Raw genomic sequence first — 109592 nt, forward strand, 5'->3', positions numbered from 1 at the left:
GCGGGGCCCGAGCCGATGATCAGGACGCGGGCGTGGTCGGTCGGCGGCATTCTTGTCTCCCTGGAGGCCCATATCTAGGACTTCGAGGACGTTCTCGCCAGCGGTGGAAGATTGCGTTCGGTCGCAACATTCGTATAGTCGAATATCGTTACGCTTGTTGGGAATTGCGCCAGTGCACCGGTCTCGTCTGGCCATCGACTCGATCGACCGCGTCATCCTGCGCAATTTGCAGAGCGAGGGGCGGATCACCAACGTCGAGCTCGCCGAGCGCGCCGGCCTGACCGCGCCGCCCTGCCTGCGCCGCGTCCGCGCGCTCGAGGAAGCCGGCGCGATCCGCGGCTATCACGCCGATCTCGACCCCGAGGCGATGGGCTATGCGATCACCGTCTTCGCGATGGTCAGCCTGAAGAGCCAGGCCGAGGCCGACCTGCGCGCTTTCGAGGAGCATGTCGCCGCCCTGCCCCAGGTTCGCGAGTGCCACATGCTGAACGGCGAGATCGACTTCATCCTCAAGGTGGTCGCGCACGACCTGCAGGAATTCCAGCGCTTCCTGACCTCGCAGCTGACGCCCGCGCCCAACGTCGAGCACGTCAAGACGTCGCTGACGATCCGCACGTCCAAATTGCTGCCCGGCGTTCCGGTCGACGCCTGATACGAAAACGGCGGGCCGAAGCCCGCCGTTCGCGTCGTGTCTGTTTACCCCCGTTTAGAAGGCGAGGCGCAGCGCAGCCTGGAAGGTCTGCGGCGCGCCGACCGAGTAGGTCGGGAACGACGCGAGAACCGTGTCGCCGTTCGATGCCGTGAACTGGTTCCGATTGGTCTGGCTGCTGATGTTGCCGAGGTACTTCTCGTTGAACAGGTTCGACACGTTCACCTGGAAGTAGGAGCCCGGCAGGCCCAGACCGTCGAGCTTGTAGCGCGCGTTCAGGTTCGCGACCTGATAGGCGGGCGCCACCTCGTCGTTGACGTCGGTCGAGAAGCGGTCGCCTACATGCTTGATCTCGAAGCCGGCCGAGAACGCGTCACCGCGATAGTCGACGCGGAAACCAGCCTGATGCTTCGGCGTCTCGACCAGTTCCTTGCCCTTCACCGGCAGCAGCGTCTGGGTGAACGGCGAAGCCGCGTTCGGGCGGAACTGGCGCAGCACCAAGTCATCCTGCACCTCGGTGTCGGTGAAGCTGTACGTGGCGTAGAGCGTCACGCGCGGGATCGGCTCGAAACCGATCTGCCCGTCGAAGCCCTTGAACTTCACTTCGCCGACGTTGCGCGTGATGTTGATGCCCAGGTCCTGATCGAAGGCACGCACCAGGCGGTTCTTGAAGGTCGAGTGATAGGCACCGATCGACGCGATTACCGGGCCGCGCTGATAGCGGTAACCGACTTCGTACAGCGTGGTCGTCTCGGGCTGCACGTTAACGATCTGCACGTCGTACAGGTCGTCGGTGCGCGGCGACGAGAGGTTCTGCGAGTAGCCAGCGAACAGCATGTGACCGGCGCCGGGCGTGATGCTGACACCGACGTTCGGCAGCACCTTGTCGTACTTCACTTCGCCGACGAACGGCCCGCGAGCATTGTTGTAAGCGGCGCCCGGGTTGGCCGGATTGATGACCGAGATCGTGCCGACCGGCTGAGCCGAGCAGTAAGCGAAGCCAGCCGAGGTGGTGTAGCAGAACTGGTTCAACTCACGCTTGAAGAACGGTGCGCGCACGCCGAGGCTGACGGTCAGGAAATTGTCGAAGAACTCGCCGCGATACTCGCCGGCGACCTGGTTCAGCAGCGCCACCGACTTGCGGTCGCGGGTCTGGAACGACGTGCCGTCGAGCGTCTTGATGTCCGTCGCGTTACGACCGCCGAAAACGCTTTCCGGGTTGCCGTCGGCATCGAGGAAACCGAACTGGCCGTCCTGCTTATGCTCGGCGCGGTCATAGGTGTAGGCGACGCGGATCAGGTTGTTGTCGTCGAAGTTGTAGATCAGCGACGCGTTCAGGCCGTAGCGGTTCGTGTTGGTGTTGTTCGGACGATACAGGCGGATCGAGTCGAGGACGTCGCCGTCGCCGTTCAGGTCGACGCCGGGCTGCGACGCAACCGGGGTCAGCGGGTTGAAGCGCGTGCCCTGCAGGCGCTGGTCGCGCTCCGAGACGACCTCGTTACCGCCGCCGTTGGCGAGCGTGTACTGGTACGACGGGTCGACCGTCAGGATCAGGCCGTCGGTCAGGGTGAAGCGGCCCTGCGCACGGACGTTGCCGGTGTTCGACGGGTTCACGAACAGGTTGAAATAGCCGCTGTCGACGCCGATCGTCGTGCCGGCGCAAGGCTGGAACGCTGCGCCGCCCTCGTTCTGGACCGTGCCGGCACCCGGCGCCGGACGCGGGCAGACATCGACGCGGTCGATCTCGCGGTTCTGCTGGAATTCGGTCAGGCGGAGGTTGCGGTAAAAGTTGTTCCGGTTCTCGTTGTAGTGACCGATGATGCTGATGAAGTCGCCGTTGCTGCCGATCGGCTGGAAGATGCGGGCGTTGACCTGCTTCTTCTCGAGCGAGCCCGGACCCTTGAACTTGTCGTACTTGGTGTACGACGCCGAGACGAACGCCGTCGTCGCCCACGGCCCGAACTCACCGCTGTTCAGCAGGAAGATGCCGCGGCGATAATTGTTCTCGCCGAGCTGGCCCTGGATGAAACCACCGGCCTCCTTGGTCGGGCGGCGGGTGATGTAGTTGATCGTACCGCCGGTCGAAGACGCGGTCGGGCTGTCGATGTCGGTCGTGCCGACGTTGACGACGGCGCGGTCGATCAGCTCCGAATCCAGCTGCTGGTTCGAGAAGATCGCGTAGTTGCCGCTGTCGTTGAGCGGAATGCCGTCCTGCAGCAGCGCGATGCGGTTGCCGTCGAGGCCGCGCAGACGCAGGTTGCCGCCCGAGTTGCCGTACGGATCGTTGTTGACGAAGTTCAGGCCGGGGGTGAGGTTCAGCGTCTCCAGGATCGACTGACCCGGCGCCTTGGCTTCGATGTAGACCGAGTCGATGGTCGCGCGCTGCTTCGGCGCGGATTCGGCGGCGATGATGCCCTGGCTGCGCTTCGTCGCGGTGACGACGATTTCCTCCAGCTCCTGCGAGCCGGTCGACTGCGCGAGTGCGCCGGTCGGAATTGCCATGAGCGCGGCAAGCGCGCAGCCGAGGCGCAGATTTCGCATCGTCGATTGTCCTTGTGAAGCAGCTGAACTGGGGAATCACCTGCCCGGTGATCCCTTACCGGCGCGTCAATGGCGCGGGATTGTGACAGTTGGAAGGCAATCTGGATCATGGTTCCGTGCAGAGCGAACTCGCGCATTACGTGTTGCGCCGCAGCAACACGAAAAAAGGGCCCGGCGTGAACCGGGCCCTTCTCGTCGTTTCGGCAGGTCGGATTAGAAGCGGAAGCCGACGCCAACCAGCGCCTGGTTGCGGTCCACACCCTGCTCGTAGTTGGTGTAGCGATACTCGGCCTTGGCGAACGAGTTGCCGCTGAGGGCGTACTCGACGCCCAGGCCGGCGCGCACGCCTTCCAGGTTGTCGCTGGCGCTGATCGTCCCAAGGGCGTCGGTCGCCGACACGCGGAAGCGCGAATTGGCGTAGCCGACCTTGGCGTACAGCAGCGCGCGGCTGCCGACGATGGCACCGACACGGACGCTGGCATCCAGGTCGCGCTTGGCCTTGATCGCGATCCGGTTGACGCCGCTGCCGGCCACCTCGTCGGTGTTCGACAGGTCGGCGTTGACCTCGACACCCAACAGCGCGCCGCCGACTGCATAGTCGTAGCCGGCACCGATGCCGTAGGTGACGCCTTCGACCGCGCCCGTGGTGTCATTGGTGCCCAGGCGGTCATAGCCGACGTGCGCCTCGATGCGCGGGCCGGTGAAGGTGGGATCGTTCGGCGTGGCGGCGGTCTGCGCTGCGGCCGGAACGGCGGCAAGCGGCGCCAGCAGCGCTGCGAAAGCGATAAATCTCATGGGGTAATCCTCAAGCTGTTCAAACAGCCGCGACCATCGCCGGTCGCGGGGCGGGGCCTATCGCGCCGCGCCGATGAACGCCGGATGACCAAATGGTGGGCGATGACGGGCTCGAACCGCCGACCCTCCCCGTGTAAAGGGGATGCTCTACCAACTGAGCTAATCGCCCGCGCGGACCATCTAGCGCCGACTTGGCAGCGCGGCAACGATGCGCGATAGCGAAGGCGACCGCCTGAAGGAGCCCCGACGATGTTCGCGCGCCTGTTCATCGAGCACCCCCGCACCGTCGGTGAGGGCTATTTCGAGCACATGGCCGCATCGCTGGGCACGGCGCGCAAGCTTGCGGTGGCGAGCCTCGCCTGCGTCGTCCACGCCGTCGTGCCGGGGCTGTGCAAGACCACCGGCAGCACGGCGATCCTCAAGCTGCATGCCGAGGTCGCGCCGCGGCGCTTCGACCAGCCGACATTGTAAAGGGTAGCGAGTGACCGGTTTCTCTACGGCGCGGCTGGCTCGCGTCGATACGTTTCTCGATGAAAAATATGTCCGGACAAAGCGCCTCCCCGGCACGTTAACGATGATCGCGCGCGGCGGCGAGATCGCGCACTTGGGCGTCACCGGCATGGCGGATGTGGAGCGCGGGCGTCCGGTGGCCGCGGACACGATCTTCCGCATCTATTCGATGACCAAGCCGCTGACCTCGATGGCGCTGATGATGCTGGTCGAGGAAGGCAGCATTGCCCTCGACGATCCCGTCCACCGCTATATCCCGGCGTGGAAGAACCTCGCGGTCTTCGAGAGCGGCACCGACAAGCTCGGCTACAAGACGCGGCCCGTGACCCGCCCGATGCAGGTCGTCGACCTGCTGCGCCACACTAGCGGGCTCACCTACGGCTTCCAGCTGCGAACCAACGTCGATGCCGGCTACCGCGCGCGGCGCATTGGCGAGATCGAGAAGGCGGGCACGCTCGACGATATGATCGCGGGGCTCGCCGACCTGCCGCTCGAATTCTCGCCCGGGGACGCATGGAACTACTCGGTGGCGACCGACGTCTGCGGCTGGCTGGTGCAGGTCGTGTCGGGCGAGAAGTTCGAGGATTTCCTCCACCGCCGCATCATCGCGCCGCTGGGCATGGTCGATACCGGCTTCCACGTCCGCGAGGGCCAGGGCCACCGCTTCGCCGCGTGCTATCAGCCGACTCAGGCGGGCGGCATCGAGTTGCAGGACGATCCCGCAACCTCCTCCTACCTCGCACCGCCCAGCTTCGTGTCGGGCGGCGGCGGGCTGGTCTCGACCGCAAGCGACTATATGAAGTTCGCGCAGATGTGCCTCGACGGCGGCCGCACGGCATCGGGCGAGCGCCTGATCAGCCGCAAGACGCTCGACCTGATGACCGCCAACCATCTACCCGGCGGCCAGAGCATGGCCGAGATGTCGGTCTCGATGTTCAGCGAGGCGGCGTACGCGGGCGTCGGCTTCGGCCTGGGCTTCGCGATGACCGGCGACAGCGCGAGCACGCTGATGCCCGGCAGTGACGGCGACTATTTCTGGGGTGGCGCCGCGAGCACCTTCTTCTGGGTAGACCCGGCCGAGGACCTCGCCTGCGTGTTCATGACCCAGCTGATCCCCAGCTCGACCTACCCGGTGCGCCGACAGGTGCGCACGATGGTCTACGCGGCGCTCGACGACTGATCGTCAGGCGTAGGCGCGCATCCGGTAGTCGGGGGCCGCGGCCTCGCCACTGATCGTGCCGAGCTTGACGCCGTCGCGCCAGACTTCGGTGCGGCCGGTGCCGGCGATGCGCCCGGCGTGGGTGAAGGCTGCCGCGTCGCTGGCAAAGCTGTGGTCGGTACGGCAGTCGACGATGCCCCACTGGTTCAGCGAATAGAAGCAATAGCGCGCGAGCGTCGGCGTGGCGGCCGCCTCGGGCGCCGGCCCGGGCGCTGCTGCTGGCCGCTCGGCGGGACGTGGGCGGGGCGCCGGGGCGACGCAATCATAATCGAACGTCGCCATCGTCGGCCACGCCTTGTACGGCACGGGCTCGGCAATGCGCAGCAGGGGCTCGAAGGTGCGCAGCCGGTTGTTCGGCCGCGGCGCGGGCTGCTCGGCCAGCTCGACGATGGTGCGCGCCGTCGAGACCAGCTTCGCCCAGGCCGCCCGGCTCAGGTCCCTGCCGAACGCGGCGATGCGGCGATGATCGACGACACCGACCAGCAGGAGCAGGAATATCAGCGCAATCTGTGTCGACTGCAGAACTTCCGGATCGCGCAGTGTCGCGGTGATCTTCGCCTGCAGCGCTAGGTAGTTTCCCGGTATGGGCGCAGATGCCGTTGCCGCATAGCCGAGGATACGCTCGGGCAGTTCGAGGAAGAAGACGTCCTTGGCTTCGACCAGGGGCCACTCGCCGGCCGATGCCGTCGGCGTGGGTTCCTGCGACGATACCGAAATATACACCGGCCCGGCCGCGCCGAATACAAATAAGAGACTGGCCGACGCAAGAATCCGTCGTGCGATGCGCAGACCAGAACGGCGGTTCCCGGCCAGCGTGAGACGCGAATTCTGTTCGATCACTAAAGCTACTCCAGCACTCACGCGTACTGTAGCCGCCCGCATTAAAAAAATCGTGAACGCGCAGAGCAGTATTATCCGCTAAAAAGCGAGACTATTTAATTGCTTGTATGCGAAACTTAATCGTTGCGCCTCGGTGCGGTCAGGCGCGGGCGCGGTGCCGTGCGGCCAGGATCGCGGCGAAAACGAACTCCACCGCGCCGATGCAGATCGCGACGTTGAGCGGCAGCAGCGCCGCCTTGATCGCCGCTACATAGCCGACGGCCATCATCACGCCGCCGAGCACCCAATAGGTGCGGTCACGGTATAAAGTCGCGAAGGCGAAATAGCGCGCGCCGACGATCGCGGCGAACAGCGCGAAGGCCAGCGGCGGATCCCGGCCGATCAGCGCATAGGCGACGAACAGCCCGGCGAACAACGGTACCGTCGTCTCGAACCCCAGCGCGTTCAGCGGGTTGGTCTTGCTAGCCGGCTTCGCACCGAACGCCCGCGCGACCGCCAGCGACAGCGGGAAGATTGCGATGCCGCCGAAGAACAGCGCGATGAAGGCGGTGCCGGGGCCGCGCGCGTCCCACACCAGACCGGCGACCAGCCAGACGAGGCCCGACACCGCGACCCCCGGCACACCGCCCAGATAGGCCGCCCGAAGTTCGTCCTGTGCCTGTTTCATGCCGTAAGCCCCCCGGTTCAAAGCCCCGCGCGACGCATCAGGGCCGCGGTCGACGGATCGAAGGCCGCCCCGCCCTCCCCCATCGCGTTGGCCATTTCCTTGCCCAGCTCGACGCCCCATTGATCGAAGGGATTGATGCCGAGGAGCGTCGCTGCAGTAAAGGTGCGGTGCTCGTAGAAGGCGAGCAACGCGCCCAGCGTGCGGGCGTCGAGGCGGTCGAGGAGGATCGTCGCCGACGGCCGGTTGCCGGGGAAGGTCTTGGCCGCAGCCAGCGCATGGTCGCCGCCCGACTTGGCCAGTGCCTCCTCGAAGGTGCGTCCGCGCAGCAGCGCCGCGCCCTGCGCCAGGCAGTTGCCGAGCAACTGCGCGTGATGGTCGCCGCCGATCGCATGCCCGGGCTCGCGCACCGCGACGAACTCGACCGGCGCGACGGTCGGCCCCTGGTGGAGCAGCTGGAATACTGCATGCTGCGCGTCGGTGCCGGTGCCGCCCCAGGTCACCGCACCCGTCGCGCGGGTCATGGGCTCGCCGGTGGCGGTGACGCGCTTGCCGTTACTTTCCATCTCGAGCTGCTGCAGGAATGACGCCAACAGGCGCAGGCGCTCGTCATAGGCGAATACCCCGCGCGTCGCCTGGCCGCCGACGGCGCTGGCCCAGACGTCGAACGCCCCCGCCAGCGCGGGCACGTTGGCGGCGAACGGCACGCCTTCGAAATGCGTGTCCATCGCGCGCGCGCCGTCGAGCAGCGCGGCGAATACGTCCCAGCCGCAGCGCAGCGCCAGCGGCAGGCCGACCGCCGACCAGAGCGAATAGCGCCCACCGACGCTCTCCGCGAAGGGCAGCACCGCGTCCGCCGCGACGCCCCAGGCGCGGGCACGGTCGGGCGCAGCAGTCACGGCGATGACCTGCGCGCGAGGCTCGGCGACACCGCCGCGCGCCAGCCAGTCGAGGGCGGAGGCCGCGTTGGTCATCGTCTCCTGCGTCGTGAAGGTCTTGGACACGACGACCACCCGCGTCGTTGCTGGGTCGCAACGCGCCGCCGCCCGCTCCAGCGCGACGCCGTCGATGTTGGCGACGATCTCGACCGCCGGGCCGTCACCTCCGGCCCCCAGCGCATCGACGAGCAGCGCCGGGCCCAGCGCCGAACCGCCGATGCCGATGTGCAGGATATGCCGCGTACCGTCCCCCCGCACCCGCTCGACGAGAGTGCGCATCGCCTCCCGGTCGGCAGCGGCCTGCGCGAGGGCCGGCCCGCTGCCGCTGCCGCGCGCATGGACGTGCGTCGCCCCGCGCCCCTCGCTCGGGTTGACCACCGCGCCCGCGAACAGCGCCGCACGCGCCGCGTCGAACCCCGCTGCCGACGCGAGGCCCGCCAGCGCCTCGACCGCGCCCGCGTCGACCGCCAGCTTGGCGAAATCATAGTGCAGGCCCTCGACATCGAAGCTCAGCGCATCGAGCCGTCCCGGTGCGGCGACCAGCTCCTTCAGGTCGGCGCCCGACAGGCGCGCATGCGCCGCGTCGAGCTGGTGCCAGGCGGCGGCGGTGTCGGGCATCGGCGGGTCTCCTGCGGCGGGCGGGGCGCTTCCTGCGTCTATCAGCGCGCCGCACCTCTCGACAATCGCCGGGCGGCTCCTCACATCGGTCGTGCTGCCTCGGGAGGGACGACATGGTCTGGGTCTTCGCCGCGTGCGCCTGCCTCTCGCTCTACCTGATCCTGTTCCGGCGCACGCGCCACAGGCGCCGCCGCCGTTACGATGCGACGACCACCGACGGCGTCTGGTACGGCGGCTCGGCGGGACCGACCGACGGCTCGACCGGCAGCTATGAAAGCAACTTCAGCGGCAGCGGCGGCGATTTCGGCGGCGGCGGCGCGAGCGGCTCGTGGGGCGGCGACAGCGGCGGGGGCGGCGGCGGTGGCGGTGACGGCGGCGGGGGTGGTGACGGCGGCGGGGGTGGCGGCGGCGACTAGGGTCCCTCTGCGGCTTGACTTGAAGGCGCCGCGCGCGCCAATCGCCGCGACCTGGCCATGACTGCGCTTCCGATCGATCCCGCCCGCGAGGCGCACCGCGCGCGCGCCGATGCGCAGTTCGCTCAGCTGAAGGCCGGCGCGCGCATCGTCTTCGCCGCCGTGCTGCTCGCGCTGGGGCTGCGCAGCTTCGTCTACGAGCCCTTCAACATTCCCTCCGAATCGATGCTGCCGACGCTGATGGTCGGCGACCAGCTGTTCGTCGCGAAATGGCCGTACGGCTACGGTCGTTTCAGCCTGCCGCTCGGCCTGCCGCTGTTCGACGGGCGGCTGTTCGATCGCGCACCCCGCCGCGGCGACGTGATCGTCTTCAAGAGCCCCCGCGACAACCGCACCGACTTCATCAAGCGCGTCATCGGCGTGCCCGGCGATGTCGTCCGCCTGCGCGGCGGACAGGTCGAGCTGAACGGCCGCCTGCTGCCCAAGCGCCGCATCGCCGATGTCGTCGTGGCACTCGGCGAGGCCGCCGATTGCAGCAGCGGCCCCGGCCGCCCCGATTTCCACACGCGCGACGCCGCCGGCCGGTCGGTCTGCCGCTTCCCGCGCTTTGCCGAGACGATCGACGGGCGCGACTATGCCGTGCTCGACCAGATCGACGGCGACCTGCGCGACGATACCGCTCCCATCCGGGTGCCGGCCGGCAGCTATTTCGTGCTCGGCGACAACCGCGACGACAGCGCCGACAGCCGGCTGACGGTGGCCGAAGGCGGCGTCGGGCTGGTGCCCGCATCGAATCTGATCGGCCGCGCGACCCGGGTGTTCTTCTCGGTCGACGGCAGCGCGCGTCTCGCCGACCCCCGCACGTGGTGGTCGAGCCTGCGCCGCGAGCGGATCGGCACCGCGCTTTGACTCCCGACCTCGACGGCTGGGCGGCGCGCACGCTCGGCCATGATTTTGCCGACCCGTCGCTGCTGCGCCGCGCCATGACTCACCCCAGCGCGGGCCAGCCCAACTACCAGCGGCTCGAGTTCCTGGGCGACCGTATCCTCGGCTGCGTCATCGCCGCGTGGCTGTACGACGATCTCGACGAGGCCGAGGGCAAGCTGAGTGCCCGGCTACACCAGCTCGTCGATTCAGGCACCTGCGCGCAAGTCGCCCATGCGATGGGCGTGCCCGAACGGCTGATCCTCGACCGCGCCACCCGTGCCGCCCATGTCGCGCAATCGACCAACGTGCTGGGCGACGTGACCGAAGCGCTGATCGCCGCGATCTACCTCGATGCCGGCTGGCCCGCCGCCGAGGCATTCGTGCGCCGCGCCTGGGCGCCGCTGATCGACACCGGCAGCGCCGCGCCCGAGAACCCAAAGTCGCGCCTGCAGGAGATCGCCGCCGCCAAGCGCCTCGGCGCGCCGGTCTATGCCGTGGTGTGGAAGGACGGTCCCGACCACCGTCCGAACTTCCGCGTTTCGGTGACGGTGCGCGGCCATCCGCCGACCGAAGGCGTTGGCACGTCGAAGCAGGAGGCCGAGAAGGCCGCCGCGGCACAGATGCTGGAGAAACTCGCATGACGACACGCTGCGGCACGGTCGCCGTCGTCGGTGCCCCCAATGCGGGCAAGTCGACCCTGGTCAATGCGCTCGTCGGCCAGAAGGTCGCGATCGTCTCGGCCAAGGTGCAGACGACGCGCACCCGCCTGATGGGCATCGCGGTCGAGGCGGAGTCGCAGCTGCTACTCGTCGACACGCCGGGCATCTTCGCGCCGCGCCGCCGCCTCGACCGCGCGATGGTGCGCGCCGCGTGGGAGGGGGCGGAGGGGTCCGACCTGCTCGCCTTCGTCGTCGACGCCAAGTCGGGGCTGAAGGCCGACGCGATCGCCATCCTCGAGAGCCTGGTCGGGCGGACCGAGCCGCGCTGGCTGGTGCTCAACAAGGTCGACCTCGCGAAGAAGCCGCGCCTGCTCGACCTGGCGGCGCAGGCGACCGCGATCTGCCCATTCGACGAGGTGTATTTCATCAGCGCCGAAACCGGCGACGGCGTCCCCGAGCTCAAGGCGGCGATGGCCGCCGCGCTGCCCGAAGGCGCGTGGCACTTCCCCGAGGACCAGCTGAGCGACGCGACCACGCGCATCATGGCTGCCGAGATCACCCGCGAGGCGATCTACCGCCACCTCCACGCCGAGCTGCCCTATGCCTCGACCGTCGAAACCGAGAAATGGCAGGACCGGAAGGACGGCAGCACGCTGATCCACCAGCAGATCCTCGTCGAGCGCGACACCCAGCGCGCCATCGTGCTGGGCAAGGGCGGCGCGATGCTCAAGACGATCGGGAGCGAGGCCCGCGCTGCAATCTCTCAGCTGACCGGCGGTGCGGTGCACCTGTTCCTGCACGTGAAGGTCAAGCCCGACTGGGGCGACGACCGCGATGTCTACCGCGGCCTGGGGCTCGATTTCGTGGAGTGATGCTGCCTGTGAACGAATAGTGTCGGCCTGATTTACACTTTTCGTTGCGGTACCGTGACAAGCTATTGAAGTTTAGTCGTGGCACGTATTTTGCTTGGCGCATTGTCGGAAAAAACCGGGGATTTTCGACGATGCGCATCCGGACGCTTGCTCTCGCCGCTACGGCCTTGGCGGGTGCCACTTCGGCATCGGCGGCGGTGCTGACCTTCGATCAGCCCGACGCCTGCACCGGCGGCTGTTCGGACGGAAGCTTCATTGATTAGGGGTTCGGCAGCGTCCCCGGATTGTCGATCAGCTATCGCAGTGTCGGTGCGCTGGGTAACGGCGGTACCGTCTCGTCGCCGCTCTACTGGTGGAGCGGCGGGTACGGCGACCTGTCCGGCGTCCTTTACGCCGAGAGTGGCTTCGTCGGCGAACTGACCTTCACGGTGACCGCGCCCGGCACAACGCTGGTGCTGCAGTTGGTCGACTTCGCCGGCTACCAAGCCGACTATGGGTCGGGAGTCCGACTGTACGACCTCAGCTATAATCTGCTCGACAACGATACCTTCACGGCGCCGGAAGTCGGTCACTACACGTCGATCCTGGACGTCAGCACGACGACAGGCTTCGTCCTGCAGTTCGGCCCCGAAGGCTACTATGCCGGCCTCGATAATCTGGTCTATTTTCTGAACGTCGCAGCGGTGCCCGAGCCGACGATCTGGGCGCTGCTGATCGGCGGCTTCGGCCTGACCGGCGCGGCGATGCGGCGGCGGCGCACGCTCGCCGCCTGAGTTTCCGGCGGCTACAACGGTGGCGTGCACCTCACCGCCACCGCCCTCGTCCTGACCGCCCTGCCCCACGGCGAGCATGGCGCGGTGGTGCGCTTCCTGACGCCCGCCGACGGGATGCATGCCGGCTATGTCCGCGGCGGGCGGTCGCGGAAGATCCGCCCCGTCCTGCAGCCGGGCAACGCCGTCGCGGTCGAGCTGCGGTCGCGCATCGATACGCAGCTCGCCGCCGCGACGGTCGAGCTGGTGACCAGCCGCGCGGGCCTCGCGTTCGACCGGCTGACCGCGGCGATCACCGAATATCTGGCGACGCTGACCGCCGCCGTCCTCGACGAGGGCACGCCCGCGCCGCGCCTCCATGCCGCGCTCGACGCGCTGCTCGACGCGATGGCGGCGGGGACTTCGCCCGAACAGGCCGCCGCCGGGGTCGCACGCTACGAGCTGCTGCTGCTCGCCGAGCGTGGCTTCGGCCTCGACCTCGACAGCTGCGCCGCGACCGGCGCGCGCGAAGACCTGATCTACGTCTCCCCCAAGTCGGCGCAGGCGGTCAGTGCGGGCGCGGGGGCACCCTATGCGGCGAAGCTCCTTCCCCTGCCCGCGCTGCTGCGCGACCCGCGCGCCGCGGCGGACTGGCCCGACATTGCGGCTGCGCTCCGCACCACCGGCTGGTTCCTCGAGCGCGACCTGTTGACCGGTGCCGCGGCGTCGCTGCGGCCGGCGCGTGCACGGCTCGTCGCACTGATCGATGCCACAGGCATAACGACTGTTGCACCGCAGGACGCGCCCGGCTAGCGACGCGCCCGCCGGGGGGCCGTCACGTTGGAGATCCGATGTCCCTTCGCCCGCTGCTTCTGCTTGCCGCCGCTGTCGCTACCCCGGCCGCTGCCGGCGGTTTCTTCCTTCAGGAACAGTCGCCCCTCGCAGTCGGCCGCGCCTTCGCGGGCGAAGCGGCGATCGGCGATAGCGCCGCGACGGTCTGGTACAACCCCGCCGGAATGACGCGCCTGCCGGGCACCAGCCTCGAGCTCGGCACCCACATCCTCGACATCGAGAGCGCGCAGTCGGACCGCGGCTCGACCCGCGGCGTCGCGGGTACCGCGCTGCAGCTGCCGACCGGCGGCGGCGACGGCGGCAACCCCTTCTCGCGCCCGATCGCCATCCCTTCGGGCTACCTCAGCGCGCAGGTCGCGGATTCGAAGCTGTGGCTGGGCCTCGGCATCAGCGCGCCGTTCGGCCTGAAGGTCATCTATGACGAGGACTTCTTCGGCCGCTACGATTCGCTCGGCTCGGACCTCAAGTCGTTCAACATCCAGCCGTCGGTCGCCTACAAGATCAGTGACCGTATCTCGGTCGGTGCCGGGTTCGACATCCAGACCTTCAAGGTGTCGCTGACCTCGGCGCTGCCCAACGTCTCGCCGACGCTGCCCGACGCGCGCTCGCGCATCGACGGCGAGGATCTGTCGTTCGGCTGGAACGCCGGCGTCCAGGTCGACCTCGGCCAGGTGCGCCTCGGCGGCCATTACCGCAGCAGCGTCAAGCACACGCTCGACGGTGCGGTGCAGGTCGAGGGGCTGGTCGGCCCGCTCGCTGCCGGCAACGGCTCGCGCTTCGGCCTGGCGCCGCTCAGCACGCCCGACATCGCCACCGTCAGCGCGGTATTCGGTGCCGACAAGCTGCGACTGCTCGGCTCGGTCAACTGGTACAACTGGTCGCGTTTCGAACGCATCCGCGTCAGCACGCCCGACGGCACGGTGATCGCCAACAGCGAGCAGCAGTATCGCGACACGTGGAGCTACAGCGGCGCGGTCGAATATGACGTGTCCGACAAGTTCACGCTGCGCGCCGGCAGCATGTTCGATCAGACCCCGACCCGCGACGAGTTCCGCACCACCCGCGTCCCCGACGGCAACCGCATCTGGGCGAGCACCGGCCTGACGATGCGCGTCAGCGAGGCGGTGGCGCTCAACGCCAGCTATGCGCACGTCTTCGTCAAGACCAAGCAGATCGACCGCACCGACCCGTTCTTTGCCGGCACCCCAGCAGCGACCAGCGCACGCATCCGGTCGGAGAACACCGGCAACGTCGATATGGTCGCAGGCAGCGTAAGCCTGCGCTTCTGACACTTCGGCTACGAAACTATTCGAGTTAGCATGGCGGGTCGGCAACCCCGCCATGCTAATACGCCGGCATCGTCGCAGCCCGTTGGAGCGAGCGACGCCTGAGAGACCCAGTGTGCTCCCGCTTCATAGCCGGAGACAGTCATGGTCAATTCACTTCTCACGCCCACCCCGCAGGCGCTTGCCGAGGAGCGCGTCGCCGAGCCCGTGGTCCACCACGTCGCGCACGGCTTCTCCGATCAATTCGCGTTAGGCTTCACCAAGGTGCTGCGGTTCAGCGCCGATACCTTCTTCGCCAAGCGCTACGGCCACCGCGCCATCGTGCTGGAGACGGTCGCCGCAGTGCCGGGCATGGTCGGTGCGACGATCCAGCACCTCACCTCGCTGCGCCGCATGCAGGACGATCACGGCTGGATCCGCACGCTGATGGAGGAGGCCGAGAACGAGCGTATGCACCTGATGACTTTCATCCAGATCGCGCAGCCGACCTGGTTCGAGCGGCTGGTTATCCAGCTCGTGCAGGGCGTCTTCTACCTCGCTTTTTTCGCGCTCTACATGGTCAGTGCTCGCACCGCGCACCGCATCGTCGGCTATTTCGAGGAGGAGGCGGTGATCAGCTACACGCTCTACCTGAAGGAAATCGACGAGGGCCGCTCGCCTAACGTCGCCGCCCCGGCGATCGCGCGGCACTACTGGAAGCTGCCCGCCGACGCCACGCTGCGCGATGTCGTGCTCGTCGTGCGCGCTGACGAGATGCATCACCGCGACATCAACCACGGCTTCGCGAGCAAGCTGGCGGGCTCGCCGGCGAGTGCGGTCGCTGTCGCACCCTATCCCGAACACGCCGACGACATCCGCCTGGTGGCCTGACCGGCCGCTTGTCGGCGCGCGGGCTAGCCCCTAGTCAACGGCGATGCCCGAGCCCACCGACCGCATCCTCGACACCAACTTCGCCGACGCGCTGAGCGACCGTTACCTCGTCTACGCCCTGTCGACGATCACCGCCCGCTCGCTGCCCGACGTTCGCGACGGGTTGAAGCCCGTCCACCGCCGCCTGCTCTGGGCGATGCGGCTGCTCAAGATGGAGCCCGACGGGACGGTCCGGAACGGCACGGCCTTCAAGAAGTGCGCGCGCGTCGTCGGCGACGTGATGGGCAAGTACCACCCGCACGGCGACCAATCGATCTACGACGCGATGGTGCGGTTGGCGCAGGAGTTTTCGCTGCGCTACCCGCTCGTCGACGGCCAGGGCAATTTCGGCAACATCGACGGCGATAACCCCGCCGCGATGCGCTACACCGAGGCGCGCCTGACCGCCGCCGCGGCCGAGCTGATGGACGGCCTCGACGAGGCCTGCGTCCCCTTCCGCGACACCTACAACGGCGAGGAGGAGGAGCCCGAGGTCTTCCCGGCGCTGTTCCCCAACCTCCTCGCAAATGGTGCGGCCGGCATCGCGGTCGGCATGGCGTGCTCGATCCCGCCGCACAACGTCGCCGAGATCGTCGACGCCGCCGCGCTGCTGCTCCACGATGCCGAGACGCCGCTCGATGCGCTGCTGGAGAAGTTCACCGGCCCCGACTTCCCGACCGGCGGCGTCGTCGTCGAGAGCGCGGCGTCGATCCGCGAATCCTACGCGACCGGCCGCGGGTCCTTCCGCCTGCGCGCCAAGTGGGAGGTCGAGGACCTCGGCCGCGGCACTTGGGTGATCGTCGTCACCGAGATGCCGTACCAGGTCATCAAGGGTAAGCTGATCGAGGACATCGCGGCGCTAATCAACGACCGCAAGCTGCCGATCCTCGCCGACGTGCGCGACGAGTCCGACGCCCAGATCCGCCTGATCATCGAACCGCGCAGCCGCAACGTCGAGCCCGCTGTGCTGATGGAGAGTCTGTTCCGCCTGACCGATCTCGAAACGCGTTTCCCGCTCAACCTCAACGTCCTCGACAAGAACCGCCGTCCCGGCGTGATGGGGCTGCGCGAGGTGCTGGGCGCCTATCTCGACCACCAGCTCGACGTGCTAACCAAGCGTACTGAGTTCCGGCTGGCGAAGATCGACGACCGGCTGGAGATCCTCGCCGGGCTGCTCAAGGCCTATCTCAACCTCGACGAGGTGATCCGCATCATCCGCTACGAGGACGACCCCCGTGCCGAGCTGATCGCGGCGTTCGAGCTGACCGAGCGCCAGGCCGAGGCCATCCTCAACATGCGGCTACGGTCGTTGCGCAAGCTCGAGGAATTGGAGATCAACAAGGAGAACAAGGCGCTGACCGCCGAGGCCAAGGGCCTGCGCGCCCTGCTCGCCTCGCCCGCGCAGCAGCGCGAGCGGATCGGCGCCGACCTCGCGACGCTGCGCGCGCGCTACGGTCCAGAGACGGTGCTGGGCAAGCGCCGCACGCAGATCGCCGACGCGCCGCCGGTCATGTTGATCCCGCTCGAAGCGATGATCGACAAGGAGCCGCTGACGGTCATCGTCTCGGCCAAGGGCTGGGTGCGCGCGATGAAGGGCCACGCCGACCTGGCGGGTGCCGAGGCACTGAAGTTCAAGGAGGGCGATGGTGCTGCCTTCGCCTTCCACGCCCAGACCACCGACCGCATCGTCGTCGCCGCCGCCAACGGCCGCTTCTACACGCTCGCCGCCGACCGCCTGCCCGGCGGGCGCGGCTTCGGCGAGCCGTTGAAGCTGATGATCGACCTGGAAGGCGAAATCGTCCGCGTCTTCGCGCACGTGCCGGGCAGCAAGCTGCTGCTCGCAGCGAACGACGGGCGCGGCTTCATTGTCGCGGGCGACGACCTGCTGGCTGAGACGCGCAAGGGCCGCCAGGTGATGACGCCGCGCGCCGGTTCCACGCTGGCGATCGTACGGCCGCTCGCGGCGGAGGCGGACGCGCTGGCGCTGGTCGGCGACAACCGCAAGCTGCTCGTCATCGCCCTCGCCGACGTGCCGGTGATGACGCGCGGCCAGGGCGTCGCGCTGCAGAAGTACAAGGACGGCGGCCTGGCCGACGCGAGTGCCTTCGTGCTGGCGCAGGGCCTCAGCTGGACGATGGGGGGCGCGGGGACACGCACGCGCACCGAGACCGATCTTGCCGCGTGGCAGGGCGCGCGCGGCGGTGCGGGGCGGTTACCGCCGCAGGGTTTCCCGAGGGATAACAGGTTCGGATGAGCGACGAGCAGATGATCAGCGTGATCGGCCTAGTGTGCGCGCTGGTGCTGGCGCTATTCGCGCTGCGGCGGATGTAGCAGGCCCGCTTCTTCTTCGCGCCTTCGCGCCTTCGCGCCTTTGCGTGAGATTCTTCGGTCCCTCTCGTTGGACGGGCTGGGACATCGGGTTTCACGCGAAGGCGCGAAGGCGCGAAGGCACGAAGAAGAAGCGCTGAAACTAGTTCGTCATCCCCGCGAAGGCGGGGACCCAAAGTCCCCGAACGCAGTGACGTACCCAGCACCCGCCAGCCTCGACCTTTGGTGACCTTGGGTCCCCGCCTCCGCGGGGATGACGACCGTTAAATTGGTGCTGCGACCGCTGCTTCGACGAGCTGGTCGACATCTTTCGGAAACCCCGCCGCGACCCACGCCCGCTCGAAATACCCCAGCCGCCGGCTGACCTCCGGCCCCGGTGGCACGCCGCGCGCGATCAGGTCGCGGCCCGAGATCGGCAGGCGCGGCTTCACCCACCCGTTCAGCGCCGCATCGGCAGGCACACCCGCCAACAGCCGCCGGTCGACCGCCGCGTCGAGACCGTCCCAATACGCCTCCGCCCGCGCATCGGCCTGTGGCGGCGCCGCCATCGCCACCAGCCGCTTGCGCTCGGCGTTCGACAGGCGGAGGCGCACCGCGACATCGTCGAGCACGGCAACATCGCCGGGCAGCAGCGCCGCGAGCCGCCGCAGCCAGTCGGGCGCCGGCTCGACCGCCGCGAGCTGCACCAGCCGCTCGACGCCCGCCACCTCGGGCAGCACCGGCGTCAGGATGCCGTGCGCGACCATTGTCCGGACAACTTGCACGACGCCATCCGCGACGAGCAGCTTCGAGATCTCGCCTCGGATGCGCTCGCGCGACAGTGCCATCAGGTCGTTGGCACGCGCCGCGCACGCCGCGAGGCCCTCCGCATCGGGCTCGCCGCGCCCGAAGCGCGCGTGGAAGCGGAAGAAGCGCAGGATGCGCAAATGATCCTCGGCGATACGCGTCGCGGGCACGCCGATGAAGCGCACCCGACGCTCGTCGAGATCGTCAAGCCCGCCGAAGAAGTCACTGATTTCCATCGTGTCGGGGTCGACCGACAGCGCGTTGATCGTGAAATCGCGGCGCGCCGCGTCGTCGCGCCAATCGGTCGAGAACTCGACTGTCGCGTGCCGCCCGTCGGTCGCGACGTCGCGGCGCAGCGTCGTCACCTCGATCGTCTCGCCGTACGCCAGCGCGGTCACCGTGCCGTGCGCGATGCCCGTCGGGATAGCCTTCAGGCCCGCCGCGCGCAGCCGCTCGACGACAGTCGCGGGCGCCAGCGGCGTCGCGAGGTCGACATCCGATACCGGCAGCCCGAGCAGCGCGTCGCGCACCGCACCGCCGACCGGCCTCGCCTCGCCCAGCGCCGCGAGCACCGCGCGCACGCCCGGCGCATCGAGCCAATCCTGCGGCGGCAGCTTCACGCCAGCCGCCGCGACAGGTTGACGAGCATCGCCGCGGTCGCGCCCCAGATCTCGTGCCCGCCCGCGTCGATGACGTAGAAGCGCCGCTCGCGACCCTGCCACTCGCCGGTCCGCGCTTGGTGATTGGCGGGGTCGAGGACATAGTCGAACGGGACTTCGAACAGCGTGTCGACCTCGGCGGGGTTCGCCGCGAGCGGCAGGCCGGGCGGGATGATCCCGAGCACTGGGGTGATCGAATAGCCCGTCCCGGTCTCGTACAGGTCGGTGGTGCCGACGACGGTCACCGCGCCGGGATCGAGCGCCACTTCCTCCTGCGCCTCGCGCAGCGCCGCCGCGACCGGCCCGTCGTCGCCGGGGTCGATTCGGCCGCCGGGGAAGGCGACCTGCCCCGCGTGCCGGCGCAGATGTTGGGTGCGCCGAGTCAGCAGCAGCGTCGGCGCCGGCCGGTCGATGACGGCGATCAGCACGGCGGCATCGGTCAGCACGCGCGCCGGATCGGGTGCGTGCGCCGCCACTGCCCAGTCGCCGCCATAGGCCGCGCGCGTCGTGCCGGTCGCGGCGCGCAGCCGCTCCGCCAGGCTCATGCCGCGCTGCCGAACGGGAAGAACACGCCCCCGCTCCACACCCCCGGCGGGTCGGCGGCGAGCGCGACCTCGGCCAGCTGGTAGAAGACCGCACGCGCGACCAGCGCCTCGAGCCCGCGCCGCACGTGCAGATAGGGGCGCGGCGTGCCGTCCGCGGCAGTCTCGACGCGCAGGATATTCTCAGGCCCCGCAACGACATGGTCGCCGGTGTTGAGGCGGAAAGCGATCGTGGCATCGGCCCCCTCCCCCGCCACGGTCGCCTCGACCGCGACGAACGGCGCGTCGTCGACGACGATGTCGAGCTTCTCGCCCGGCGTCACCAGCACGTACGAGCCGTCGGCCTCGCGCCGCAGGATCGTCGAGAACAGGCGCACCAGCTCGGGCCGGCCGATCGGCGTGCCGGCGTGCCACCACGTGCCGTCGGCGGCGATGCGCATGTCGCTGTCACCGCAATGCGTCGGATGCCACAGCTCAACCGGCGGCAGCTTGAGGTGGCCAATCGCCGCAATCAGCTCGGCCAGCGCGGTGCCCGCACTGTCGCGGGTCGAGGCCAGGTCTTCATTCATCGTGCGCTTTCCTATACGCTGTTGCGGCCAAGCTACAGGGGGTCATCGTGCCGCGTTTGCTCGCCCTGCTCCTCGTCCTCGCCGCCGCGCCCGCGGTCGCCGCACCGACGCCCGACCGCGCCACCACGCGCCCGTCGTGCGAGCCCTTCACCGACGAGCGCGAGCTGCGCTTCCGCACGCCGATCGCGACGATCAGCGGGCATATCGCGGCGGGCAGTGTCAGCGAGCCCGGCGACAAGACGCCCGAGGTCGGCCAACAGCTGGTCTTCGGCAGCGCCGAACTGGTCGATGACGCGACCGGCGCACGCCGCCGGATCAGCTATGCCTACTGGAACACCACCGACGGCTGTGGCGGCTGGGAGCCGGCCCGCGGCGCGCGCTACACGTTCGACCTCGCCGACGACAAGGCGAAGGACGGCAGCCTGCGCGTCATGCGCTACGTCACCGAACTCGGCGCGCGGCGCTAGGCGGCGAGACGGCGCTCGGCGATCGATTCGAGCGCTGCGATCTCGGGCAGGTGCGTGCCATTGCGGACCAGCAGCCGCGCACGGTCGATCGGGCCCGGCACCGTCCAGCGCTGCGTCGGGCCGGCTTCGAAACCAAAGGCGCCGTAATAGGGCATGTCGCCGATCAGCACGACCGGTCCGGTTCCCGCCGCATCGGCGCGCGCCAGGGCCCCGGTCAGCAACGCTTTGCCCAGTCCCTCGCAGCGCCGCGCCGGCGACACCGCGAGCGGCCCGAGCAGCGTCAGCATGTGCACTCGCCCGCGCGGCTCGCGCAGCGCCACCGGCCACAGCTGGATCGACGCGGCGATCCCCTCGTCGCGGAAGACGAGGCTGAGGTCGGGCAACGGCTCGGCACCCTCGCGCAGGCGATAGGCGGTGCGCGAACGCCGCGCAGGGCCGAAGCAGGCGTCGAGCAGGCAGTCGATGGCCGGCGCGTCGTGCGCCGTGGCGGTCGTGATCATGGTGGAAAGTCCCGGAAAAAGGCTCGAAGCTCTGGCTGGACGGCCGCTCAACCGTCCCCCGCCGCGCCGGCTGGCGCGACGGTCAGAGTCGTCGAAGGCTTTGCATCGGGTTCACTCCGTCGCCGCTATCAGGCATCGCGCACCCGTGCAATATCATACTCGAAGCGCCTCAACGCGCGAGGAACGGGGAAGGTCCGCATGAAACTCTATGACATGGGCCTCGCGCCCAACCCGCGCCGGGTGCGCATCTTCCTCGCCGAGAAGGGTATCGAGGTCGAGCGCGAGGAGGTCGACATCCCCGGCGGCGCGAACCTGTCGGACGCCTACCGCGCGATCAACCCGCGCTGCGTGGTGCCGACCCTGGTCCTCGACGACGGCAGCATCATCGACGAATCGATCGCTATCTGCCGCTATTTCGAGGCGATGCACCCCTCGCCGCCGCTGTTCGGCACGACGCCGATCGAGCAGGCGATGATCGAGAGCTGGCAGCGCCAGTGCGAGTTCGACGGGCTGTTCGCGGTTGCCGGCGTGTTCCGCAACCGCTCGCCCAATTTCGCCGGGCGGTCGATGCCAGGGGCCGCACCGTCGCTGCCGCAGTCGGCGGAGCTGGCCGAACGCGGCGCGCTGCTGACCGCGCATTTCCTCGAGCGACTGGAGGCGCGGCTGGCGGCCAGCCCGTTCGTCGGCGGCGAGGCCTATTCGGTGGCGGACATCACCGCGATGGTCGTCGTCGACTTCGCGAAATGGGTGCGGATCCGGTTGCCCGAGACGCACGCCGCGACGCTGTCATGGTACGCAGGGGTTTCGGCAAGGCCGAGCGCCAAGGCCTAGCGTGCCTGTGCGCCTGACCGAGATCGTCATCCCGGCCAGCGAGGCCGAGGCCGACAATTGCTGGCAGGCGGGCGCGTGGGCGTCGCAGGTCATTCAGATGGCGATCGACGAGGCGGGGTACGAACTCGACGAGCTTCCCGAGGATGCCGTGCGGTTCGATGACCTCTGGGATTATCTTGCCCGGTGGGCGAACAGCGGACACGCGCTGGTCTCGGAAAACACCGATGAGAATTCGGGTTCGTGGCACCGGGCCGCGCAGCTTTTCGATAGGCTGGAGTTCGCGGGGCATGGGGCGCTGCTGCGGGATTTTGCCGCCTTCGCTGTCGCAAACCGCGACCGGGTCAACGATCTCTATGCCGATGGCGAGGAAGCGACCGCACGCGAACTCTTCGAGCCGTTCGACGATCGGCTCAGCGCACAAAGCCCGTCGTTCGACGATTTGCGGTTCATGCTGCGCGACTGGCTGCTGCGGCAGCCGTGGGTGCGGGTCGACGATGGCGACGAACCCGCCAGCGCCGCGCGCATGCAGCGCTCAATACCTCGGCATCCTCTGGCGGAGCAGCGGCTGGCCGCCAGAAAGCGGCAGCGGCTTGCCGAGCATCATGGCGAAGCGGCGGTGCTCAAAAGGCGCCTGCTGGCCCTGCTGGACCGCAAGTCGCCCCGGTAAAGAGGCTAGAGCGCCGCGATCGCCGTGTCGGTCAGGCGCGTCTGCGTGCCGGCATCCGAACCCGCCAGAACGGCGCGGGCCTTCGCCGTCGCCATGTCGACCGCACGCGCCCGCAGCGCCGCCTCGGCCGCACGCTCGGACGCCGCGATACGCTCCTCGGCGGCCTTCGACCGGCGCGCGATCAGCGCGTCGAGGTCGCGCGAGCCCTGCTCGGCGATCTCGCGGGCATTGCGCTGCGCCTGCTCGACGATGCGGGCCGCGTCGCCCGCCGATCCGGCCAGCCGTGCCTCGGCCTGCGCGAGCAGTGCCTCGGCCTCGGCGCGCAGCCGGGCGGCCTCGTCGAGGTCGTGCTTGATCTTGACGCCGCGGTCGTCGAGCGCCTTCGCCGCCGCCTTGTGAACGCCGAGATAGATCAAGACCGCGACGAAGAGCAGGAAGCCGACGCCGACCCAGAAGGTCGGATCGGTGTAGAACGGCCCGACGTCGCTCGAATGCTCGACCTCGGCGACGGTCTTGTTGGTCGCCGAGACGCCCTCGATGCCGATCGTCGCTTCGCCCGCGGGCGTGTTGGCGGGGGCGTCGGTCTGCGCGATCGGCGCGTTGTCGTTCGGCGCACTCATGCCGCTGCTCCGGTCAGGCGCTTCACCAGGTCGTTCGCGACATCGTCGGCGACGACCTGCAGGTCGGCCTCGGCGGCCGTGCGGGTGGTCGCCAGCGCGGCGCTGGCGGCCTCGTCCTGCGCCTTCAGCCGGGCGCCGAGCTCGGCGAGCTTCTCAGCTGCCTGCGCGCGCGCCGCGTCGGTCGCGGTGGCGAGTTCGGCGCGCGCCTTGACGTGCGCCGCCTCGACCTCCGCCTCGTGCTCGGCCTGCTTGGCGTTCTCGAGCGCGCGGGCAGCCTCGGCAGCGGCGTAGTCCGCTGCCTGCTGGTCGGCACGCCGCGCCGCCATGCCCATCAGACGCGGTGCCGCGACCGAGCGCACCACCGCGAATAGGATGAGGAAGGCGACCAGCAGCCAGAAGATCTGGCCGCTGAACGTCGAGGTATCGAGCTGAGGCATTGTAACCCTTTACGGCAGTTCTTAGCCGAACAGGATGAGCAGCGCGATCAGCAGGCCGAACAGGCCGGTCGCCTCGGTCAGTGCGAAGCCGAGCAGCAGGTTGGTGCGCTGGCTGGCGGCAGCCGCCGGGTTGCGCAGCGCGGCCGACAGATACTGGCCGAAGATGTTGCCGATGCCGATACCGGCACCCAGGAGCGCGGTGCAGGCCAGGCCGGCGCCGATGTACTTTGCTGCTTCAGCTTCCATGTCAAAGTCCTTTGCGGTGATTAGTGGTGAGCGTGGAGGGCGTCGTTCAGATAGACGCAAACGAGCACGGTAAAGACGTACGCCTGAAGCACCGCGACGAGCGTCTCGAGCGCGGTCATCGCGACGACGACCGCCAGCGGCACGATGCCGAAGATGCCGAGCGACACGATGAAGCCGGCGAGCACCTTCAGCAGCACGTGGCCCGCCATCATGTTGGCGAACAAACGCACCGACAGGCTGATCGGGCGGATGAAATAGCTGACGATCTCGATCGGCGTCAGGATCAGGTACATCAGCGGCGGCACGCCGGCCGGCGCGAACATGCGCAGGAAGCCCAGGCCCTGATGCGCGATGCCGACAAGCGTGATGCCGACGAAGGCGATTAGCGCCATCGCGAAGGTCACCGCGATGTGGCTCGTCACGGTGAAGCTGTACGGCAGCAGCCCCGCGAGGTTAGCGAACAGGATGAACAGGAAGGTCGTGAAGATCAGCGGGAAATACTTCCGCGCTTCGGGCCCGGCGCTACTGACGATCGTGTCGTCGACGACCTCGTACAGCATCTCGACCGCCGACTGGGTACGGCCGGGGACCAGGGTCGGACGGCGCAGGCCGATCAGGATGAGCAGCGACGCGAGGCCGGTGACGATCAGCATCCACGCGCTGGCGTTGGTGAACGACAGGTCGATGCCAGCGACCTCGATCGGGATCGTCTTGGTGATGACGAACTGATGGAGCGGATCGGCCATTACTTCTTCTCAGCCCTGTCTGCAGCATCCGCGGCGTCGGCGGCGTCCCATTTCGCGCCGTATTCCGCGGTCAGGCGAAAGACGTTGCGCAAGCCCGCGGCGAACCCGACGATCAGGCCCAGGATCATCAGCCACGGCGCCGTGCCGAGCCAGCGATCCAGCGCATAACCGCCGCCCGCACCGATCACCACGCCGACCACCAGCTCGATGCCGATGCGAAAGCCAATGCCCATCGCGGTGCCCGCGGTGCGCGAAGCCTCGGCACGAATGGCGTCGGCATCGCGCGCGGCGCGAACCTCGGCCAGCCGCTTGTCGAGCGCGACCTCGTCGATGGGGGCGATATCGGGCAAGAAATCTTCCGAAAACATATGAAAACGCCGCGCCGGAGACCCCGCGCGACGACGTGCGCTCTCTAGTGAATGCTGCGGTGCGGTGTCAAGGTCGGCGAAGCGCGGCCGAGTGAAGCGCAGCGAACGCACTTGCGTTCGGAAGCTGCACGCGGACTCGCGCAAGCCCGGCCGGCGGCCCGGGCGGCCTATCCGCCCGGTGCCGTCCGACGGCGCGGCTTCGCCGCGACGCCCTAAAACCCAAGCACAAAAAAGGGGGCGGAGCCAGCAGCCCCGCCCCCTCTCTCAAACCCGAAGGTTACGCAGCGACCGAGGTCGAACGACGGCGGGCGGCGACGCCGACCATGCCGAAGCCGACGAGCAGCAGCGCCCAGGTGGCGGGCTCGGGAACGGCGGTGACACCGACATTGTCGATCTCGAAGGCGCGGTTCGACGAGGTGAAGTCGACGCTGGTGACGTTCTGCGCGTCGGTGAAGGTGTAGGCATAGTTGCCGGCACCCAGGCCTGCGCCCGTGAAGCTGGCGACGACGGTCGCGCCGTTGCGGAAGGTCAGCGTGTTATAGTCGTCGGGGGTGCCCCAATCGAACGAGAACGCGGTGATGCGGTTCGTCGAGGTGAAGGTCGCGGTGCCCGAAGCCGACGCGCCGTCGCTGGGGACGACGAGGAACGGCGTGCTGTTCGGCGCAGCGGCGATGCCACCGACGCTGGTCGGCAGGACCGAGAAGCTGCCGGTGAAGCCGGGGGCGGTCAGGTCGTTGAAGTCGATGGTGTAGGTCACGGCATTGGCGGCGGTGCCGAGCAGCGTCGCTGCGGCAAGCGCAGCGAGAGTTTTGGAAAGCATGTGCAACCCCTTGATTGGCCCAAGATCGGGACAAGGATTGCCATGCAGGATGCGTGCCAGCCGCAGGAATGTCGCAAATCCGCCTTCGTTTCCATGCCGAAACTTTACAAAGTGTAAATTATCCCGACGTTAATCAGTGTTTCCAAGAAGTTGCGAAACGAGCCTTCCCCACCGTCAAAGTCGTGAAAGTTACGCCTCAGTTCAGCAGCGCCTCGGCCCGCGCTAGGTCGACCGAGACGAGCTGCGACACGCCGGGTTCGCCCATCGTCACCCCGTAAAGCCGGTGCATCCGGCTCATCGTCACGGCGTTGTGGGTGACGATCAGGAAGCGCGTCCGCGTCGTTGCCGCCATATGGTTGAGCAGGTCGCAGAAGCGCTCGACATTGGCATCATCCAACGGCGCGTCGACCTCGTCGAGGACGCATAGCGGCGACGGCGTCGTCAGGAACAGCGCAAAGATCAGCGCAACGGCCGTCAGGGCCTGCTCGCCGCCCGACAACAGCGTAAGCGACTGCAACTTCTTGGCGCGCGGCTGCGCCATGATCTCCAGCCCCGCCGCCAGCGGATCGTCCGATTCGGTCAGCGCGAGGTGCGCCGCGCCGCCCTCGAACAGCGTCGCGAAGAGGGTGCGGAAATGCGCGTCGACGGTCTCGAACGCCGCGATCAGCCGTAGCCGCCCCTCGCGGTTGAGCGCACCGATGCTGCCGCGCAGGCGGGCGATGGCGGTCTCCAGCTCCTGCCGCTCGGCGGTGGACGCGGCCAGCGTCGCCTCGATCTCGTCGAGCTCGATGCCCGCACGAAGGTTGACCGGACCGAGCCGGTCGCGCTCGGCGGTCAGCCCCTCGAAGCGGCGCGCGAGATCGTCGGGGTCGCCGCCGGTCTCGAAGCCGAGGCGCTGCGGCAGATGGATCGGTGCCGCCTCAAAGCGGTCTGCGGCGGTGGCGGCATATTCGGCGCGGCGGGCCTCGTGGTGTTCGGCCTGCGTCGTCGCCCGGGCGCGCGCCTCGCGGGCATCGCTCAGCGCGTCGGCGGCGGCACGAGCATGGGTGTCGAGGTCGCGCAAGGCACCCTCGGCGGCGGCCAGCGCATCGGCCGCGGCGCGGCGCGCCGCCTCGGCTTCGGCGATCGAGGTCGCGAGGCGCGCAGTCTCGGCGGCGATCTCCGCTGGTCGTTCGGCGAGGCCGGCGGCATCCGATTCGAGCGCGACGATCCGCGCCGCCAGCTCGTCGAGGCGCGTCTGGCTCGCCGCCGCGCGCCCCCGCCACGCGTCCCCATCGGCAGCCAGCGCGGACCGCTGGCGCTCGTCGCCCGCGATCCCGCGCTGGGCGGTATCGTGCGTCGCCCGCGCGGCTGCGAGCGCGGCACGCGCCCCCTGCACCGTGGTCCGTGCATCGCCGACCGCCTGCGCAAGGTCGCCGAGCCCGGTGACCGCTTGCGCCGCCGCCTGCGCTGCATCGCGCTCGGCGGCATGGCCGGCGGCATCGTCGTTGAGCCGCGCCAGCATCGCGGCAGCGGCCTGCACCTGCGCGGCGCGGCGCTCGATCGCCGCCTCAGCGCGGGCGGCATCGGCAAGGGCGGCGGCGCGGGCCCGTTCGGCGGCGGCGCGGCCCTCGCGCGCCCGGCGTTCGGCATCGGCGTGGCGCCCCAGGTCGGCGATGGCAGCGGCGACCGCGGCGTCGGCATCGGCGAGCTGGGTGGCGAGCCCCGGCAGTTCACCCGCCAGCACCGCGAGGCGCGCGCGCTGCACCAGCCGCTCGGCAGCAGCATGGCCCGCGCCGCCCGCCGTGCGGAAGCCGTCCCAGCGCCACATCCGCCCGTCGCGCGCGACGAGCCGCTGGCCGGGCCGCAGCGAGGCGGGATCGGGGTCGCCGTCGACGATGCCGACCTGCGCGAGGCGGCGCGCGAGCTCGGGGGGGCCCTGCACGACGTCGCTCAGCGGCCGTGCCCCCGGCGGCAGCGCTGGGTCGCCGTCCTCCGCAGCGCCCGCCCAGTGCCGCGCGCCCGTCCGCAGCCCTGCCGACAGGTCGTCGCGGAGTGCCGCGACGAGCGCTGCCTCGTACCCGGGCTCGACGGTCAGCGCGTCGAGCACGCTCGGCCCCGCTTTTCCGCTCGCGAGCACGCGCAGCAGCGCGTCATGCTCTGCCTGCAGCGCCGCGCGCTGACCACGCAAGGTCGCCGCCACAGCCTGTGCCTCATCGCGCGTCGCTCCTGCCAAGCGCCGTCCATCCTCGCTGGCGGCGAGGTCGGCGGTGGCCTTGTCGATCGCCTGTGTAGCCGCGTCGGCCGCAGCCCGCGCCGCATCGCGCCGCGCTTCGGAGCCGTCGTCAGGCGCAGCGGCCGAACTCTCGACCCGTGCGATCTCGGCATTGGTTCGCGCCAGCCGCGCCTCGGCGGCCGCCAGCGCGGCCTCGGCAGCCCGCGCCTGCGCTGCCGCCGCGGCATGCCGCTCGACCGCGGCCGAATATGCCGCCTCACCCTGCCCCGACGCCTGCTCGGCATCGGCGACGGCGGCCGCCAACGCGGGCAGCTGCGCACGCCCAGCAGCGATCGCCTCGTCGAGCGCCGCCGCCTGCGAGGCACCCCGCATCAGCGCAGCCTCCGCATCGGCAGCGAGCGCCTGCTCACGGTCCCGGTCGCGCACCGCCGCCGCCGCCTGTGCCGCGAGGTCGCGCTGCCGCGCTGCCACCCGCTCCAGATCTGCAGCAAGCAGGCTGCGTTGTTGCGTGACATGCTGCAGCGCCGCCGCCGCCCGCGCCTCCGCTTCGCGCAACGCTGGCAGGCCGGCCGTCGCCTCGGCCTGTGCAACCGCCAACCGCGCCACATCGCGTGTGGCCGCGGCAACACGCCCCTCCGCCTCGCGTGCCGCGGCGTTGGCGGCATCGGCGCTGTCGGCAGCGGTGCGCCAGCGCGCGAACAGCAGCGCCCCCTCGGCCACCCGCACCGCATCGCTCAACTCGGTGTAGCGCGCCGCCGCCCGCGCCTGGCGGCGCAGTGCCGCGACCTGCGCGGTCATCCCCGCCAGCACGTCTTCGAGGCGCACCAGGTTCGCCTCAGCCGCCCTCAGCCGGATCTCGGCCTCCTTGCGGCGCACGTGCAGCCCGGCGATCCCAGCCGCCTCCTCGAGCAGCGCGCGCCGCTCGACGGGCGATGCCGCGACGATCGCGCCAATCCGCCCCTGGCTGACCAGCGCGGGGGAGTGCGCCCCGGTGGCGTTGTCGGCGAACAGCATCTGGATGTCGCGCGCGCGGCAGTCGCGGCCATTGAGGCGGTACGCCGACCCCAGCCCGCGCTCGATGCGCCGCGTCACCTCGATCTGGTCGTCGTCGTTGAACCCCGCAGGCGCAGTGCGCGCGCTGTTGTCGAGGCGCAGCGTGACCTCCGCGAACTCGCGGCTGGGGCGGGCGGCGGTGCCGGCGAAGATCACGTCGTCCATCGCGCCGCCACGCAGCGATTTGGGCGATCCCTCGCCCATCGCCCAGCGGATCGCCTCCAGCAGGTTCGACTTGCCGCAGCCGTTGGGCCCGACGACCCCGGTCAGCCCGGGTTCGATGCGCAGTTCGCACGCTTCGACGAAGGATTTGAACCCGGCGAGGCGCAGCCGCTCGAAGTGCAATTCAGGCCCCCGCCCCCATACCTTATGCCAGCGCAGCCTTCAGCTTCGCCTCGACGTTCGCCCATGTGCCCGGATCGGTCATCTTGACGCCGTTGATGAAGAAGGTCGGCGTGCCGTTGACACCCTCGACCGTGGCGGCGCGCTGCTGCGTGTCGGTCACGATCTTCAGCGCGGCGGGGTCCGCCAGGCACTGGTCGAACTTCGCCTTGGTCATGCCGCGGGCGCGCATGAAGCCGTCGAGCTGACCCAGCTTCGCCAGCTCGGCCGCCTGCTTGTCCTGCGCCATGGCGCCGATGCGCGCGCCGTCGGCGTCGGTCATCTTCATGAACGGCGCGGTCCATTCGGCTTGCGCGGCGTAGAAGGCGCTGACCAGATTGAAGAAGGGCGTCGGTCCCTGGCAGCGCGCCAGCAGCGTCGCGGCGAGGTCGGGGCCGTTGAGCACGAAGTTGCGATACTCGTAGCTGACGTTGCCCGTCGCGACATAGCCGGTCTTGATCTTCTCGGCCGCTTCCTCGTGGAAGTCCTTGCAATGCGGGCAGGTCAGCGAGGCGTATTCGACCAGCTTCACCTTGGCATCGGGGTTGCCCATGCGGAACCCGCCCTCGGGCGTCGCGGCCGTGACCTGCGTCCAGTCCTGGCCCGGCACGGCTGCGGTCGTCGCCGCCGGCGTGGCGGTCGTCGTCGTGGTTTCGGTCGCGGCGGGCTTCTCGTTGCACGCGGCCAGCGCCGTCAGTCCTGCCAACGCCAGTATCGAAACGCGCATTCGTGAACCCTTCAATTGATCAGAGGCCGACAATGCCGCCGCGCAGCGTTCAACGCAACGCCGCGGCGCTGCGCGGCGCTCAACGCAACGCCGCGACCAGCTTGGGCTCGAGATCGGCCCAGCTCAGCAGCGGCCGCGCGAAGGCGCCCTTGCCGTTCTGCTGGACCGTGCCGTTGATGAAGAATGTCGGCGTGCCGTTGACCTCGCGCTCGGCGGCCGCGCCGCGCATCGCGGTGACGCGGTCGATCATCGCCTTGTCGACCAGGCACTGCTTCGCCCGCGCCGGGGCGATGCCGCGCGTCGCGACGAAGGCGTCGATGCCGGACTTGGCGGCAATATACTGGAAGACCTGGTCTTCGGGCAGGGTGCGGAGCGCCTCCTGGTCGGCGGCGGTCAGGCGCGCCGCACCGGCCAGCCATTCGGGCTGGGTGCGGTAGAACATGTCGACGCGCGTGAAGAACGACGCCGCCCCGTCGCAGCGCGCGAGCAGCACGGCGGCGAAGTCGGGGCCGTTGAGCACCAGGCTGCGATATTCATAGCTGACGCGCCCGCCGCGGACATAGTTCGCCTTGAGCGCCTCGAACCCGTCACGGTGGAAGTCACGGCAGTGCGGGCAGGTCAGCGAGCCATATTCGACCAGCTTCACCTTCGCCGCCGGGTTGCCGATCCGGAAGCCCCCCTCGGGCGTTGCGGCGACGGTCTTCGTCCAGTCGGCGGGCTTGACCGCGGCGCGCTTCGGCGGCGCGGCGAGTGCGGGGGCGGAGACGAGCAGCAGGGCGAGGATCAGGCGCAGCATCGAAACTCCATCAACGGATGACCGGCAGGCCTGACGTGCCCGCCAGCGAATGCGCGAGCGACTCGAGGCTCGCGCGCAGGTCGGGGTCGGCGATGTCCTTCAGCGTCGCCTGCGTCGCGGGAGCGAGATCGGCGGCCGGTGCGGCGGCGCGGCGGCGGCGCGCGACGGGCAGGTCGCCGTGGCGCAGCGCAAGGCGGGCGACGGCGGCATAGCCGAAGAAGCGATTGGCACGCTCGACGACCTGCGGCTCGACGTGGCGCAGCATCGGCGCGAAGGCCCCGGTGACGAGGACGCTCAGCGTGCCCCCGCTCTTCTTGCCGATAGGGAACTTCAGCGCCTCGGGCGTCGAGTGGCGCGCATATTCCGCCCCGACGATGTCGGCCCAGCGCGCGACGATCTGGCTGTGCATGAAACCGTAGCGCCGGAACGCCGCGCCGCCGACCTTGGGCAGCGCCTCGCCGACGGCACGGCTGTAGCGGCTGCGGCCTTCTGGGGTGGTTTCGGTCACGCGCCCCCCATGCCATAGCGCGCCTATGCCGGTCGATGCCTTTGCGCGAGAACTGCTCGACTGGTACGACGCTTACGCCCGCACCCTGCCGTGGCGCGGCCCGCCGGGCACCCCGCCGCCCGATCCATACCGCGTCTGGCTGTCGGAGGTCATGCTCCAGCAGACGACCGTCGCTGCAGTCGCCCCGCACTTCGAGCGATTCGTCACGCGCTGGCCGACCGTCGCGGATCTGGCCGCCGCGCCCGACGCCGACGTCATGCAGGCCTGGGCGGGGCTCGGCTACTACGCCCGGGCGCGCAACCTGCTGGCCTGCGCGCGGGTCGTCGCGGCATCGGGCTGGCCGCGCGACGAGGCGGGTCTGCGCGAACTGCCCGGCGTCGGCGCGTATACGGCCGCGGCAATCGCCAGCATCGCCTTCGGCCAGGTCGCAGTCGTCGTCGATGGCAATGTCGAGCGCGTCATGGCGCGGCTGTTCGCCGTCGAGACACCCATCCCCGCCGCCCGCCCACTGTTGCGCGCGCACGCCGCGACGCTGGCCCCCGCGCACCGCCCGGGCGACTATGCGCAGGCGCTGATGGATCTCGGCGCGACCGTCTGCACGCCCCGCAACCCGCGCTGCGATGCGTGCCCGGTCAGCCTGTGGTGTGCCGCCCGCACGACGGGCGACCCCGCGCGCTACCCCATCCGCGCGGCTAAAATCCCGCGTCCGATCCGGCATGGGACCGCGTTCCGCCTCGAGGTCGACGGTCACATCCTGCTGGTTCGCCGCCCGCCGCGCGGGCTGCTCGGCGGCATGCGCGCACTGCCGTCGACCGAGTGGAGCACCGAACCCTCCGACTGGCACGCCGCAGCGCCCGTTGCCGTCGACTGGCGCCCCGTGCCCGGCGAGGTCCGGCACGTCTTCACGCATTTCGAGTTGCGGCTGCGGGTGATGACGGCGACGCTGCCGGCCCGCCCCGCCGTCCCCGGCGAATGGTGGCCGGTCGAAACACTTGGCGCGGCAGGTCTGCCGACGCTCTTCGCCAAGGCGCTGCGAGGGTAGCGAACCCGGCCGGGCAGCACGGGCGTTACGGCTGCCTGTTAAGCCTCGGAGACGCCACTATGCTCGCACCGTTCCTCATGGGCCTCGTCGGCGGGCAGCGCGGCATTGCCCCGCTCGCGGCGGTTTCGGTCGCGGCGGCGCGCGGCGAGCTTGCCCGCGACAACGGTGCGCCGCGACTCATCGCGTCGCCGCTCGTCGCGGCGGGCACGCTCGCGCTCGCGGTCGCCGAAATGGCGGGCGACAAGCAGAAGACCGCGCCCGACCGGATCGTGCCGATCGGACTTGCGGTACGCTTCGTGACCAACGCCGTCGCGGGCGCGGCGCTGTCGACGCATCGGCAGCGCTGGCTGGGTGCCCTAGTCGGCGGCGCCACGGCGGTCGTTGCATCGTATCCGGGGTGGCGCGCGCGGACCGCGGCGATGCCGCGCTGGGGCCAGACGCCTACCGGCTTCGTCGAGGATGCCGCGGTCCTGGCAGGTGCCGTCGCGATCGTCCGCTACGCCCCCCGATGACGCGATCGGACGTTACGCGCTCGCTACATCCAGGAGACCAAGTATGCCCATGACCCTTCCCGAACTCGCCAAGGCGATGCGCAAGATCGACTTCGCCATGCTCCAGACGCACAGCGAAGGCGGTACGATCGCCGGGCGGCCGATGAGCAACAATGCCGAGGTCGAGTACGACGGCGACTCCTGGTATTTCAGCTATGAGGACACGCGCACCTGCGACGACATCAAGGCCGACCCCAAGGTCGCGCTTGCCTTCCAGGCGAACACCAGCCTGCTCGGCAAGCCCGGGCTGATGGTCGCGGTCGAGGGCGTCGCCGAACTGATCCGCGACAAGGCGGTGTTCGCCGAACACTGGACCAGCAACATCGAGCGCTGGTTCCCGCAGGGAATCGATACGCCCGGCCTCGTGCTGATCAAGGTCGAGGCAGTCCGCATCCATTATTGGGCTGGCGAGGACGAGGGCGAAATTACCCTCTGACGTAGCCGAAGGTCACGACACTGCGACGCCGGGGCGAATTGTCCTGCGTCGCAGTGCCCCCTCGTGCGGGGGTCGCGTAGCTGCCACGCGCGGTGTTCACTCACCAAAGGATCAGCATGACCAGCGCGACCAGCCTTCAGCTTCTTCTCTACGCTTTCACGCTGATCACGCTTCTGGGTCTCGCGGCACTCCTTTGGCAGGTCGTCCGCACGGCTCCGGCGCGGATGCGCGTCCGCCTGACCCGCGAAGTCACGGAGCGCCGAGCCGCGATGGTCGCGCTTGCCGCTGCGCACGCCCGCACCGACGACGCTCCGTTGCGCGAGGCGCTGGCGCGCAACTACCGCTTCCATCAAGCCGCAGTGCGGGCGCTCGATCCGTCGGCGATCACCGACGATCTGCCGTTGCGCTGACGGAACCTTGCGCGCCGTCTGCGCGTCGGGGGGGCCAGTCCAACCCGGAGAATGCAGTGCAACTTGCCCATGGTACCGTCGTCGCCGTCGTCGATGGCGAAATCCTCAACCTCTACCGCAACACCGGCACCGAGGCCGAGCCCAAGCTGACCGCGATGCCCGACGTCGACCCGAGCGGCGATAACAAGAGCGCTGGCTCGCGCCACCAGAGCAGCTCGGCCAACCCCGATGGCGGTCGGCTGGAGGAGGACAGCTTCGCCGCCGCGACCGCCGAACTCCTCAACAAGCGCGCGTTGAACAACAAGTTCGACCATATCGTCGTCATCGCCGCGCCCAAGACGCTCGGCGAACTGCGCAAGCACTGGCACAAGGCGCTCGAGGCCAAGCTGGCGGGCGAACTCGCCAAGGACCTGACCGGCCACTCGATCGCCGACATCGAAGCGGCGATCGCCAAGCTCTAGTCGAGGCCAGTCCTAGTCCAGGTTCGGGCGGAGCCACGCCTCCGCCTGCGCCACATCCACCCCGCGCCGGGTCGCGTAATCCGCGACCTGGTCGGGGCCGATGCGTGCCACGCCGAAATATTCGGCCTGGGGATGCGCGAAGTAGAACCCGCTGACCGCCGCGGTCGGCAGCATCGCGAAGCTCTCGGTCAGCGTGAGGCCGGTATGCGCAGTCGCATCGAGCAGCTCGAACAGCAGCGGCTTGACGCTATGGTCCGGGCACGCCGGATAGCCGGGCGCCGGGCGGATGCCGGTGTATTTCTCGCGGATCAGATCGTCGTTGGTCAGCGCCTCGTCGGGGTTGTGACCCCAGAGTTCGACGCGCACCTTCTGGTGCAGCGCCTCGGCGAACGCCTCCGCCAGCCGGTCGGCGAGCGCCTTCAGCAAGATGTCGTTGTAGTCGTCGTGCGCCGCCTTGAAGCGCGCCAGCTGGACGTCGATGCCCTGCCCCGCCGTGACCGCGAACCCGCCGAGCCAGTCGGCGTCCTGATGCACGAAGTCCGCCAGGCACATGTTGGCGCGGCCGGCGCGCTTGGCGACCTGCTGGCGCAGGAAGGGGATGCGCGCCAGCACCTCGTGGCGGTTGTCGCCGGTAAACAGCAGCACGTCGTCGCCGTCGCGTCGTGCCGGCCAGAAGCCGACGACGCCGCGGGCCTGCAGCCAGTCGCCCTTCACGATTTCTGCAAGCATCGCCTGCGCATCGGCGAACAGGCTCGTCGCGCTCTCGCCGACCACCGGGTCGGTCAGGATGGCGGGGTAGTTGCCCGCCAGCTCCCAGGCACGGAAGAACGGCGTCCAGTCGATGAATGGGATCAGCTCGGCGACCGACATGGTGACCGGCTGCACGCCGATGGTGCGCGGGCGCACCGGCGGATGCGCGCTGAAGTCGGTCGGGAAGGCGTTGGCGCGCGCCTCCTCCAGCGTCGCCAGCTTCGACTGCTGGTTGCCGGCGCGTTGGACGCGGATCGCCTCGTATTCGGTTGCCGTACGCTCGACGAGCTCGTCGCGGATCGTCTCGCTGACCATCGCGCCGGCGACGCCGACCGCGCGGCTGGCGTCGAGGACGTGAATCGTCGGGCCGTCGTACGCCGGCGCGATGCGCAGGGCGGTGTGGACCCGCGAGGTCGTCGCGCCGCCAATCAGCAGCGGCATCTTCATCCCCGACCGCTGCATCTCGGCCGCGACCGTGACCATCTCGTCGAGCGACGGCGTGATCAGCCCGCTCAGCCCGATCATGTCGGCGTTATGGTCATTGGCGGCCTTCAGGATGGTCGACCAGGGCACCATGACGCCCAGGTCGACGACCTCGAAATTGTTGCACTGGAGGACGACGCCGACGATGTTCTTGCCGATGTCGTGGACGTCGCCCTTGACCGTCGCCATGATGATTTTGCCCTTGGCGGCCTGGCCTTCGGACTTTTCGGCTTCGATGTAGGGCAGCAGGTGAGCGACCGCCTTCTTCATGACGCGCGCCGACTTGACGACCTGCGGCAGGAACATCTTGCCCGCCCCAAACAGGTCGCCGACGACGTTCATACCGGCCATCAGCGGCCCCTCGATCACGTCGATCGGCCGCGTCGCGAGGCCGCGCGCTTCCTCGGTATCGTCGACGACGAAGGCGTCGAGGCCCTTGACCAGCGCATGCTCGAGCCGCTTCTCGACCGGCCAGCCGCGCCACTCCTCGGCCTCCTTGATCGCGCCTGCGCCGCTATTCTTGAAGCGGTCGGCGATCTCCAGCAGCCGCTCGGTCGGCGTCAGGCCGCCGTGGCCCGGGCGGTTGAGGACGACGTCCTCGCACGCCTCGCGCAGCTCTAGGTCGATCGTGTCGTAGACGTCGAGCTGCCCGGCGTTGACGATCCCCATGTCCATCCCCGCGCGGATCGCGTGGTAGAGGAACACCGAGTGCATCGCCCGGCGCACCGGCTCGTTGCCGCGGAAGCTGAACGACAGGTTCGAGACGCCGCCCGAGATATGCGCGTGCGGGCAGCGCGAGCGGATCGCGGCGCACGCCTCGATGAAGTCGACGCCGTAGTTGTCGTGCTCTTCAATCCCCGTCGCGACCGCGAAGATATTGGGGTCGAAGATGATGTCCTCCGGCGCGAACCCGTCGGCGACGAGCAGGTCGTAGGCGCGCGCGCAGATCTCGAGCTTGCGCGCCGCGGTATCGGCCTGGCCCTGTTCGTCGAACGCCATGACGACCGCCGCCGCACCGTATTGGCGGCACTTGCGCGCGGCGGCGAGAAAGGCCTCCTCGCCCTCCTTCATGCTGATCGAATTGACGATCGGCTTGCCCGAGACGCACTTCAGCCCCGCCTCGATGACGCTCCACTTCGAGCTGTCGACCATCACCGGCACGCGCGCGATGTCGGGCTCGGCGGCGATCAGCTTGAGGAAGGTCGTCATGGCATACTCGGAATCGAGCAGCCCCTCGTCCATGTTGACGTCGATGATCTGCGCGCCGTTCGCGACCTGCTGGCGCGCGACTTCGACCGCGGCGGCGTAGTCGCCCGCCATGATCAGCTTCTTGAACGCCGCCGATCCGGTGACATTGGTGCGTTCGCCGACGTTGACGAAGGTCGCGCGCTGCGGCGCAATCTCGGGTTCGTCGAGCTTGAAGGCGGTGGCCACTACGCGGCGTCCATCAGCATCGGGTCCAGTCCGGAAAGTTGCAGGCGCGGGCGCGGCTTGGGGATCGCGCGCGGCCGCTTGCCCGCCACCACCCCGGCCATCGCGGCGATATGCGCGGGCGTCGAGCCGCAGCAGCCGCCGACGATATTGACCAGCCCGTCCGCCACCCACTCGGCGATGAATGCGCCGGTGGTCGCGGGCTGCTCGTCGTATTCGCCCAGGTCGTTGGGCAGGCCGGCGTTCGGGTAGACCATGACCAGAGTGTCGGCGAGCGGGCTCAGCGCCTGGACGTGCGGACGCAGCAGGTCGGCACCGAACGCGCAGTTCAGCCCCATCGTCAGCGGCTTGGCATGACGCACCGTGTACCAGAAGGCCTCGACCGAATGTCCGGACAAATTCCGCCCCGACATGTCGGTAACGGTCATCGAGATCATCATCGGCACCTCGCGGCCCAGCTCGGCCTCGAGCTCGAGCACCGCCATGATCGCCGCCTTGGCGTTCAGCGTGTCGAAGATCGTCTCGATCAGGATGAAGTCGCAGCCGCCGTCGAGCAGCGCGCGCGCCTGGTCGGCGTAGACGTCCTTCATCTCGTCGAACCCGACCGCGCGGAAGCCCGGATCGTTGACGTCGGGCGACAGCGACAGCGTCTTGTTGGTCGGCCCGATCGCCCCGGCGACGAAGCGCGGCCGGCCGTCCTTCGCCTCGTACTCATCCGCCGCGGTGCGCGCGATCCTGGCCGCACCCAGGTTGATGTCGCGCACCAGATGCACGGCGTTGTAGTCGGCCTGGCTGATCGTGTTCGCGTTGAACGTGTTGGTCGACACGATGTCCGAACCGGCATCGAGATAACCGCGGGTGATCGCGTCTATGACGTCGGGCCGCGTCAGGCACAGCAGGTCGTTGTTTCCCTTCTGGTCGTCGGTCAGGTCGTAGCTGCCGCGGTAATCCGCCTCGGTAAGCCCGTACGACTGGATCATCGTGCCGAACGCACCGTCGGTCAGCAGGACGCGCTGCGCCGCCTGCGCGCGGAGTGACTGGGCCTTGCTCATGCCGCAAGCTCCTGCGCCGTGGCTGCGGGCCGAACGCCCAGCATGTGGCAGATCGCATAGGCCAGCTCTGCGCGGTTGAGCGTGTAGAAGTGGAAGTGGCGAACGCCGCCAGCATAGAGGCGGCGGCACAGCTCTGCGGCCACCGTCGCGGCGACCAGCTGGCGCGCCGCGGGCTTGTCGTCGAGGCCTTCAAACAGGCGGCCCATCCACGCCGGGACCGCGGTGTTGCACCCGGCCGCCATCTTCTTCAGCTGCGCGAAGTTGCTGACCGGCAGGATGCCCGGCACCAGCTCGGCGGTGATGCCGCGCGCGGCGGCCGCGTCGCGAAAGCGGAAGAAGGTGTCGGGCTCGAAGAAGAATTGCGTGATGCCGCGCTGCGCGCCCGCGTCGAGCTTGCGCGCCAGATGGTCGATGTCGGCGGTCTCGCTGGTCGCGTCGGGGTGCGGCTCGGGATAGGCCCCGACCGACAGCTCGAAATCGGCGACACGCTTGAGCCCGGCGACGAGATCGGCGGCGCTGGCATAGCCGTCGGGGTGGGCCACGAACTTCTCGCCGGCACGCGGCGGGTCACCGCGCAAAGCGACGATGTGCCGGACCCCAGCGTCCCAATAGGCGCGCGCGACCTCGTCGATCTCACCGCGCGAGGCGTCGACGCAGGTCAGGTGCGCGGCGGCCGGAATGCCCGTCTCGCGGACGATGCGCGCCACCGTGTTGTGGGTGCGCTCGCGGGTCGAGCCGCCCGCGCCGTATGTCACCGAGACGAAGCGCGGATCGAGCGGACGCAGCGCTTCGACCGACTGCCACAGCGTCGCCTCCATCGCTTCGGTCTTGGGCGGGAAGAACTCGAACGACACCGCGATGTCGCCGGGGACGTCGGCGAACAGGGGTGTGCTGACGGCACGTGCCGCCTCGTTCATCTGGGCGAGAGTCGGAGTCATGCGGCGGCTCGCTGCTGCAGGGGGGGACGCTCGCCGAGCCACACAGTGACGGTCAGCGACTGGTCGATATCGGTGGCGTGAAGCTCGGTGACGACATGCGCGTCGAGGCCCGCGGCGGCCATCCAGCCGCAAACCTGCGCATCCTCGAAGCCGAGGCGTGCGTGGGCATGGCGGGCGCGCAGTTCCTCGCGGTCGTGCGGCGCGAAGTCGGCGACGAGCAACCGGCCGCCCGGCGCAAGCACGCGCGCGGCCTCGGCGATCGCGTCGCGCGGGGCGTCGGCGAAGTGCAGGACCTGGTGCAGCACGACGGTATCGGCGCTGGCGTCACCCTGCGGCAATGCGAACATGTCACCGTGGCGCACCTGTGCATGGGGCAGGCCCGCCGCCTCGAGCTTGCCGCGCGCAAGACGGAGCATTTCGGGGCTACGGTCGATGCCGGTCGCCGCACTTGCACGCGGCCCGAGCAGTTCGATCATGCGGCCGGTTCCCGTGCCGATGTCGAGCAGGTGCCCCAGCGGCCGTCCGCCGAGCGCCGCGACGATCGCCGCCTCGACCTCGCTTTCGGCGACGTGCAGCGAGCGAAGCCGGTCCCAGTCGGCGGCCTGTGCGGCGAAATAGGCGGTGGCACTGGCGTCGCGCTCGGCACGCACCGCGGCCAGGCGCTCGATATCGGCGGCGGCCTCGCCACGGTCCCAGTTATCCAGCGCGGCCAGGACCGGCGCGGTGGTGCCTGCTTCGCCGAGGCGCACGAAAACCCAGGCGCCCTCCTTGGCGCGATAAACGAGTCCGGCGTCGGCAAGGATGCGGACGTGGCGCGAGACGCGCGGCTGGCTCTGGCCCAGCACGTCGGCAAGCTCGCCGACCGCCAGCTCCATGCGCCGCACCAGCATCAGGATGCGGATGCGCGTCGGATCGGCAAGCGCACGGAAGATGGAGAGCGCTAACATTTCGACCGGGATATAAAGATGTCTTTATATGAAAGTCAACGCGCGACCGTGCTTGCCGCTGTCACGCGCATGTGGCACCGCAAGCGCCGCCGCCACCCCCGGGGTCACCATGCGTCCGAGTATCCTGCCAACGATCGCCGTGCTGCTCAGCCTCGGCGCCTGCGCGACCCCGCGCGTCGGCAGCAACGCCACCGCGCTGCGCGATCCGTACGAGGCGACCAATCGCCGCGTCTATGCGCTGAACCGCAACCTCGACAAATACGCGCTTAAGCCCGCCGCGCAGGCCTACCGCACCGTCGTTCCGCAGGTCGCGCGCCGCGGCGTGTCGAACGCGCTCAACAATATCGACGAGCCGGTGTCGTTCATCAACGCTGTCCTGCAGGGCAAGATCAAGCAGGCGTTCCGCACCGTCGACCGCTTCCTGCTCAACACCACGCTCGGCGTCGGTGGCCTGGGCGACGTCGCGACCGACCTCGGCCGGCCCGAGGAGGTCGAGGATTTCGGCCAGACCCTCGCCGTCTGGGGGGTCAAGTCGGGGCCGTACCTGATGCTGCCGCTGCTCGGCCCCTCGACTTTCCGCGATCTCGGCGGCTTCGGCGTCGACTTCATCACCGACCCCGTGACATATGCGCGCGACGCGACGCTCAACCCGACCTTCGTCGAGAGCGGGGCGCAGTTCGCGCTGGAGACGATCGACCTGCGGTCCAAGCTGATCGACGCGGGGGCCGACGGCGTGCTGACGGGCAGCCTCGACGAATATGCGACGGTGCGTTCGGCATACCTGCAGCGCCGCCAGTCGGACATCTACGATGGCATGCTGCCCGACGAGGACGAGGAGGCCCCCGTCGAGGACGCGCCGCTCGCTCCCGGCGCGACGCCGCCCGCCGCTGCCACGACCCCGGAGCCGCCCAAGCCGTGAGGATCGCTGCGGCCCTCGCCGTTCTACTGCTCGCGGCGTGCGGGTCCGAGCCCGCGGCCGTCGCACCGGACGCAGGCGAAACGGCCGTCGAAGCAGCCACGAAAGCCGCGGTCGACGATACCGACGCGGCGTTACGTGACGCCAGGGTTAACGGAACTTAGTGGCGCAACCACCGGTTTGCGGCTGACTACTCCCCAGCCAAGGACCTTCGTTATGCGTATCCTGACCACGACAGCCATTGCCCTCGTCGCGACCCTCGGCCTCGCGGCCTGCGGCGAGAAGACCAGCGACACCGCCACCACGACGGACACCACGACGACCGGCACCACCGGTACCGACGCGATGGCGACCGGCACGACGGGCACCACCGACACCATGGGTGCCGGCACCACAACCGGCACCGACGGCGCGATGACCGGCACGGGCAGCGGCCCCAGCACCGATGGTACGATGGCGGGCGGCAGCGATGCCGGCACCGGCATGACCTCGGGCGGCGGCAGCGCCACCTCGGGCACCAGCATGGAGCAGCCGTCGACCAGCCAGACCGGCGATACGTCGAGCGGCAGCGGCCAGACCCCGGCGTCGAGCGGCCAGACCGGCAACCCCGACACCCCGCGCTGAACGACGGCGCAGACGTAAAGAAGGGGCCGCAGCTTGCGCTGCGGCCCCTTTTTCATGCGTGCCGGGTAGGCGGGACTTAGAAGTCCATCCCGCCCATGCCGCCCATGCCGCCGCCGCCCATGCCGCCGCCGGGTCCGCCCTTGTCGTCGGCGGGAGCCTCGGTGATCGCGGCCTCGGTGGTGATCAGCAGGCCGGCGACCGATGCCGCGTCCTGCAGTGCGGTGCGGACGACCTTGGTCGGGTCGATGACGCCGCTCTGCACCAGGTTCTCGTACACATCGGTCTGCGCGTTGAAGCCGATCGTGTCGTCGTTGCCGTCGAGCAGCTTGCCCGAGATCACCGCACCGTCATGCCCGGCGTTCTGGGCGATCTGGCGAACCGGCGCGAACAGCGCCTTGCGGATGATGTCGATGCCACGCGTCTGGTCGTCGTTGGCACCTTTCATGCCCTCGAGCGCCTTGGTCGCGTAGAGGAGAGCGGTACCGCCGCCGGGGACGATGCCTTCCTCGACCGCAGCGCGCGTGGCGTGCAGCGCGTCGTCGACGCGGTCCTTGCGCTCCTTGACCTCGACCTCGGTCGAACCGCCGACCTTGATGACCGCAACACCGCCGGCGAGCTTGGCCAGACGCTCCTGCAGCTTCTCCTTGTCGTAGTCGCTGGTCGTCGTCTCGATCTGCGCACGGATCTGCTCGACGCGGCCCTTGATCGCCGTCTCGTCACCGGCACCGTCGATGATCGTCGTATTGTCCTTGTCGATCGTGACGCGCTTGGCCGAGCCGAGCATCGCCAGCGTGACGTTCTCGAGCTTGATGCCCAGATCTTCCGAGATCGTCTCGCCCTTGGTCAGCGTGGCGATATCCTCGAGCATCGCCTTGCGACGATCGCCGAAGCCGGGAGCCTTGACCGCCGCGACCTTCAGGCCGCCGCGCAGCTTGTTGACGACGAGCGTGGCCAGAGCCTCGCCCTCGACGTCCTCGGCGATGATCAGCAGCGGGCGGCCCGACTGGACGACCGCTTCGAGAACGGGAAGCAGCGCCTGCAGGTTCGACAGCTTCTTCTCGTTGATCAGGATGTACGGGTTCTCGAGCTCGACCGACATCTTCTCGGGGTTGGTGATGAAGTAGGGGCTCAGATAGCCACGGTCGAACTGCATGCCCTCGACGACGTCGAGCTCGAAATCGAGACCCTTGGCCTCCTCGACGGTGATCACGCCTTCCTTGCCGACCTTCTCCATCGCCTCGGCGATCTTCTCGCCAACGATGGTGTCGCCGTTCGACGAGATGACGCCGACCTGGGCGATTTCGGCAGTGCCGGCGACCGGCTTCGAACGCACCTTGAGGTCGGCGACGACGGCGATGACCGCCATGTCGATGCCGCGCTTCAGGTCCATCGGGTTCATGCCGGCGGCGACCGACTTCATGCCCTCGCGCACGATGGCCTGGGCCAGCACGGTCGCGGTGGTGGTGCCGTCACCGGCGATGTCGTTGGTCTTCGAAGCGACTTCGCGGACCATCTGCGCGCCGAGGTTCTCGAACTTGTCCTTGAGCTCGATTTCCTTGGCGACGGTGACGCCGTCCTTGGTGATGCGCGGGGCACCGAACGACTTCTCGATGACGACGTTGCGGCCCTTCGGACCCAGCGTCACCTTGACCGCGTCGGCGAGGATGTCGACGCCGCGCAGGATGCGCTCACGCGCGTCGCGGCTGAACTTGACGTCTTTGGCTGCCATGATGATTTCCTAGTCTGAATATGAACAAGTAAGCGAATTTAACGCCCGGGAGGCGCTATTCGGATCTCAGGCGAGGACGCCCAGGATGTCGCTTTCCTTCATGATGATCAGGTCTTCGCCATCGACCTTGACCTCGGTGCCCGACCACTTGCCGAACAGGATCTTGTCGCCTTCGGAGACGTCGAGCTTGACGCGGTCGCCGGCCTCGTTGCGCGCGCCCTTGCCGGCGGCGACGACGATGCCTTCCTGCGGCTTTTCCTTGGCGCTGTCGGGAATGATGATCCCGCCTGCGGTCTTCTCTTCAGCCTCGATGCGGCGGACGAGCACGCGGTCGTGCAGCGGCGTGAATTTCATGGGGTTCACCTGTCTGAGCGGTTGAAAGCCGTGCGTTGGCACTCGACGAATGTGAGTGCCAGCGACGCCGCGCATATGGTCGCACGTTCATCGAGCGTCAAGGCCGGCAAGGCGCTTTCACGTCCGAAAGATGGTACCCGGCGCCCGTCAGAACAAGCAACTTACCCCGGCACCGACCACCGCCGTCACCAGCTTCGGGTCGCCCTCGCGGTTCAGCTGGTCGGCGAGCCTGTTGACCGAAACCTTGCCCTGCCCCCGGTTGGCGCGCGCGAGCTCACTGAGCCGCTGCAACTGTTCGAGGCTCAGCCTCGCCTCGAGTCGCTCGCCCATGCATCGCGCCTGCTTCTCGGGCAGGCCGTAATCGATCAGCGCATCGGTGATCTTGTCGGCAGGGGTCGCGCAGGCGACGACGACGGCAGCGAGCGACAAAGCGGCGAAACGGCGCATGGGCCTCCGGTGGCGTGAGCGGGATGCCTGTCGTATAGGCGCGGGATGCCAAGGTCCAACGCATGAACGTCTTCGCCGGTCTCGCGCTGTTCGTCCTCACCGTCGCGCTGATGGAGGTCTTCGCCTATGTCGCGCACCGCTGGGTGATGCACGGCTGGGGCTGGGGCCTGCACAAGTCGCACCACGAGCCGCGCGACGGCGCGTTCGAGAAGAACGACTGGTACGCGGTGATCTTCGCCGGCCCGGCGATCGCGCTGATCGCCGGCGGCGTCTATGGCGGCATGCCCGCGCTGGTGTGGATCGGCGCCGGCATCACGATGTACGGCGCGATCTACGCCGGTTTCCACGACATCATCGTCCACCGCCGAATCCGCCACAGCTGGAACCCGCGCTCGCGCTATCTGAAGCGCATCATCCAGGCGCACCGCCTGCACCACGCGGTCGAGAGCAAGCACGGCACGGTCAGCTTCGGCTTCCTGTGGGCGCCGCCGGTGCGCGAACTGCTCGCCGAGCTCGAGAGCCGCGGCGAAGGCAAGATCAGGGCCGCGTCCAAAGTCCGGCGCGAGATGGATCCGGGCGCGCACGTCCCCGGCTGAGCGCCTGCGGCAGCGCCGCCGCGACCGCCCGCAGCTTCTGCCCGCGCGTCGTGAAGGCGCGGGCATCGAGCGCCGGGGCGCCGCCGTCGCGCACCTGCCGCCCGATGTCGCCATAGATGCGCGCGGCGCTCAGCACCGCCCAGGCGGCGCGCATCGGCAGCGCGGCTGTGCCATGGTGGGCGCTTGCCTCATAGCGTTCGGCCTCGTCGACGAGGCGCGCCACCAGCCGCGCCAGCGCGCGGCGGTACGGCGGGAAGGCGTAGCGGTCGAGCGGCAGCTGCTCGCTCGCCAGCCACTCGTCAGGGATGTAGCGCCGCCGATTGAGCGCATCCTCGATGACGTCGCGCGCGATATTGTTGAGCTGGAAAGAGATGCCGAGGTCCGACGCGCGGTCGAGCGTCGCGCGGTCGGTCGGCGACACCCCCATGACGATCGCCATCATCACCCCGACGACGCCCGCGACGTGGTAGCAATAGGTCAGCGTGTCGTCGAAGGTCCGAAACGGCCGCTGTTCGACGTCGATCCGGAAGCCCTCGATCAGGTCCATCGGATACTGGCCGGGCATCCCCGTTGCGGCGACGACGCGCGCCAGGCACTGCGCGGGAGGGCTGTCGCCCGGATCCCCCGCCAGCGCGCGCATCGTCAGCACGTCGAGGTCGGCCAGCCGCTCCTCGGGCGTCGCGTCGCTGTCGATGCTCCCCTGCCCCGCCGCCTGCCCGTCGATCACATCGTCGCAGTAGCGGCACCAGGCATAGAGCAGGGTCGCGACCTCACGCGTCCGCGCATCGAACAGGCGCGAGGCGAGCGCGAAGCTCTTCGACCCTTCGGCAATACTCGCGTGCGCGTAAGCGACGACGGGGTCCATCAGAACTGCGCGGTATAGCGTGCGAGGCCCGCGTCGAGATCAGCAATGAGGTCGGCGGGGTCCTCGAGGCCGATGTGCACGCGGATCAGCGCGCCGCCTTCGAACTGCGTCGCGGTGCGGACGCGGTTGGGCTCGACGGGCAGCACCAGGCTCTCGAAGCCGCCCCAGCTGAAGCCGATGCCGAAATGCGCGAGGTCGTCGATCAGCGCACCGGTGTCGGCGCGGGTGCCCTGCTTGAGCGTGAAGGCGAACAGTCCGCTCGCGCCCTTGAAGTCGCGCTTCCACAGCGCATACCCGGGGTCGCCGGGCAGTGCCGGGTGAATGACGCGCTCGACCGCGGGATGGGTCTGCAGCCAGCCCGCGACCTCCAGAGCGTTCGCCTCGTGCTGGCGCAGGCGCAGCGCCATCGTCCGCAGGCCGCGCAGGCACAAGGCGCAATCGTCGGGCGAGACATATTGCCCGAAGCGCCGCGTCGTCTCGCTGAGCCGCGGCCACCACGCCGGCGACGCGCTGACCGAGCCGACGAGAACATCGGCATGGCCGCCGACGTACTTGGTCAGCGCCTGCATGCTGAGGTCGATCCCCAGCGCCATCGACGGCAGCAGCAGCGGCGTCGCCCAGGTATTGTCGAGGATGGTCGCGAGCCCCCGCGCCTTCGCGACCGCGACGATCGCCGGAACATCCTGCACCTCGAAGGTCAGCGAACCCGGCGATTCGAGCAGGATGGCACGCGTGTTCGGCTGCACCAGCGCCTCGATGCCCGCCCCGATCAGCGGGTCGTAATAGGTGACCGCGATGCCCATGCGCTTCAGCACGCGGTCGGCGAACAGGCGCGTCGGATCGTAGGCGCTGTCGGTGATCAGGACATGGTCGCCGCTGTCGGCGACGGTCATCAGCGCGATCGCCAGCGCCGCGAGGCCGGTCGGGTAGAGCCGCGTGCCGGCCGCGCCGGGATCGAGCTCGGTCAGCGCCTCTTCCAGCGCCCATTGGCTCGGCGTGCCGCGCGCGCCGTAGTTGAGGCCGCGGTCGGGCGCGGCGTTGGCGGCGTCGAGCTCAGCCAGGCTTTCGAACAGGACCGTCGACGCGCGGTAGATCGGCGTGTTGACGACGCCGCGCTTGCCGGACCGGCCGTGCGTCCAGTCGCTGTTGCGGCCGGCGTGGACGATGCGGGTATTCGGCCCGGTCACGCGGCTCCCGTCACCACCGGATTGGTCGCCGACGCGCCCCACTCGGTCCAGCTGCCGTCGTACAGGCCGAGATGCTTCGCACCCAGCAGCGTCGCGCCGAAATAGATGACCGCCGCGGTGATGCCCGACCCGCAGGTCGCGACGATCGGCTTGTTAAGGTCGACACCTGCATCGGTGAACGCCGCGCGCAGCGCGTCGCCCTGCTTCCAGGTGCCGTCCTCGTTGAACAACCGGTCGATCGGCAGGCTGCGCGAGCCCGGGATGTGGCCCGAGCGCAGGCCCGGCCGCGGCTCGGGATCGCGACCCTCGAAACGGCCAGCGGGCCGCGCATCGACGACCTGCTCGGCGTGGGTCTTCAGGTTCTCGAGCATCTGCGCCTGGGTGCGGACAACCGACTTGTCGGCCCAGACGGTGAAGTGGCGGTGGCGGACGACCGGCTTGCCCGATTCGGTCGGGCGGCCTTCGGCCTGCCACTTGGCGAAGCCGCCATCGAGGATCGACACTTCGTGCGCGCCGAACAGGGTCAGCATCCACCAGACGCGCGCCGCCGAGCGCAGCGGCGAGTTGTCGTAGACGACGATGCGGCTGCCGTCGCCGAGGCCCAGCGCCTGCATGCGCGACGCGAACTTCTCGGGCGGCGGCAGCATGTGCGGCAGGGTGCTGGCGGGGTCGACGATCTCTTCCAGATCGAAGAACACCGCGCCCGGGATGTGCGCGGCTTCGAACGCGGCGCGCGGGCCCGAGCTGCCGGCCGGGTCATGCCCGGGGGCGAGCGCGGTCGCGTCGATGACACGAATGTCGCTCTTGCCGAGTTCGGCCGCGAGCCACTCGCTGGTCACCAAAGGGGTCATGCAGTTCCGCTCCTGTCAGTCAGCGGCACGCCATAGACCCGGCGTCGGGGCGTGTCATCCCTTGTCGCGGCTGCTACAGCGCCGCGATGACCGACCTGACCCACCTCGGCCGCGCCAGCGCGCTGCCCGCCACGCCCGCCGACGCGGTGCTCGACTATCCCGCCAATCCGCGGCCCGGCACCGACTATCTGGTGCGCTTCGCCGTCCCCGAGTTCACCTCGCTGTGCCCGGTCACCGGCCAGCCCGATTTCGCGCATCTCGTCATCGAATATGTGCCTGCGGCGACCATCGTCGAGTCGAAGTCGCTCAAGCTGTTCCTGGGCTCCTTCCGCAACCACGCAGGCTTCCACGAGGATTGCACCGTCGGCATCGGCCAGCGCCTGTTCGACGAGATGGCCCCCAAGTGGCTGCGCATCGGCGGCTATTGGTACCCCCGCGGCGGCATCCCGATCGACGTGTTCTGGCAGAGCGGCCCGCCACCCGCCGGGGTCTGGCTGCCCGACCAGGGGGTCGCGCCGTACCGGGGCCGCGGCTGATGCGGCGGCTTGCCGCGGCGCTTGTGGTCGCCTCGCTCATGGCGCCAGCCCACGCGCAGGCGCCGCGGTCGGAAGCGGTCGGCGTCATCGCCGAGCTGCGCAGGATCGTCAGCCCCGACGGGGTGCAGGCGGTCGAGACGGTGCGCATAGGCGGGATCGACCAGGTCCTGTCGATCCGCAGCCAGGACGTGCGCAACCCGGTCATCATCTATTTCCACGGCGGACCGGGCTTCGTCGAGATGCCGCTCGACTGGTGGTGGGGCCGCGGCTGGGACGAGTATTTCACCGTCGTCCACTGGGACCAGCGCAACGCCGGCAAGACCTATACCGCCAGCGGCCCCAACGACCCGGCGCTGCTGACGCCCGAACGTTATCAGCGCGACGCCGAGGAGGTCGTGCAATGGGCACGCAAGCGCTTCGGCAAGGACCGCGTCTTCGTGCTCGGTCACAGCTGGGGCAGCATGCTCGGCCTGCGCCTCGCCGCCGCGCACCCCGAGTGGCTCCACGCCTATATCGGCATGGGCCAGATCACCGACGGCCGCGAAAGCGAGCGCCGCGGCTGGGCCTGGGCGATGGCGCAGGCGAAGGCAGCGGGAAATGCCGAGGCGGTCCGCGAACTGACCTCGATCGCGCCCTATGCGGTGGGCACCGCACCGATCCCGACGGCGTCGATCCTGCTGCAGCGCAAATGGCTCAACCAGTATGGCGGCGCGGTGTGGCGGCGAACGGGCGCCGCGTTCGAGCTCGCAGCGCTCAGGTTCGCCCCCGAATACAGCGACGACGATGTTCGCAACGCCTTCAAGGGCCAGCCGCCGGTGACGCAGGCGCTGCTGCCGCAGATCCTCGCCGCCGACCTGTCGACGATCGGCACGCTGAAAGTGCCGATGATCCTGCTGAATGGCCGCCACGACCAGAGCGTGTCGAGCGACGTCGCCGCCGAATGGTTCGCGAAGCTGAAGGCGCCGTCGAAGCGCCTCGTGTGGTTCGAGCGGTCGGGCCACCACATCACGAGCGAGGAGCCCGGCAAGCTGCTCAACACCCTCGTCACCGTCGCCCGGCCGATCGCCGCCAAGGCCGGCGACGTCGCGCCCTGACCTATTCCTCGCGGGTGACCTTCTCGTAGCGCTCGTGGCGCTCCTGCGCTTCGAGGGTCATCGTCGCGATCGGGCGGGCTTCGAGGCGCTGGAGCGAGATCGGCTCGCCGGTGACTTCGCAATAGCCGTACTCGCCCGCGTCGACGCGGCGGAGCGCGGATTCGATCTTGGAGATCAGCTTGCGCTGCCGGTCGCGGGTGCGCAGCTCGATCCCCCAGTCGGTCTCCGAACTCGCACGGTCGTTGACGTCGGGCTCGCGCAGCGATTCGACCTGCAGCGTCGCGAGCGTCTGATTGGCTTCCTTCAGGATTTCGTCACGCCATGCGATTAGCTTGGCGCGGAAATAGGCGAGCTGCCGCTCGTTCATGAACGGCTCGTCAGCGTGCGGGCGGTACGGTTCCGCTCCGGCCGCGTCGTCGGCGTGCATCACAGCTACGTCGGACATTCGCGTGTCTCCCACTCGGGCGGGGCAAGTGGCGCCGGATTTTCCCGGTCACCGCTGGCCGCCGCTCCCTGCCGCCGAGCCTGTCGAATTGATCGACATCAGCCGTCGGCTCCCCTGTGGCGCGCCTATAGCGGGGCCGCAATGGTGCCACAAGGGGGTCGCGCCACGTTGAATTCGCGGGCTTCCAGCCGGCTCAGGAATTCGTCGAGGGGCTCGACCAGCGTTGTCATCCACCAGGCGTTGGCGTGCAGCAGCAGGCCGGGCTCGACGAGGATCCCGACATGGCCGGGAACGAAGATCAGGTCGCCACGCTGCCGCGCCGCTGGGTCAACCGCGGGGAAAGCCGCGCGCTGCTGGTCGCTGTCGCGCGGGCACTCGACGCCGTGCGCGGTCAGCACCGCCTGCACCAGCCCCGAGCAGTCGATACCGGCCCGTGTGCGCCCGCCCCAGTGGTACGGTGTCCCGACAAACTGCCCTGCAAGATCGACCGGATCGCCCGTCAGCGGCGCGACGTGACGGCGATGGATCCAGCCGCCACCGGTGGAGACATAATCACCTTCGGCGTCGCCGAGCGACACGACCGCGCCCAGCGGCAACACGCCGCGCACCGGCGACTTGAGCGACGGCGCGCTGAACAGCAGGGCCTGCGCGGCGGTGATGGTCTGGGTGGGTCCGGCAAGTGGTGCCGTGAGCCCCGAGAATTCGACCCAGCCGACATAGGCGTCGCTGGCACCCTGCCCCCAGGCCCAGTCGCCACTGCGATCGAATATGGTGAAGCTCTCGCCGGGCAGCAGTTCGCTGGTCTGCGTGGCATCGGGCGACGCCGCGGCGCGCATCGGCACCACGCCCGCGGCCGCCATCGCCACACCAACGACAAAGCGCGGCGAGACCATACGGCCCGCCAGCGCTATGTCGGCAATATCGGCGCGATACGCATGCGTCCGCGGATCGAGGCGCCGCGACGGGCCCGTCAGGCGTGCCTGACGCACTGCGTCAGTTGCTGGCGGCCTCGCGAGCGATGAGACCCTCGAACTCATCGAGGAATGCCGAACCAGAGGGCGTACGCTCGACGAAGATGTTGCGCAGGTCGCTCTCGTCCTTCTGGCGGCGAAGATAGCCGAGCGCGCCGAGCGTGTTGAGCGCCCTCGTGACGACGGGCTTCGACACCTTCAGCCGCGACGCCAGGCCGCGGACGGTGTGCGGACCGTCGGTGAGGTAGACCACCAGCAGGAGCGCCATCTGGCGATTGGTGAGATCCGGGCGCGCCGACTGAACATAGCCGATCAGCGTCCCCATCCAGCTTGAGAGACCCTCGGAAGGGGCTGAATCTGTCGGTTGCATACGCATCACACACCTTTAACCTTGCCGCAGCGTCGAGACACGACGCCTCCGCGATCATTCCGTTCCAACCCCCGGCTCGGTCATAATGTTGCATCAATGACATGAATAATTTGTCAGTAACATAGGTAAATACCCTGTACGGCCGCCCACGCGGCGCGCAATCCAAGCGCCTCGCCGCCCTTCGGCCGGCCCGGCTTTGACACCGGTGTCCATGCGAATGTGTCGAAATGTGCCCACCGCCGTCCGTCGTCGATGAAGCGCTCCAGAAACAGCGCGGCGGTGATCGCGCCGGCAAACCCGCCCTCCGGCGCGTTGCCGAGATCGGCGAGCGGCGACTTGAGCATGTCGCGGTAGCCCGGCCACAGCGGCATGCGCCACAGCGGGTCCCGTGTCGCCGTGCCGCCGGCGAGCAGCGCGGCCGCAAGCCCCTCGTCGTTGCTGAACATCGCCGGCAGTTCGGGCCCCAGCGCAACGCGCGCCGCGCCGGTCAGCGTTGCGAAGTCGATCAGCCAGTCGGGATCGTCCTCCTGCGCCAGTGTCAGCGCATCCGCCAGGATCAGCCGCCCCTCCGCATCGGTATTGCCGATCTCGACCGTCAGGCCTTTGCGCGTTGCGATCACGTCGCCCGGCCGGAAGGCGTTGCCGGCGATGGCGTTCTCGACTGCCGGGACGATCAGTCGCAGCCGCACGGGCAGGTCGGCCTGCATGACGAGGCGGGCGAGCGCCAGCGCATGCGCCGCGCCCCCCATGTCCTTCTTCATCAGCGCCATGCCGCTGGCGCCCTTGATGTCGAGCCCGCCCGAATCGAAGGTGACGCCCTTGCCGACGATGGTCAGCCTGGGGTGTGCGGGGTCGCCCCACGTCAGCTCGATCAGCCGCGGCGTCGCAGCTGCCGCGCGCCCGACGGCGTGCACCGCGGGAAAGCCGTCGCGCAGGCCCTCGCCCTTGATGACGTTTACGGTCGCGCCGAACAGCCGGCCCTGCGCGACGATCGCCTCGGCGAGTGCTGCGGGGTCGAGGTCGTTGGCGGGCGTGTCGACGAGGTCGCGGACCAGCGCCGTCGCCTCCGCCATGCGCACCGTGTCGCGCACTGCGACGGGATTGCCGCTGAGCAGGACGCGCGGGGGCTGCTCGTCGTCGGCCTTGCGGTAGCGGTCGAAGCGGTGCTGCGCGATGCACCAGCCGAGGCCGGCAGCGCCGGCATCGGCGATGCGGTAGGTGCCGCCGGGCAGCTTCGCCGCCGCGCTCGCGAGAGCCCAGGGGTCGGCCAGGTCGTCACCGCCGACCGCGACGGACCAGTCGTCGTCGCCGTCACCGGGCAGGATCGCGACCTCGCCCGGCTTGGCGGCAAAGCGCGCTGCCGAGAGCTGCGCCCGCTGGCGACCCCCCAGCGTCGCGCGCCACGCGTCGTAACCCCGGGCTGCAACGAGGTGCAGGTCGCGCGCCGGCTGGCGCTGGTCGAGCTGCAGGAGCGCTGCGAAGTCGGTCACGCCGCGACCCCGAACAGGTCATAGTCGTCGGCGTCCTCGATCGTCACGCGGACGATGTCGCCGACCTTCAGGCCGTGCGCGTCGCGCAGGTGGACCTCGCCATCGATGCCCGGGGCGTCGGCCTTCGAGCGGCCGGTTGCGCCGCCCTCGTCGTCGACCGCGTCGAGCAGCACGTCGAGGGTCCGCCCGATCTTGGCCTGCAGCTTCGCCGCCGAGATGCGCGACGCGGCCGCCATGAAGCGGTCCCAGCGTTCCTGCTTGACGGCCTCGGGCACGTGATCGGGCAGGTCGTTGGCGGCAGCGCCTTCGACGGCCTCGTATTTGAAGCAGCCGATGCGGTCGAGCTGCGCCGCCTCGAGCCAGTCGAGCAGATAGGCGAAGTCGGCGTCGGTCTCGCCGGGGAAGCCGACGACGAAGGTCGAACGAATCGCGATGTCGGGCACCTGCGCGCGCCAGCTGTCGAGCCGCTCGAGCACCCGCGCATCGTTCGCCGGACGGCGCATGGCGCGCAGTACCGCGGGGCTGGCGTGCTGGAACGGGATGTCGAGGTACGGCAGCACCAGCCCCTCGGCCATCAGCGGGATCAGATTGTCGACGTGCGGGTACGGGTAGATGTAGTGCAGCCTCACCCACGCCCCGAGCTGCCCGAGCTCGCGCGCGAGGTCGGTGATGTGCGCGCGTGTCTCGCGGCCATTGAGCGGCGACGCGGCGTGACGGATATCGACCCCGTAGGCCGACGTGTCCTGGCTGATCACCAGCAGCTCGCGCGTGCCGGCGGCGACCAGCTTCTCGGCCTCGCGCAACACCGCGTTGGCGGGCCGGCTGACGAGATCGCCGCGGATCGCCGGGATAATGCAGAACTTGCAACGGTGGTTGCAGCCCTCCGAAATCTTCAGATACGAATAATGCCGCGGCGTCAGCTTGAGCCCGACATCGGGAACGAGGTCGAGATACGCCGACGGCGGCACGGGCGCTGCGGCGCGGACCGCGGCAACCACCTGCTCGTACTGCTGCGGGCCGGTGACGGCGAGCACCTTCGGGTGCGCCGCCTCGATCAGCGCGGCATCGCGCCCCAGGCAACCGGTGACGATGACGCGGCCATTGGCGGCGATCGCTTCGCCGATTGCGTCGAGGCTCTCTGCCTTGGCGCTGTCGAGGAAGCCGCAGGTGTTGACCAGCACGACGTCGGCATCTTCGTAGCTGCCCGACATGGCATAGCCGTCGGCGCGCAGCGCGGTCAGGATGCGTTCGGAATCGACGAGCGCCTTGGGACAGCCGAGCGACACCATGCCGATCTTGGGCGGCGTTGGGAGGGTGAGGAGCATCGACAGGCTTTAGGCGCGTTCGGCCGCAGTCTCAACCACGCTGCGGCAGCACCTTGAGCGGGTCCACCGCTGTCCGCCCGCGCCGCAGCTCGAAATGCAGCTGCGGGCTCGTCACCGCCCCCGTCGCCCCGGCCTTGGCGATCGTCTCGCCGCGCGTCACCTTGCGGCCGCGCGTGACCAGCAGTGCCGAGTTGTGCGCGTAGGCACTCACCCAGCCATCGGCATGTTTGACCAGCACGAGGTTGCCGAACCCTGCGACCGCGTCGCCGGCATAGGCGACGACCCCGTCGGCCGCCGCGCGCACCGGCTCGCCGGGCTTCGCATCGAGGTTGACGCCGTCGTTGAAGCGCCCGCCCGGCTTCGGACCGAACCCCGACACGACGCGCCCCGGCATCGGCCAGTCGAAGCGCGGCGCCGGGCCGGCGAGCGCGGGCAGCGGCTTCTGCGCCGGCGGCGTCGCCTTGGCTGCCTTGACCGTGACGGGGGCGGCAGGCTCGGCGCCGGTGATCAGGTCCTCGATGTCGATGCGGAACGCCGCGGCGCGCTGCTCGAGGGTCATCGCCGCGACGACCTTCTTCGACGGCAGGATCAGCCGGTCGCCGACCTCGATGACGTAAGGCGCGCGCAGCTTGTTGAGCGCCACGATGCGCTGCCACTCGACGCCGTAGGCGCGCGCGATGGCGATGCCCGTCTCGCCCGCCTTGACCGTATGCACGCGGCCGCCCGGGCCCTCGACCGCGTCCGCCACCACCTTGCGCGCCACCCAGGCGGGCTTGGGCGGCGGTGCGGCGACCACGGGCTTCGGCGGCAGCGGCGGCGGTGCCGACGTGCGCGCACACGCCGCGAGGGCGAGCAGGATCAGGAGGGAGACGCGACGCATGGCGCGGGCCTTAGCCTGTCCCGCCGCCCGCGTGAATCGCCTACGTGACCGCTCGCGCCTATTCGTCGTCGTCCGGGTAGGCGAACGGGTTGGTCGGAGACGGCTTGGTCGGCAGCGGCATCTTCGGCAGGGCTGCGTCGCGGTTCGCGGCATTCCACAGGAAGCTCGCCATGATCACCGCCGCCTGGCGCAAGTCGGCAGCCTTCACGTGATCGACCGTGTCGAGGTTGGTGTGGTGGGTGCGCGACGGATAGTCGAGCGGGTCCTGGATGAACTGATAGCCGGGCAGTCCGACCGACTGGAGATAGACGTGATCGGTCGAACCCGTGCGGCCGGTCGCCACCGTCGTCGCGCCCATGCCGGCGAAGGGCGCCAGCCACTCCTTGAAGATCGGCACCGCGGCGGCGTTGTTTTCGGCATAGATGCCGCGGATCTTGCCCGAGCCGTTGTCGAGGTTGAAATAGGCCGCCAGCTCGCCGTAGCCGCTGCGCGGCGTTATCGGAAAGCTGCGCGTCCAATAGGCGTACGACCCCGCCTTGAGGCGCTCGGGGTCGGTCTCCGGGGGACGGCTCGCGAGGTGCCGGTCGACATAGGCGAGGCTGCCGAACAGCCCCTGCTCTTCCCCCGCCCAGAGCGCGAAGCGGATCGTGCGCTTCGGCTTGACGCCGAGACCCGCGAGGATCCGCGCCGCCTCCATCACCACGGCCGAGCCCGCGGCATTGTCGGTCGCACCGTCGGCAGCGACCCACGAATCCAGATGCGCACCAGCCATCACGTAGCCCGCCTTGGGGTCACGCCCGGGCAAGTCGGCGATGATGTTGTAGGCCTTGGTGTCGGCGTCGTGGAAGCGGACGCGGCTGTCGATCTCGAGCGTCGGCGCGGCGTCGGTCTTCGCCAGCCGCGCGAGGCGGCGATAATCCTCGGCGGTCAGCTCGATCCCCGGCACGCGGCGCGCATCGTCGGCGCGAAAGCCCGAGCCTTCGCCGAACAACAGCCCGCCGTCGGTCCGCGCCGCGCGAACCCACGCGGTCGCCCCTTCGGCCGCGAGAAAGGCGTCGAGCTTCGCGGCGAACAGACGGCGCTGCAGGCCGCGATCGGCGGTGGCGTCGTCAACGGTTGTCGGCTGGTCGTAGGTGTCGAGCTTGCGCAGGTCGTCATCGGCGTAACGCGAGAACACCGACTTCGCCGGCTCCGAGCCGTCGTTGGGCAGCGTCACCATGACGATCTTGCCCCTGAGCTTGCCGCGCCACTTGGCGAAGTCGCGCTCGCGCTTCATCGGCGCGACGATGACGCCGGCGGTGACCGCGCCCGGGGTCGGCGGGGTCCAGGCGATGGGGATGGCGCGCAGGTTCAGGACGCGCGGCGCGGTCATGCGCACGGCGATGCCGTCGATCGACCAGCCGCGACCGAATTCGAAACCCTCGGCGCGGACGTTCGACAGGCCCCAGGCCTTGAACTTCGACTGGGTCCAGGCTTCCGCCGCGCGCATCTGCGGCGAGTTGGTCATGCGCCCGCCGATGCGGTCAGACAGATAGGCGGTCGTCTCGATGACCTGGCCGTGGTTCATCCCGGCGTCGACGATGCGGTTGACCATGTCGCGGTCTACATTCTCAGCAGCGAAAACTGGCGCAGAGGTACTCAGCAGCAACGCTGCAAACAAACGCAACTTCATGCAAAACCCTTTGATTTTGGACGCTTATGATCCGCGATCGCAGGTGTGTCTAGCGGATCGCGCCCGCCAGCAGCTTGTGCAGCTTCGACTGGACCTGGTCGTTCCCCGCAATGATCTCGGCGCGCTCGACCATGCCGTCCTTGCCGCGGAAATCGGTGACGAAGCCGCCCGCCTCGCGCACCAGGAGCATGCCCGCGGCGACGTCCCAGTGCGACAGGCCGCTCTCCCAGAAACCGTCGAAGCGCCCCGCGGCGACCCATGCCAGGTCGAGCGCCGCCGAGCCGAAGCGGCGGATACCCGCGACCTGCGGCATGACCGCGCCCAGGATCTTCATGAACTCGGGCGCGTCGCCGTGGCCGCCATAGGGCGTGCCGGTGGCGATCACGCAGTCGAGCAGGTCGCGGCGCGCCGAGACGCGCAGGCGGCGGTCCTGCAGCCACGCGCCCTTGCCCTTTTCGGCCCAGAAGCTCTCGTCGGTCAGCGGCTGGTAGACGAGGCCCGCGACGACCTCGCCGCGCTCCTCTGCGGCGATCGAGATGCTGAAGTGCGGCATGCCGTGCAGGAAGTTGGTGGTGCCATCGAGCGGATCGACGATCCAGCGGTGGTCGGGGTCCTCGCCCTTCACCTCGCCGGACTCCTCGAGCAGCATGCCCCACGCCGGGCGCGCGTGGCCGAGCACTTCGCGCAGCGTCGCCTCGGCCGCACGGTCCGCGTTCGAGACGAAATCGGCGGGGCCCTTCTTGGAGACCTGCAGCGCCTCGGTCTCGTTGAAGTCACGGCGCAACCGCGGCGCAGCCTTGCGCGCGGCTTTCTCCATGATCGTGATCAGGCCGGATTTGATGGGCATGGGCTAGTCCGCCCGCCGGACATATTCCCTGGCATAGGTGTCGACGACGATTTTCGTCCCCACGCCGATGAACGGCGGGACCATGACACGCACGCCGTTCTCCAGCCGCGCGGGCTTGTAGCTCGACGACGCCGTCTGACCCTTCACGACCGCCTCGGTGTCGGCGATCACCGCCTCGATATGGTCGGGCAGCTGGACCGAGATCGCCTTGTCCTCGTAGGTTTCCATGACGACGTCCATGCCGTCGGTCAGGAACTCCGCGGCCTCGCCCAGCAGGTCCTTCGACAGCGTCGTCTGGTCGTAGCTGAGCTTGTCCATGAACACGAGGCTCTCGCCCTCGGCGTACAGGAACTGGAAGTCGCGCGTGTCGAGCCGCACCTTCTCGACCGTCTCGGCCGAGCGGAAGCGCTCGTTGGTCTTGCGCCCGTCCATCAGGTTCTTCAGCTCGACCTGCATGTACGCGCCGCCCTTGCCGGGCTGTGTGTGCTGGATCTTGACCGCGCGCCACAGGCCGTTCTGGTACTCGATGATATTGCCGGGGCGAATTTCGACTGCGTTGATTTTCATGTCTGCCGCTCGATGAATGTGGCGCGCGTCGTAGCGCAGGGGGCCGCTGCTGCCAACCTCAGCGCATGCCGCCCAGCGCCATCGCGCCCTGCGCAGCGCCGGTGTCGGGGACGATCTCGCCGGTACGGTCGCTGATCTCGTCCCAGCGTGCGGCGATCGTCTCGGGGGTCATCTCGTCGGCACCGACGTGGATGCCGCGGGTCAGCGTGACGTAGCTGCGCTCGAAGCCCCCGGCGCCGGCGTTGACGATGGCGTTGGCGGGCGCGTCCTCGCTGACGAGGTACAGCGCCGCTGGCACCACTGTCTCGGGCCCCATCTTGGCCAGCATCTCGGGCGGCATCAGGTCCTCGGTCATGCGCGTCGCAGCCACCGGCGCGACGGTATTGACCTTGACGTTGTACTTCGCGCCCTCGAGCGTCAGCGTCTTCATCAGCCCGACCAGGCCGAGTTTCGCCGCGCCGTAGTTCGCCTGGCCGAAATTTCCGTACAGGCCGGTCGAGCTCGTGGTCATCAGGACGCGGCCATAGGCCTGCTCGCGCATCGTCTCCCACACCGCCTTGGTGCAGATCACCGAGCCCATCAGGTGGACGTCGATGACGGTGCGGAAGTCGTCGAGGCTCATCTTCACGAATGTCCGGTCGCGCAGGATACCGGCGTTGTTGATCAGGATATCGATACGGCCCCAGCGCTCCTTGACCAGCGCGACCATCTTTTCGACCGCGGCCGCGTCGGTGACGCTGGCGCCGTTGGCGATCGCCTCGCCGCCGGCGGCCGTGATCTCGTCGACCACCTGCTGCGCGGCGTCGAGCGAGCTGCCCGACCCGTCGCGCGTGCCGCCGAGATCGTTGACGACGACCTTCGCGCCGCGCTTCGCCAGTTCGAGCGCATAGGCCCGGCCCAGCCCGCCGCCCGCGCCAGTCACGATGGCGACGCGGTTGTCGTAACGAATGGTCATGTCTGCCCCTGTCGGTTGAGCGCGCGGTTTAGGGGATCGGGGGGGTTGGGGGAAGTGGGTGCGTCGCCCGCGGGCCTGTGCCCACCCCTAACCCCTCCCGTACCGGGAGGGCACCCGCAAGAGGGGAGCGTTCCCGCACAAGCGGATTCCCCTCGCGGTACGGGAGGGGTTAGGGGTGGGCACGCACGTCGTTAGGCCGCCTTGACCTGCGGTTCCAGATCCAGCGCATACCCCGCCGAGCGCACCGTGCGGATCACGTCGGGCAGGTCGTCGCCGTTGACTGCCTTGCGCAGGCGGCGAATGTGGACGTCGACAGTGCGCTGCTCGACATAGACGTCGCGGCCCCACACGGCATCGAGCAGCTGCTCGCGCGAGAAGACGCGGCCCGGATGCTCGAGGAAGTGGCGGAGCAGGCGGAACTCGGTCGGCCCGAGTGCGACGCCCTGCCCGTCGCGCGTCACGCGGTGCGCGGCGGTGTCCATGACGATCCCGGCATAGTCGAGATTGCCGCCCGACAGCGCAGGCCGCAGGCGGCGCAGCACGGCGCGGACGCGCGCGACCAGCTCGCGCGGACTGAACGGCTTGGTGACGTAATCGTCGGCGCCCGTCTCGAGCCCGCGGATGCGGTCGGCCTCCTCAGCACGCGCGGTCAGCATGACGATCGGCAGTGCCGCGGTCGCCGGCGAGCGGCGCAGGCGGCGGCACACCTCGATGCCCGACAGGTTGGCGATCATCCAGTCGAGGATGACCAGGTCGGGCCGGTTCTCCTCGGCCATGACGAGTGCTTCCTCACCGTCACCGGTGGTGGCGACGTCGAAGCCCTCCTTCTCGAGGTTGTAGGTAACGAGTTCGACGAGGTTGGCGTCGTCCTCGACAAGCAAAATACGCGGCTTCATGCGGGTCAGGCCGCAGCCGACGTCGCGAAGGCCGTGTCGTCGCCGCGCGGCCGTTCGGAGATCAGGTGGCCGGTGGCGCTGTAATGCACCATCTCGGCGACGTTGGTCGCATGGTCGCCGATGCGCTCCAGGTTCTTGGCGATGAACAGCAGGTGCGTCGACGGCGTGATGTGATGGGGATTTTCCATCATGAAGGTCAGCAGGCTGCGGAACAGGCTGGAGTAGAAATTGTCGACCGTCTGGTCGCGCTGGCAGACCGCGAGCGCCAACTCCGGATCGCGGTCGACGAAGGCGTCGAGGACGTCCTTGACCATCACCGCGACGACACGCGCCATCTCGGGCACGATGACCATCGGCTCGATCGGCGCCGCCTGCGCCAGTGCCGAGGCACGCTTGGCGATGTTCTTGGCATAGTCGCCGATGCGCTCGAGCACCGAGCTGATCTTCAGGCAGGCGACGATCTCGCGCAGGTCGGTGGCCATCGGGGCCCGCAGCGCGATGATCTGGATCGCCAGCTTTTCGGCCTCGCCCTCCAGCGCATCGATGCGCGCGTCGGTCGCGACGACCTTCAGCGCCGCCTCGGCATCGCGGCGGGTCAGCGCATCAATCGCGTCGATGATCTGCGCCTCGCACAGCCCGCCCATCTGGCTGATCAGCGAGCGCAGCTGATGAATGTCGTCGTCGTACGACTTGACGGTATGCGAGGTCTGATCGGCCACGTGTCTTACTCCTGTACCGGGCTCAGCCGTAGCGGCCGGTGATGTAGTCCTTGGTGCGCGGCTCGGACGGGTTGGTGAAGATCATCGACGTGTCGCCATACTCGACCATCGTGCCGAGGTGGAAGAATGCCGTCTTCTGGCTGACGCGCGCCGCCTGCTGCATGTTGTGCGTGACGATGACGATCGCATAGCGGCCGCGCAGCTCGTCGATCAGCTCCTCGATCTTCGCGGTCGCGATCGGGTCGAGCGCCGAGCACGGCTCATCCATCAGGATGACCTCGGGGTCGACCGCGATGGCGCGCGCGATGCACAGGCGCTGCTGCTGCCCGCCCGACATCGCGGTGCCGCTCTCGCCCAGCCGGTCCTTGGCCTCGTCCCACAGGCCGGCGCGGCGCAGCGAGCCTTCGACGATCGCGTCCATGTCGGCCTTGGTCGCCGCCAGCCCGTGGATGCGCGGGCCATAGGCGACGTTGTCGTAGATCGACTTGGGGAAGGGGTTCGGCTTCTGGAACACCATGCCGACGCGCGCGCGCAGCTGCACGACGTCCATGCCGCCCTTGTAGATATCCTCGCCGTCGAGCTTGATCTCGCCCTCGACCCGCGCCGAGGCGACGGTGTCGTTCATGCGGTTCATGCAGCGCAGAAAGGTCGACTTGCCGCAGCCCGACGGGCCGATGAACGCGGTGACGTTCTCCTGGCTGACGTCGATCGACACGTCCTTCAGTGCCTGCTTGGCACCGTAATAGACGTTGACGTTGCGGGCAGTCATCTTGGTGGTCACGACATCGGCGGCATTGCGCGCGGCGACGACGGAGCCGGCATTCAGGTCAGCCATTACCAGCGCCTCTCGAAACGGTTGCGGAGATAGATCGCGACGCTGTTCATCAGCATCAGGAAGATAAGCAGGACGATGATCGCAGCCGACGTCTTCTCGACGAAGCCGCGCGCCACGTCGTCGGACCACAGGAACACCTGCACCGGCAGTGCGGTTGCGGGATTGGACAGGCCGCTCGGGATCTCGGTGACGAAGGCGCGCATGCCGATCAGCAGCAGCGGCGCGGTCTCGCCGAGCGCGCGCGCCATGCCGATGATCGTGCCGGTCAGGATGCCGGGCAGCGCGAGCGGAAGGACATGCTGGAACACCACCTGGACCGGCGAGGCCCCGACCCCGAGCGCAGCGTCGCGGATCGACGGCGGCACTGCCTTGATCGCGACGCGGCCGGCGATGACGATGACCGGGAAGGTCATCAGCGCGAGCGTAAGCCCGCCGACGATCGGCGCCGAACGCGGCATGTTGAGGAAGTTGAGGAACACCGCGAGGCCGAGCAGGCCGAAGATGATCGACGGCACGGCGGCGAGGTTGTTGATCGAGACCTCGACCATGTCGGTCCAGCGGTTCTTCGGCGCGAACTCCTCGAGGTAGATCGCCGCGAAGATGCCGACCGGGAACGACAGCACCAGCGTCACCAGCAACGTCAGCAGCGAACCCTTGGCCGCACCCCAGATGCCCGCGAGCTCCGGCGTCGTCGAATCGGCGCTGGTCAGGAAGGTCCAGTTGAACCCGGTCTTCAGCAGCCCGCGGCTTTCGAGCTGCCTGTAGGCCGCGATGTCGGCATCGTTGACGCCGCGTGCCTCGTCCGCCGCGTCGAGGTCGAACTTGCCCTTGGCGAGCAGGTCGAAGTTGCTGCGCGTCGGCACCCAGAGGGTCGCGGTCTTGCCGAGCAGCGATGGGTCGGCGATCACCGCTTCGCGCAGCACCAGCCACGCGCCTTCGCTGACGACATTGGTGCCGACGCCCAGGCCGGTGTCCGCGGTGGTCAGCAGGCCCTGGAAGTTGCCCTGCTCGATCAGCTGCTTGCCGCCCGGACCCTTCGCCGCCGCCTGGTCGATGCCCAGGATCGTCGGATCGTAGGTCACGGTGACCTTGACGTCGGTCGAGCGGAAGCCCGACGCACCGTCGCGGACGATGGTGAACAGCAGGAAGACGAGGAACAGCGCCGCGACGACCAAGGCAGCGAGCCCGGCGTACTTGAAGACGAATTCCGAACGGTAGCGACCCTTGATGCGCGCGGTCATCGCAGGGCCCGACCAGTCGGTCGGCGCCTTGCTGGCGAGCGTCTCGGTAGCGGGGCGGCTGGCGGACATGCTGGCCATGGCTATTCGTATGCCTCCCGGTACTTTTTCACCACCGACAGCGCGTAGATGTTGAGGATCAGCGTGATGACGAACAGCACGAGGCCGAGCGCGAAGGCCGACAGCGTCTTGGGGCTGTCGAACTCCTGATCGCCCGTCAGCAGCGCGACGATCTGCGTCGTCACGGTGGTGACGCTGTCGAACGGATTGGCGGTCAGGTTCGCGGCGAGGCCGGCGGCCATGACGACGATCATCGTCTCGCCGATCGCGCGGCTGACGGCGAGCAGCACGCCGCCGACGATACCGGGAAGGGCCGCGGGCAGCAGCACCTTGCGAACCGTCTCGGACTTGGTCGCGCCCATCGCGAAGCTGCCGTCACGCATCGCCTGCGGCACCGCGTTGAGGGCGTCGTCGGCCATCGAGGACACGAACGGGATGATCATGATGCCCATCACCGAGCCGGCCGCGAGCGCGCTCGACGAGCTGGCGTTCTCAAGGCCGATCGACACCGCGAAGTCGCGCACCGCGGGTGCGACGGTCAGCGCGGCGAAGAAGCCGTAGACGACCGTCGGGACGCCCGCGAGCACCTCCAGCAGCGGCTTCAGGAACGAGCGGACGCGGCTGTCGGCGTATTGGGTCAGATAGACCGCCGCCATCAGGCCGAGCGGGATCGCGACGATCATCGCGATGATCGCGCCGATGAAAATCGTGCCCCAGAACAAGGGCACCGCACCGAACGCGCCCGACGAACCGACCTGGTCGGCGCGCAACGCTGTCTGCGGCGACCAGGTCGTGCTGGTCAGGAATTCGATGATCGACACCTGATTGAAGAAGCGCGCGCTCTCGAAGATCAGCGAGCCGACGATGCCGGCGGTCGTCAGGATCGCGACGAGCGAGGCGACGATCAGCAGGCCCATGATGGCCTTCTCGACGCGGTTGCGCGCCCGGAAATTCGGCTTCAGGCGCGCCAGACCCCAGATTGCGCCGATGGCGAGCAGCACGGCCGCGATGCCGCCGACGATCAGGTTATAGGTGTCGTGGGTCTCGTTGTAGACCTTGGCGGCAGGGCCGGTCGCGGGGTTGAACCCGGCCTCCATCTCGCCGCTGGCGATGCCCTTGACCTCGGACAGGAACGACGAGCGGTCGAGCGGCGTCGCGGGCCGCTCGGCGGCGGGCACGCTGGCGATCACGGCGTCGCCGACGACGCCCTCGCTGAACAGCCCCCAGGCCGCGACGACGATCAGCGCCGGCGCGAGCGCGGCGAGCGCGACAAAGGCACCATGATAATTGGGCCGCGAATGCGGGCGGTCGGCAGCGATGACGCCGCCCTTCGCGCCGGGAAAGGCCGCAGCACGGCCGCGACCGACCGTGAAGGCGACGAGCGCCAACCCGAACAGCAGCAATGTTATGACGGTCAGCGACATCGCGCTTCACACCCCCGGTAGGTTGTCAGCAACGCAAGAGCGACGACGGGCACCCCACCCGCCGTCGCTTCGAGCGCCTGAGTTACTTGACGTCGGCGGGGTTCAGCGGGGTCGCCGCGCTGGCGACCTGGCGGTTCTTCTGGCGCACCGCGTCGGGCGACGCGACGAGACCGCGGCGGGTCAGATAACCGCCCTTACCCCAGGTCGTGTCCTTGGTGTACTCGGCGAGGAACTCGCGCATGCCGCGAACCGCCTTCATGTGCTGCGCCTTGCCGTAGATGTAGAGCGGGCGCGACGCCGGATACTTGTAGCTGGCGATCGTCTCGTAGTTCGCGACGACACCGTTGATCGGCACGTCCTTGATCTTGTCGGCGTTCTCTTCGAGGTACGAATAGCCGAAGATGCCCAGCGTGTTGGGGTTGGCGGCGAGCTTCTGGACGATCAGGTTGTCGTTCTCGCCGGCTTCGACGTAGGGACCATCTTCACGCACCTTGGTGCAGATCGTCTTGTGCTTGTTCTCGTCCGACTTCTTCAGGGCGACCATCGACGGGTTGGTCTCGCAACCCTTCAGCATGTAGAGGTCGTTGAAGGCGTCGCGCGTGCCGCTCGTCGGCGGCGGGCCGAGAACCTCGATCTTGATGTTCGGCAGCTTCGGGTTGACCTGGTTCCAGGTCTTGTAGGTGTTCTTCTTGCCGAACGGCGTGGCGGCGAGCGCCTTGTAGACGTCGAGCTCGCTCAGGCTGGCGAACTTGCCGCTGCGCGCCTGGGCGATGGTCAGGCCGTCGATGCCGATCTGGATCTCGATGATGCCGGTCACGCCGTTGGCCTGGCACGCCTTGACTTCGCTGGCCTTGATGCGGCGCGAGGCGTTGACGAAGTCGGGATACTGCTCACCGACGCCCGAGCAGAACAGCTTGATGCCGCCGCCGGTGCCGGTCGACTCGACGATCGGCGCCGAGAACTGCGGATAGCTGCGCTTGAACTGCTCGGCGACGGCAGTGGTGAACGGATAGACGGTCGACGAACCGACGATGCGGATCTGCGTGCGCGCCTCGGCAGCACCAGCGGCAGCGAACATCGCGAGGCCCGCACAGCCGGCCATCAAAAACTTGTTAGTCACGTGATTCTCCTCGGTTTGCCCAAAGCCGAACACCGCGTGCTGCCCGGATGGCACAGCATTCGCTGTAAAGGTGGCTTAAGCTCGGATGATGTGCCTTGTATGACTCGCAAGCTTCAGAATTGTGACAGCGGACTAAAAGACGTTAATGCCTAGCCTTCTGCGACCTCGCGCCGGCCGCCCGCCTCGGGCAGGGTGAACGAGACGCGCGTGCCCTCGCCTTGCCTGCTCGACAGCTCGAACTGGCCGCGGTGGCGCTCGATGATATGCTTGACGATGGCGAGGCCCAGCCCCGTGCCGCCCATCTTGCGGCTGCGGCTGGTGTCGACGCGGTAGAAGCGCTCGGTCAAGCGCGGCAGATGTTCGGGCGCGATGCCCTCGCCCTGGTCCTGCACCGTCACGCGGACCGCCGCGTCACGGCCCGCGACGGCCGGCAGGCGCTCGGCACCGAGCACGATCGCGGTGCCGCTATGCCCGTATTTCAGCGCGTTCGAAACGAGGTTGTGCAGCACCTGCAGGATCTGGTCGCGGTCGGCGATGACCGGCGGCAGGTCGGCGTGCGGCGCGACTATCAGCTGGCGTTCGTCGGCGTCGAGGCGCATCGCCAGCGTCTTGGCGACATCGGTGAACAGCGGCTCGAGGTCGATCGCCCCTTGCGGGCGGACGTACTTGTCGAGCTCGATGCGGCTCAGCGACAGCAGGTCGTCGATCAGGCGGCTCATCCGCCCCGCCTCGCGCCCCATGATGTCGAGGAAGCGGTGGCGCGCCGCCTCGTCCTCCGCCGCCGGCCCCTGCAGCGTCTCGATGAACCCCGCCAGCGTCGCCAGCGGGGTGCGCAGCTCGTGGCTGGCATTGGCGATGAAGTCGACGCGCATCCGCTCGGTCAGGCGCGCCTGAGTGATGTCGGTGAAGGTCAGCAGCAGGCGCTTGGCACCGCGCGCATCGGGCCCGGCATCGACCGCGCGGACGCGGAAAGCGCCGTTGTCGGTGCCCAGCCCGGTGACCTCGCGCCCGACCGCGGCATGGCCCGCCAGCGCCTCGCGCACCGCATCGAGCACGGCCGGGTGGCGCAGCACGAGGCGGAGGTCCTCGCCGACCAGCCGGTCGCCGAACAGGCCGCGTGCGGGCTCGTTGTCGGCGATGACGCGCAGGTCCTTGGCGATCAGCAACGCCGGATCGGCGAGCGTGTCGATACCGATGGCGTCGCCGCCGGCTGTGGGCAACAGCACGCCCGGCGGCGGGGCAGCCACGGATTTGCGGAGCTGGATGCGCATACGCGCCAGATAGATGGCCAATGTTACAATCGCGACGAGCCCCAACAGCACAATCGTCGCAGCTTCGTTCACCGCTGCAGCCCGCGCAGCAGCGGCACCAGCTCGGCATAATCGTCGATCACCGCATCGGCCCCCAGCACGCGCGCATCGGGCGCAAAGCCGAACGCCACGACGACGACCGGCACGCGCGCATCGCGGGCGGCGGCGACATCGACCGCGGTATCGCCGACGAACACCGCGTCGGTCAGGCTGGCGCCCGCGGCCTCGGCGGTCGCGGCGACGTGCGCGCCGTCGGGCTTGCGCACCGCGAGGCTGTCGCCGCCCAGCACCGCGGCGAAGCGCCCGCTCCAGCCGAGCGCCTCGATCAGCGCGTTCGCCAGCGCGATGGGCTTGTTGGTGCACACCGCGAGCCGCGTTCCTGCGGCGTCAAGCTCGTCCATCGTCGCCTCGACGCCGTCGTAGGGCCGTGATCCGTCGGCGATGTGCGCGGCGTAGTGCGACAGGAACAGCGGCAGCCCCGCCTCGACCAGCGCCTCGTCGTTCCCGCCGGTGAGGCCCAGCCCCGCCTCGAGCAGCGCGCGCGCGCCGTGCCCGACGAGGTGGCGCACGACCGCGGCGTCGACGGGTTCGCGCCCCAGCGCGATCAGCGCGTGGCTCAGCGCCGCGCACAGGTCGGGGGCGGTATCGACGAGCGTGCCGTCGAGATCGAAGATGACAAGTTTCGGGAGCATCGCGCGCACGCTCATGGCGGCGTCTGGAAAAGGCAAGGGGCTTGTGGCAATCGCGGCGGCAATGACCGACCCCGCCCCCATCGCCGCCGTCATCCTCGCCGCGGGCAAGGGCACGCGCATGAAGTCGGCAATGCACAAGGTGCTCCACCCGATCGCCGGGCGACCGATGCTGCTTCACCTGCTCGCCTCGGTCGAAGCGCTGCAGCCGGCGCGCACCGTGATCGTCGTCGGCGCGGGCCGCGACCAGGTCGAGGCGGCGGTCGGCGACCGCGCGGCGGTCGTGGTGCAGGAGCCGCAGCTCGGCACCGGCCACGCGGTCGCGCAGGCCGAGGGTGCACTTGCGGGCTTCGACGGCACTGTGCTGATTCTCTACGGCGATGTGCCGCTGGTCGAGACCGCGACGATGGCGCGGATGATCGGCGCGCTGACCCACGATGTCGCCGCCGTGGTGCTGGGCTTCCGCCCCGCCGATCCGGGCGCCTACGGGCGTATCGTCGCCGAGGGCGGGATCATCGCGAAGATGGTCGAGTACAAGGACGCGACCGACGCCGAGCGCGCCGTGACCCTGTGCAACTCTGGGCTGATGGCGGTGCGGTCGCGCGACCTGTGGCCGCTGCTGGCGCGCGTCGGCAATGCGAACGCGGCGGGCGAATATTATCTGCCCGACATCGTCGGCCTCGCCGACCGGCCGTCCGCGGTGATCGAGACCGGCGCGACCGAGGTGACCGGGGTCAATTCGCGCGCCGAGCTCGCCGGGCTCGAGGCGGCGTGGCAGGCGGCGCGGCGCACCGCGATGATGGACGCCGGCGTAACGCTCGTTGCGCCCGGGACGGTGTGGTTCGCGCACGACACGGTGGTTGCCGCCGACGTGACGATCGAGCCGAACGTCGTCTTCGGACCCGGCGTGTCGGTCGCGCGCGGCACGACGATTCGCGCGCACAGCCATGTCGCGGGGGCGACGATCGGCGAGGATTGCGACGTCGGGCCGTTCGCGCGCCTGCGGCCCGGTACGATCCTCGGCACGGGCGCCAAGATCGGCAATTTCGTCGAGACCAAGAATGCGCGGCTTGGCGACGGCGCCAAGGCCAATCACCTCAGCTATCTCGGCGACGCCGACATCGGGGCGAAGGCCAACATCGGCGCGGGCACGATCACCTGCAACTACGACGGCTTCCTCAAGTACCGCACGACGATCGGCGCAGGCGCGTTCGTCGGATCGAACAGCGCGCTGGTCGCCCCGGTCAGCATCGGCGCGGGCGCGATCGTCGGCGCGGGCACGACGCTGACCGAGGATGTCGAGGCCGACGCGCTGGCGCTGGCGCGTGCCCCCCAGACGCGCAAGAGCGGCTGGGCGACACGCTTCAGGACAGCGATGGCGGCGCGCAAGCGCGGCTGAACGCTACTTCCGCTCGGCAGCGGTCGCGGCGCGGACCACGCCATAGTCGACGCCGGCATTCCAGCCGGGCCACGCAGTGCCGTTGGCGACCTCCACCCCCAGGTCGAAGGCGACGGTCGCCTCCTGCAGCGTCCCCGCGAAGGTCCATCGGGCATCGAAGGCGTCGCTTGGCTGGTGATAACGCGACTGGTTGTACGCGGCGACGCTCCGCTGGCCCGCCTTCACGCCGCCCACTTTCAGGTCACGCCCGGCTCGGAAGGCGATCGCGGGCACCCCGGCGCGGGCGAACGGGTAATGGTCGGACCGAAAATACCATCCCGCCTCGGGCTCCGGCTCGGGATCGACGCGCAGGCCGCGCGCCGCCGCGACGCGGGTCAGGTCGCCCTCGACCGGCGTGCGCCCGCCGCCGATCAGCTCGATGTTGCGCGCCGCGGGCAGCACGACATGCGGATCGAGGTTGATCACCAGCGCCGTCGTCGCGAGCGGATAAAGCGGGTGCCGGACATAATAGTCCGCCCCGAGCAGCCCCTTCTCCTCGGCGGTCCACGCCGCCACGACGATCGACCGCGCCGGCCGCTTGCCCTGCCCGAACGCCCGCGCGACCTCGATCAGCTCCGCCGTACCCGTGGCATTGTCGATCGCGCCGTTGCGGATCGCGTCGCCTTTCGCATCCGGCCCGTTGGTGCCGTTGGCGTCCCAGTGCGCGCCGTACAGCACGGTCTCGGCGGGGCGCACCGCGCCGGGCAGGCGGCCGATGACATTGTGGCTGATCACCGGCGTCGCACGCAGCGTGCCGTCGAGCGACAGGGTCGCACCCGGCAGTGCTAAGGCACGGAAGCCGGGGTCGCGCGCCCGCGTCTTGAGCGCCGCTAGGTCGAACCCGCCCGACGCGAGCAGTGCCGTCGCGGTCTCGAGCGACAGCCACCCCGACGCCTTCAGCGCCGACGGCGTTGGGCCGGGGGCGGAGACCATCTGCGGCAGGGCGTCGCCGCTGCCGACCTGGGTGAACGGATAGCTCGCTGCCGCTGCTTCGTGGATGACGAGGACGGCGACGGCCCCGGCGCGCAACGCGGCCTCGACCTTCGACCCGAAGCGGCCCGCCAGCGCCATCCGCCGCCCGTCGAAGCCGAGGTCCCGGCCCCCCTCGAAGTCGGGATCGTTGGCGAGGATCAGCGCGACCTTGCCCGCCATGTCGACCCCGGCATAGGCGTCCCAGCCGCGCTTCGCATCGACGACCCCGAAGCCCGCAAAGACCAAGGGCGCGTTCGTCAATTCTGTCCGCCCTGGCGTGCGAAACGCGAGCGTCGCGTCGCGGCCGAGCGCCAGCGGCCTCACCTTGCCGCCGAACCCGAGAGACATCGTCGCGCCCGGCTGCCGGTCGAGGCGCACCAGCGGCACGGCCTGCGTCCACCCGCCGTTCTCGCCGCCGGGCTCGAACCCCGCCGCGGCGAACGCCTTGCTCAGATAGGCGATCGTCTTCGCCTCGCCCGCCTCGCCGGGGCCGCGACCGGCGAAGGCATCGGACGACAGCACCCGGACGTGTTCCTTGATCCGCGCCGGCGACACAGGGGCTGCGGCAAGCGCGACGGCGGCGGTAAGCGCGATCAACATGCCCGCGTTCAACCATGATGGCCCGGCCGGTGGCAAGCTCGACCGGCGCTGACAAATGCGTGCGCCTGTTCTACGACCGCGGCAGCAACAGGAGTGGGCGGGTTCATGTGCGGCATCATCGGTATCGTCGGCGCGTCGGATGTCGCGGAGCGGTTGCTCGACGGGCTGCGGCGGCTCGAATATCGCGGCTATGACTCGGCGGGGATCGCCACCGTCCACGACGGCGCGTTCGACCGGCGGCGCGCCGAGGGCAAGCTGGGCAATCTCGCGGCGCGCATGGCGGCGGAGCCCCTGCCCGGCCGCATCGGCGTCGCGCACACGCGCTGGGCGACGCACGGCGCACCGACCGAGAGCAATGCCCACCCGCACATCGTCGGCGACGTCACCGTGGTCCACAACGGCATCATCGAGAATTTCCGCCCCTTACGCGACGAACTGATCGCCGAAGGCCGCACCTTCCTGAGCCAGACCGATACCGAGGTCGTCGCCCACCTGATCGCGCGCGAGGTCGAGCGCGGCGCGACCCCGCAGGATGCCGTCGCCGTGGTGCTGCCGCGCTTGCACGGGGCCTTCGCGCTGGCGGTGATGTTCCGCAACCATCCCGACATGCTGATCGGCGCGCGCCTGGGGGCGCCGCTGACCATCGGCTACGGCGACGACGAAAACTATCTCGGCTCCGACGCGCTGGCGCTCGCACCCCTGACGCAGCGAATCGCCTATCTCGAGGAGGGCGACTGGGCCGTCGTGCGCCGTGACGGGGTCGAGATCTTCGACCGCGCCAATGCCCCGGTGACGCGTGCCGTGACGCTGTCGGGCCTGTCGTCGGCGATGACCACCAAGGGCAACTACCGCCACTTCATGCTCAAGGAGATCCACGAGCAGCCCGTCGTCGTCGCACAGACGCTGCAGTCGTACCTGCGGCCCGTCGAGGCGAAGGTCGCCCTGCCCCAGATGGATTTCGACCTCAGCGCCGTCGAGCGCGTCGTCATCGTTGCGTGCGGTACCGCATCCTACGTCGGGATGATCGGCAAATACTGGATCGAGAGCCTCGCGCGGCTGCCCGTCGAGGTCGATGTCGCGTCGGAATTCCGCTACCGCGAGCCCGTCCTCGACGGGAAGCTGCTCGGCGTCGTCGTCTCGCAGTCTGGAGAGACGGCCGACACGCTCGCGGCGCTCCAGCACATGCAGGCGGCGGGCGTGATGACCGCGGGCATCGTCAACGTGCCGACCAGTTCGATGGCGCGCACCGTCGACCTGCTGCTGCCGACGCATGCGGGCCCCGAAATCGGTGTCGCGTCGACCAAGGCGTTCACCTGCCAGCTCGCGGTGATGGCGGCGCTGGCGGTCAACCTGGCGCGCGCCAAGGGCCGCCTCGACGGCGACGCCGAGCGCGAGCTGGTCGCGCACCTGACCGAGGTGCCGGCGTACATGAACACCGCGCTAGCCGCGGAGGCGGCGATCGAGGCGGTCGCGCACCACGTCTCTCAGGCCCGCGACGTCCTGTACCTCGGCCGCGGCCCCGAATATCCGATGGCGCTCGAGGGCGCGCTGAAGCTCAAGGAAATTAGCTATATTCACGCCGAGGGCTATGCCTCGGGCGAGATGAAGCACGGGCCGATCGCGCTCATCGACGATTCGGTGCCGCTGATCGTGCTGGCGCCGTCGGGACCGCTGTTCGACAAGACCGTGTCCAACATGCAGGAGGCGCGCGCCCGCGGCGCCCGGGTGATCCTGATCTCCGACGCGGCGGGAATCGCGGAGGCTGGCGAAGGCACGGTGGCGACGATCGAGATGCCGAGCGTCCACCCGCTGATCGCGCCGCTGGTCTATGCGGTGCCGATCCAGCTGCTGGCGTACCATGTAGCGGTGCTCAAGGGCACCGACGTCGACCAGCCACGCAATCTCGCGAAATCGGTGACGGTCGAGTAGGTTCCGCGATGGTGCTGCCGGGGAGGATCGAACTCCCGACCTCAGCCTTACCAAGGATGCGCTCTACCACTGAGCTACGGCAGCACGTTCGCGGAAGCGGGCGTATCGGGGTCGCGTAACGGCTTGTCAAGAACGCCGCGGGCACGTTAGGCCCATAGGGGTGACGAAACCCGCCGATCCTCGCGACGCCAGACGAGAGGAGCGCCTCGCCGCCGCCCTCCGCGCCAATCTGGCGAAGCGCAAGGCGCGCGAGCGGGAGGCGGAGCCGTCTAAGCCGCCAGCGCCGCCTCGATCGCCTTCCTGACCGCCGGGTCGCCCGGCTGGACCTTGTTGCCGAAGGCGCGGATCAGCCTGCCGTCCTTGCCGACCAGATATTTGTGGAAATTCCACGTCGGCGTCTGCTCCGGCCCCAGCGTCGCCGCGGCCCAGCGGTAGAAGGGCACCGCGGCCGGCCCCTTGACGACGCTCGTCTCGGTCAGCGGAAACTTGATGCCGAACTTGGTCTCGCAGAATTCTTTGACCTTGCCGTTGTCGTCGAGCTCCTGCCCGCCGAAGTCCTTCGACGGCACGCCGATGACCGTGAAGCCCTTGGGCGCATAGGTCTCGTGCAGCGTCTCGAGCCCCGCATACTGCGGAGTGTTGCCGCACAGGCTCGCGGTATTCACGACCAGCAGCACCTTGCCGCGGAACTGCTTGAAGGGCAGCGGCTCGCCGTCGATGCGGGTCATCGTGACGTCGTAGGCGGTCTTCACCGCCGGCGCGGCGGCGACCCCCAGCGTCGCGGCGGCGGCAAGTGCGATCGTCCGGATCATCGGCATTCCCCTCAAAGCGGCGCGGTCGCCGTATCCAGCCACGCTTGTGCCTCGGCGTCGAGATGCGGGCCGACCTCTGCGGCAACGCGTGCATGGTACGCATCCACCCACGCCCGCTCGGCGGGGCTCAGCATCGCGACGTCGATCAAGGTCCGGTCGATCGGCGCGAGGGTCAGAGTCTCGAAGCCCAGCATGTCCTTCTCGGCGCCCTCGATCGCGACGGGCACCACCAGCACGAGATTCTCGATGCGGATGCCGAAGGCGTCGGCCTTGTAGTAGCCGGGCTCGTTCGACAGGATCATGCCCGCCGCCAGCGGCTCGTCGCCGCCCGCCTGGCCGCCCGCCATCGGCGCGATGCGCTGCGGCCCTTCGTGTACCGCGAGATAGCTGCCGACCCCGTGCCCGGTGCCATGGGCATAGTCGACGCCCGCCTCCCAAAGATACTGCCGCGCCAGCACGTCGAGCTGCGCGCCGCGCGTGCCCACCGGGAACACCGCGCGCGACAGGGCAATGTGCCCCTTGAGCACGCGCGTGAAGCGGTCGCGCATCTCCGCACTCGGCGTGCCGATGCTGAGCGTCCGCGTCACGTCGGTGGTGCCGTCGCGGTACTGGCCGCCCGAATCGATCAGGAACAGGCTGTCGGTCTCGATCTTTCGGTTGGTGCCTTCCGACACGCGGTAGTGGACGATCGCCCCGTTCGGCCCGGCGCCCGAGATCGTGTCGAAGCTCAAATCCTCGAGACTGTTGGTCAGGTTGCGGAAGTCGTGGAGCTTCGCCGCCGCCCCCAGCTCGTCGAGCCCGCCCTTAGGCGCTTCGCCCGCGAACCAGTGCAGGAAGCGCGTCAGCGCCGCGCCGTCGCGCAGGTGGGCCGACCTGGTGCCCGCGATCTCGGTATCGTTCTTTATCGCCTTGGGCAGCGCGCACGGGTCGCGTGCCTCGACGACGCGCGCGCCGCCGCGCTTCAATGCCTCGAAGATCGCCGCGACTGCGGTGGCGGGGTCGGCGGTCACCGTCTTGCCGCCCAGCGCCTCGAGCGCCGGCACGAAGGCGTCGCGTGCGTGCAGGCGAACATCCGGCCCCAAGTGCGCACGGACATCGTCGCCCAGCTTGACCGCATCGACGAACAGGTCGGCGGTCGCATCGGCGTGGAACAGCGCGAAGGCCAGCGCGACCGGCGTGTGGGTCACGTCTTTGCCGCGGATGTTGAACGCCCAGGCGATCGAATCGAGCGCCGAGACAACCGCGGTGTCGGCGTTCTGCCCCATCAGCCATTTCGCGATCCCGGCACGCTTGTCGGCCGCCGACTGGCCCGCGAGCGCGTCGGGATGAACGTCGAGGCGCGCCACCGACGGCGCGGGGCGGTCGCTCCAGATGCTGTCGACGGGGTTGCGCTCGACCGCCACCAGCGCCGCGCCGCGCTCGCCCAGCTTCGCCGAAGTCCCCGCGACCCAGGCGGCGGTGTGCAGCCACGGGTCGTAGCCGATGCGATCGCCCGCCACCGCGTGCGTCCCCAGCCAGTCGGCGACGCTGGTCTGCGGCACCTGCGCATAGTCGTACAGGTCACCCGGCACCTGCGCGCGGACCTGGATCGTGTAGCGCCCATCGGTGAACATCGCCGCCTTCGACGCCAACACCGCGGCCGACCCCGCCGACCCCTCGAACCCCGTCAGCCACGCCAGCCGCTGGGCATAGCCTCCGACATATTCGCTCATATGCTCGTCGGTCAGCGGCACGACGAAACCGGTCAGCGACTGGGCGCTGAGCTCGGCGCGCAGCGCGTTCAGGCGGTCGGCGTGGGTGGACATGAGACGCTCCGGCAGTAGATTGTTGCGCAAGAACCTAGCGCGGCACCCCTGCCCACGCCAGCGTCACCGGAGTCGCTGAATGAACCCCAGACTGCTCGCGCTGTTGTGCGCCGCGTTGCTGCCCCATGGATTGGAAGCCCAGACCTTGAAGCCCCCCGTCGCCGAGCGCATTCCCCACACCTCGACCTGGCACGGCGAGACGCTGAGCGACCCGTATTTCTGGCTCAAGGACCAGTCCTACCCCAAGGTCGACGACGAGAAGGTGCTTTCGTACCTCAAGGCCGAGAACGCCTATTTCGCGGCCAAGATGGCTCCGCACGCGCCGCTGATCGAGACGCTGTTCGCCGAGCTGAAGGGCCGCATCAAGGAGGACGACGCCAGCGTGCCCGTGCGCGACGGCGCGTTCGAATACTGGTCGCGCTTCGAACCCGGCGGGCAGTACAAGATCTGGCTGCGTCGCCCCGTCGCCGGCGGGCCCGAGCAGGTCATCCTGAGCGAACCCGCGCTCGCCGAGGGCAAGGCCTATTTCCGCCTCGCCGGTTGGACCGTCAGCCCCGACGGCAAGCTGCTCGCCTATGCCGCCGACACCAGCGGCGCCGAGCGCTTCACCCTCAAGGTCCGCGACCTCGCGACGGGCAGGGATATCGACACCGTGTCCGACGTCACGGTCGGCACGCCGGTCTGGGCGGCGGACTCGAAGCGGCTGGCGTGGAACGAGGTCAACGAGCAGTGGCGCTCCTTCCGCGTCCGCCTGCACATTGTCGGCAGCAAGACCCCCGACGCGACGCTGTATGAGGAGCCCGACATCGGCTTCACCGTCCGCGTCGGCGCGAGCCAGGACCGCAGCCAGCTGATCCTCGCGGCGGGCGACAACGTGACGAGCGAAGTCCGCCTCGTCCCCGCCGCCAACCCGACCGCGCCGCCGGTGCTGATCGCGCCGCGCAAGGCGGGGCGCGAGTACGACGTCGACGTGCGCGGCGGCACGGTCTTCATCCGCGTCAACGACACCCATCCCAATTTCCGCATCGTCACCGCGCCGCTGGGCACCCCGGGCACCTGGACCGAGCTGATCGCGCCGAGCGACCGCCATTATCTGCGCGGCCTGACGGCGTTCAGATCCTATCTCGCGATCGAGGAGCGCAAGGACGGCCTCGACCAGATCCGCCTGCGCCGCGACGACGGCAGCGACACCTACGTCGCCTTTCCGGAAGCGAGCTACACCGCCAGCGTCTCGTCGAACGAGGAGCCCGACGCGCCGCTGCTGCGCCTGACCTACACCTCGATGGTCACCCCCACGACGACCTTCGACTACGACGTCGCGGCGGCGAAACTGGTCGTCCGCAAGGTGCAGGAAGTGCCCTCGGGTTATGATCCCGCGCAGTACGAGACGGTGCGCATTATGGCGAAGGCGCGCGACGGCGTGCAGGTCCCGGTGTCGGTGGTCTACAAGAAGGGCTTCAGGAAGGACGGCAGCGGCAAGCTGCATATCTATGCGTACGGCGCCTACGGATTCGCCGTCCCGCCCGCCTTCTCGACGCGCGCGCTGAGCCTCCTCGACCGCGGCTTCGCCTATGCCATCGCGCACATCCGCGGCGGCGACGACCTGGGCTACCAATGGTATCTCGACGGCAAGCTGACCAAGCGCACCAACACGTTCAACGACTTCGTCGACGTCACCAAAGCGCTGATCGACGCCGGCTACGCCAAGGCCGGTAATGTCTCGGCGAGCGGCGGTTCGGCGGGCGGCGAGCTGATGGGCGCGATCGTCAACCAGGCGCCCGAGCTGTACCGCGCGATCGTCGCCGACGTGCCCTTCGTCGACGTCCTGAACACGATGCTCGACACCAGCCTGCCGCTGACACCGGGCGAATGGCCCGAGTGGGGCAATCCGATCAAGGACAAGACGGCTTTCGACCTGCTGCGCAGCTACAGCCCGTACGACAATGTCACGGCGAAGGCTTATCCGGCGATGCTGATCACCGGCGGCCTCAACGATCCGCGCGTGACCTATTGGGAGCCCGCCAAATGGGCGGCGAAGCTGCGCCACACCAAGACCGACGACAATCTGCTGCTCCTCAAGATCAACATGGGCGCCGGCCACGGCGGCAAGTCGGGGCGCTTCGAGGCGCTGCGCGAGCAGGCGGAGGCCTATGCCTTCATCCTGACGCAGTTCGACGCGGGGGCGCGCTGAGGGCGGCCCCCTACCCCATCGCCAGCAGATGCACCCCCATGAAGATCATCCCCGTCAGCCCGACGAACAGCAGCGCGTGCCACGGCACCAGCGCGTGCGCGGCCAGCGGCGCACGCCGCCGGGCGCGGTCGCCGAGCATCGCGGAGACGGTCAGCACCAGCGCCACGGCAAAGATCAGCAGGCTCGTTTCGCGGTCCAAGCGGGACTCCTTTTAGCGCGCGCCGCGATGCGCTAAGGCGCGACACCCACCCTGACAAGCGAGGCCGTATCCATGTCGCCGTTCCGTCCGATCGCATTCGCCGTCGTCGCCGCGCTGGCCATGCCCGCCGCGGTCTCCGCAACCACCTTCGCCACGCTGCTCAACGGCGCCAACCGCTCGGCTGAGAACAAGGCGCGCGACCAGTATCGCCACCCCGCCGAGACGCTGACCTTCTTCGGCATCAAGCCGACGATGACCGTCGTCGAGGTGTCGCCGTCGGCCGGCTGGTACACCGAGATTTTGGCGCCCTACCTCAAGGACAAGGGCACCTATTACGCCGCGCACAACAACCCCGCCGCCAGCGAGCGCGCCGCGAAGAGCGTCGAGACCTTCAAGGCCAAGCTGGCGTCGAGCCCGCTTTACGCCAACGTCAAGGTCACCGCGTTCGGCAAGGACGCCTACGCGATCGCGCCCGCCGGCACTGCCGACGCCGTGCTGACCTTCCGCAACGTCCACAACTGGTACACCAACGGCTTTGCGCCCGAGGCGTTCAAGGCGTTCGCGGCTGCACTCAAGAAGGGCGGCACGCTGGGCGTCGTCGAGCACCGCCTGCCCGAGGACAAGCCCGACGCGATGCAGACGACGAGCGGCTATATGAAGCGCTCGACCGTCGTGAAGCTGGCCGAGGATGCCGGCTTCCGCCTCGTCGGCGAGTCGAAGGTCAACGCCAACCCCAAGGACACGCACGACTATCCCAAGGGTGTCTGGACGCTGCCGCCCAACTATGCCGAGAAGGACGTCGACCGCGCCAAATATGCCGCGATCGGCGAGAGCGACCGGATGACGCTGAAATTCGTCAAGCGCTGACGCTTTCGCCTTGTCTGCTGCGGCGCAACATAGGATAACGACGCCGTAACGACCGGCAGGGGGCAGCGATGCAATCGACGCGGCGTTCCGCGTTGCTTGGCGTGTTGGCGTTCGTTCTGGTGGCCGGGCTGGCGTGGGTTGTGCTGCGCCCGTCGCGGCTGCCGGCGAATGTGGCCGCGCCGGTCGCTGCGCCGGCTGCGCCCCCCGCCTCGGCGGCCCCCGATGCCCGGCTGGTGGCAGCCGACGCGCTGTGCCGGCGGGGTGCCGATCCGCTGCTGACCGGGCGGCGCGACCCGGAGTTCGCCGAGCTCGGCGGCAATCTCGCGGTCACCGCGACGCTCGCCCCGGCGTGTGAGACGGTGGCGAACGGGCACCCCGATCCGCGCGCGCGTGTCGCGGCGCAGGTCGTGCTCGGCCGCGCCGCGCTGGCCAACGGCAACGACAGCGAATGGCATCTGCGCCGTGCCGAGGCGGCGGCACCCGACGACACCGCGGTGCGCCTGCTGCGTCTGCAGAGCGACATCGCGCTGGTCGAGGCGACCCAGACCCTATTCAACGACGTCAGCGCCTTGCGTGCAAGGCTGGCGAAGCTGGAGCCCGCCCTGCCCGCCGCGACCCGCGCCAGCCTCACCGCGCGCATCACCCGCGCCGAGCTGCGCGGCAGCTGGAACGACCCCGCCGTCGTCCGCCTCGCGGTATTCGGTAAAGCGCCCGTGGGGCCGGTCGAGCGCGATGCCCGCCTGTCGTTCATGCGCGGCGTCACCGACGCCTGCCAGTCCGCGGGCTTCCGCCCCGAAGCCGAGGACGAGGCCGCGACCGCCGTGCTCAGCCTCGACCGCACCGCGACCGCGCGCCTGATGCGGCTGCGCCAATACAGCGACGGCACCCAGGTCGGCCGCGCCCTCGACTGCGGCGGCGATCGCCTGCTGACCGCCTATGCCCGCGTCGCCGCGCCGCTGACCGACGCAAAGCTCGAGCGGCCGGAGTTCCTCGACCTCACCGAAGCGATGTAACACTTCCCCCTAGGGCTCGACGTTGCACCCCGTCGGGAGCGACGAACATGCCGGCGGCATGACCATCGCCTGCGCGACGACCGGCTTCTCGTGGCAAGCGTTGCAGAACGGGTCGGACGCGGGCGCGACGTTCTTCCAGGTCGCCTGCGACGACATCGGGATGTAGCGCGGGTGACCGTCGAGCATGTCGGTCGACGCGCTGACGGTTGTCGTGAACTTGGGGTGGAGCGGGCCATTGCGGCCCATGACCTTGCCCCACACCGGATCGTCGGGCGACATCAGGAAGACATTGTTGCCACGGTGGCAGCCGGTGCAGTTTTCCGCGAGGACATTGCCGTCCTGCAGGTCGGCGATCTTCAGCGTGATGTTCTTCCAGCCCAGCGAGGCGTTCGAACCGCGCAGCTTGTTGTCCCAGAAGCACGCCTTGCCGGTCGTCGCGCTCTGGCAGATGATCCCGGCGAGCGAGCCCGGGGTTCCGGTGCCGCGCGGCAGGGCGATGCACGCGCCTTTCCGGCTGGCGCTCGCCCAGGTCCAGACATTGGCGTCCTGGTTCGCCTGGATGATCTTGGTCGTCAGCTTGCCCTGGAATTTCCAGGCCGTGCTCGTCGTCGAGAAGTTTGGCGGCACCGGCACGCCGGCGGCGGTGCATGCCTTCATATAGGCGGTCGTCGGAAACGCCACGATGATGCCGTTCTTCAGGAAGGCGGCGATGGCCGGGCTCAGCTGGGCGGGGCCGATCTGGGCCGCGAGCGCGCGGTTGCGGGCCGAAAGGTCGGCGCGCATGCGCAGCGGCTGCGTCGCGACGAGCTGGTCGATGACGATCTGGTTGACCGCGACTGCTTCCGCCGGCCGCGCGGTCAGCACGAGCTTCTGCCCCGTCCGGACGATCTCGCGCGGCTTGGGCGCGAGCCGCGATGCCGAGCCTTCGAGCCGCTTGAGCAGGTCCCGCTGTGCCGCCAGCGCGCTTTCGGGGTCGATCGCGACCTGACGATACTGCGCATCGAAGACCGCGCCATGGCCGAAATGCACGAGCTGATCGAAGCGGCCGTTCGGCCTGACCGTCTCGGTGGACATCGCCTTGACGATACGCCCGCTCTTAAGCGCCGCCTCGGCGCCGTGCTGCGCAGCGGCGGGTGCAGCGATCAACGATAACAGGACGGTGGCAGAATGGATGCGCATCGGGCGACTCCAGATCATGGCCTACACAGGCGTAACGATCTGCCCGAAATGCGACTATGTCAATTCTGGTCGCGCGCGATCCGGTCGAGCTGCGCCTGCAGGGCCGCCATCTGGGTCTTGAGCGCCGCGAGCTCGTCGTCGCCAGCCTTCGCCGGACGGCCGGTCAGCATGCCGGCGGCCGCCTGGAACATCGCCATGTTCTGCTTGGCGATCGCCTCGAAGGGCTTCAGCGCGCCCGCGAAGGGCACCGCGGTGAAGGTCTCGGTCATCGCATCGCGGAACTGCGCCTGGTTCTTGGCGAAGGCATCCATCGACGCCTCGAGGTAATGCGGCACCATCGACTGCATCGAGTTGCCGTACATGGCGATCAGCTGGCGCAGGAACGGGATCGGCAGCATGGTCTGCGCGCCGCCCTCCTCCTCCATGACGATCTGGGTCAGCACGGCGCGCGTGATGTCGTCGCCGGTCTTCGCATCGAAGACTTGGAAGTCGCGTCCCTCGCGCGTCATCGCCGCCAGATGCTCGAGAGTGATGTAGCTCGAGCTGTCGGTGTTATACAGTCGGCGGTTGGCGTACTTCTTGATGATGACCGGGGTCTGCGCGGTCGGCGTCTCGGGAGAGGATGCGGCTTCGTCCATGTCAGGGTCCGATCGAAAATCTGGTGCTGCACTAGCACACGCCGTTGCTGCACCGCAACGCGACGGCAGGCGGCGCGGCCCGCACCCGCTGTCGGGCCTGCTCGCGCTGCTGACCGATGCCTGCGGCGACGACCGGGCGCGGCTGGCCGCGGCGCTGCGCGGGGTGCGCGTGTATCAGGACCACCCCTACCGGCGCGCCCTGCCCGACATGCCGGTCGTCGCGCGCGCGGGCGGGTCGACGATCCGCGACTATGGCGGCGTCGGCCCGACCGTGCTGTTCGTGCCCTCGCCGATCAACCCGCCGACGGTGCTCGACCTGATGGAGGGAAATTCGCTGCTGCGCTGGCTGAGCGAGCAGGGTCTGCGCGTCCTGCTGCTCGACTGGGGCGAGGCCGACGACGACTGGCGCGCGGCGGGGCTCGATACGCTGGTCGAGCGGCTGGCGACGCTGATCGCCGCGACCGCGCCTGCCGCGGTCGCGGGCTATTGCCTCGGCGGCACGCTGGCCCTGGCAGCCCCGGTCGCGGTGCCCCACCTCGCGTTGCTCGCGACGCCCTGGCATTTCGACGGCTATAGCGCCGCGCAGCGCAGCGCGATCGCACGTCACGCGGCGGCGACCCGCGAGCTGTCCGCAGGCTTCGGTGCATATCCGGTGGAGCTGCTGCAGCCGGGCTTCTGGGCGCTCGACCGGGAGGCAGTCGTCAACAAGTTCGTGCGCCTCGCCGGGCTCGACCCGGCCGACCCGCGCGCCGCCGCCTTCGTCGCGCTGGAGGACTGGACAAACGAGGGCACGCCGCTCCCCCTTCGCGCGGCGCGCGACCTGTTCGATGACCTTTTCGCGCAGGACCGCAGCGGGCGCGGCGAGTGGCAGCTGGGCGGGCGGATGGTCGCGCCGCCCGACGTGCCGATCCTCAACGTCACCGCGCGCCGCGACCGGCTGGTGCCGCCCGCCACCGCGCTGCGGGCGGGCACGCGGCTCGACCTCGACGCGGGGCATGTCGGCATGATCGTCGGCGGCCGGGCGCGCGAACAGCTGTGGGAGCCGCTGGCGAAGTTCCTGCGCGGCGACTAAAGGGTCAGCCGAGCATCTGGGGAGACCGTACATGACCGGAGTCGTCATCACCGCCGCCAAGCGCACCGCCGTCGGCAGCTTCATGGGGGCGTTTGCGACCGTGCCCGCCCACGACCTTGGCAAGGCCGCCATTCTCGCCGCGCTCGAGCAGGCGGGCGTCGGCGCCGACGAGGTCAGCGAGGTCATTCTCGGCCAGGTGCTGACCGCAGCGCAGGGCCAGAACCCGGCGCGCCAGGCGTCGATGGGCGCGGGCATCGCCAAGGAAACCCCGGCCTGGGGTGTCAATCAGGTGTGCGGCAGCGGCATGCGCGCCGTGGCGCTCGGCGCGCAGGCGATCCAGGCCGGCGACGCAGCGATCGTGGTCGCGGGCGGGCAGGAGTCGATGAGCCTGTCGAACCACGCGCAGGCCTTGCGCGCCGGTACCAAGATGGGCGGCGTCGAGCTCGTCGACACGATGATCAAGGACGGTCTGTGGGATGCCTTCAACGGCTATCACATGGGCATCACCGCCGAGAATGTCGCCGAGGCCTATCAGGTGACGCGCGCCAAGCAGGACGAGTTCGCGGTCGCCAGCCAGAACAAGGCGAGCGCCGCGCGCGCGTCGGGCCGCTTCAAGGACGAAATCGCCCCGGTGACGATCAAGGGCCGCAAGGGCGACACGGTCGTCGACACCGACGAATATATCCGCGACGGCGCGACGGTCGAGGGCGTGTCGGGTCTGAAGGGGGCGTTCAAAAAGGACGGCAGCGTGACCGCGGCCAACGCCAGCGGCATCAACGACGGCGCCGCGGTGCTGGTCCTCATGTCGGCCGAGGAAGCCGCCCGGCGCGGAACGCCGGTGCTGGCGAAGATCAAGAGCTGGGCCTCGACCGGCGTCGACCCCGCGGTGATGGGCATCGGCCCGGTGACCGCGTCGCAGGCAGCGCTGAAGAAAGCCGGCTGGTCGGTCGGCGACCTCGACCTGATCGAGGCTAACGAGGCGTTTGCCGCGCAGGCGCTCGCGGTCGGCCAGGAGCTCGGCCTCGACCCCGCCAAGGTCAACGTCAACGGCGGCGCCATCGCCATCGGCCACCCGATCGGCGCGTCAGGCGCGCGCGTGCTGACGACCTTGATCTACGAGATGGGCAAGCGCGACGCCAAGAAGGGCCTCGCGACGCTATGCATCGGCGGCGGCATGGGCATTGCGATGTGTCTGGAGCGGGACTAGCTTTTAGCGGAGGAGACACGTCCATGGACGTCGCGATTGGTGCACGTTGGCAGCTGATGGTCGACGGCTTGGTTCGCAATGGCCGCTACTCGAGCGCCGAGGACGTGGTCACGGAAGGACTTCGGCTCGTCAGTCAGCACGAGGATCGGCTGGCGGCATTGAAGACGAAGATCGCGCTGTCGATTGCACGGGGCGGCGCCAGCACCGACGAGGAGGTCGAAGCGGCGATCGAAGCAAAGCTCGCAAGCATGTCCGGTCTCGCCGATTGACACGCAGGCGGCTCGTCTACCTCGACGGCGCGCGGCTCGATCTACTCGACATCGTCTCGGCAATCGCGGAAGCCAGCGGGAGCCGCGGCGTCGCAAGCCGCTTCGTTGCAAAGCTTCGTCAGCGCTGTCGGACATTGGCCGATCTGCCAGGGATCGTTGGCACGCTACGACCTGAACTCGGGCCCGACCTGCGGAGCACGCCGCATGGCAATTATCTGATCTTCTTCCGATACGTCGAAAGCCGCATCGAGATCGTCAACGTCGTGTACGCCGGCCGCGACCTCGAACGCCTGTTCGAGGTCGCGGCCGACTAAGCCTTACCCGCGCGGGTTAGCCTTCACCCAATCCAAAATCTTCTCCGGCGTCGACTCGACATAGGGGTCGCTGTCCGAGCCGTCGTCGTTCTTGCCGGGCTCTTCGAAGATCACCTTGATCTCGCCGTCGTCGACGACCATCGAATAGCGCCACGAGCGCATGCCGAAGCCTAGGTGCTCCTTGTTGATCAGCATGCCCATTTCCTTGGTGAAATGGCCGTTGCCGTCAGGGAGCAGCTTGATGTTCGAGACGCCGAGGTTCTTGCCCCACTGGAACATCACGAACGCGTCGTTGACGCTGACGCAATAGACCTCGTCGACGCCGCCGTGGCCCTTGATGTCGCCGTAGAGGCGCTCATAGCCCGGGCACTGCTCCGACGAGCAGGTCGGCGTGAAGGCGCCGGGCAGCGAGAACACGACGATGCGCTTGCCCTTGAAGATATCGCTCGAGGTGACGTCCTGCCAGCGGAAGGGGTTCGGCCCATCGACGGTCTCGTCGCGGACGCGGGTCTTGAAAGTGACTTCGGGAACGGGCTGACCGACCATCGACATGGGTAGTGCTCCTTGGCTGTGGTTTGTGCGACGCAGCGGAGTTAATGACTGTGCGGTCCAAGGGCAACCACCGCAATGCCGCACGCCGAAACGATCGAAGACTTCACCGACTGGTACGCGACGCCGCCCGGGCGCGAGGCGGCGCGGCTGCTCAGTACGGCGGTGCGCCCGCTGTTGGGCAAGGGCGGGCGGCTGCTCGCGGTGGGGCAGACCGCCCCCGTGCTGACGCGCCTCCACGGCCTGCGCCACGAGCGTGTCGCGATGATCGTCGAGACGCCGGTACGCTGGCCGGCGACGGCCGCCTCGCGCAGCGCCGTCGCCGACCCCGAGCGCCTGCCCTTCGCCGACGCACTGTTCGACGATGCACTGCTGGTCCATGCGCTCGAGCTGTGCGAGCGGCCGCGCGCCGTGCTGCGCGAGTTGTGGCGGGTGCTGTCGCCGGCGGGCCGCGTCGTGCTGGTGGTGCCCAATCGCGCCGGCATCTGGGCGCGCGTCGAAGCGCTGCCATTCGGCCGTGGTCACCCCTATGGCCGCGGGGCGCTGACCCGCCTGCTTGACGACGCGATGTTCGAGGTCGAGTCGTGGTCGACCGCGCTGAGTGCACCGCCGGTCACCCGGCTGCGCTGGCTCGAGCGCCCGCTGGCCCGCCTCGCGCCGCACCTCGGCGGGGTGCACGTCGTGGCGGCGCGCAAGATCGACGGGCTGCGCCCCGCGGGCAAGGTCAGCGCGGCGCGCTTCGAGGAGGCGATGGCGAGCTAGGCGCGAGTCAGCACGAACAGCGCCTGTTCGGCCCGCAGGTTGGGCTGCACCTCGACGCGCCGCCCGCGGCTGAGGAACACCGACCGCTCGACGCGCACGCCGAGGTCGCGGGTCAGCGCGCGGAAGTCGTCGATCGTGCACAGATGGATGTTGCTCGTCGCATGCCACGCCACCGGCAGCGTCTGCGTCACCGGCATCCGCCCGCCGAACATCAGGCTGGCGCGCACCCGCCAATGGCCGAAATTGGGGAAGCTGACGACCGCGCGCCGCCCGATGCGGAGCAGCTCTGCGACGACCCGGGCGGGATCGCGCATCGCCTGCAGCGTGTCCGACAGGATCACCCAGTCGAAGGCGTCGGCCGGATAGTCGCCGAGGTCGGCATCGGCGTCGCCCTGAACGACCGAAAGCCCGCGCGCCACGGCCGCCGCGACGTTCGCGCCGTCGAGCTCGATCCCCCGCCCGTCGACCGCCTTGTCGGTGCGCAAGGCAGCGAGCAGCGCGCCGTCGCCGCAGCCGATATCGAGAACGCGGGCGCGCTCGGGCACGATCGCCGCGATCGCCGCCAGATCGGGGCGCAGCGTCATGCGCCGGCTCGCAGGAAGCCGTCGACGACGCGGTTCATCTCGGGGGTGTCGAGCAGGAAGGCGTCGTGGCCGTGCGGGCTCTCGAGCTCGACGAAGCTGACCTCCGCTCCCGCAGCGTTCAGCGCCCGCACGATGCGTCGCGATTCGGTCGTCGGGTACAGCCAGTCGCTGGTGAAGCTGACCAGGGCGAAGCGCGTCCGCGTGCCCTTGAACGCGTCCGCCAGCCGCCCGTCGTGCGGCGCGGCAAGGTCGAAATAGTCCATCGCGCGCGTGATATAGAGGTAGGAATTGGCGTCGAAACGGTCGACGAAGCTCAGGCCCTGGTGGCGCAGGTAGGATTCGACCTGGAACTCGGCGTCGAAGCCGAAGCCCAGTGCCTCGCGGTCCTGCAGACGGCGGCCGAACTTCTCGGTCAGCCCGGCCTCCGACAGATAGGTGATATGCGCGGCCATGCGCGCCACCGACAGACCCGCGGCGGGCGGCGTGTCGCCGTAGTTGCCGTGCCGCCAGCCGGGATCGGCCATGATCGCCTGGCGCCCGACCTCGTGAAAGGCGATGTTCTGCGCCGAATGCCGCGCCGCGCTGGCGATGACGACCGCCGACCGGACCCGGTCGGGCGCGGTCGCGGCGAGTTGCAGCACCTGCATCCCACCCATCGACCCGCCGACAGCGGCGGCGAGCACGCGCACCCCCAGATGATCGAGCAGCGCGAGTTGCGCCGCGACCATGTCGGCGATGGTGATAACCGGGAAGCACATGGCATAGATGTCGCCGGCGGGGCCGATGCTGCCCGGCCCTGTACTGCCCGAACAGCCGCCCAGCACGTTGGAGCAGACGATGAAGTGCCGCGCCGGGTCGACCGGCTTCCCCGCCCCGACCAGGCGCGGCCACCAGCCGGGCTTGCCGGTGCGCGGGTGGAGCGACGCGACATGCTGGTCGCCGGTCAGCGCGTGGCAGATCAGCACCGCGTTCGAGGCGTCGGCATTCAGCGTGCCATAGGTTTCGTACGCCACATCCACGCCGTGCAGCGCCTGGCCCGACGCGAGGGTCAGCGGTGCGGCCAGCCTGACGCGGCGGTCGAGGCCGAAACGGATGTCGTCGCCGGGCATGGTCGCGCTGGTTAGGGGCGGGGCGCGGCGGGCGCAACGGGCTTGGCCCGCGCCAGCGCCGTCAGCCGCACCGCGAGGAAGTCGATCACCACGCGCACCCGCGGCGTGTGACGGACGCGCTCGTGGGTCAGCAGCCAGATGCCGCGCCCGGCCTTGTTGACCATCGGCAGGCAGCAGACGAGGCTGGGGTCGGCATCGGCGACGATGCTCGGCAGCACCGCGGGGCCGAGGCCGGCGCGCACCGCCGCGAGCAGCCCGAGCGCGCTGTCGTACTCGGTCGCCACGGCACCTTCGAGGCCGTGCTGCCTGAGCCAGGCGAGGTAGTAGAACCACACCCCCTCGCCGCCGCCGCCGACGAGGCTGTGGCCGCGCAGGTCCTCGACCGAGGTCGGCAGGCCGTACTGCGCGGCGTAGTCGCGGCTGCAATACACCGTCCACATATCGTCGGCGACGCGGCGACCGACGACGCCGGTGCCGCTCAGGCCGCCGACGCTGCGCACCGCGACATCGGCCGCGCCGCCCGCCAGGTCGCGCAGCGCGGCGCTGGTGTCGAGCTCGATGCGGATCGCCGGATAGGCGTCGTGAAGCTCGCGCAGCATCGGCGCGAGGATTGTCGCGGCGATGATCTCCGACGTCGTGACGCGGACCGTGCCGCTGACATCGCGTGCCGCACCCGCGGCGGCGTCGGTCACCGCAGCAGCCGCCGCCTCGACGCCGCGCGCCCGGGCGACAAGCGCCTCGCCGATTGGCGTCAGGCGGTATCCGGCGGGGCGCTTCTCGAACAGGGTAACGCCCAGATCCGCCTCGAGCGCCGCAACGCGTCGTGCCGCGGTCGTCTGGCTGACGCGCAGCATCCGCCCAGCCGCAAGCGTACTGCCCGTCTGTGCGACGGCGAGGAAATAGCGAAGGTCGCCCCAGTCGAACACGCCGTCATTCTGCACGAATGCAGTACCGCACTGCAACATCGTTGTTCACGCGGAGCGGTCCCGGCGGCGTACGACGGTCTTGCGCCGCCCCTCCCCACCCCGGCGCCTTCGGAGGCTCCCATGAAACTCCTTCTCGCTCTCGCCGCTGTCGTGTCGCTCGGTGCACCCGCCATCGCCCAGCCGGTCAGCATCGTTGTCGGCACCGCCGACCTCAACCTCGCCAGCGCGACCGGCCAGACCCGTCTCGACCGCCGCATCGCGCGTGCCGCCGAAGCGGCGTGCGGCGCGGCATCGACGATCGATCTCGTCGGGCAGAAGCGCGTCCGCGACTGCCGCGTCGCCGCGGTGGCATCGGCCGCGCCGCAGCGCGATGCCGTGCTTGCGCTGGCGCCGGTGGCGGTCGCGTCGGCGGCACGCTGACGCGGGTCCGGGCGGTCGACGGGGGCGGCGGCGCGCGCTAAGAGCCGCGCCCATGACCACCGCCCCGCAGATGAAGCCCTGGGTCGACGCCATCGCCCCCTATGTTCCGGGCAAGGCGAAGATCGACGGCCGCCCCGTCGTCGCCAAGCTGTCGTCGAACGAGAACCCGTTCGGCCCCTCCCCGCGCGCCGTCGCGGCGATGCAGGAGGTGCTGACGGGTTCGCACCGCTACCCCGACCCGGCATCGACCGAGCTTCGCCAGGCCCTCGGCGCGCACCACAATATCGACCCCGACCGCATCGTCTGCGGCACCGGGTCAGACGAGATTATCCACCTCGTTGCGGGCGCCTTCGCAGGGCCCGGCGACGAGGTGCTCCACGTCCGCTACGGTTTCGCGGTCTACGAGATCGCGGCGAAGCGCGTCGGCGCGACGGTCGTGGTCGCGCCCGACAACGACTATGGCACCGACGTCGATGCCCTGCTCGCGTGCGTGACACCGCGCACCCGCGTGGTCTTCGTGGCGAACCCGAACAACCCGACGGGCACCATCATTCCCGCGTCCGAGATCCGCCGCCTGCACGCCGCACTGCCGTCGAACTGCATCTTCGCGCTCGACTGCGCCTATGCCGAGTTTGCGGAAGGGGAGTACGAGGACGGCCTCGCGCTCGCCGACGCGCACGCCAACGTCGTGACGATGCGGACCTTCTCGAAGATCCACGGCCTCGCCGCGCAGCGCATCGGCTGGGGCTATGCGCAGCCGGCGGTGGTCGCCGCGATGCATCGCATCCGCGCGCCCTTCAACGTGCCGACGACGGGCCAGGCGGGCGCGGTCGCGGCGCTGGCGGACCACGACTGGGTGGCGAAGACGCGCGACCACACGCTCGAATGGCGGCGCTGGCTGTTGGGCGAGATCACCGCGATGGGCAACAAAGGGCTGCGCGCTATCCCCTCGGCGGCCAACTTCGTACTGGTCGAGTTTCCGGCCGAAGGTCCGCTGACCGCCGAAAAGGCCAACGCCGCGCTGACCGCCGACGGCATCATCGCGCGCTACCTGGCGGTGCAGAACATGCCGCGCTGCATTCGCATCTCGGTCGGCACCGAGGCCGAGACGCGCGCCGCGGTCGCCTCGCTGCGCGCCTTCGTCGAAGCAAACGGCTGATGCTGCCTTTCGCGCGGGTCGCGGTGATCGGCATGGGGCTGATCGGCTCGTCGCTGACGCGCGCCATCCGGGCGAAGCTGCCGACGGTGCACCTGACCGTTCACGATGCCGACGCTGCGGTGCGCGAGCGCGTCGTCGACCTCGACCTCGCCGACGATGTCACCGACACGCCGGGTGCGGCGGTGATCGATGCCGACCTGGTGATCCTCGCAGTGCCCGTGCTCGCGATGATGAAGGTAGCGGCCGCAATCGCTGCCGACCTGCCCGCGGGCTGCGTCGTGTCGGACACCGGTTCGGTCAAGGGTAGCGTCCTCGCCGACCTTTCGGAGGCGCTGCCCGAGGGCATCGCCATCGTCCCCGCGCACCCGGTCGCGGGCACCGAGCAGTCGGGCCCCGACGCGGGCTTCGCGACATTGTTCGACGCGCGCTGGTGCATCCTGACGCCGCCGGTCGATGCCGACGCCTTCGCGGTGGCGCGCATCACTGAGTTCTGGACGCGGCTGGGCGCCCGCGTCGAGGTGATGACCCCCGAGCATCACGATCTCGTCCTGGCCGTGACCAGCCACCTGCCCCACCTGATCGCCTATTCGATCGTCGGCACTGCTTCGGACCTCGAGAGCGTCACGCGGTCGGAGGTCATCAAGTATTCGGCGGGCGGTTTCCGCGACTTCACGCGCATCGCAGCAAGCGATCCCGTCATGTGGCGCGACGTCTTCCTGTCGAACAAGGACGCGGTGCTCAACGTCCTGCAACGCTTCAGCGAGGACCTGACCGCGCTGCAGCGCGCGATCCGCTGGGGCGACGGCGACTATCTGGAGGCGCTGTTCTCGCGCACCCGCGCGGTCCGCCGCGGCATCGTCGACGAGGGCCAGGATACGGGCGACGCCGACTTCGGGCGGCGGCACTAGGGGGTCGGCGGCGGCGTCAGCCCCAGGCTGTGCAGCACGATCGCCTGCACGACCATGACGAGCAGCCAGTGCCCGAGGTCGGCCGCGACCACGCCCCAGCTTTGCGCGCGGTAGCGCAAGGTCAGCGCCAGCGACGGCACGACGAAGCCCGCCCAGATCACCACGCCGCTGCCGATCGCCATGATCAACGGGTCGGCCTGCTTCGGCGCGAGGATCAGCGCACCCGCGAGGATCGCCGCGAGCCAGAAGCCCGCAATCGCCGCCACCACGACGGTGCCGCCCGTCAGGCGCCCCTTGCCGACGGCGAGGTGCCAGACATAGCCGACGGCGAGCCCCGCCAGCGTCGCGAGCGCGATCTGGAAGTGATTGATGACAATATAGATCATGGCCGGCCTAACGCAGCGCCGGGCAAGGCGGTTGCTGCCCTCGCACCGGGCGGCCCGGCGTGGGCATGCCGGTCAGTGTCCACGCCCCCGGCGAGCCGCCGAACGCCAGTTTGACCGGAATACGCAGCCGCTGCTCGCTGACCCGCCCGTCCGCGAGCGCCGCCTGGACCGACAGCGGGCACGTCGTCAGGATCGTCCCGGTAACGCGCGGCCGACCGGCCGCCGCGACCAGCGTCGCGTCGAGGCGCAGCACCTGCCCCGTCGCGTCGCCGAGCGTCAGGCCGCGCACCTCGACCGTGCCCTTGCCCGCCCAGCGGGCATAATCGACCAGCCGCGTCGGCCCGGTGACGCGCAGGTCGCCGGCGAGGCGCAGCGGCGCCCCCTTGCCCATCTGCACCCCCTCGCCCGCCAGCACGACCTGCGCGCGCTCGGGCAGCGTCGCCGACCAAGCCTCGGGCAGGCGGCCGGGGATCTCGCGGAAATGCACTTCGAGGGTCTTCGCGAGGACGCTGCCGCCGAGCAGCGCCGCATCGACGCGCGCCGCGTCGAGGACCGTCGACAGCCGCGCGACGACGCCCTTCTTGTCGAGGTGCAGGCTGGTCTGCGCCGACCTGGCCGCGATGCTGACGCCCGCCTCCGCCAGCGCCGGGATGCGTGCGACGATGCGTGGATCGGTGCTGCGCAGCACGGTCAGGTCGCTCTGGAACGGCCCGCGGTTGAGCACCGCCTGCGCTGCCGAGACGCGCGCGTCGATATCGGGGGCGAGCGACTTTCGCGCCGGGGAGCCGACGACTGCTTCCAGCCGATAGGGAAAGCCGCCGACGCTGAGCGAGCTGCCCGGCAGCACGCGCGCGATTTCGGCGCGAAACGCGTCGCGCTGGCCCGACCAGTACCAGTAGTAACCGCCGACCCCGGCGACCAGCGGCACCAGCGTCAGCCACAGCGGAAAGCGCTTCATGACGGGTTCAACGCATTGATCGCAGCGTGGACGCGCGCCTCGATCTCGGCGCGGTCGAGGCCCGGCGGGATCGTCTCGCCGAAGCGCATCGTGATCGTGCCCGCCTGCTTGACGAAGCCCTTGCGCCACACGAGCCCGCTGTCGAGCGCCACCGGCACGACGGGCAATTTGAGCAGTCGATAAAGACCGGCAAACCCGGGCTTCAGTTCGGGCGCCTCGCCGACGGGCACGCGCGTGCCTTCGGCAAAGATCACCACCGGGCGGTCGTTGGTCTTGGCGACCTGCGCCGCGCGCATCATCGTCCGCATCGCCGCGGTCGAGGCGTCGCGGTCGATCGGGATCGTGCCCTGCTTGCGCGCGACATAGCCCCAGATCGGGATGTTGAGCAGCTCGGCCTTCATCACCACCGCGGGGTCGTCGAACAGGTAGAGGGTCAGGATCGTCTCGTACGCCGCCTGGTGCTTGGCGGCGACGATCACCGCATGCTGCGGCACCGTCCCCTCGACGCGCAGCCGCACGCCGAGCAGGTGGGTCGAGGTCCAGACGAACCAGCGCGACCAGTATTTCGACATGTAGCGCAGTGCGGGTCGCGACACCGGCGCGGTCAGCGCGGCGACCGACACGATCGGTACCGACCCCAGGTAGAACACCACCGTGAAGACCAGCGAACGCAGAAACGCGATCATGCAACCCCAACCTGCAGCGCCGCCCAGCGCAGCGCGTATTTGTTGAATTCGCGCGCCAGGCTGGGCGCGGCGGGGTCGACCGGCACCGCGTCGGGCAGGATGGTGACCGTGCGCGGCAGCCGCGCCTCCAGCTCGAGCCGCGCGCGCTTCATGTGCGCCGCACTCGTGACAAGGCGCAGCGAGCGATACTGGTGGCGCACCATCCACGCCGTCGTTTCCTCGGCGTTGGAGCGCGTGTCGATCGCCGCGAACCCCAGGTCGACATCGCGTTCGAAGAGCGCCGGCGGGGCATCGACGGTGGCGGCCAGCTCGGCATCGGTGACGCCGCGACCGACACCCGACACCAGCATGCGCTTCGCACTGCCCGCTTCCAGCACCGCGAAGCCGCGCGCGACGCGCCCCGGTCCGCCGGTCAGCACGACGACGGCATCGGTCGCCACCGAAACCGGGGTCGCCGTCGCGAGCGTCACGATGAACCAGACGAAGCCCAGCCCCCAGGCCAGTGCCACGGCCGCGACGAGCCGGACGACCGCGCCGATCACATCTCCCCGCGCGATTTGCGGATCGCGAACCACTTCACGACGTTGGCATTATGCTGGCTCAGCGTGTCGGCGAAGACATGCCCGCCGCTGCCGTCGGCGACGAAATACAGCGCCTTGGTCGTCTCGGGATCGAGCACCGCGGCGATCGACGCGCGCCCCGGGTTGGCGATCGGCCCCTTGGGCAGGCCGGTCATCGCATAGGTGTTGTAATCGTTGACCGCGTTCTTCTCGCTCAGCCGGATGCGCCGCCCCAGCGGACGCCCCTTGGTCAGCGGATAGATGATCGTCGGGTCGGCATCGAGCCTCATGCCCTGGCGCAGCCGGTTCGAATAGACGCCCGCGACCAGCCGCCGCTCGGCCGCCTTGCTGGTTTCCTTCTCGACGATCGACGCAAGCGTGATCGCCTCCTGCGGCGTCTTCGCGACGGTCGTCGGCTTGCGCGCCTTCCACAGTTCGGCGAGCGTCCTGGTCATCGCCGCCTGCATGCGCTTGAGCACCGCGGCGCGCGGCTCGCCCGCTTGGAAGTCGTAGGTGTCGGGCAGCACCGAACCCTCCGCGGGCACGTCGATCGTCCCCGTCAGCCGCTTCTCGGCGCGCAGCCGATCGGCGACGAGCACCGCGGGCCAGCCTTCGGGAATCGTGATGCGGTAGCTCAGCACGTCGCCGGCCTGCAGCATGCGCAGATAATTGCCCCAGCCGTCGCCGACCCTGAAACGGTACACGCCCGCCTTCACCGGCCGCCCGTCGCCGAGCACGCGGGCCAGCACGCGGAAATGCCGGTCGGAGGTGACCAGCCCGGCATCCTCCAGCTGGTCGGTCACCGCGTTGAGCGATGCACCCGGCTTGACCACAACGTCGACGGTCTTCGCAGCCTTCGGCGCGTCGCCGTACCACGGCGCGACGAGCAGCCCGCCGCCGACCAGGATCAGCAGCAGCGCAAACGCCGCCGTGGCGCGGCCCAGCCTCACGGCAGCGCGCGGAAGACGAGGGTCGCGTTGGTGCCGCCGAAGCCGAACGAATTGTTCAGCACCGCCTTGATCGACCGCGGCTTGGCGACGTGCGGCACGAGGTCGACGCCCGCGCACCCGTCGCTGGGGTTGTCGAGGTTCAGCGTCGGCGGCGCCACCTGGTCACGCATCGCGAGCAGGCAGAAGATCGATTCGACCGCCCCCGCACCGCCGAGCAGATGGCCGATGGCGGACTTGGTCGACGACATGCTGAGCGTCTCTATTGCCGAGCCGAACAGTCGGCGCACCGCCCCCAGCTCGAGCTCGTCGCCCATCGGCGTCGAGGTGCCGTGCGCGTTGATATAGTCGATGTCCGACGGGGCCAGCCCCGCCTTGCGCAGCGCCATCTCCATCGAGCGGAACGCCCCCGACCCTTCAGGGTGCGGCGCGGTGACGTGATAGGCGTCGCCGGTCAGGCCGTAGCCGATGATCTCGCCATAGATCTTCGCGCCGCGCGCCTTGGCGTGCTCGTATTCCTCCAGCACGACGACGCCCGCGCCCTCGCCCATTACGAAGCCGTCGCGGTCCTTGTCATAGGGGCGCGAGGCACGCTTCGGCTCATCGTTGAAGTTCGTCGACAGCGCCCGCGCCTGGCTGAAGCCGGCGATGCCGAGCGGGCAGATCGCGCCCTCCGCGCCGCCTGCCAACATGACATCGGCGTCGTCGAGGGCGATCATGCGTGCCGCGTCGCCGATCGCATGCGCGCCGGTCGAGCAGGCAGTGACCACGGCGTGGTTCGGCCCCATCAGCCCGTACTTGATGCTGACCTGGCCCGAGATCAGGTTGATCAGCCGGCCGTGGACGAAGTGCGGCGAGACGCGGCGCGGCCCCTTGGTGTGGAGGACGACCGATTCCTCCTCGATGCCCGGCAGGCCGCCGATGCCCGAACCGATCGTGCAGCCGACGCGGAAGCGCTCGGCCTCGGTCATGTCGGTCAGGCCGGCATCTTCGAGCGCCTGGCCGGCGGCGTCGATGCCATAGGTGATGAACGGGTCGACCTGGCGCTGCACCTTGTGATCGACGCGCTTGCCGGCGTCGAAGGTTCGGCCGGTGCCGTCGCCGCGGATGACTTCGCACGCGATGCGGCAGGCATAGCCCTCCGGATCGAAACGGGTGATCGGCCCCGCCCCCGATTCGGACGCCAGGATGCTGGCCCAGACGGTTTCGACGTCCGAACCCAGCGGCGTCACCATGCCCAGCCCGGTAATTACGACGCGACGCATGGGCGTTCGCCTCCTTCAAATGGTCAGATACGCAAAACGGCTCCCCACCAGCGCGGAGAGCCGTTTTTCAGGTTCGGGCCGCGCCCAAATCGAGAGTGTCGCCGGTCAGGCGGCGGCGTTGGTCTCGATGAAGCCGATCGCGTCCTTGACGGTCAGGATCTTCTCGGCGGCATCGTCGGGGATCTCGACGCCGAACTCTTCCTCGAACGCCATCACCAGCTCGACGGTGTCGAGGCTGTCGGCACCCAGGTCGTCGATGAAGCTTGCTTCTTCGGTAACCTTATCGGCGTCGACGCCGAGGTGCTCGACGACGATCTTCTTCACGCGGTCGGCGACATCGCTCATGGTAATCCTCTCCAGTGTCACGAGGCCGGTGCCGCCCCTGTTGTTGGTCCTAGGCGATAGCGTCGGCGGCGATGCGTGGCAAGCGCTCCCTCTCCCGCTTGCGGGAGAGGGCGAGAGACGCGCGTCAGCGCGGCCCGGGGTGAGGGTGTTCTGTCGTTTGGGCAGCAAGATGCCAGGCGATGGTCTGCATCACCCAATCGAAATTCGTGAACACCTCGGCATTTGGAAAACGCACTACCCGCCAGCCGCACTCGTTGAGATAGGCGGTGCGCCGTGCGTCATATTCCCTGGAGTCGTTGTGCTGCGATCCATCGAGCTCGAGAATCAGCTTCGCGGAGATGCAGGCGAAGTCCGCTATGTAGGGACCAACACTGTGCTGACGGCGAAGCTTCGTCTCGGCGAAGCGCCGGTCCCGCAACGCCCGCCAAACCTTGCGTTCGGCCTCGGTAGAAGTTTTCCGCAGGGGCTTGGCGAAGGGGCTGACAATACGGACGACCCGCGACATTCCGCATTCGTAACGACAATCGCCTGCGGCTGCCAGTGCTCAGCCAAGACACCCTCACCCCGGGCCGCGCCTGCGGCGCGTCTCTCGCCCTCTTCCGCCAGCGGGAGAGGAGAAAGTTAGATCATCGCCATCCCGCCGTTCACGTGGAGCGTCTGGCCCGTGACATAGGCCGCACCGCGCGATGCGAGATACGCGACCGCGGTCGCCACGTCGGTGCCCTCGCCCAGGCGGCCGGCGGGGATGCGGGCGGTCAGCGCGTCGCGCTGCGCTTCGGGCAGCGCTTCCGTCATCGGCGAGACGATGAAGCCCGGGGCGACGCAGTTGACCGTGATACCGCGCGACGCGACCTCCTGCGCCAGCGCCTTCGACATGCCGATCAGCCCGGCCTTCGACGCGGCATAATTGACCTGCCCCGGGTTGCCGGTGACGCCGACGACCGAGGTGATCGAGATGATCCGGCCGAAACGCGCCTTCATCATCGGCTTGCACGCCGCGCGGCACAGGCGGAACGCGGCCTCGAGGTTGACGCGGATAACCGTGTCCCACTCCTCGTCCTTCATCCGCATCGCGAGATTGTCGCGCGTCACGCCAGCGTTGTTGACCAATATGTCGAGCTGGCCCAGCGCCGCGACCGCCTGGGGCACGAGTGCATCGACCTGTGCGGCCTTCGACAGGTCGCACGGCAGCACGACCGCATTGCCGCCGATCTCGTCGGCCAATGTTTGCAGAACCTCAGCACGCGTACCGGACAGCGCGACGCGTGCACCCTGCGCCGCGAGGCAGCGTGCCACCGCCGAGCCGATGCCCCCGGAGGCGCCTGTCACGAGTGCGGTCATGCCGGTCAGATCGAACATCTTGTGCCTCAAGTCTTGTCTCCGGTGGGTCCTGCGAACCCCGTAGTCGGAGAGTGTTTACAATGTCTTGGCCACCGCCTCGATGCCCGCCATGTCGGTCGCGCTGACGTTGCCGGCGTCGGGTGAAATGCGCTTGTTCATCGGCCCGAGGACGCGGCCTCCGAGCTCGACGAACTGGTCGACCCCCAGCGCGGTCATCGCCAGCACGCTCTCGCGCCAGCGCACCATCGCGGTCACCTGCTCGACGAGCAGCGTGCGGATCGTCGCGGCATCGCTTACGGGTGCCGCGGTGACGTTGGCGACAAGGGTCACGAACGGCGCGTCGAGGCGCGCATCGGCGAGTGCCCCCGCCATCGCGTCGGCGGCAGGCTGCATCAGCGGGCAGTGGAACGGCGCCGACACCGGCAGCAGCACGGCGTGCCGCGCACCGCGCGAACGGCCCAGCGAGATGGCGCGCGCCACCGCCTCGACATGGCCCGAGACGACGACCTGCCCCGGCGCATTGTCGTTCGCCGCCGCGCACACCTGGCCCTGCGCCGCCTCCTCGACGATCGCCAGCACGGCATCGAGGTCGAGGCCGAGCAGCGCCGCCATCGCGCCCTCGCCCACCGGCACGGCCGCCTGCATCGCCTCGCCGCGCAGGCGCAGCAGCCGGGCGGTATCGGCAAGGCTCAGCGACCCCGCCGCGCAAAGCGCCGTATATTCACCCAGGCTGTGCCCCGCCACGTACGCGGCGGCCTCGCCCAGCCGCACGCCGCCCTCGCTCTCCAGCACGCGCAGCGCCGCGATGCTGAGCGCCATGATCGCCGGCTGAGCGTTCGCCGTCAGCTTCAGCTCGTCCTCGGGCCCGTCGAACATCAGCGCCGACAGCCGCTGGCCGAGCGCGTCGTCGACCTCCTCGAACACCGCGCGCGCCGTTGGTGAGGCGGCGGCCAGCCCCTTGCCCATGCCGACCGCCTGGCTGCCCTGCCCCGGAAACACGAATGCGCGCGTCAATGGCCGCTCCCCCGCTGATTGGATTTGTCGGGCGGATAGGCCCCGCAGGCGGACGCGGCAAGCCGGTCGTGCAGCCCGTTCAGCCGATCATCGGCGATTGCACGACGCCGTGCTTCGATTAACATACGCAGTGCGTTCATCCGCTAGCCACGCTGGTCGATGCAGATTCATAGTCAGACGACTGCCCGAGAGGATCACCATGAAGTTCGCCAATCTTGTGCTGCTGGCCACCGCCCTGACCGCTGCCGTGCCTGCCGCCGCCGCCGTGTCGACCGCGGTCGGCCGCCAGCTCAGCATCGCACGCAACGCCAGCGGTGCCGCCGCAATCACCGCGATCAACAATGCCCGCGCCGCCGCGCGCACGCCCGAGGAGCGCACCAAGGTCTCGCAGATGGCGGCCTATGTTTACACCAAGGCGGGCCAGTACGGCCGCGCGGCGCAGGAGCTGGAGGGCCTCGGTGCCCCCCCGGCGCAGCTCGCGGGCCTGTATTACAACGCCGGAAACCTCGACAAGGCGGTCAGCTACGCCAAGCGCGCGGGCGGCGAGAACATGCAGATCCTGATCGCCCAGGCCGCCACCAAGCGCGGCCGCTACGGCGAGGCGGTGACCGCCTACAACAACCTGATCAAGGCCAACGGCCCGAAGGCCGTCTATCTTGAGAACCTGTCGGGTGCGCAGTACAAGTCGGGCGACAAGAAGGGCTATCTCGTCACCACGACGCGGCTGATCCGCCAGGATCCGACGCCGGCGCGCTGGAAGGCGCTGCTGTCGAACCTGCGCCAGACGCCGATGACCCCCGATGCCAAGCTGGCGCTGTACCGCCTGATGAATCAGACGGGCACGCTCGAGCGTAACGAAGACTATCTCGAGTTCGCCAAGCTCGCGCTGGTCGCAGGTCAGGCGGGCACCGCCAAGGAGGTCCTCGCCAAGGCCGGTTCGGTGGGCACCGACGCGATGAGCGTCCGCCTCGCCCAGGCTGCCAACCAGCGTTCGGCACAGGCGGCCGCGCAGGCCCCCAGGCTCGCCGCGTCGCCCGCGACAGCGTACGAGGCCGGCAACGCCTATCTCGGCATCAACAACTTCGGTGCGGCGGCAGCGGCGTACGACAAGGCGATCGCGGGCGGCGGCAACAACGCCGACCCGGCGCGCCTGTTCAAGGGCATCGCGCAGCTGCGCGGCGGCCAGATCGGGCCGTCCAAGGCCAGCTTCGCGCAGGTGCCCGAGGCTTCGCCGCTGAAGGACATCGCCCAGATGTGGGGGCTCTACGCCTCGACGAAGGGATAATCGTCTTCGGCGCGGCCGAAGCCAGCGCTTTGTCTTCGAACCGTCATAATACCCCCCGATAACGCGGTGACGGGGGTATTATGAATCATTTGATTATCGGGCTTGGCGGAACGGGCGGGAAAGTCATCCGCGCGTTCCGCAAGCAGGTCTACGCCGAGTACCGCGCCGTCGCACCGGCGGGGCTCGACGTCGGCTATCTCTACGTCGATTCGGACCCCGACGAGTTCAAGCCCGACCAGGCCGACTGGAAGGTGCTGGGCACCTCGGTCCAGCTGCCCGTCGCCAGCCAGCTCAACATCACCGGCGAGAACCTCGGCGCGCGGCTGAAGGACATCCAGTCCTACCCCGGCATCAAGCCGTGGATCGGCGACCGCACGGCGTGGGGCGAGATCATCGGCGCGATCGTCGGCGCCGCACTCGGCGGCCAGAAGCGCCGCCTGGGCCGCTTCCTGTTCGCCTGCAAGATCGACAAGTTCCGCGAGCAGGTCCAGTCGCAGGTCCGCACCCTGCAGGGCAACGGCCGCACCGACATTACCTTCCACGTCGTCGCGGGCCTCGCCGGCGGCACGGGGTCGGGGACGATCGTCGATACCGTCGCGCAGCTGCGCGCCATGTACAACGACGCGCAGCGCCATCGCATCGTTCTCTACCTGCTGCTGCCCGAGGAGTTTCCGCAGCCCAACTGGGACAGCGGCAATTATCATTCCAACGGCTATGCGGCGCTCGTCGAGCTCAACGCGCTGTCGACCGGCGCGTATCATCCGGTCGACCTCGTCACCGGCAACCGCCTCGCGCTCGGCGACCCGTTCAACGGCGCCTATGTCTTCGGCAACGAGAACGAAAACGGCTACCAGGCCGACGTCAAGAACGAGCTGCCGGGCATCGTCGGCGACTATCTCTTCCAGAAGATCGCGGTCGCCGACAAGGTCGGCTGGAAATCGCTCGGCCGCATGGAGAATGCCGAGAACGGCGACGGCACGCCCGAGACGACCCCCGGCGCCCGCGTCGGCGAGCGGTCGAAGCGCTTCCTGTCGTTCGGCATCAAGCGCATCGCCATCCCCGAGGAGGAGATCGGCGAGTATCTGAGCCTCAACTTCGCGCGCGCCGCGATCCAGCAGTTGCGCAGCAACAATTGGCAGGACGGCCAGGGCTTCGTCGACAGCGTCCGCAACATCGACACCGCGAGTTTCGTGCGCGAGGCCGAGACGCTGGGCCGCTGGCTGCTGACCGACGAGCATCTGACCCTGTCGGTCCCGATCCTGCAGGCCGACGACCCCAACAAGCGCTGGCGCGCGCTCGGCGACGAGTGGGACGGCGCGATGACGACGTTCAAGTCGATGGTTCGCGACGGGCCGCCCCCGGGCTGGCTCGACGAGCTCCACAAATACGCCGTCAAGCGCTTCGATGAGGGCTTCCGCAACGCCGGCGTGCCGTCCTTCTATCGCACCAAGGCGATGGCCAAGCGCGACATGGCGCGCGAGGTCCGCGGGCGGGTCGAGCGCGAGCTGTTCGACGACTGGCGCAACGGCACCCGCTCGGCGACCGAAGTGTCGCGCGTGCTGGGTGACCTGACCAGCCTGCTGACCGACCGGCTGCAGGGCATCGACGGCGTCGTGGCGCGCGAGCGCGAGGCGGCCGAAGCGGCGAACGAGGCGCTGCGCATCGTCCAGCAGCGCTGGGCGAGCATGGGCCTGCTCGGCCGCATGGTCGGCAACCGCAACAACCTGCTCGACGAATACGGCCTGCAGCTGCGCGAGCATTTCGTGCGCCGCACCCGCGTCGAGGCGTGGATGGTCGGCAAGACGATCCTGGGCGAGGTGCTGACCGAGCTCGCCGACCTGCGCGCGATCGTCGATCAGATCATCGCGACGATGCAGGACGCGCTGACCCGCGTCGGTGCCGGCATCGATGCACGGCTGAAGACCGGCGGCGGCGACGACATCAAGGGCCACCTCGTCCGCTTCTACGATCCCGAGCTGGTCCGCACGGTGACGCGCGAGCTGGTGCTCGACCAGGTCCAGCAGGCGACCCAGACCGCCAAGGTGCGCGCCGCGCTGATCGAGCGCGCCGGGCCCAACCCGGGCTTCCAGGCCTTCCGCGACCGCGTCGGGCTGGGCGACATGGTTGACCGCATCGAGGCGGTGGCCGAGGACAATGCCCGCGTCGCGCACGATACGCTGGTGATCGACGTCAAGCGCCGCATCCTCGGCGTCTCGATCATCGCCAAGCTGCGCGAGCGCTTCGGCGGTGACCGCCAGGCGCTGGGGGCCTATGTCGCCAATCTGGTGCGGGAGGCCGGCTGCTACCTGACCGTCAACCCGCTGGAGAGCGGCAAGTCGGGGCCGGGTATCCCGGCGGGCGTCCAGACGCTCGTCCAGAAATGGATCGTCGTGCTGCCCAAGGCGACCGAGCACGCCGCCTTCGTCGCCGACCTGAAGACGGCGTTCAGGGACGCCCAGCCCGGCGACCTCGAGTTCATCGAAGCCGACGGCCGCGCCAACGAAATCACCATGATCGCGGTCAAGAACCTGTTCCCGCTGCGCTATCTGAAGGTGCTGCCGTTCCTGAAGGCGAAGTACGAGACGCGCATCGCCGCCAACCCGGCGCGCTTCGCCCTCGAGCTCCATACCGAGGGCAGCATCGACAGCTATCCGTCGCTGTACGTCCGCAGCGGCGACGAGCTGCGCCGCGATGCACTCGCGCTGGTGCTGATCGGACGCGGGCTGGGCATCGTCCAGGACGACCCCAAGGGGCCGACCTATCTGGGCCGCGACGCGGACGGGTTCGAGGCGCCGCCCGTGCGGCTCGGCACGTCGCTGCTCGTCGCCGCGGAGGGCATCGACGACAAGCTCTATGCGCAGCTCAAGGCCGACATCGACGCGGGGCTGGCCAAGCTCGACGACCTCGAGCCGGTCAAGGGGGCGATCCGCACGGCGCCCGACATCATCAAGCCGCTGGTCGGCGGGGATGTCGCGGACCCGCGCTACCGCGCCGTCGTCGAAGCCGCCAAGGCGGCACTCATGATCATCCGGAGATAGGCAATGGCGGGGGAACGGCGCGGCAAGTGCGTCAACATCGGAAACTGCAGCCTCGCCGACAAGCGCGAGATCATCGAGGTCAAGCCGGGTGCGGACTTCGTCTGCACCGAATGCGGCAAGGGGCTGATCGTCGCGCGTGAGGCGGGCGGCGACGGCATCCCGAAATGGGCGATCGCCGCGGGCCTCGCGGTGCTGCTGCTCGTCGCCGGCTGGTTCGCCTGGGGCGCGCTGAGCGGCGACAAGACATCCGATACGACGCAGGTCGCGAAGGGTGAGGTGCCGCCGCCGCCCGCGACCGAGGCCGAGCCGCTGCTCCGCCTCGGCGGGTCGAACACCATCGGCGACAAGCTCGCGCCCGCGCTGGCCGAGGCGTGGCTGAAAAGCCGCGGCTGCGCCAGTGTCGAGCGGCAGACGCCCGGCAACGACGAGATCGTGCTGTCGTGCGAGGCCGACGGCAAGCCGCAGATCGTCACGGTGAGTGCGCACGGCACCAAGACCGGCTTTTCCGGCCTGAAGTCGGGCAGCTACGACATCGCCATGGCGTCGGACAAGATCGACGGAAGCCAGAAGAGCGATCTCGCCGCCCTCAACCCGCGCGAGCATGTCATCGCGCTCGACGGCATCGCGGTCATCGTCAACCCGGGCAGCCGCGTCGCGCAGCTGACGATCGATCAGGTCGCCGGGCTGTTCTCGGGTGCGATCACCGACTGGTCGCAGGTCGGCGGCGCGCCGGGGGCGGTGCAGGTCTATGCCCGCGACGACAACTCGGGGACGTGGAAATATTTCAAGACGGCGATCCTCGACAACGCCGGCACGACGCTGGTCGGCAACGCCAAGCGGTTCGAGAAGGGCAGCGAGCTTGCCGACGGTGTCGTCTCCGATCCCAACGGCATCGGCTTCGTCGGCCTGACCTCGGCGGGCGCCGCGCGCGCCGTCGCGCTCGCGCCGGCGGGTGCCGTCGCGCTGTTCCCGACGCGCTTCACGGTGGGCCGGGAGGATTATGCGCTGTCGCGGCGCATGTACCTCTACACCGCCGCGACACCAGCCAAGCCCGATGTCACGCGCTTCCTCAGCTTCATCGCCTCCCCGGAAGGCCAGGCGGTAGCCGAGAAGCAGGGCTTCGTGCCCCGCACCATCGAGGGCGAGAAGGTGGAGCAGGCGCCCGACGTCGCGCCCCCGGGCTATGCCGCGCTGACCCGCGGCGCGATGCGCCTGTCGACCAACTTCCGCTTCGAGACCGGCAGCGCCGATCTCGACACCAAGGCCTTGAGCGAATCCGACTATGTCGAGCGCTTCCTGACCGACAACCGCTTCGACCCCAGCCGGCTGATGCTGTTCGGCTTCACCGACAACAAGGGCGGCGACGGCATCAACTGCCCGCTGTCGCGCCAGCGTGCCGCGACCGTCGCCGCGACGCTGCGGTCGCGCGGCCTGCAACCGCGCACGGTCGAGGGTTTCTGCTCGGCGCTGCCGGTGGCGGACAACAGCAGTGCCGACGGCCAGGCGCGCAATCGCCGTGTCGAGGTGTGGATCGGGCGCTGAGGCTTGCGTTAGGGCGCGCACTCGCCTACAGCGCGCCTTCGCACCGGCGGGGGCATGTCCCTCGCCGTTTGCGTTTTCGAAGCCAGCCGGAGGGGCGTCGCACTGCGCGGCGTCAACGATCGGCCAAAAGGAGTATTGCGGCATGCCGTCCTACGAGCATGTCTTCCTCGCGCGACAGGACCTGGCGACTGCCCAGGTCGAGGCGCTGACGGAGACGTTCACCAAGATCATCTCGGACGGCAAGGGCGCCGTGACGAAGAACGAATATTGGGGCCTGCGCGGCCTCGCCTATCGGATCAAGAAGAACCGCAAGGCGCATTACGTGCTGTTCAACATCGACGCCCCCGCCCCGGCGGTCGCCGAGATGGAGCGCCAGATCGCGCTGAACGAAGACATCCTGCGCTACCTGACCGTGCGCGTCGACACGCTCGAGACCGAGCCGTCGGCGATGATGCGCCGCAACGAGAGCCGTGAGCGCGACCGCGATGCCCGCGGCGGCGACCGTCCGGACCGTGGCGACCGTGACCGCGGCGACCGTGGCGACCGCCCGCGTGGCGGCGGCTTCGGCGGCGAGCGTTCGGGTGGTGGTGGCGATCGTGGCGGCGGCTTCCGCCCCCGTTCGGCTTAAGGGAGAGATACAATGGGTCGTCCCTTTTTCCGCCGTCGCAAGAGCTGCCCGTTCTCGGGTCCCGACGCTCCGGTCATCGACTACAAGGACGTGCGCCTGCTGCAGGGCTTCGTCTCGGAGCGCGGCAAGATCGTGCCGAGCCGCATCACCGCGGTTTCGGGCAAGAAGCAGCGCGAGCTCGCCCAGGCGATCAAGCGCGCGCGCCACATCGGGCTGCTGCCCTACCTCGTCAAGTAAGGGGCTGACCTCATGGATGTGATCCTGCTCGAGCGCGTCGAGAAACTCGGCAACATTGGCGATGTCGTCAATGTGAAGCCCGGCTTCGCCCGCAATTTCCTGCTCCCCCGCCACAAGGCGCTTCGTGCGTCGGAGGCCAACCGCAAGCGCTTCGAAGCCAATCGCGCGACGATCGAGGCCGACAACGCGCACAAGCGCGAGCTCGCCATCGAGGATTCGGCGAACATCGACGGCAAGACGATCATCCTGATCCGTCAGGCGTCGAACACCGGCCAGCTGTACGGTTCGGTCGCCACCCGCGACCTCGCCGACGCGCTGTCGGCCGATGGTGCCAAGGTGCTGCGCAGCCAGGTCATCCTGGAGCGTCCGATCAAGTCGCTCGGCATGCACACCGTCAAGGTGTCGCTGCACCCCGAGGTGTCGGTCGACATCAAGGTCAACATCGCCCGCTCGCCCGAAGAGGCCGAGCTGCAGGCGAAGGGCGTCGACGTCACCGCCGACATGTTCGAGCGTGACGACGCCGGTTTCACCGAGGCCTACGACCCCAACGCCGAGCCGGGCACCATCGCGACCGACGAACCGGTCGCCGAGGCTGCCCCGACCGACGCCGAGGACGAGAACGCCTAAACTCCTGCCACGTAATCCCCGCGCAGGCGGGGACCCAAAGTCGCAATCTTGCTGACCTTGGGTCCCCGCCTGCGCGGGGATGACGACGTTTGAACAGGGTGCACCAATGACCGACGACACCCCGAACGACGACACCCCCGCCCCCCTTGCCGACACGCCCCCCGACCGCCTGTCGGCTACCCCAGGCACGCCCTTCTACGACGAGGCGATCCTGTCGCGCGGCATCGGCATCCGCTTCAACGGCGTCGAGCGCACGACGGTCGAGGAGTATTGCGTCTCCGAGGGCTGGGTCCGTCTCACCGTCGGCAAGTCCCGCGACCGCCGCGGCAACCCGATCACCCTCAAGCAGTCGGGCACGGTCGAGCCGTGGTTCAAGGATATCGCTGGCTGAGAGCTGCGCGACTGGCATCGTCCTGACGCGGCCGCTCCCTCGCTTTACCTAGCTTCAATCCACATCCCAGCCGAAGACGTCTTCGACCCCGACGCCGAACAGCCGCGCGATTCGAAAGGCGCTTTCGAGGCTCGGGGAATAACGCCCCTGCTCGATTGCTATGATGGTCTGACGCGTAACGCCGATGGCCTCTCCCAACGCGGACTGGCTGATGCCTCCATGCAACTCGCGCAGTTCCCGTACGCGATTTGTGATCGGCGGACGTTTGGCCACTCTCAGGAAGCCCGGCGGATCAGCGCGATCTGAAGCGCATAGTCCGCGAGCTGCGAAACGATCAGGCTGCCCATGATCGTATGGAACAGCAGAACACCGTTCTGATGATCGAAAAAGTAGAGCAGCGAAGTGACCGTCCCGGCTGCCAGCATGAGACCCGACCAATGACCGGCGCGGTCGAGCAAGGGCTTCTCGCGCTCATCGGCAGGGGCGTTGGCTTCGCGCGGCGTCAACAGGGCCAGCGTTGTCTGGCCCGCCACCGACGCGATCACGACCAGAAGCGTGAAGGGGATGAAGAGGGCTAGCGGCGGTGCGGCAGACCCGGTTTCGCCCCACACGGCGAACGCCATGGTCAAGTAGTAGGCGCCTGCCCCGAGCATGAGCGCGCCCATCAACCAGGCCGACTTTTCCCTGAACGACATCCTGCCCTCCCGTGTGTTAAAAATATTCGACATTACTGGCCGGCACCGGCGGCTATGTCAAACATTTTTTACAACGCGCGCAGCATCGTGAAGATCGCGCACAGCAATCCTTCTACTTGTCCCCCCGCACCATCGCGTGTGCGAGGACCGCGAACAGCACGCTGCCGCCGAGGATGTTGCCGAGCAGTGCCGGCGCGATGAATCCGCCGAAGGTCTGCGCGGCATCGGCCTCGCCTGCGAACCACAGCACGAACGCCTCGGTCGCGCCGGCGACGACGTGGCTGAACCCGCCCGCGCCGATCACCCAGGTGACGAGCACCACGACCCAGAACTCGCTGCCCTTCGCATTGGGCAGGATCCACGCGATCGACGCGATCAGGAAGCCCGCCGGGATGCCGAGGCGCAGGATCTCCATCGCGCCGTGCGCGGTCGCCTCGCGCGAGATCTCGAAAACCGAACGCTGCTGTTCGGGATCGACGATGAACCCCGACACGATCCCCCAGGCGACGAGTGCGCAGCCGACCAGATTGGCGCCGAACACCACCGCCCAGACGCGCAGCAGATTGCCGAAGTTCGCGCGTGTCGGATGCGTCGCGACGGGCAGCACGGCGGTCACCGTCGTTTCGGTGAACAGCTGCAACCGCCCGAGGATGACGATGACGAACCCCGTCGTGTAGCCGAACGCCGACACCAGTGGTGCCCAGGCAACGTCCTTCGGCAACCCGCCGTGCAGATAGGCGCGCGCCAGCACCGATGCGCCGAGCGCTACGCCGGCCGCGACGCCCGACGCCGCGAGCGACAGCGCGGTGCGGCCGAGCTCCTCCTCGCCCTGCGCGCGCACCACCTCGTGGACGACCTGCAGCGACGCGGGCGCGATCGCGTCGGCCTCCGCACGCTGCGTCTCCGACAGCCCGGCCTCGGGGTTGCTGCTGATCGCAGGATCGACGGCGGGCTTTTCCATCGGCGCTCAACGGCGGCGGGGTTGCACCGTTCCTGAGGCTTGCGCGGGGGACCCACACGCTTAAGTCGGGGCATGGCCGATCTCTTCGCCGCCGACCCGCCCGCCGATGGCCCCGCCCTGCCCGGCCAGCCGCTCGCCGAGCGGCTGCGCCCGCGCGCGCTGGACGAGGTCGTGGGCCAGGAGCATCTGACCGGCCCCGACGGCGCGATCGGGCGGATGGTCGCCGCGGGCAAGCTGGCATCGCTGATTCTGTGGGGACCACCGGGGACGGGCAAGACGACGATCGCGCGGCTGCTCGCAGATGCGGTGGGCCTGCGCTTCGTGATGATCTCGGCGGTGTTCTCGGGCGTCGCCGACCTGAAGAAGCTGTTCGCCGAGGCGCGCGCCGCGGCCCGCGCCGGCCAGCGCACTTTGCTCTTCGTCGACGAGATCCACCGCTTCAATCGCGCTCAGCAGGACGGCTTCCTGCCCTATGTCGAGGACGGCACGATCACCCTCGTCGGTGCGACGACCGAGAACCCCAGCTTCGAGCTGAACGCCGCGCTCCTCAGCCGCGCGCAGGTGCTGATCGTCCGGCGCCTCGATGCAGCCGCGCTCGACGCGCTGCTTGGGCGTGCCGAGGCGATCGAGGGCCGCACTTTGCCCCTGACGCCGGCGGCGCGCGAGGCGCTGGTCGCGTCCGCCGATGGCGACGGGCGCTTCCTGCTCAACCAGGTCGAGACGCTGTTTTCGATTGCCATCGACGCGCCGCTCGATCCGGGCGCGCTCGGCGAGCTGCTCCACCGCCGCGTCGCGGTCTACGACAAGGACCGCGAGGGGCATTACAACCTGATCTCGGCGCTGCACAAATCCCTGCGCGGTTCGGACCCCGACGCGTCGCTCTACTATCTGGCGCGCATGCTGACCGCCGGCGAGGAGCCGCTGTACGTGCTGCGCCGCCTCGTGCGCTTCGCCAGCGAGGACATCGGGCTGGCGGATTCGAACGCGCTTGTGGTGACGCTCGCGGCGAAGGAGTCGTACGACTTCCTGGGGTCGCCCGAGGGCGAACTGGCGATTGCGCACGCCTGCCTCTACCTCGCCACCGCGCCGAAATCGAACGCGGCGTATGTCGCGCAGAAGAGCGCGTGGCGGTCGGCGAAGGAGACGGGCTCGCTGATGCCTCCCGCCAACATCCTCAACGCGCCGACCCGCCTGATGAAGGACATCGGCTACGGCAAGGGCTACGCCTACGACCACGACGCCGAGGGCGGCTTTTCGGGCGCGAACTACTGGCCCGCCGAGATGAACCCGCAGAGTTTCTACGCGCCGACCGACCGGGGTCATGAGAAGCGCATCGGCGAACGGCTCGCGGCGTGGGCGGCGCTGAGGCGTGGCGGGGATGGTGGATAGGGGTTATATCGGCCGAATGATGGACCGCATCGTATCCACGCCGGGCGTCCGGAGCGGGAAGCCGTGCATTCGCGGCACGCGCATCACGGTCGTGGATATGCTCGAGTATATGGCGGGCGGCGATACCATCCCGGACTTGCTCGAAGATTTTACCGAGCTGTCGCGCGAGGATTTGCTGGCCTGCCTCGCCTACGCCGCCGAACAGCTGAATCATGAGCAGAGCATCGCCGCCGAATGAGGTTTCTCGTCGACGAGAACCTGCCCCGGCGGATGGCGGCTGCCTTGGTCACGCTCGGCCACGAAGCAGAGCACTGCACCCATGTGGTCGGGCGCTCCGCTGACGATGGAGCGATCTGGCGACATGCAATGGCTGTCGGGGCGATCATCGTCACCAAGGATGACGACTATCTGGCGTTCCTTGCTGGTACGCCCCCGTTCACACCCGTCGTCTGGCTGCGGATCGGCAACTGCTCGCGTGCCGAGGCGATCGAGCGGGTGGTCAGCAATCTCGATACGATCGCGACGGCAGTCGAGGCGGGGCGCCTGCTGATCGAGCTATGACCTTCGACCGCTTCGTCGGGATCGACTGGTCGGGGGCGCGGGGGCACAGGCATCCGTCGATCGTCGTCGCGACTGCCGAGCAAGGGGACGCGGCGCCGCTCATCGTGCCGCCGGCCGGGCGGTGCTGGTCGCGGCAGGAGGTGCTCGACTGGCTGCGCGTGCAGCAGGGCAGCCCGCTGGTAGGGCTCGACGCGGGGTTCGGGTTCGCGGCCATCCCCGGCTTCGACGGGCCAGCGCGGGCGTTATGGGCGGCGATCGACCGGATCTGCGCCGATGACGCCGATCTCGGCGGGCACGCCTTCGTTGCGGCGCATCGGGACATTTTCTGGATGGGCAAGGCCGACGGGCCGCGGGCCGCGAGGGCGCTTTTCCGCGTCACCGAGCGGGCTTATGCGGACTCGAAACTCGGCCAGCCGACGTCGAACTTCGTGCTGCTCGGCGCGAGCCAGGTCGGCAAGGCGACGCTGTCGGCGATGCGGCTGCTCAACCACCTAGGCTGGCCGGTGTGGCCGTTCGACCCGGTGCCCGCCGACGGCCCGCTGATCCTCGAAATCTACGCCCAGGCCTTCGCGGCGATGGGCGGGGTGCGCGGCA

General features: G+C 69.1%; 120 protein-coding genes and 2 tRNA genes (2 of these 122 only partly in view). 49 read left to right on the plus strand and 73 right to left on the minus strand.

Annotated elements, in window-relative coordinates; genetic code table 11:
* Positions 1 to 50, minus strand: the 5' end (the start) of a protein-coding gene (trxB, locus tag FMM06_RS08330) for a thioredoxin-disulfide reductase (protein WP_144236795.1). It extends 964 nt beyond the left edge of the window; only the first 50 of its 1014 coding nucleotides appear in the window; it begins with the start codon at positions 48 to 50; the stop codon falls past the left edge of the window.
* A gap of 137 nt (positions 51 to 187) precedes the next feature.
* On the opposite strand from trxB, the gene FMM06_RS08335 reads away from it, so the two are divergent.
* Positions 188 to 652, plus strand: coding sequence for an Lrp/AsnC family transcriptional regulator (locus FMM06_RS08335; protein ID WP_144237154.1), 465 nt, complete (start codon positions 188 to 190; stop codon positions 650 to 652).
* Between the two features lie 54 nt (positions 653 to 706).
* Here the strand turns inward: FMM06_RS08335 and FMM06_RS08340 are convergent, their stop codons facing one another.
* From FMM06_RS08340 to FMM06_RS08350, 3 genes are all read right to left on the minus strand, one after another.
* Positions 707 to 3190, minus strand: coding sequence for a TonB-dependent receptor (locus tag FMM06_RS08340; protein WP_144236796.1), 2484 nt, complete (start codon positions 3188 to 3190; stop codon positions 707 to 709).
* Positions 3191 to 3403: 213 nt separating this feature from the next.
* Complete coding sequence (locus tag FMM06_RS08345) at positions 3404 to 3985, minus strand: outer membrane protein (protein WP_144236797.1); 582 nt, start codon at positions 3983 to 3985, stop codon at positions 3404 to 3406.
* 93 nt (positions 3986 to 4078) lie between these two features.
* Positions 4079 to 4154 (minus strand) — tRNA-Val (locus FMM06_RS08350).
* Positions 4155 to 4234: 80 nt separating this feature from the next.
* On the opposite strand from FMM06_RS08350, the gene FMM06_RS08355 reads away from it, so the two are divergent.
* On the plus strand, positions 4235 to 4456 hold the full coding sequence (locus tag FMM06_RS08355; protein WP_144236798.1) for a DUF6356 family protein: 222 nt from the start codon (positions 4235 to 4237) through the stop codon (positions 4454 to 4456).
* A 10-nt stretch (positions 4457 to 4466) separates the two neighbouring features.
* A complete protein-coding gene (locus tag FMM06_RS08360) occupies positions 4467 to 5675 on the plus strand; it encodes a serine hydrolase domain-containing protein (RefSeq protein WP_207790255.1) in 1209 nt (402 codons plus the stop codon).
* A 3-nt stretch (positions 5676 to 5678) separates the two neighbouring features.
* Here the strand turns inward: FMM06_RS08360 and FMM06_RS08365 are convergent, their stop codons facing one another.
* The 3 genes from FMM06_RS08365 to pgi all read right to left on the minus strand — a co-directional run bounded on the left by FMM06_RS08365 (position 5679) and on the right by pgi (position 8774).
* Positions 5679 to 6554, minus strand: coding sequence for a hypothetical protein (locus FMM06_RS08365; RefSeq protein WP_144236799.1), 876 nt, complete (start codon positions 6552 to 6554; stop codon positions 5679 to 5681).
* A gap of 139 nt (positions 6555 to 6693) precedes the next feature.
* Positions 6694 to 7221 carry a DUF7010 family protein gene (locus FMM06_RS08370; protein WP_144236800.1) on the minus strand — a complete coding sequence of 176 codons (528 nt, stop codon included), beginning with the start codon at positions 7219 to 7221 and terminating at the stop codon, positions 6694 to 6696.
* A gap of 17 nt (positions 7222 to 7238) precedes the next feature.
* Positions 7239 to 8774, minus strand: a complete 1536-nt coding sequence (gene pgi, locus FMM06_RS08375) for a glucose-6-phosphate isomerase (protein ID WP_144236801.1) — start codon at positions 8772 to 8774, stop codon at positions 7239 to 7241.
* A gap of 113 nt (positions 8775 to 8887) precedes the next feature.
* Here pgi and FMM06_RS16775 point away from each other — a divergent pair, with 113 nt between their 5' ends.
* The 9 genes from FMM06_RS16775 to parC all read left to right on the plus strand — a co-directional run bounded on the left by FMM06_RS16775 (position 8888) and on the right by parC (position 17695).
* Positions 8888 to 9190, plus strand: a complete 303-nt coding sequence (locus FMM06_RS16775; RefSeq protein WP_185965103.1) for a hypothetical protein — start codon at positions 8888 to 8890, stop codon at positions 9188 to 9190.
* Between the two features lie 57 nt (positions 9191 to 9247).
* A complete protein-coding gene (gene lepB / locus FMM06_RS08385) occupies positions 9248 to 10096 on the plus strand; it encodes a signal peptidase I (RefSeq protein WP_144236802.1) in 849 nt (282 codons plus the stop codon).
* Positions 10093 to 10755, plus strand: a complete 663-nt coding sequence (gene rnc / locus FMM06_RS08390) for a ribonuclease III (RefSeq protein WP_185965104.1) — start codon at positions 10093 to 10095, stop codon at positions 10753 to 10755. Before lepB ends, rnc begins: the two co-directional genes overlap by 4 nt.
* Complete coding sequence (era, locus tag FMM06_RS08395; RefSeq protein ID WP_144236804.1) at positions 10752 to 11645, plus strand: GTPase Era; 894 nt, start codon at positions 10752 to 10754, stop codon at positions 11643 to 11645. Before rnc ends, era begins: the two co-directional genes overlap by 4 nt.
* 284 nt (positions 11646 to 11929) lie before the next feature.
* Positions 11930 to 12418: a PEPxxWA-CTERM sorting domain-containing protein gene (locus FMM06_RS08400; protein ID WP_144236805.1), complete on the plus strand. Its 489-nt coding sequence runs from the start codon at positions 11930 to 11932 to the stop codon at positions 12416 to 12418.
* A 24-nt stretch (positions 12419 to 12442) separates the two neighbouring features.
* Positions 12443 to 13207, plus strand: coding sequence for a DNA repair protein RecO (gene recO / locus FMM06_RS08405; protein ID WP_144236806.1), 765 nt, complete (start codon positions 12443 to 12445; stop codon positions 13205 to 13207).
* 38 nt (positions 13208 to 13245) lie between these two features.
* Positions 13246 to 14535: an OmpP1/FadL family transporter gene (locus tag FMM06_RS08410; protein ID WP_144236807.1), complete on the plus strand. Its 1290-nt coding sequence runs from the start codon at positions 13246 to 13248 to the stop codon at positions 14533 to 14535.
* Between the two features lie 141 nt (positions 14536 to 14676).
* Positions 14677 to 15402, plus strand: a complete 726-nt coding sequence (locus tag FMM06_RS08415) for an alternative oxidase (RefSeq protein ID WP_144236808.1) — start codon at positions 14677 to 14679, stop codon at positions 15400 to 15402.
* A gap of 43 nt (positions 15403 to 15445) precedes the next feature.
* Entirely contained in the window at positions 15446 to 17695 is a 2250-nt protein-coding gene (gene parC / locus FMM06_RS08420; protein ID WP_144236809.1) for a DNA topoisomerase IV subunit A, read from the plus strand.
* 337 nt (positions 17696 to 18032) lie between these two features.
* Here the strand turns inward: parC and FMM06_RS08425 are convergent, their stop codons facing one another.
* From FMM06_RS08425 to FMM06_RS08435, 3 genes are read right to left on the minus strand one after another with little or no spacing between them, the layout of a single operon-like run.
* Positions 18033 to 19175 carry a CCA tRNA nucleotidyltransferase gene (locus tag FMM06_RS08425; protein ID WP_144236810.1) on the minus strand — a complete coding sequence of 381 codons (1143 nt, stop codon included), beginning with the start codon at positions 19173 to 19175 and terminating at the stop codon, positions 18033 to 18035.
* Positions 19172 to 19759: a CoA pyrophosphatase gene (locus FMM06_RS08430; protein WP_144236811.1), complete on the minus strand. Its 588-nt coding sequence runs from the start codon at positions 19757 to 19759 to the stop codon at positions 19172 to 19174. The genes FMM06_RS08425 and FMM06_RS08430 overlap by 4 nt, the downstream gene beginning before the upstream one ends.
* Positions 19756 to 20325, minus strand: coding sequence for a DUF1285 domain-containing protein (locus FMM06_RS08435; protein ID WP_144236812.1), 570 nt, complete (start codon positions 20323 to 20325; stop codon positions 19756 to 19758). Before FMM06_RS08435 ends, FMM06_RS08430 begins: the two co-directional genes overlap by 4 nt.
* A gap of 47 nt (positions 20326 to 20372) precedes the next feature.
* Here FMM06_RS08435 and FMM06_RS08440 point away from each other — a divergent pair, with 47 nt between their 5' ends.
* Positions 20373 to 20792 carry a hypothetical protein gene (locus tag FMM06_RS08440; RefSeq protein ID WP_144236813.1) on the plus strand — a complete coding sequence of 140 codons (420 nt, stop codon included), beginning with the start codon at positions 20373 to 20375 and terminating at the stop codon, positions 20790 to 20792.
* On the opposite strand, the gene FMM06_RS08445 is transcribed toward FMM06_RS08440, so the two are convergent.
* The gene (locus tag FMM06_RS08445; RefSeq protein WP_144236814.1) at positions 20789 to 21292 is read right to left on the minus strand and encodes a GNAT family N-acetyltransferase; all 504 of its coding nucleotides are present in this window, start codon (positions 21290 to 21292) and stop codon (positions 20789 to 20791) included. The two genes, FMM06_RS08440 and FMM06_RS08445, sit on opposite strands and share 4 nt — an antisense overlap.
* 198 nt (positions 21293 to 21490) lie before the next feature.
* Here FMM06_RS08445 and FMM06_RS08450 point away from each other — a divergent pair, with 198 nt between their 5' ends.
* On the plus strand, positions 21491 to 22123 hold the full coding sequence (locus FMM06_RS08450) for a glutathione S-transferase family protein (RefSeq protein ID WP_144236815.1): 633 nt from the start codon (positions 21491 to 21493) through the stop codon (positions 22121 to 22123).
* Between the two features lie 7 nt (positions 22124 to 22130).
* Entirely contained in the window at positions 22131 to 22790 is a 660-nt protein-coding gene (locus FMM06_RS08455) for a hypothetical protein (RefSeq protein WP_144236816.1), read from the plus strand.
* A gap of 5 nt (positions 22791 to 22795) precedes the next feature.
* Here FMM06_RS08455 and FMM06_RS08460 read toward each other — a convergent pair whose 3' ends face one another.
* The 10 genes from FMM06_RS08460 to FMM06_RS08505 all read right to left on the minus strand — a co-directional run bounded on the left by FMM06_RS08460 (position 22796) and on the right by FMM06_RS08505 (position 31707).
* Entirely contained in the window at positions 22796 to 23410 is a 615-nt protein-coding gene (locus tag FMM06_RS08460) for a F0F1 ATP synthase subunit B family protein (RefSeq protein WP_144236817.1), read from the minus strand.
* Entirely contained in the window at positions 23407 to 23847 is a 441-nt protein-coding gene (locus FMM06_RS08465) for a F0F1 ATP synthase subunit B family protein (RefSeq protein WP_144236818.1), read from the minus strand. The genes FMM06_RS08460 and FMM06_RS08465 overlap by 4 nt, the downstream gene beginning before the upstream one ends.
* 21 nt (positions 23848 to 23868) lie before the next feature.
* Positions 23869 to 24093, minus strand: a complete 225-nt coding sequence (locus tag FMM06_RS08470) for a F0F1 ATP synthase subunit C (protein WP_144236819.1) — start codon at positions 24091 to 24093, stop codon at positions 23869 to 23871.
* A 20-nt stretch (positions 24094 to 24113) separates the two neighbouring features.
* Complete coding sequence (locus tag FMM06_RS08475; RefSeq protein ID WP_144236820.1) at positions 24114 to 24839, minus strand: F0F1 ATP synthase subunit A; 726 nt, start codon at positions 24837 to 24839, stop codon at positions 24114 to 24116.
* A complete protein-coding gene (locus FMM06_RS16965) occupies positions 24839 to 25318 on the minus strand; it encodes an AtpZ/AtpI family protein (protein WP_207790256.1) in 480 nt (159 codons plus the stop codon). Before FMM06_RS16965 ends, FMM06_RS08475 begins: the two co-directional genes overlap by 1 nt.
* Positions 25319 to 25484: 166 nt before the next feature.
* A complete protein-coding gene (locus FMM06_RS08485; protein ID WP_144236821.1) occupies positions 25485 to 26027 on the minus strand; it encodes an Npun_F0296 family exosortase-dependent surface protein in 543 nt (180 codons plus the stop codon).
* A gap of 196 nt (positions 26028 to 26223) precedes the next feature.
* On the minus strand, positions 26224 to 29640 hold the full coding sequence (locus FMM06_RS08490; RefSeq protein ID WP_144236822.1) for a chromosome segregation SMC family protein: 3417 nt from the start codon (positions 29638 to 29640) through the stop codon (positions 26224 to 26226).
* 22 nt (positions 29641 to 29662) lie between these two features.
* Positions 29663 to 30403, minus strand: a complete 741-nt coding sequence (locus FMM06_RS08495) for a DsbA family protein (protein WP_144236823.1) — start codon at positions 30401 to 30403, stop codon at positions 29663 to 29665.
* Between the two features lie 79 nt (positions 30404 to 30482).
* The gene (locus FMM06_RS08500) at positions 30483 to 31199 is read right to left on the minus strand and encodes a thioredoxin domain-containing protein (RefSeq protein WP_144236824.1); all 717 of its coding nucleotides are present in this window, start codon (positions 31197 to 31199) and stop codon (positions 30483 to 30485) included.
* A 10-nt stretch (positions 31200 to 31209) separates the two neighbouring features.
* Positions 31210 to 31707, minus strand: coding sequence for a DUF721 domain-containing protein (locus FMM06_RS08505; protein ID WP_144236825.1), 498 nt, complete (start codon positions 31705 to 31707; stop codon positions 31210 to 31212).
* Positions 31708 to 31732: 25 nt separating this feature from the next.
* On the opposite strand from FMM06_RS08505, the gene FMM06_RS08510 reads away from it, so the two are divergent.
* The 5 genes from FMM06_RS08510 to FMM06_RS08530 all read left to right on the plus strand — a co-directional run bounded on the left by FMM06_RS08510 (position 31733) and on the right by FMM06_RS08530 (position 34607).
* Positions 31733 to 32749, plus strand: a complete 1017-nt coding sequence (locus tag FMM06_RS08510; RefSeq protein WP_144236826.1) for an A/G-specific adenine glycosylase — start codon at positions 31733 to 31735, stop codon at positions 32747 to 32749.
* Between the two features lie 59 nt (positions 32750 to 32808).
* On the plus strand, positions 32809 to 33261 hold the full coding sequence (locus FMM06_RS08515) for a DUF4126 domain-containing protein (protein ID WP_144236827.1): 453 nt from the start codon (positions 32809 to 32811) through the stop codon (positions 33259 to 33261).
* 43 nt (positions 33262 to 33304) lie between these two features.
* On the plus strand, positions 33305 to 33736 hold the full coding sequence (locus FMM06_RS08520) for a pyridoxamine 5'-phosphate oxidase family protein (protein ID WP_144236828.1): 432 nt from the start codon (positions 33305 to 33307) through the stop codon (positions 33734 to 33736).
* A 116-nt stretch (positions 33737 to 33852) separates the two neighbouring features.
* A complete protein-coding gene (locus tag FMM06_RS08525; protein WP_144236829.1) occupies positions 33853 to 34146 on the plus strand; it encodes a hypothetical protein in 294 nt (97 codons plus the stop codon).
* Between the two features lie 56 nt (positions 34147 to 34202).
* Complete coding sequence (locus FMM06_RS08530) at positions 34203 to 34607, plus strand: host attachment family protein (protein ID WP_144236830.1); 405 nt, start codon at positions 34203 to 34205, stop codon at positions 34605 to 34607.
* 12 nt (positions 34608 to 34619) lie between these two features.
* Here the strand turns inward: FMM06_RS08530 and metH are convergent, their stop codons facing one another.
* Genes metH through FMM06_RS08550 form a run of 4 tightly spaced genes read right to left on the minus strand, consistent with a single transcriptional unit; the run spans position 34620 to position 40208 of the window.
* Entirely contained in the window at positions 34620 to 37274 is a 2655-nt protein-coding gene (gene metH, locus FMM06_RS08535) for a methionine synthase (RefSeq protein ID WP_235889170.1), read from the minus strand.
* On the minus strand, positions 37274 to 38323 hold the full coding sequence (locus FMM06_RS08540; RefSeq protein ID WP_144236831.1) for a homocysteine S-methyltransferase family protein: 1050 nt from the start codon (positions 38321 to 38323) through the stop codon (positions 37274 to 37276). The genes metH and FMM06_RS08540 overlap by 1 nt, the downstream gene beginning before the upstream one ends.
* Positions 38320 to 39261, minus strand: a complete 942-nt coding sequence (gene metF, locus FMM06_RS08545; protein WP_207790257.1) for a methylenetetrahydrofolate reductase [NAD(P)H] — start codon at positions 39259 to 39261, stop codon at positions 38320 to 38322. The genes FMM06_RS08540 and metF overlap by 4 nt, the downstream gene beginning before the upstream one ends.
* Positions 39258 to 40208, minus strand: a complete 951-nt coding sequence (locus tag FMM06_RS08550; protein ID WP_144236832.1) for an ArsR/SmtB family transcription factor — start codon at positions 40206 to 40208, stop codon at positions 39258 to 39260. The genes metF and FMM06_RS08550 overlap by 4 nt, the downstream gene beginning before the upstream one ends.
* Positions 40209 to 40317: 109 nt before the next feature.
* Here FMM06_RS08550 and FMM06_RS08555 point away from each other — a divergent pair, with 109 nt between their 5' ends.
* Both FMM06_RS08555 and FMM06_RS08560 read left to right on the plus strand, forming a co-directional pair.
* The gene (locus tag FMM06_RS08555) at positions 40318 to 41127 is read left to right on the plus strand and encodes an MlaA family lipoprotein (protein ID WP_185965105.1); all 810 of its coding nucleotides are present in this window, start codon (positions 40318 to 40320) and stop codon (positions 41125 to 41127) included.
* Positions 41128 to 41340: 213 nt separating this feature from the next.
* On the plus strand, positions 41341 to 41748 hold the full coding sequence (locus FMM06_RS08560; RefSeq protein WP_144236834.1) for a hypothetical protein: 408 nt from the start codon (positions 41341 to 41343) through the stop codon (positions 41746 to 41748).
* Positions 41749 to 41824: 76 nt separating this feature from the next.
* On the opposite strand, the gene groL is transcribed toward FMM06_RS08560, so the two are convergent.
* From groL to FMM06_RS08575, 3 genes are all read right to left on the minus strand, one after another.
* Positions 41825 to 43477 carry a chaperonin GroEL gene (gene groL, locus FMM06_RS08565; RefSeq protein ID WP_144236835.1) on the minus strand — a complete coding sequence of 551 codons (1653 nt, stop codon included), beginning with the start codon at positions 43475 to 43477 and terminating at the stop codon, positions 41825 to 41827.
* Between the two features lie 66 nt (positions 43478 to 43543).
* Positions 43544 to 43831, minus strand: coding sequence for a co-chaperone GroES (gene groES, locus FMM06_RS08570; protein WP_144236836.1), 288 nt, complete (start codon positions 43829 to 43831; stop codon positions 43544 to 43546).
* Positions 43832 to 43978: 147 nt separating this feature from the next.
* Positions 43979 to 44278 (minus strand): hypothetical protein, encoded by a 300-nt coding sequence (locus FMM06_RS08575; protein WP_144236837.1) that lies wholly within the window; start codon positions 44276 to 44278, stop codon positions 43979 to 43981.
* A 62-nt stretch (positions 44279 to 44340) separates the two neighbouring features.
* Here FMM06_RS08575 and FMM06_RS08580 point away from each other — a divergent pair, with 62 nt between their 5' ends.
* A complete protein-coding gene (locus FMM06_RS08580; protein WP_144236838.1) occupies positions 44341 to 44874 on the plus strand; it encodes a sterol desaturase family protein in 534 nt (177 codons plus the stop codon).
* On the opposite strand, the gene FMM06_RS08585 is transcribed toward FMM06_RS08580, so the two are convergent.
* From FMM06_RS08585 to sseA, 3 genes are read right to left on the minus strand one after another with little or no spacing between them, the layout of a single operon-like run.
* Entirely contained in the window at positions 44816 to 45739 is a 924-nt protein-coding gene (locus FMM06_RS08585; protein ID WP_144236839.1) for a phytoene/squalene synthase family protein, read from the minus strand. The genes FMM06_RS08580 and FMM06_RS08585 overlap by 59 nt on opposite strands.
* Entirely contained in the window at positions 45739 to 46926 is a 1188-nt protein-coding gene (gene metC, locus FMM06_RS08590; RefSeq protein WP_144236840.1) for a cystathionine beta-lyase, read from the minus strand. The genes FMM06_RS08585 and metC overlap by 1 nt, the downstream gene beginning before the upstream one ends.
* Positions 46923 to 47777 (minus strand): 3-mercaptopyruvate sulfurtransferase, encoded by an 855-nt coding sequence (gene sseA, locus FMM06_RS08595; RefSeq protein ID WP_144236841.1) that lies wholly within the window; start codon positions 47775 to 47777, stop codon positions 46923 to 46925. Before sseA ends, metC begins: the two co-directional genes overlap by 4 nt.
* Positions 47778 to 47863: 86 nt before the next feature.
* Here sseA and queF point away from each other — a divergent pair, with 86 nt between their 5' ends.
* Both queF and FMM06_RS08605 read left to right on the plus strand, forming a co-directional pair.
* Positions 47864 to 48313, plus strand: a complete 450-nt coding sequence (queF, locus tag FMM06_RS08600) for a preQ(1) synthase (RefSeq protein ID WP_144236842.1) — start codon at positions 47864 to 47866, stop codon at positions 48311 to 48313.
* Positions 48313 to 49407, plus strand: a complete 1095-nt coding sequence (locus FMM06_RS08605; protein WP_144236843.1) for an alpha/beta fold hydrolase — start codon at positions 48313 to 48315, stop codon at positions 49405 to 49407. Before queF ends, FMM06_RS08605 begins: the two co-directional genes overlap by 1 nt.
* A 1-nt stretch (position 49408) precedes the next feature.
* Here FMM06_RS08605 and dksA read toward each other — a convergent pair whose 3' ends face one another.
* From dksA to FMM06_RS08695, 18 genes are all read right to left on the minus strand, one after another.
* Entirely contained in the window at positions 49409 to 49852 is a 444-nt protein-coding gene (gene dksA / locus FMM06_RS08610) for an RNA polymerase-binding protein DksA (protein WP_144236844.1), read from the minus strand.
* Between the two features lie 125 nt (positions 49853 to 49977).
* On the minus strand, positions 49978 to 50841 hold the full coding sequence (locus FMM06_RS08615) for a C40 family peptidase (RefSeq protein ID WP_185965106.1): 864 nt from the start codon (positions 50839 to 50841) through the stop codon (positions 49978 to 49980).
* Between the two features lie 4 nt (positions 50842 to 50845).
* A complete protein-coding gene (locus FMM06_RS08620) occupies positions 50846 to 51199 on the minus strand; it encodes a MarR family winged helix-turn-helix transcriptional regulator (RefSeq protein WP_144236846.1) in 354 nt (117 codons plus the stop codon).
* A 107-nt stretch (positions 51200 to 51306) separates the two neighbouring features.
* On the minus strand, positions 51307 to 52683 hold the full coding sequence (locus FMM06_RS08625) for a leucyl aminopeptidase family protein (RefSeq protein ID WP_144236847.1): 1377 nt from the start codon (positions 52681 to 52683) through the stop codon (positions 51307 to 51309).
* Positions 52680 to 54008: a 30S ribosomal protein S12 methylthiotransferase RimO gene (gene rimO / locus FMM06_RS08630; RefSeq protein ID WP_144236848.1), complete on the minus strand. Its 1329-nt coding sequence runs from the start codon at positions 54006 to 54008 to the stop codon at positions 52680 to 52682. The genes FMM06_RS08625 and rimO overlap by 4 nt, the downstream gene beginning before the upstream one ends.
* A 31-nt stretch (positions 54009 to 54039) precedes the next feature.
* Complete coding sequence (locus FMM06_RS08635) at positions 54040 to 54888, minus strand: M23 family metallopeptidase (RefSeq protein WP_144236849.1); 849 nt, start codon at positions 54886 to 54888, stop codon at positions 54040 to 54042.
* Positions 54889 to 54946: 58 nt separating this feature from the next.
* Positions 54947 to 56560 (minus strand): M20/M25/M40 family metallo-hydrolase, encoded by a 1614-nt coding sequence (locus tag FMM06_RS08640; protein ID WP_144236850.1) that lies wholly within the window; start codon positions 56558 to 56560, stop codon positions 54947 to 54949.
* A gap of 49 nt (positions 56561 to 56609) precedes the next feature.
* A complete protein-coding gene (locus tag FMM06_RS08645; RefSeq protein ID WP_144236851.1) occupies positions 56610 to 57407 on the minus strand; it encodes an inositol monophosphatase family protein in 798 nt (265 codons plus the stop codon).
* A gap of 3 nt (positions 57408 to 57410) precedes the next feature.
* Complete coding sequence (efp, locus tag FMM06_RS08650; protein ID WP_144236852.1) at positions 57411 to 57974, minus strand: elongation factor P; 564 nt, start codon at positions 57972 to 57974, stop codon at positions 57411 to 57413.
* 58 nt (positions 57975 to 58032) lie between these two features.
* Positions 58033 to 58929, minus strand: coding sequence for an SDR family oxidoreductase (locus FMM06_RS08655; RefSeq protein WP_144236853.1), 897 nt, complete (start codon positions 58927 to 58929; stop codon positions 58033 to 58035).
* A 191-nt stretch (positions 58930 to 59120) separates the two neighbouring features.
* A complete protein-coding gene (phoB, locus tag FMM06_RS08660) occupies positions 59121 to 59825 on the minus strand; it encodes a phosphate regulon transcriptional regulator PhoB (RefSeq protein WP_144236854.1) in 705 nt (234 codons plus the stop codon).
* 5 nt (positions 59826 to 59830) lie between these two features.
* Positions 59831 to 60544, minus strand: a complete 714-nt coding sequence (gene phoU, locus FMM06_RS08665; RefSeq protein ID WP_144236855.1) for a phosphate signaling complex protein PhoU — start codon at positions 60542 to 60544, stop codon at positions 59831 to 59833.
* A gap of 22 nt (positions 60545 to 60566) precedes the next feature.
* Positions 60567 to 61313: a phosphate ABC transporter ATP-binding protein PstB gene (gene pstB / locus FMM06_RS08670; protein ID WP_235889241.1), complete on the minus strand. Its 747-nt coding sequence runs from the start codon at positions 61311 to 61313 to the stop codon at positions 60567 to 60569.
* A 65-nt stretch (positions 61314 to 61378) separates the two neighbouring features.
* Positions 61379 to 62698 (minus strand): phosphate ABC transporter permease PstA, encoded by a 1320-nt coding sequence (gene pstA, locus FMM06_RS08675; RefSeq protein ID WP_407925190.1) that lies wholly within the window; start codon positions 62696 to 62698, stop codon positions 61379 to 61381.
* 2 nt (positions 62699 to 62700) lie between these two features.
* Positions 62701 to 64101 carry a phosphate ABC transporter permease subunit PstC gene (gene pstC / locus FMM06_RS08680; protein ID WP_144236857.1) on the minus strand — a complete coding sequence of 467 codons (1401 nt, stop codon included), beginning with the start codon at positions 64099 to 64101 and terminating at the stop codon, positions 62701 to 62703.
* A gap of 82 nt (positions 64102 to 64183) precedes the next feature.
* Positions 64184 to 65203, minus strand: coding sequence for a substrate-binding domain-containing protein (locus FMM06_RS08685; RefSeq protein ID WP_144237159.1), 1020 nt, complete (start codon positions 65201 to 65203; stop codon positions 64184 to 64186).
* 167 nt (positions 65204 to 65370) lie between these two features.
* Positions 65371 to 66492, minus strand: coding sequence for a sensor histidine kinase (locus tag FMM06_RS08690; protein WP_144236858.1), 1122 nt, complete (start codon positions 66490 to 66492; stop codon positions 65371 to 65373).
* 68 nt (positions 66493 to 66560) lie between these two features.
* Positions 66561 to 67223 (minus strand): HAD family hydrolase, encoded by a 663-nt coding sequence (locus tag FMM06_RS08695; RefSeq protein WP_144236859.1) that lies wholly within the window; start codon positions 67221 to 67223, stop codon positions 66561 to 66563.
* A 61-nt stretch (positions 67224 to 67284) separates the two neighbouring features.
* Here FMM06_RS08695 and glmU point away from each other — a divergent pair, with 61 nt between their 5' ends.
* Positions 67285 to 68619, plus strand: a complete 1335-nt coding sequence (gene glmU / locus FMM06_RS08700) for a bifunctional UDP-N-acetylglucosamine diphosphorylase/glucosamine-1-phosphate N-acetyltransferase GlmU (protein WP_144236860.1) — start codon at positions 67285 to 67287, stop codon at positions 68617 to 68619.
* 3 nt (positions 68620 to 68622) lie between these two features.
* On the opposite strand, the gene FMM06_RS08705 is transcribed toward glmU, so the two are convergent.
* Complete coding sequence (locus tag FMM06_RS08705) at positions 68623 to 70230, minus strand: M28 family peptidase (protein ID WP_144236861.1); 1608 nt, start codon at positions 70228 to 70230, stop codon at positions 68623 to 68625.
* A gap of 105 nt (positions 70231 to 70335) precedes the next feature.
* Between FMM06_RS08705 and glmS the strand changes: the two genes are divergently transcribed.
* Entirely contained in the window at positions 70336 to 72159 is a 1824-nt protein-coding gene (glmS, locus tag FMM06_RS08710) for a glutamine--fructose-6-phosphate transaminase (isomerizing) (protein ID WP_144236862.1), read from the plus strand.
* Between the two features lie 9 nt (positions 72160 to 72168).
* Here the strand turns inward: glmS and FMM06_RS08715 are convergent.
* The 3 genes from FMM06_RS08715 to FMM06_RS08725 all read right to left on the minus strand — a co-directional run bounded on the left by FMM06_RS08715 (position 72169) and on the right by FMM06_RS08725 (position 74776).
* A tRNA-Thr gene (locus FMM06_RS08715) sits at positions 72169 to 72243 on the minus strand.
* Positions 72244 to 72428: 185 nt separating this feature from the next.
* A complete protein-coding gene (locus FMM06_RS08720; protein ID WP_144236863.1) occupies positions 72429 to 72971 on the minus strand; it encodes a glutathione peroxidase in 543 nt (180 codons plus the stop codon).
* 11 nt (positions 72972 to 72982) lie between these two features.
* Positions 72983 to 74776, minus strand: a complete 1794-nt coding sequence (locus FMM06_RS08725) for an aminopeptidase P family protein (protein ID WP_144236864.1) — start codon at positions 74774 to 74776, stop codon at positions 72983 to 72985.
* A 79-nt stretch (positions 74777 to 74855) separates the two neighbouring features.
* On the opposite strand from FMM06_RS08725, the gene FMM06_RS08730 reads away from it, so the two are divergent.
* On the plus strand, positions 74856 to 76967 hold the full coding sequence (locus FMM06_RS08730) for a S9 family peptidase (protein WP_144236865.1): 2112 nt from the start codon (positions 74856 to 74858) through the stop codon (positions 76965 to 76967).
* Between the two features lie 10 nt (positions 76968 to 76977).
* Here the strand turns inward: FMM06_RS08730 and FMM06_RS08735 are convergent, their stop codons facing one another.
* Positions 76978 to 77166, minus strand: a complete 189-nt coding sequence (locus FMM06_RS08735; RefSeq protein WP_144236866.1) for a hypothetical protein — start codon at positions 77164 to 77166, stop codon at positions 76978 to 76980.
* A 72-nt stretch (positions 77167 to 77238) separates the two neighbouring features.
* Here FMM06_RS08735 and FMM06_RS08740 point away from each other — a divergent pair, with 72 nt between their 5' ends.
* Positions 77239 to 78033, plus strand: a complete 795-nt coding sequence (locus FMM06_RS08740; RefSeq protein ID WP_144236867.1) for a class I SAM-dependent methyltransferase — start codon at positions 77239 to 77241, stop codon at positions 78031 to 78033.
* Between the two features lie 101 nt (positions 78034 to 78134).
* On the plus strand, positions 78135 to 79046 hold the full coding sequence (locus tag FMM06_RS08745) for a hypothetical protein (protein ID WP_144236868.1): 912 nt from the start codon (positions 78135 to 78137) through the stop codon (positions 79044 to 79046).
* A gap of 9 nt (positions 79047 to 79055) precedes the next feature.
* Here the strand turns inward: FMM06_RS08745 and FMM06_RS08750 are convergent, their stop codons facing one another.
* Both FMM06_RS08750 and phaR read right to left on the minus strand, forming a co-directional pair.
* Positions 79056 to 80225: a hypothetical protein gene (locus tag FMM06_RS08750; protein WP_144236869.1), complete on the minus strand. Its 1170-nt coding sequence runs from the start codon at positions 80223 to 80225 to the stop codon at positions 79056 to 79058.
* Positions 80226 to 80284: 59 nt separating this feature from the next.
* Complete coding sequence (gene phaR, locus FMM06_RS08755) at positions 80285 to 80863, minus strand: polyhydroxyalkanoate synthesis repressor PhaR (RefSeq protein ID WP_144236870.1); 579 nt, start codon at positions 80861 to 80863, stop codon at positions 80285 to 80287.
* Between phaR and FMM06_RS08760 the strand changes: the two genes are divergently transcribed.
* Genes FMM06_RS08760 through FMM06_RS08775 form a run of 4 tightly spaced genes read left to right on the plus strand, consistent with a single transcriptional unit; the run spans position 80862 to position 83725 of the window.
* Positions 80862 to 81935: an alpha/beta hydrolase gene (locus FMM06_RS08760; RefSeq protein ID WP_235889174.1), complete on the plus strand. Its 1074-nt coding sequence runs from the start codon at positions 80862 to 80864 to the stop codon at positions 81933 to 81935. The two genes, phaR and FMM06_RS08760, sit on opposite strands and share 2 nt — an antisense overlap.
* A gap of 31 nt (positions 81936 to 81966) precedes the next feature.
* Complete coding sequence (locus tag FMM06_RS08765) at positions 81967 to 83142, plus strand: acetyl-CoA C-acetyltransferase (protein ID WP_144236871.1); 1176 nt, start codon at positions 81967 to 81969, stop codon at positions 83140 to 83142.
* Between the two features lie 23 nt (positions 83143 to 83165).
* Complete coding sequence (locus FMM06_RS08770) at positions 83166 to 83411, plus strand: type II toxin-antitoxin system ParD family antitoxin (RefSeq protein WP_144236872.1); 246 nt, start codon at positions 83166 to 83168, stop codon at positions 83409 to 83411.
* On the plus strand, positions 83408 to 83725 hold the full coding sequence (locus FMM06_RS08775; protein WP_144236873.1) for a type II toxin-antitoxin system RelE/ParE family toxin: 318 nt from the start codon (positions 83408 to 83410) through the stop codon (positions 83723 to 83725). Before FMM06_RS08770 ends, FMM06_RS08775 begins: the two co-directional genes overlap by 4 nt.
* A gap of 3 nt (positions 83726 to 83728) precedes the next feature.
* Here the strand turns inward: FMM06_RS08775 and FMM06_RS08780 are convergent, their stop codons facing one another.
* On the minus strand, positions 83729 to 84271 hold the full coding sequence (locus FMM06_RS08780; protein WP_144237161.1) for a peroxiredoxin: 543 nt from the start codon (positions 84269 to 84271) through the stop codon (positions 83729 to 83731).
* 81 nt (positions 84272 to 84352) lie between these two features.
* Between FMM06_RS08780 and FMM06_RS08785 the strand changes: the two genes are divergently transcribed.
* Complete coding sequence (locus FMM06_RS08785; protein ID WP_144236874.1) at positions 84353 to 85036, plus strand: class I SAM-dependent methyltransferase; 684 nt, start codon at positions 84353 to 84355, stop codon at positions 85034 to 85036.
* Here FMM06_RS08785 and metW read toward each other — a convergent pair.
* From metW to FMM06_RS08800, 3 genes are read right to left on the minus strand one after another with little or no spacing between them, the layout of a single operon-like run.
* Positions 85033 to 85620, minus strand: a complete 588-nt coding sequence (gene metW / locus FMM06_RS08790) for a methionine biosynthesis protein MetW (protein ID WP_144236875.1) — start codon at positions 85618 to 85620, stop codon at positions 85033 to 85035. The genes FMM06_RS08785 and metW overlap by 4 nt on opposite strands.
* On the minus strand, positions 85617 to 86729 hold the full coding sequence (metX, locus tag FMM06_RS08795; protein ID WP_144236876.1) for a homoserine O-acetyltransferase MetX: 1113 nt from the start codon (positions 86727 to 86729) through the stop codon (positions 85617 to 85619). The genes metW and metX overlap by 4 nt, the downstream gene beginning before the upstream one ends.
* An 11-nt stretch (positions 86730 to 86740) precedes the next feature.
* Entirely contained in the window at positions 86741 to 87670 is a 930-nt protein-coding gene (locus tag FMM06_RS08800; protein ID WP_235889176.1) for a LysR family transcriptional regulator, read from the minus strand.
* A 105-nt stretch (positions 87671 to 87775) separates the two neighbouring features.
* Between FMM06_RS08800 and FMM06_RS08805 the strand changes: the two genes are divergently transcribed.
* The 3 genes from FMM06_RS08805 to FMM06_RS08815 are packed head-to-tail and all read left to right on the plus strand — an operon-like array spanning position 87776 to position 90142.
* A complete protein-coding gene (locus FMM06_RS08805) occupies positions 87776 to 88075 on the plus strand; it encodes a UrcA family protein (RefSeq protein WP_144236877.1) in 300 nt (99 codons plus the stop codon).
* A 52-nt stretch (positions 88076 to 88127) separates the two neighbouring features.
* The gene (hisC, locus tag FMM06_RS08810; RefSeq protein ID WP_235889179.1) at positions 88128 to 89234 is read left to right on the plus strand and encodes a histidinol-phosphate transaminase; all 1107 of its coding nucleotides are present in this window, start codon (positions 88128 to 88130) and stop codon (positions 89232 to 89234) included.
* A complete protein-coding gene (locus FMM06_RS08815) occupies positions 89234 to 90142 on the plus strand; it encodes a prephenate/arogenate dehydrogenase family protein (RefSeq protein ID WP_144236878.1) in 909 nt (302 codons plus the stop codon). Before hisC ends, FMM06_RS08815 begins: the two co-directional genes overlap by 1 nt.
* On the opposite strand, the gene FMM06_RS08820 is transcribed toward FMM06_RS08815, so the two are convergent.
* The 10 genes from FMM06_RS08820 to fabD form a co-directional block, all read right to left on the minus strand.
* Positions 90139 to 90528 carry a DUF1761 domain-containing protein gene (locus FMM06_RS08820; protein ID WP_144236879.1) on the minus strand — a complete coding sequence of 130 codons (390 nt, stop codon included), beginning with the start codon at positions 90526 to 90528 and terminating at the stop codon, positions 90139 to 90141. The two genes, FMM06_RS08815 and FMM06_RS08820, sit on opposite strands and share 4 nt — an antisense overlap.
* Before the next feature lie 7 nt (positions 90529 to 90535).
* Positions 90536 to 91486, minus strand: coding sequence for a DUF2125 domain-containing protein (locus FMM06_RS08825; protein ID WP_144236880.1), 951 nt, complete (start codon positions 91484 to 91486; stop codon positions 90536 to 90538).
* Positions 91483 to 92172 carry a lysophospholipid acyltransferase family protein gene (locus FMM06_RS08830; RefSeq protein ID WP_144236881.1) on the minus strand — a complete coding sequence of 230 codons (690 nt, stop codon included), beginning with the start codon at positions 92170 to 92172 and terminating at the stop codon, positions 91483 to 91485. Before FMM06_RS08830 ends, FMM06_RS08825 begins: the two co-directional genes overlap by 4 nt.
* Positions 92169 to 92714 carry a YdcF family protein gene (locus FMM06_RS08835; protein ID WP_235889180.1) on the minus strand — a complete coding sequence of 182 codons (546 nt, stop codon included), beginning with the start codon at positions 92712 to 92714 and terminating at the stop codon, positions 92169 to 92171. The genes FMM06_RS08830 and FMM06_RS08835 overlap by 4 nt, the downstream gene beginning before the upstream one ends.
* Positions 92711 to 93676, minus strand: coding sequence for an endolytic transglycosylase MltG (gene mltG / locus FMM06_RS08840; RefSeq protein ID WP_144237165.1), 966 nt, complete (start codon positions 93674 to 93676; stop codon positions 92711 to 92713). Before mltG ends, FMM06_RS08835 begins: the two co-directional genes overlap by 4 nt.
* A 2-nt stretch (positions 93677 to 93678) precedes the next feature.
* Positions 93679 to 94944, minus strand: a complete 1266-nt coding sequence (fabF, locus tag FMM06_RS08845) for a beta-ketoacyl-ACP synthase II (RefSeq protein ID WP_144236882.1) — start codon at positions 94942 to 94944, stop codon at positions 93679 to 93681.
* Between the two features lie 105 nt (positions 94945 to 95049).
* On the minus strand, positions 95050 to 95289 hold the full coding sequence (locus tag FMM06_RS08850) for an acyl carrier protein (protein WP_144236883.1): 240 nt from the start codon (positions 95287 to 95289) through the stop codon (positions 95050 to 95052).
* 124 nt (positions 95290 to 95413) lie between these two features.
* Positions 95414 to 95794, minus strand: coding sequence for an endonuclease domain-containing protein (locus tag FMM06_RS08855; RefSeq protein WP_144236884.1), 381 nt, complete (start codon positions 95792 to 95794; stop codon positions 95414 to 95416).
* Between the two features lie 116 nt (positions 95795 to 95910).
* Positions 95911 to 96648, minus strand: coding sequence for a 3-oxoacyl-[acyl-carrier-protein] reductase (gene fabG / locus FMM06_RS08860; protein ID WP_144236885.1), 738 nt, complete (start codon positions 96646 to 96648; stop codon positions 95911 to 95913).
* Between the two features lie 57 nt (positions 96649 to 96705).
* Positions 96706 to 97644: an ACP S-malonyltransferase gene (fabD, locus tag FMM06_RS08865; RefSeq protein ID WP_144236886.1), complete on the minus strand. Its 939-nt coding sequence runs from the start codon at positions 97642 to 97644 to the stop codon at positions 96706 to 96708.
* A 199-nt stretch (positions 97645 to 97843) separates the two neighbouring features.
* Here fabD and FMM06_RS08870 point away from each other — a divergent pair, with 199 nt between their 5' ends.
* From FMM06_RS08870 to FMM06_RS08900, 7 genes are all read left to right on the plus strand, one after another.
* On the plus strand, positions 97844 to 98929 hold the full coding sequence (locus tag FMM06_RS08870; protein ID WP_144236887.1) for a tetratricopeptide repeat protein: 1086 nt from the start codon (positions 97844 to 97846) through the stop codon (positions 98927 to 98929).
* 80 nt (positions 98930 to 99009) lie between these two features.
* Positions 99010 to 101967, plus strand: a complete 2958-nt coding sequence (locus tag FMM06_RS08875; protein ID WP_144236888.1) for a tubulin-like doman-containing protein — start codon at positions 99010 to 99012, stop codon at positions 101965 to 101967.
* Between the two features lie 3 nt (positions 101968 to 101970).
* Entirely contained in the window at positions 101971 to 103509 is a 1539-nt protein-coding gene (locus FMM06_RS08880) for a substrate-binding domain-containing protein (RefSeq protein WP_144236889.1), read from the plus strand.
* 142 nt (positions 103510 to 103651) lie between these two features.
* Positions 103652 to 104137 (plus strand): 30S ribosomal protein S6, encoded by a 486-nt coding sequence (rpsF, locus tag FMM06_RS08885; protein ID WP_144236890.1) that lies wholly within the window; start codon positions 103652 to 103654, stop codon positions 104135 to 104137.
* A 12-nt stretch (positions 104138 to 104149) separates the two neighbouring features.
* A complete protein-coding gene (gene rpsR, locus FMM06_RS08890; RefSeq protein WP_144236891.1) occupies positions 104150 to 104374 on the plus strand; it encodes a 30S ribosomal protein S18 in 225 nt (74 codons plus the stop codon).
* A 12-nt stretch (positions 104375 to 104386) separates the two neighbouring features.
* On the plus strand, positions 104387 to 105001 hold the full coding sequence (gene rplI / locus FMM06_RS08895; protein ID WP_144236892.1) for a 50S ribosomal protein L9: 615 nt from the start codon (positions 104387 to 104389) through the stop codon (positions 104999 to 105001).
* 106 nt (positions 105002 to 105107) lie between these two features.
* On the plus strand, positions 105108 to 105392 hold the full coding sequence (locus FMM06_RS08900; protein ID WP_144236893.1) for a DUF3297 family protein: 285 nt from the start codon (positions 105108 to 105110) through the stop codon (positions 105390 to 105392).
* A gap of 54 nt (positions 105393 to 105446) precedes the next feature.
* On the opposite strand, the gene FMM06_RS08905 is transcribed toward FMM06_RS08900, so the two are convergent.
* The 3 genes from FMM06_RS08905 to FMM06_RS08915 all read right to left on the minus strand — a co-directional run bounded on the left by FMM06_RS08905 (position 105447) and on the right by FMM06_RS08915 (position 107048).
* Positions 105447 to 105665: a helix-turn-helix transcriptional regulator gene (locus tag FMM06_RS08905; RefSeq protein WP_144236894.1), complete on the minus strand. Its 219-nt coding sequence runs from the start codon at positions 105663 to 105665 to the stop codon at positions 105447 to 105449.
* A gap of 2 nt (positions 105666 to 105667) precedes the next feature.
* Entirely contained in the window at positions 105668 to 106087 is a 420-nt protein-coding gene (locus tag FMM06_RS08910) for a hypothetical protein (protein ID WP_144236895.1), read from the minus strand.
* Positions 106088 to 106199: 112 nt separating this feature from the next.
* The gene (locus FMM06_RS08915; protein ID WP_144236896.1) at positions 106200 to 107048 is read right to left on the minus strand and encodes a formate/nitrite transporter family protein; all 849 of its coding nucleotides are present in this window, start codon (positions 107046 to 107048) and stop codon (positions 106200 to 106202) included.
* A gap of 72 nt (positions 107049 to 107120) precedes the next feature.
* Between FMM06_RS08915 and FMM06_RS08920 the strand changes: the two genes are divergently transcribed.
* The 4 genes in view from FMM06_RS08920 to FMM06_RS08935 are tightly spaced (at most 16 nt apart) and all read left to right on the plus strand, a layout consistent with a single transcriptional unit that may run on beyond the window.
* Positions 107121 to 108437, plus strand: coding sequence for a replication-associated recombination protein A (locus FMM06_RS08920; protein WP_144236897.1), 1317 nt, complete (start codon positions 107121 to 107123; stop codon positions 108435 to 108437).
* A 16-nt stretch (positions 108438 to 108453) separates the two neighbouring features.
* Positions 108454 to 108675, plus strand: a complete 222-nt coding sequence (locus FMM06_RS08925; RefSeq protein ID WP_144236898.1) for a DUF433 domain-containing protein — start codon at positions 108454 to 108456, stop codon at positions 108673 to 108675.
* Complete coding sequence (locus FMM06_RS16780) at positions 108672 to 108998, plus strand: DUF5615 family PIN-like protein (RefSeq protein WP_185965107.1); 327 nt, start codon at positions 108672 to 108674, stop codon at positions 108996 to 108998. The genes FMM06_RS08925 and FMM06_RS16780 overlap by 4 nt, the downstream gene beginning before the upstream one ends.
* Positions 108995 to 109592: the 5' portion of a hypothetical protein gene (locus tag FMM06_RS08935; protein WP_144236900.1), read on the plus strand. Its footprint extends 218 nt past the window's final position; 598 of the gene's 816 nt are visible here — the first part of the coding sequence; its start codon is at positions 108995 to 108997; the stop codon falls past the right edge of the window. Before FMM06_RS16780 ends, FMM06_RS08935 begins: the two co-directional genes overlap by 4 nt.

Origin of the sequence: Glacieibacterium frigidum (genome assembly GCF_007097155.1) — a bacterium.
Classification (GTDB): Bacteria; Pseudomonadota; Alphaproteobacteria; order Sphingomonadales; family Sphingomonadaceae; genus Glacieibacterium; species Glacieibacterium frigidum.

Bases quoted from the DNA above. Each gene is read 5' to 3' on its own strand.
- FMM06_RS08485 (WP_144236821.1), bottom strand. From the start codon at position 26,027: ATGCTTTCCAAAACTCTCGCTGCGCTTGCCGCAGCGACGCTGCTCGGC.
- FMM06_RS08435 (WP_144236812.1), bottom strand. From the start codon at position 20,325: ATGAATGAAGACCTGGCCTCGACCCGCGACAGTGCGGGCACCGCGCTG.
- era (WP_144236804.1), top strand. From the start codon at position 10,752: ATGACGACACGCTGCGGCACGGTCGCCGTCGTCGGTGCCCCCAATGCG.
- FMM06_RS08475 (WP_144236820.1), bottom strand. From the start codon at position 24,839: ATGGCCGATCCGCTCCATCAGTTCGTCATCACCAAGACGATCCCGATC.
- groL (WP_144236835.1), bottom strand. From the start codon at position 43,477: ATGGCAGCCAAAGACGTCAAGTTCAGCCGCGACGCGCGTGAGCGCATC.
- FMM06_RS08850 (WP_144236883.1), bottom strand. From the start codon at position 95,289: ATGAGCGATGTCGCCGACCGCGTGAAGAAGATCGTCGTCGAGCACCTC.
- metF (WP_207790257.1), bottom strand. From the start codon at position 39,261: ATGACTCCGACTCTCGCCCAGATGAACGAGGCGGCACGTGCCGTCAGC.
- FMM06_RS16775 (WP_185965103.1), top strand. From the start codon at position 8,888: ATGGTCTGGGTCTTCGCCGCGTGCGCCTGCCTCTCGCTCTACCTGATC.
- efp (WP_144236852.1), bottom strand. From the start codon at position 57,974: ATGAAAATCAACGCAGTCGAAATTCGCCCCGGCAATATCATCGAGTAC.
- queF (WP_144236842.1), top strand. From the start codon at position 47,864: ATGACCGACCTGACCCACCTCGGCCGCGCCAGCGCGCTGCCCGCCACG.
- FMM06_RS08820 (WP_144236879.1), bottom strand. From the start codon at position 90,528: ATGATCTATATTGTCATCAATCACTTCCAGATCGCGCTCGCGACGCTG.
- FMM06_RS08635 (WP_144236849.1), bottom strand. From the start codon at position 54,888: ATGCGTCGCGTCTCCCTCCTGATCCTGCTCGCCCTCGCGGCGTGTGCG.
- FMM06_RS08815 (WP_144236878.1), top strand. From the start codon at position 89,234: ATGCTGCCTTTCGCGCGGGTCGCGGTGATCGGCATGGGGCTGATCGGC.
- FMM06_RS08465 (WP_144236818.1), bottom strand. From the start codon at position 23,847: ATGCCTCAGCTCGATACCTCGACGTTCAGCGGCCAGATCTTCTGGCTG.
- FMM06_RS08880 (WP_144236889.1), top strand. From the start codon at position 101,971: ATGGCGGGGGAACGGCGCGGCAAGTGCGTCAACATCGGAAACTGCAGC.
- FMM06_RS08645 (WP_144236851.1), bottom strand. From the start codon at position 57,407: ATGCCCATCAAATCCGGCCTGATCACGATCATGGAGAAAGCCGCGCGC.
- pstB (WP_235889241.1), bottom strand. From the start codon at position 61,313: ATGACTGCCCGCAACGTCAACGTCTATTACGGTGCCAAGCAGGCACTG.
- FMM06_RS08355 (WP_144236798.1), top strand. From the start codon at position 4,235: ATGTTCGCGCGCCTGTTCATCGAGCACCCCCGCACCGTCGGTGAGGGC.
- FMM06_RS08855 (WP_144236884.1), bottom strand. From the start codon at position 95,794: ATGTCGCGGGTCGTCCGTATTGTCAGCCCCTTCGCCAAGCCCCTGCGG.
- phaR (WP_144236870.1), bottom strand. From the start codon at position 80,863: ATGGACGAAGCCGCATCCTCTCCCGAGACGCCGACCGCGCAGACCCCG.
- FMM06_RS08550 (WP_144236832.1), bottom strand. From the start codon at position 40,208: ATGTTAGCGCTCTCCATCTTCCGTGCGCTTGCCGATCCGACGCGCATC.
- FMM06_RS08770 (WP_144236872.1), top strand. From the start codon at position 83,166: ATGGACGTCGCGATTGGTGCACGTTGGCAGCTGATGGTCGACGGCTTG.
- phoB (WP_144236854.1), bottom strand. From the start codon at position 59,825: ATGAAGCCGCGTATTTTGCTTGTCGAGGACGACGCCAACCTCGTCGAA.
- FMM06_RS08695 (WP_144236859.1), bottom strand. From the start codon at position 67,223: ATGCTCCCGAAACTTGTCATCTTCGATCTCGACGGCACGCTCGTCGAT.
- metW (WP_144236875.1), bottom strand. From the start codon at position 85,620: ATGACGCTGCGCCCCGATCTGGCGGCGATCGCGGCGATCGTGCCCGAG.
- FMM06_RS08575 (WP_144236837.1), bottom strand. From the start codon at position 44,278: ATGCGCCGTTTCGCCGCTTTGTCGCTCGCTGCCGTCGTCGTCGCCTGC.
- FMM06_RS08620 (WP_144236846.1), bottom strand. From the start codon at position 51,199: ATGCGTATGCAACCGACAGATTCAGCCCCTTCCGAGGGTCTCTCAAGC.
- FMM06_RS08510 (WP_144236826.1), top strand. From the start codon at position 31,733: ATGCCGGTCGATGCCTTTGCGCGAGAACTGCTCGACTGGTACGACGCT.
- glmS (WP_144236862.1), top strand. From the start codon at position 70,336: ATGTGCGGCATCATCGGTATCGTCGGCGCGTCGGATGTCGCGGAGCGG.
- hisC (WP_235889179.1), top strand. From the start codon at position 88,128: ATGACCACCGCCCCGCAGATGAAGCCCTGGGTCGACGCCATCGCCCCC.
- FMM06_RS08870 (WP_144236887.1), top strand. From the start codon at position 97,844: ATGAAGTTCGCCAATCTTGTGCTGCTGGCCACCGCCCTGACCGCTGCC.
- FMM06_RS08915 (WP_144236896.1), bottom strand. From the start codon at position 107,048: ATGGAAAAGCCCGCCGTCGATCCTGCGATCAGCAGCAACCCCGAGGCC.
- rpsR (WP_144236891.1), top strand. From the start codon at position 104,150: ATGGGTCGTCCCTTTTTCCGCCGTCGCAAGAGCTGCCCGTTCTCGGGT.
- FMM06_RS08345 (WP_144236797.1), bottom strand. From the start codon at position 3,985: ATGAGATTTATCGCTTTCGCAGCGCTGCTGGCGCCGCTTGCCGCCGTT.
- FMM06_RS08540 (WP_144236831.1), bottom strand. From the start codon at position 38,323: ATGAGCAAGGCCCAGTCACTCCGCGCGCAGGCGGCGCAGCGCGTCCTG.
- FMM06_RS08760 (WP_235889174.1), top strand. From the start codon at position 80,862: ATGTCAGGGTCCGATCGAAAATCTGGTGCTGCACTAGCACACGCCGTT.
- FMM06_RS08690 (WP_144236858.1), bottom strand. From the start codon at position 66,492: ATGCGCATCCAGCTCCGCAAATCCGTGGCTGCCCCGCCGCCGGGCGTG.
- pstA (WP_407925190.1), bottom strand. From the start codon at position 62,698: ATGGCCAGCATGTCCGCCAGCCGCCCCGCTACCGAGACGCTCGCCAGC.
- FMM06_RS08445 (WP_144236814.1), bottom strand. From the start codon at position 21,292: ATGATCACGACCGCCACGGCGCACGACGCGCCGGCCATCGACTGCCTG.
- FMM06_RS08495 (WP_144236823.1), bottom strand. From the start codon at position 30,403: ATGCGCGTTTCGATACTGGCGTTGGCAGGACTGACGGCGCTGGCCGCG.
- FMM06_RS08720 (WP_144236863.1), bottom strand. From the start codon at position 72,971: ATGATCCGGACGATCGCACTTGCCGCCGCCGCGACGCTGGGGGTCGCC.
- rplI (WP_144236892.1), top strand. From the start codon at position 104,387: ATGGATGTGATCCTGCTCGAGCGCGTCGAGAAACTCGGCAACATTGGC.
- FMM06_RS08730 (WP_144236865.1), top strand. From the start codon at position 74,856: ATGAACCCCAGACTGCTCGCGCTGTTGTGCGCCGCGTTGCTGCCCCAT.
- parC (WP_144236809.1), top strand. From the start codon at position 15,446: ATGCCCGAGCCCACCGACCGCATCCTCGACACCAACTTCGCCGACGCG.
- FMM06_RS08825 (WP_144236880.1), bottom strand. From the start codon at position 91,486: ATGAAGCGCTTTCCGCTGTGGCTGACGCTGGTGCCGCTGGTCGCCGGG.
- FMM06_RS08470 (WP_144236819.1), bottom strand. From the start codon at position 24,093: ATGGAAGCTGAAGCAGCAAAGTACATCGGCGCCGGCCTGGCCTGCACC.
- metX (WP_144236876.1), bottom strand. From the start codon at position 86,729: ATGCCCGGCGACGACATCCGTTTCGGCCTCGACCGCCGCGTCAGGCTG.
- FMM06_RS08805 (WP_144236877.1), top strand. From the start codon at position 87,776: ATGAAACTCCTTCTCGCTCTCGCCGCTGTCGTGTCGCTCGGTGCACCC.
- FMM06_RS08785 (WP_144236874.1), top strand. From the start codon at position 84,353: ATGCCGCACGCCGAAACGATCGAAGACTTCACCGACTGGTACGCGACG.
- lepB (WP_144236802.1), top strand. From the start codon at position 9,248: ATGACTGCGCTTCCGATCGATCCCGCCCGCGAGGCGCACCGCGCGCGC.
- dksA (WP_144236844.1), bottom strand. From the start codon at position 49,852: ATGTCCGACGTAGCTGTGATGCACGCCGACGACGCGGCCGGAGCGGAA.
- FMM06_RS08920 (WP_144236897.1), top strand. From the start codon at position 107,121: ATGGCCGATCTCTTCGCCGCCGACCCGCCCGCCGATGGCCCCGCCCTG.
- pgi (WP_144236801.1), bottom strand. From the start codon at position 8,774: ATGCCCGACACCGCCGCCGCCTGGCACCAGCTCGACGCGGCGCATGCG.
- rimO (WP_144236848.1), bottom strand. From the start codon at position 54,008: ATGCTCCTCACCCTCCCAACGCCGCCCAAGATCGGCATGGTGTCGCTC.
- groES (WP_144236836.1), bottom strand. From the start codon at position 43,831: ATGAAATTCACGCCGCTGCACGACCGCGTGCTCGTCCGCCGCATCGAG.
- FMM06_RS08605 (WP_144236843.1), top strand. From the start codon at position 48,313: ATGCGGCGGCTTGCCGCGGCGCTTGTGGTCGCCTCGCTCATGGCGCCA.
- FMM06_RS08370 (WP_144236800.1), bottom strand. From the start codon at position 7,221: ATGAAACAGGCACAGGACGAACTTCGGGCGGCCTATCTGGGCGGTGTG.
- FMM06_RS08705 (WP_144236861.1), bottom strand. From the start codon at position 70,230: ATGTTGATCGCGCTTACCGCCGCCGTCGCGCTTGCCGCAGCCCCTGTG.
- FMM06_RS08410 (WP_144236807.1), top strand. From the start codon at position 13,246: ATGTCCCTTCGCCCGCTGCTTCTGCTTGCCGCCGCTGTCGCTACCCCG.
- pstC (WP_144236857.1), bottom strand. From the start codon at position 64,101: ATGTCGCTGACCGTCATAACATTGCTGCTGTTCGGGTTGGCGCTCGTC.
- FMM06_RS16780 (WP_185965107.1), top strand. From the start codon at position 108,672: ATGAGGTTTCTCGTCGACGAGAACCTGCCCCGGCGGATGGCGGCTGCC.
- glmU (WP_144236860.1), top strand. From the start codon at position 67,285: ATGACCGACCCCGCCCCCATCGCCGCCGTCATCCTCGCCGCGGGCAAG.
- FMM06_RS08830 (WP_144236881.1), bottom strand. From the start codon at position 92,172: ATGATCGCGTTTCTGCGTTCGCTGGTCTTCACGGTGGTGTTCTACCTG.
- FMM06_RS08925 (WP_144236898.1), top strand. From the start codon at position 108,454: ATGATGGACCGCATCGTATCCACGCCGGGCGTCCGGAGCGGGAAGCCG.
- FMM06_RS08875 (WP_144236888.1), top strand. From the start codon at position 99,010: ATGAATCATTTGATTATCGGGCTTGGCGGAACGGGCGGGAAAGTCATC.
- FMM06_RS08525 (WP_144236829.1), top strand. From the start codon at position 33,853: ATGACCAGCGCGACCAGCCTTCAGCTTCTTCTCTACGCTTTCACGCTG.
- FMM06_RS08560 (WP_144236834.1), top strand. From the start codon at position 41,341: ATGCGTATCCTGACCACGACAGCCATTGCCCTCGTCGCGACCCTCGGC.
- FMM06_RS08765 (WP_144236871.1), top strand. From the start codon at position 81,967: ATGACCGGAGTCGTCATCACCGCCGCCAAGCGCACCGCCGTCGGCAGC.
- FMM06_RS08640 (WP_144236850.1), bottom strand. From the start codon at position 56,560: ATGAAGTTGCGTTTGTTTGCAGCGTTGCTGCTGAGTACCTCTGCGCCA.
- FMM06_RS08585 (WP_144236839.1), bottom strand. From the start codon at position 45,739: ATGGACCCCGTCGTCGCTTACGCGCACGCGAGTATTGCCGAAGGGTCG.
- FMM06_RS08725 (WP_144236864.1), bottom strand. From the start codon at position 74,776: ATGTCCACCCACGCCGACCGCCTGAACGCGCTGCGCGCCGAGCTCAGC.
- FMM06_RS08430 (WP_144236811.1), bottom strand. From the start codon at position 19,759: ATGAGCCTGGCGGAGCGGCTGCGCGCCGCGACCGGCACGACGCGCGCG.
- rpsF (WP_144236890.1), top strand. From the start codon at position 103,652: ATGCCGTCCTACGAGCATGTCTTCCTCGCGCGACAGGACCTGGCGACT.
- FMM06_RS08580 (WP_144236838.1), top strand. From the start codon at position 44,341: ATGAACGTCTTCGCCGGTCTCGCGCTGTTCGTCCTCACCGTCGCGCTG.
- FMM06_RS08520 (WP_144236828.1), top strand. From the start codon at position 33,305: ATGCCCATGACCCTTCCCGAACTCGCCAAGGCGATGCGCAAGATCGAC.
- FMM06_RS08780 (WP_144237161.1), bottom strand. From the start codon at position 84,271: ATGGTCGGTCAGCCCGTTCCCGAAGTCACTTTCAAGACCCGCGTCCGC.
- FMM06_RS08450 (WP_144236815.1), top strand. From the start codon at position 21,491: ATGAAACTCTATGACATGGGCCTCGCGCCCAACCCGCGCCGGGTGCGC.
- FMM06_RS08655 (WP_144236853.1), bottom strand. From the start codon at position 58,929: ATGACCATTCGTTACGACAACCGCGTCGCCATCGTGACTGGCGCGGGC.
- fabF (WP_144236882.1), bottom strand. From the start codon at position 94,944: ATGCGTCGCGTCGTAATTACCGGGCTGGGCATGGTGACGCCGCTGGGT.
- FMM06_RS08515 (WP_144236827.1), top strand. From the start codon at position 32,809: ATGCTCGCACCGTTCCTCATGGGCCTCGTCGGCGGGCAGCGCGGCATT.
- FMM06_RS08415 (WP_144236808.1), top strand. From the start codon at position 14,677: ATGGTCAATTCACTTCTCACGCCCACCCCGCAGGCGCTTGCCGAGGAG.
- fabG (WP_144236885.1), bottom strand. From the start codon at position 96,648: ATGTTCGATCTGACCGGCATGACCGCACTCGTGACAGGCGCCTCCGGG.
- FMM06_RS08500 (WP_144236824.1), bottom strand. From the start codon at position 31,199: ATGCTGCGCCTGATCCTCGCCCTGCTGCTCGTCTCCGCCCCCGCACTC.
- sseA (WP_144236841.1), bottom strand. From the start codon at position 47,777: ATGACCCCTTTGGTGACCAGCGAGTGGCTCGCGGCCGAACTCGGCAAG.
- FMM06_RS08340 (WP_144236796.1), bottom strand. From the start codon at position 3,190: ATGCGAAATCTGCGCCTCGGCTGCGCGCTTGCCGCGCTCATGGCAATT.
- FMM06_RS08740 (WP_144236867.1), top strand. From the start codon at position 77,239: ATGTCGCCGTTCCGTCCGATCGCATTCGCCGTCGTCGCCGCGCTGGCC.
- FMM06_RS08460 (WP_144236817.1), bottom strand. From the start codon at position 23,410: ATGAGTGCGCCGAACGACAACGCGCCGATCGCGCAGACCGACGCCCCC.
- FMM06_RS08555 (WP_185965105.1), top strand. From the start codon at position 40,318: ATGCGTCCGAGTATCCTGCCAACGATCGCCGTGCTGCTCAGCCTCGGC.
- FMM06_RS08900 (WP_144236893.1), top strand. From the start codon at position 105,108: ATGACCGACGACACCCCGAACGACGACACCCCCGCCCCCCTTGCCGAC.
- FMM06_RS08750 (WP_144236869.1), bottom strand. From the start codon at position 80,225: ATGCGCATCCATTCTGCCACCGTCCTGTTATCGTTGATCGCTGCACCC.
- FMM06_RS08910 (WP_144236895.1), bottom strand. From the start codon at position 106,087: ATGTCGTTCAGGGAAAAGTCGGCCTGGTTGATGGGCGCGCTCATGCTC.
- FMM06_RS08685 (WP_144237159.1), bottom strand. From the start codon at position 65,203: ATGGCCGGCTGTGCGGGCCTCGCGATGTTCGCTGCCGCTGGTGCTGCC.